This is a genomic window from Microbacterium sp. NPDC056044, assembly GCF_042267145.1.
Classification (GTDB): Bacteria; Actinomycetota; Actinomycetes; order Actinomycetales; family Microbacteriaceae; genus Microbacterium.
Map to the genome: position 1 here is coordinate 570,227 of NZ_JBHJWZ010000003.1, position 82,407 is coordinate 652,633.

Sequence of the window (82,407 nt, forward strand, 5' to 3'; positions counted from 1 at the left end):
ACGACGCTGCCCGACGGCCGCGCGATCGCCTTCGACGTCGAGACGGACTACCCGGTGTCGGGGCGAATCCGCGTGATCTCGAGAACGGATGCTGCCGCCGACGCCGAATGGACGCTCACGCTCCGCGTGCCCGCGTGGGCGGCGGGTGCGCGCCTGCAGGTCGTGCCCGCGGACGGCTCCGCCGAGGAGTGGGAAGCGGCGCCGGGCGCCGTCCAGGTGCGACGGGCCTTCCGCTCGGGTGACACCGTCGAGCTCGACCTGCCCATGGCTCCGCGGCTCACCGCGCCCGACGAGCGCATCGACGCGGTGCGCGGGTGCCTCGTGGTCGAGCGCGGTCCCGAGGTGTTCGCCCTCGAGTCGGTCGACCTCGGCGCCGCCGGCGCCGACGACGTCGCCCAGGTCGCGCTCGCGCCGGGTGCGACGCCGGTCGAACGCGACGGGCGGGTCTGGATCGACGTGGTACGGCACGGCGAGAGCGACGCCGGGTGGCCGTACGCCGAACCCGTCGACGCGGCTCGGGGCGCAGCATCCGTCGCCGTCCCTCTCGTGGCGTATCACGAGTGGGCCGAGCGGGGGCCCTCGACGATGCGCGTCTGGATCCCCGCCGCGGGCTGACTCAGGGGTTCGGGTTCGTCGCCTTGCCGTCGAGCCAGAGCATGTTCGACGGGTCGGAGTGGGTGGTGCCGGTGCCCACGTGCTTGTCGCTGATCTGCGGACCCTTGGTGATGACGTGCACGAGCGCCATCGCGTGGCCGCGGCCGAGACCGTAATCGGCCGCGAGCCACTCGACGATCGGCGTCGCCTTCGTGGTCTCGTCGAAGCCCTTGTCGTGCGCCTTCTCGATGAGCTGACGGGGCGTCAGGCCGGTCTTGGTCTCGATGGTGTCGAGATATGCCTGGAACGACATGTGGTTCTCCTCAGCTGCCGGTGATGGGGATGTCGAGCACTCCAGGAGCATCCTGCCACCCCTGGCCGACACCCGGCCAGGCACCGCTCAGGTGGGCCGCGGTAGACTGGCCGTGCCCATTTCGATGTGCATCTACCTGTCTGCGGCTCCGGCTGCGCACAAGGCGGCACCAGCAGCCGCCAACCCTCGGCGCATGGCCAGGAGAACGATGCACCCGACACTCGTCGAGAACGACACCGCTGCGCGCGCCGCCGCCCGGCGCCCGAGCCTCATCCGCGAGGCCGGCTACGCGTACTTCCCGATCGCGCTGATCGCGCGCCTGCCGTTCGCCATGATGGTCGTCGGCATCCTGACGCTGGTCGTCTCGGCGCGCGGCTCGCTCGCGCTCGGCGGCGCGACGAGCGCCATGACCGGTCTCGGCACCGCCCTCATCGGGCCGCTGCTGGGAGCGGCCGCAGACCGCTTCGGTCAGCGCCGCGTGCTGCTGGTCGCGGGCGCGGCCAACAGCGTGATGCTCGCGACGATGGCATGGCTGGCTTTCGCGCCGGTTCCGGATGCTGCGCTCCTCGCTGTCGCGTTCTTCATCGGTGCGACCATGCCGCAGGTCGCCCCGCTCTCGCGCAGCCGCCTCGTCGGCATCATCGGCCGGGCGTATCCGAAGGAGCGCCGCACGCCCGTCGTGAACGGAGCGATGGCGTACGAGTCCGCGGCGGACGAGATCGTGTTCGTCTTCGGCCCGGTGATCGTCGGCCTCCTCGCCACCACGCTCAACCCGGCCGCCCCGGTGATCGGCGCGGCCGTGCTCGGCCTCGTCTTCGTGAGCGCGTTCGCCCTGCATCCGACCGCGCGTGCGGGCGCAGCATCCGTCGACGGAAGCCGGCCCGAGCAGGCGCCGGCCCGCGAGCTGTTCCGCCCGCGCGTGCTCGCGCCCGTCGTCGGCGCGCTCGGCATGGGCCTGTTCTTCGGCGCGATGCTCACCTCGCTCACCGCGTTCATGGCCGAGCGCGGCGTGCCCGAGCAGGCGGGGCTCGTCTACGGCGCGATGGGCATCGGCTCGGCCGCGCTCGCCCTCGGCGTCGCGCTGTTCCCGGCCCGCTTCACGCTGCGCGCCCGCTGGCTCACGTTCGCGGCCATCCTCGTCGCCGGCACGATCGCGCTGCCGTTCGTCGACAGCGTCGCCGTCATCGCCATCTGCCTCCTCGTGATCGGCATCGGCATCGGCCCGACCCTGGTGACCCAGTACAGCCTCGCCGCCGCCTTCAGCCCGCGCGGCCGCTCGGCCACCGTGATGACGATGCTCGGCTCTGCCATCGTCGTCGGCCAGTCCGCAGCATCCGCCGTCACGGGTCTCGTCGCCGACACCGCCGGAGCCGGCACCGCACTCGTCGCCCCGCTGCTCGCCGCGTCGGTCGTGCTGGGTGCGGGCGTCTGGAACGCCCTGGCCTCGCGCGGCTGACGGCGGCTGCTAACGGGCCGCGTCGGCCAGGAGCCGGCGCATCTCGGCCATGGCCTCCTCGGACTGCGCGAGCAGCACGCGGAGGCGCTCGACGGTCTCCTCGGGGTCGGCGTCCGCCCGCCCCTCGGGCTCGAGGCCCGGCGATTCCGGTGTGCCCGCGACCGGCGCGCCCGGTCCGCTCCCGGCGGCCGCCCCCGCCTTCACGGCTCCGGCGACCGCTCCTGCGGCGACGCCCTTCGCCGCGTGATCCGCCATCGACGGCGGTGCGGCCTCGGTGGGGGTGGCGGTCGCGTCCGCGCTCGGCGGCGGGGTCGCAGCATCCGTCTCCGCATCCTCCGCGGCCTTTCGCGGGCCGAGGAAGAGGTTCGCGAGGTAGCCGGTGAACGTTCCGAAGATGCCGACGCCCACGACGATGATGAGCGTGCCGATGAGCCGGCCCGCGTTGGTGACGGGGTACTGATCGCCGTAGCCGACGGTCGAGATGGTGACGATCGTGTACCAGAGCGCGTCGGAGGCCGACGTGATGTTGGCGTCGTCGGCGCCCTCTTCGACGTAGAGGATCGAGATGCTGCCGAACTGCAGCACCAGGATGCCCATGAGCAGCAGGGTCATCAGCGCGCTGTTCGCGCGGTCGTGGATGAGGGTGGTCCAGACCGTCCGCGGGCCGAGTTCGCGCAGCAGGCGGAACACCCGCAGCAGCCGGAACAGCCGCAGGATCTTGAACTGCGGGAACGGCAGGCTGGCGAGGAGGTCCGCCCAGCCGAAGCCGCGGAAGAAGTAGCGCGACGCCTTCGGCGCGGTCGAGATGCGGTAGATGAAATCGCCCAGGAAGATGGCGCTGAACAGGGCGTTCATCACCGAGAGCACCAACTCGAGGGCGGTGTCCCCCGCGATGATGTACATGAAAACGAGGTTGCCGATCGACAGGATCGACAGCACGCCGATGAAGATCTCGTACGCGGTGTTCTTCAGCTCGGAGCGCGCAGCGCGGGCCTTCGCACGGGCGCGGGACCGCTCGCGGACTTCGGAGAGGGAACGGGCCATGGCGAGGCTCCTCGGGTCGGGCAATGCCGGAGTCGCTCCGGCTGTGGCCCTATTGTGCTCGCACCCCGCGCCCCGCTGCGAGCACGACTCTCACGCGAGTCGTGTGGTGCGCTCCCCCGCTTCGACGCGCACCGCGAGGCGGTTGTTCGCGGGCGGCAGCGGGCACACGTAGTGGTCGCTGAACGCGCACGGCGGCAGGTACGCCTGGTTGAAGTCCACGGTCACCGCGCCGTCGGCCGCGGGCGCATCGATCTCGAGGAACCGGAAGCGGTACGCGTCGACGTTGCTGGTCGCGTCGGCGATCACCGCGCTGAGTCCCTCCGCCGGGTCGCCGGTGACGGTGAGCTCGACCGGGGCGCCGTCGATCTCGAGCGAGATCGTGCCGACGGCCGGCTCCTCGCGCTCGTAGCCGTCGACGCTGCGGATGACGTTGATCTCGCCCGCGGCGGCGGGACGGAAGACCCCGGGCAGCGCCCACTCATCGTTTCGAGGGAACGACAGGATGCTGCGCAGCCGCGTGCGTCCGGGAGTCTCGGGGTCGAACACGCGCAGCGCGGGCGCACCTTCGCGGCTGATCGCCTTGAGCCGGACGCCGCCGACGTCGAGGTGGTCACCGGGGGCGAGCACGACGTCGTCGACCGGAGCCTCCGGCGCGTCGGCCTGCAGCCCCGCGCCCACGACGTCGCCGTCGACCGCCCGCCACGTGCCGGGCGCACCGTCGTAGGCGCGCGCCTCGGCGTCGAGCCAGTGCGTGTGGCGGAGCGCCGCGATGCCGTGCGCGCTCGACACGGCGGTCCATCGCGCCTGGGTGACGGTGTCGGTGTCGGTGTCGGGGGTGCTCGCGGGGAGGGTCATTCGGATCCTTCGGGTGCTCCGGGGTGTTCGTCCGGGGAGGGGCGCGGTTCGCCCTTCCATCCCAACACGACTCGGGCGACCGCATTCCCACGGTGCGACCCGCGGCGACGCGGGGTGTCACGCGGCGTCATCAGGTATACCTTGCGGTTCTAGGTAACTTGTACTTCTATGTACCTAGAACTTCTAGGCATGGAGGACGACGTTGAAGATCGGCAAAGACCTGGTCGCCGCTGCCGCGACGCCGATGGTGCTCGGCATCCTCGCGGAGGGCGAGTCGTACGGCTACGCGATCCTGCAGCGGGTGGGCGAGCTCTCGGGCGGCGAGCTGGAGTGGAGCGACGGCATGCTGTACCCGTTGCTGCACCGGCTCGAGCGACTCGGGCACGTGGAGTCGTCGTGGGGCGCCTCCCCGAGCGGCCGGCCCCGCAAGCACTACCGGCTCAGCTCGAGCGGACGCGCGGCGTTCGCCGAGCAGCGGCAGCAGTGGGCGGTCGTCAGCCGGGCGCTGCAGCGCGTGTGGTCGGACCGCGACGGCGGCAGCGACTTCGCCGGCATGCCGGCGTTCGGAGGGGCCTGACATGACCGAAGACCCCCGCATCGAAGAGCAGATCTCGACCTGGCGCGCGTACGTCTCGCGGCCGCAGGCGATCGACGGTCGCGACGTCGACGAGCTCGAAGACCACCTGCGCGGCCAGATCGACCGGCTCGAGGCATCCGGTCTCGATGCCGACGAGGCCTTCCTCGTCGCGGTGAAGCGGCTGGGCGGGCTCGACGACCTCTCACGGGAGTTCGCGCGCGAGCACTCCGAGCGGCTGTGGAAGCAGCTGATGTTCCAGGACGAGCCGCGCGCGCCCCGCACGGGAGGCGGACTGCTGCTCGCTGTCGGGCTCGCGGTCGGTGCTGCGCTGGCGGTGCAGGTGCCCGTGCTGTTCGGCGTCCAGTGGGCTCAGGACGGCGACTTCTTCGCGCGGTTCTTCGCTCTGCTGGTGCTGCCGTTCCTCGCCGCGTTCTTCCTGACGCGGCGTCGATCGTCGTGGCGCACGATCGTCGCGGTCGGCGTGCCGTTCGTGCTGACCGCCGCGGTGCTGGCGTTGTATCCGTTCGCGCCCGGCGGTGCCACCCTGGTGCTCGCGTCGACGCATGCCGCCGTCGTCCTCTGGCTCGTCACGGGGATCGCCTACGTCAACGGCCGGGTCGGCTCGAGCTGCGCCCGCATGGACTTCATCCGGTTCACGGGCGAGTGGGTGGTCTACCTGGCACTCATCGCCCTCGGCGGGGGTGTGCTCATCGCACTCACGGTCGGTGTGTTCGCGGCGATCGACATCGACGTCTCCCGGTTCGTGACCGACATCATGCTCCCCTCGGGCATCGCCGGAGCCGTGATCATCGCCGCCTGGCTCGTCGAGGCGAAGCAGAGCGTCATCGAGAACATCGCGCCGGTGCTGACGAAGCTCTTCACTCCGCTGTTCACGCTGCTGCTGCTCGCGTTCATCGTCGCGGGCTTCATCCAGGGCAACCTCATCGACGACAGCACGACCGAGATGTTCGGCCAGCGCGACCTGCTCATCCTGTTCGACATCGTGCTCGTCGTGGTGGTCGGACTGCTGCTCTACGCCCTCTCGGCACGCGAGCCGCTGGCCCCGCCCTCGTGGTTCGACCGCATGCAGCTGCTCATGATCGTCGCGGCACTCGTCGTCGACATCATGGTGCTCGTCGCGATGATCGGTCGCATCGCCGAGTGGGGTGCGAGCCCCAACAAGCTCGCGTCGCTGGGACTCAACGTCATCCTGCTCGCGAACCTCGTCGGCGCCGGGTGGCTGCAACTGCGCTTCACGATGCGCCGCGCGCCGTACGAACGACTCGAGCGCTGGCAGACCGCCTTCGTGCCCGTGTACCTCGCGTGGGCGGCGATCGTCGTGGTGGTCTTCCCGCCGCTGTTCGGCTTCGTATGACGGATGCCTCGGCCCGGCCCTCGATCGCCGGGCCGAGGCATCCTCTCCACCCTTCGCGCATCTTTTCCCCGCTGCGCGAAGTCCCGAAGTCAGTAGTCCTCGGGAGCGAGGTCGCCCTGACCGGTCTCGCCCTGCTCCGCCAGCTCGGGCGGCAGGCCCTGCGTCTCGGGCTGCGCGCCCTCGGGCAGGAGGTCTGATCGGGGCACGTCGTCTTCGTCGGACGCGAGGTGCGCGGGGTCATCGCCGGTCGCCGTCGCGATGTCGTCGTCGGCGATGCCGGCATCGCGCGCGTTCGTGCGGTCCCAGTCGGCCTGGGCAGGGTCCCGCGTGGGGTCCGGCTCGATCGACGTGTCGCGGTCGCGCATCGGCTGCATCCCCACCTGGCCGTCAGGCGCGGGCGGGATGTCGGCGGGCAGATTGTCGGACATCGTGGCTCCTTCGTCGGAACAGCCACGCTACGAACCCGCCCGTCCTGGCGCACGGGGGTTGACGCGTGACCCGGCGCTCGGTACGGGCGTCAGCTCAGTCGGAAGACGCGGATGACGACGTGCCCCGGCTCCGGCCGCGCATAGCCGACGAACTGCGCCTCGGTGAGCCAGCGGTGTGCGGCGGCGCCCGTCTGGAACACGAAGGCGGTCCGGTAGTAGAGCTCGTCCTCCCCGACCCGCTCGCCCGCGTGCAGGCGGCGCTCGACGTCCTCGCCGGCGTGCCAGTAGCCGCGGTTCACCACGTCGATCGCCGCACCGTCTTCGGCCTCGATCAGATAGCGGGCATCGAGCTGGGTGGTGGCCCCGCGCGTCACCCACCAGTCCGCGCCCACCGGGAGGACCCGTCCGGTCAGCCGCGGTCCGTCGATGGTGCCGCCGACGATGGGCGTGACGTTGAGGTCCTCGGAGTCCGTGCGTCCGACCCGGACCGGATCCGCGACCGCCACCTTCAGCTCGAAGACGAACTCGAGCCCGGGTTCGAACCGGCTCATGCGACTGCGCCCACGCCCGCGACCGGCGCCTGCACGGGCGTCAGGGTGCCGAAGGCGGCCTCGACGTCGCGGGCGGCAGCGAGTGAGATGTGGTCGCCGTTGCGCAGGCCGATCAGCTGGACGCCGGTCGGAAGTCCGTCCTCGTCGAGCCCGGTCGGCACCGCGACCGATGGCAGGCCGAGGAAGTTCACGGTCACGAGCAGGCGGTGGTCGCGCCAGAGCTCGGTCGTCGCGGCCGGGCCCGAGAGATCGAACCCGATCTCGGGCATGCGCCGCGCCGAGACCGGACCGAGCACGATCGGGTACTCGGACTGGAACTTCTCCCACGCCGCCGCGATCACCGCGCGTCGCGCCCAGGCACCGCCGTAGGCCTCGCCCGAGGTCAGCACCTCGGTCTCCTGCGCGTTGTCGAGGAAGTACCGCGTCGACCCGTGCGAGAGCGGCACCGGCAGCGCGCCGGGCAGGAAGGCGCCGACCATCTCGGTCGTCGAGATCTGCCGCCAGAGGGTCGCGGCCTCCTCGATCAGCGGCGGCTCGACCTCGTCGACCTGCCATCCCGCGGCGGCGAGCGCGTCGGCGGCGCGGCCGATCGCGGCGGCCACCTGCGGGTCGACACCCCAGCCGAGCGGGTCGCGTACGACGGCGACCCGCTTCGGGCCGTCATAGGAGGACGGATGCGGCACGGTCACGGTGGTCGGATCACTCCCGTCCGCCCCGTGCATGAGCGTGAAGGCGACGTCGAGGTCGTCGACACGGCGGGCGATCGGGCCGTTGACGGCGAAGAACTGGAGCGACAGCGCCACCGGCTCGGTGATCTCGGCCATCGGCGCCGGGATCCTGCCCGCCGACGGGCGAAGTGCGCACACGCCCGCGGCGTACGCGGGAAGGCGCAGCGAGCCGCCGTAGTCGTTGCCGAGGCCGAGCGGTGTCATGCCCGTCGCGACGGCCACCGCATCGCCGCCGCTCGATCCGCCCGGCACGCGGAACGGGTCCCACGGGTTCAGCGTGCGGCCGAAGAGGTCGTTGTCGGTGTCCCACCGCAGCCCCCAGTCCGGCATGTTGCCTCGCCCGACCGGGATGGCGCCGGCCTCGAGCAGGCGGTGCACCATCGTCGCGTCCTTCGCGGGGACCGCCTCGGCCATGAACGGCCACCCGCTGGTCGATGCCGACCATGTCAGGTCGATGTTCTCCTTGACCGTGAAGGGCACGCCCGCGAGAGGGCCGGCGTCCTCGCCGGCATCGAGCGCCGCATCGACGCGCTCGGCGAGAGCGCGCGCCCTGTCGTGGAAGACGGCGGTGAGCGCGTTGACGGCGGGGTTCACCTCGTCGATCCGCGCGAGATGCGCGTCGATCACGGCGCGGGCGGTGACCTCTCGCGTGCGGACCGCGTCCGCGAGCTCGCGGACGCTCAACTGCCAGAGCCGGCGATCGGTCATTTCTCTCCTCGGGGCGTGATGATGCGGGTGGTCCTCGTGGCCACCGTGGGCAGTGCGGACGTGCGGGCGGGCAGCCGTCGACGCGGCACCCACCCCCCGCGCGGGATGGAGTCGAGGAGGGTGCGGGTGTACTCGGCGCTCGGACGATCGAGCACGTCGGCGATCGGCCCCTGCTCCACCACGGCACCGGACTTCATGACCACGACGTGATCGCACAGCCGCCGCACGGTGGTGAGATCGTGCGAGATCATCAGCAGCGCGACCCCGGTCTCCCGACGGATGCCGTCGAGGAGCGTCAGGATCTCGACCTGGGTCGTCACGTCGAGCGCCGACACCGCTTCATCGAGCACGAGGATCTCGGGGTCGGCGGCGAGCGCCCGCGCGATCGCGACCCGCTGACGCTGGCCGCCCGACAGTGATCGCGGCCGCTGGGCCGCGAGCGCGGGATCGAGCTTCACCGCGGCCATCAGCTCGTCGACGCGGACGTCGACCTCGGCGCGGGCGATACGGCGACGGTGCACGGCCACCGCCTCCGCGAGGCACTGGCGCACCGTCTGTCGCGGGTCGAGGGACTGATAAGGGTCCTGGAAGACCATCTGCGCGATCCGTGCGCGGGCTCGGCGGTCGGACGCACGGCGTGCGGGTGTCGTCCAGTCCTCGCCCTTGACCGTCACCGTTCCGGCGTCGGCCGTCTCGAGACCGCAGATGATGCGCGCGGTCGTGGACTTGCCCGAGCCCGACTCGCCCACGACGCCGAGCGAACCGCCGCGCGCCAGGGTGAAGCCGACGTCGTCGACGGCGACGAACTCCTCGCGGCCGCCGCGCGGCGAGCGCACCTGGAACGTCTTGCGCAGTCCTCCGACCTCGAGCACCGGCGCCTCGGCAGCGTCCCGCTCGGCGATCAGGTCACCGGGGAGGGTGGCCGAGAGCAGCCGCCGCGTGTACGGGTCCGCAGCATCCGTCCTCATCGTCGCGGCTCGCAGCGTCTCGATCGTGCGGCCGTGCTGCATCACCGCGACGCGGTCGCACACGGCGCCGGCGAGGGCGAGATCGTGCGTGATGAACAGCAGGGCGAGGTCTCGGTGGCGCCGGAGGTCGGCGATCACCGCCATCACCTCCTCCTGCGTCGTGACGTCGAGGGCCGTCGTGATCTCGTCGGCGAGGAGGATCGGCGGGTCCATGGCGAGCGTCGCGGCGATCATCACGCGCTGCAGCAGTCCGCCCGAAAGGTCACCCGGCCGCTGCCGCATGCGGCGCGCGGGATCGGGGATGCCGACCTCGGCGAGAAGGTCCTGCGCGCGCCGGTCGGCGGCATCCGGCTTCTCCCCCGCGACCGAGATCAGCGCCTCGGTCATGAAGTCGCCGATGGTGCGCAGCGGATTGAGGTGTGCGCGTGGGGTCTGGAACACCATCCCGAGGCGGCGGGCGCGGATCTCGCGGAGCCGCTTGGCGGGCAGTTCCGCGATGTCCTCCCCGTCGATGCGGATCGTGCCGCCCACCGTGAAGCCCTCGGGGAGCAGGCCCGCGACCGCACGCACCGACAGGGTCTTGCCTGAGCCGGACTCGCCGACCAGGCCCAGCGCCTCTCCCGCCTTCACCTGGACCGTGCAGTCGTGCACGATGGCGCGCGGCCCCTCGGCGCCGGGGGCGAAGATCGAGACGTGATCGAGTTCGAGGACGGATGTCATCGGTCGGCTCCTTCCGCCCACGTGGTCACGCGGGCGCCGAGGATGTTCACGGCGAGCACGGTCACGACGACCAGTGCGGCAGGGAACATCGACTGCTCGGGGGCGCCCACCAGCAGCGACGGCTGTCCGGCGGCGATCATCACGCCCCAGTCCGACGACGGCGGCTGCGCACCGAGCCCCAGGAACGAGATGGCGGCGAGGTCGAGCATCGCGTAGCCGAAGCCGACGGTCGACTGTGCGAGCAGGGCCGGCAGCAGCGCCGGCACGAGGTGCCGGAAGCAGATCGCCAGGGATCCCACGCCCTGGATGCGCAGCGCCGCGATGTAGGGCTTCGCGAGCTCGCTGCGGGCCGAGGCGCGCATCAGGCGAGCGACGATCGGGACGTACGCGATCGACAGCGCCACGATCGGCGCGATGAGCCCCTTGCCGAACATCGACACGGCGAGGATCGCGAGCACGAGTCCGGGGATCGCGAAGATCACCTCGATGAGCCGCGAGCTCACGCCGTCGACCCAGCCGCCGAACCACGCCGAGACGACGGCGATCAGGGCACCGAGGAGCGACGACGCGATCACGACGACGATGGGCGCGAACACGCTCGGCGCGGCGCCGACGAGGACGCGGGAGAGGATGTCGCGACCGAGGTCGTCGGTGCCCATCCAGTGCTCGAGCGACGGCGGAGCCGAGATCGGCCCGACGTAGAGCTGGTTCGGGTCGTACGGCGCGAGCCACGGGCCGAACAGCGCCATCACGAGGATGCCGATCATCACGATCCCGGCCGCGATCAGCAGCGGGTCGCGCACGGCGAGGCGGCGGGCGAACGTGGGCACGCGGCCGCCGGCGAGCTGGGCGACGCTCATGCGGTCCTCCTGGGCTTCACGGAGTCGGGGTCGATCAGCGCGATCGCGACGTCCGCAGCGGCGTTGAGGACGACGAACAGGATCACGAGCAGGAGTGAGATCACCTGCACGACGGGAAGGTCTTTGCGGGCGGCCGCCTCGGTGAGCAGCGACCCCAGCCCGCCGATCCCGAACGCCTGCTCGGCGATCGCCGACGCCGCGAACAGCCCCGCGACCGTCGCGCCGGAGATCGCGAGGATCTGCGGCGACGCGTTCAGGAACACGTGGCGACGGAAGATCTGGGAGCGAGGGATGCCGCGCACCCGGGCCGTGTCGACATGCTCGGAGTGCAGCTGGCCGACGACGGCGGCGCGCGTGATGCGGCTGAGGTACGCGATGTAGAGCACCGAGAGCGAGATCGCCGGAAGAGTGAGGTGGTACAGGTTGTCGAGCAGCCCCTCGCCGGCCCCGTAGACCGGGAACAGCCCTAGCACCCGCCCGAAGACCCAGATCAGCAGGATCGCGACGACGAAGGTCGGCAGCGCCACGCCGAAAGAGGTGGCCACGAGCACCGCCCGGTCGGTTCCGCGGCCCCGCGTCGCCGCGAGGATGCCCGAGCCGATGCCGAAGACCGCGATGAGCACGATCGTGTAGAGCACGAGCAGAAGGGTGACCCCGAAGCGCGGGGCGATGAGCTCGGTGACCGGTGTCTTGTAGACGAACGACGTGCCGAGGTCGCCGGTGAGCACCCCGCCGATCCAGTACAGGTACTGCACCCAGACCGGCTGGTCGAGGTGATGCGCGGCCTTGATGGCCTCGATCATCTCCGGCGTGGGCCGCACACCCCCGGCGAGCGCGACGACCGGGTCGCCGGGGGTGAGGAGCACGGCCGAGAAGATGACGACGCTCGACAGGAACAGCGTGAGGAGCAGTCCTCCGAGCTTGCCCAGCAACTGCCGGGCCACACTGGCGTTCATCGTCATCCCTCTCCGACGTGATGGTGCGGGTGGGTCACTTGCCGCCGAGGCGCAGGGCCCACGGGCTGGCGTACGCCGCCACGGAGGTCACGACGCCGGTCAGGTCGTTGCCGAGGAACGTCGTGTGGTAGGAGCCCGCGAGCGTGACCTGCAGCTGGTCGGGAGCGAAGACCTCCTGGGCGCCGACGTACGCCTCGGCGGCGCCGTCCGCGTCGGGCGTCGTGCGCGCCGCCTGCACTCCAGCGGTGACATCGGCGTTCGCGTAGCCGGTCCAGTTGAAGATCCCGCCCTGGTCGGGCGGCAGTACGAACAGCTGCGGGTAGGTCAGCACGCCCGGCGTCTCGGTGTAGCCGGTGGTCGCGACGAAGTCGATGCTCTCGCGGGGTCCGGGGTCGGGCAGGAAGATGGCCGCGAAGTCGGCGGCCTGGCGCTCGTCGATCTCGATGGCCAGGCCGATCTGCGATGCGGCGCTCTGCACGATCGCCGCGGTCTGCGACAGCTCCTTGTTGCCGGCCGGGATCGCGAGGCGCAGGGGCACCGAGGTGTCCTCCCCCGACTCCTCGACGAGCTTCTTCGCGGCATCCAGGTCGACGTGCGGCGCCTCGAGGGCGTCGTAGCCGGCCTGGTAGACGTCGGCCGCGGCCGCACCCGACCACGAGAACGGCGCCACGAAGGTGCTCTGCGGCTGCCCGAGACCGTGAAGGACGGTCGCGATGTACTGCTCGCGGTCGATCGCGAGGCTGAGCGCCTGGCGGATCTTCGGGTTCGCCCCTGCTCCGGTCTCGCGCGTCGGCCCGAACGAGAACGAGGCCGTCGACGGCCCGATCACGAGCTGTCCGCTCGTGGAGGACGCGAACGCGTCACGGCTGGCGGGCGCGACGTTGAACGCGCCGTCCACTTCGCCCTCGAGGAGGGCGTTGGTGAGCGTGGTGCCGTCCGGGATGAACTTGTAGGTCAGCTTCTTCACCAGCGGCGCGCCGTCCCAGTAATCCTCGTTGGCGACCGTGACGATCTCGCTGCCGGGGGTCCAGCTCTCGAGCTTGTACGGCCCTGCACACATCAGCTCGCCGCCCGACGTGCCGAGCGCATCGCCTTGCGCCTCGCTCACCGCCTTGCTGAGCACTGCGCCCGCGCCCCCCGTCAGCGCGTCGCGGAAGGTCGTGTCGGGGGCGACGAAGTGCACCGTCACCTGGTTGTCGCCGGTGACCTCGATGCCGTTCTCGGGTGCGACGAGTACGAACGCGCCGTAGAACGCCGAGGTGATGTCCCTGTGGTGCCGTTCGAGGCTGTACACGACGTCGTCGGGGGTGACCGGGGAGCCGTCCCAGAACGTGACGCCCGGACGGATGTCGATGACGAACGTCACCGGGTCGACCCAGTCCGCGTTCTCGGCGATGCCCGCCGCGACCGAGAAATCGGGCTGCACGGTCAGCAGGCTGGTGCAGAGATTGGGCTGCACGAAGTTGTAGTCCGCACCCGGCACGAGCGAACGCGGCTCGCCCTCGACGAGCGCCCAGGTGACCTCGTCGACCTCGGTGGTGCCGGCGGGCAGCGCGTCGACGAGTTCGACGGGCGCGAACGTCGCGTCGCCGGTCGGCGACGTCTCGGTGTCGCGGGGCGTGCACCCCGCCAGCAGCACGAGCGCTGCTGCAGCTGCGACGACCGCGGCGGCCTTGCCTCGGATTCTCATCTCGTTTCCTTTCGGGTCGGTCGAGGGAGATCGTCGATCGCGGCAGCGTCGCCGCGATCACCCTCAGGGTAGTACAACCCTGTTGTACATCAACGTTGCATTTGTGTTACGAGCTTGCATAGGGTGGATTGCATGCCCCGCGAGGTAGACGCCGAACAGCGGCTCGCCGACATCGCCGCCGCGACCATCCGCGTCGCGCGCTCGGCGGGCTCGCATGCCGTGACCATCCGCTCGGTGGCCAAGGAGCTCGGAGGTTCGACGACCCTCGTCACGAACTACCTCCCCTCCCGCGCCGCGCTCATCCTGAACGCACTGGACCGCGGCAGGGACCGCTGGCAGGTCGCCCTCGACGAGTCGCTCGCCGGGGCCGCGCCCGCGGACCGGTTCGCCGCCGTCATCGAGTGGTCGCTGACAACCGGACCGGACGAACCGGTGCTGCGCGCGCTGATCCTCGAGATCGTGGCGAACGCCGACCGCGAGCCGGACCTCCGCACGGCCCTCCATCGTGAGAGCTCGGCCTATCAGCGGCTGCTCGTCGAGGAGGCGCGGGTCGCGGGCTACGTCGACCCCGAGCATGTCGCGGGCCTGGCGTACCTGCTGGTTCGCGGGTCGTACGTCGCGAGTGCGGAGGATCCGGCCCGCTGGGACGAGGCCCAGCTGCGCGAGGTCATCCACGCGACGCTCGCCGTACAGCCGCGCACCCGCGCGGACGCCGCCCCTGGCGCACATCAGCGCACCACGTAGACCCGGACGCACACCTGGCCGTCCTCGTCGCGCGCGAGCCCGATGAACTGGTGCTCGGCGAGCCAGCGGTGGGCCGCAGCATCCGTCTGGAAAACCGGCGCGGTGCGGAAGTAGTACTCGTCCTCCGGCACGTTCTCGCCCGCCTCCACGCGGGCGATCACGTCATCCGACGCGCGGTAGTACCCGCGGTTCAGGATGTCGATGACCGCGCCGTCGTCGGCGCGCAGCAGGTAGCGCGCTTCGAGCTGCGCCGTTCCCGATCGCTCCACGGCCCAGTCCCCGCCGCCGGCGAGCACCTCGCCGTTCAGCAGCGGACCCGCCACGGTGCCGCCCGCAACCGGTGTGAACGTCAGCTCCTCGTCGGCGCTGCGGCCGATGCGGAAGTGCGGGTCGATGTCGACGCGGATCTCGAACGCGTACTCCAGGACCGGGTCGTTCATGGACGGGCCTCCTCGGCTTCAGCGGCGGGCAGGACGGTGAGGGTGACGCGCAGCGGGTCGTCGCCGCCGAGTGCGATGCGCTGCCGGTTCACGGCGGTCTCGACGGCGCCCCACGGCTCCTCCCCCGTGCCGGGCTGCGGCAGGAACTCGGGGAAGTCGCTCGAGTGGACGTGCAGGCGGAGGCGATGCCCTGCACGGACGCGGTACCCCAGCTGGCCCAGGTCGATGTCGACGGCGGCCGGGCTCGCAGCATCCGTCACGTGCACCTGACCGCGCGCGATCCGCAGCGCCGTGCCGTCGGGGGCCACGTCGAGCAGCCGTGCGAACACGTCCGTCACCGGACCGTCGGACGACACGGATGCGGCGACCCGCACCGGTCCCGCGAGGTCCACATCGCGCTGGAACACGTCGGTGGTGAACGAGAGCACGTCGGCCCGCGCGCCGAGCGCGGCTTCATCGGGGGCGTAGAGGAGGAACGCGAACGCGTTCGGGACGCTCGACGGCACGAGGTCCGCAGGGTCGTGGAGCCACTCGAGCTCGGACGCGTCATCCGGCGCCTCGACCGAGAGCCCTCCGCCCGCGTGGGCGTACAGCGTGCGGTGCTCCGCCGCGCGCGGCGGCCACGTCTCCGCGGCGCGCATGCCGGGCGTGCCGGCGAGATTCCAGCTCACCCGGGGAATGTCGTCGGCGCGCCCCTTCCCCCGCACGAACACCTCGAAGAAGTCGACCGCGGGCTGCAGCATCCGTTCCAGTTCCGAGCGGATCTGCGTGTCGCTGCGCTCCTCGACGCGTGCCGTGGCGGGGTCATCGAGGTAGTACGACTCGTGGTCCATGGACTCGATGCGGAGGAAGTGATTGAGCGCCCACGCCGGGCGCTGCTCGATCTCGGCGACATCGGCCCACGACAGGGGCGCGCAGTTGTCCCACCACCCGATGGTGTGCAGCGTCGGCACCGGACGCGCGTCGAAGGGGCTCGCCAGCGGGAAGCGCGGCAGGTGCACGGCGCGCGGGTACCACTGGTCGTACGAGATCGAGCGCGCGCCGAGCTGCGCGACGACCTCCTCGGCCTGAGCGCTGAAAGGCCGGCGGGAGGCGTCGAGGTCCCAGAAGAAGCCGTCCTGCGAGTGGAAGTACGTGAGCGGGTAGAGGTAGGTGATCGCCCACTCCACCCGGCGGGTGCGCTCCCCCGGGATCACGCGCACCGGCTCGCCGAGCATCGTGCCGGTCACACGCGGGGCGATGGCCTTGAGGGCGGGATGCTGCGACGCGACCGCCGCCCACTGCGTGAAGCCGTAGTAGCTGTCGCCCCACATCGCGACGCGGCCGTTCGACCACTCCTGGGCAACGATCCAGTCGATCGTGTCGTAGCCGTCGTCGACCTCGTTGACGAACAGCAGCGCGTCGCCCTCGGAGCGGAACTTACCGCGCACGTCCTGCGCGACGACACGGTAGCCGCGCGCCGTGAAGTACTCGGCGATCAGCGGGATGAACGTGTACTCGCCGCTCTTGTCGTAGGGCAGACGGATGAGGACGGTGTCGCCGGCGCTCGCGTCGGGGTCGGCCGGTGCACCGGGGAGATAGACGTCGGTCGCGAGGCGCACGCCGTCGCGCATGCGCACGCGCTCCTCGCGGGCGGCGGGGCTGACGGGTGCGGGCCCGACATGCACGATCTCCGGCACGGTGTCTCCTCTTCGAGTGGGTGGATGCAACGGTAGGCACTCACACGTTTTTAGTCAAGTCTGACTAGACAATAAACTGACAGTGAACGTACCGTTAGGGTGCGAGAGGGAGGAACCGATGGCCCGACCGTCCGTCGCCGAGGAGCGGACCAAGCAGATCGTCGACGCGACGATCCGCACGATCGCCGCGCACGGCATCACCGGCGCGAGCCTCGAGCGCATCGCGGAAGAGGCGGGCATGTCGCGTGGCCACGTGCGGCACTTCGTCGGCAACCGCGAGGAGCTCCTGCGCGAGAGCGCACGGCGGTTCTACTACGAGGGCGCGGAGGGCGAGTCCATCCTCCCCGCCGGAACAGCTGACGTCGCCGGCGCCCTGGCTTTCCTCTTCGGCGCCGAATTCGCCGCGCCCGGCAACGAGAACGCCGTCGTCCTCGGCTTCGTCGAGGCCGCCCGCACCGATCCTGTGCTCGCGGGCCTCCTCGTGTCGGCGTATCAGGGCACGCACGGCGCGCTCGGCGCCCTGCTGGCCGCCGAGCACCCCGACGCCGACGCCGAGTCCTGCGCCTCCGTCGCATACGGCGTCGTGGGCATCGCCCTCCACAACGTCTTCCTGAGCGACATCGCGTCCGCGGCGACGGGCACGGCGACCGCCCGCGCCGCCGCCGAGCGCCTCATCGCGACGCTGGACTGACCCTGCGGCGTCGTCCCTGCTCTACCTCGCGGGTTTGGGGCGCGCGGCGCACGTTCGGGGCGCGTCGCGTGCGCCCCGAACGCTCGCGATGCGCCCCAAACCCCGCAAACACCGGAGCCAAGAATCGGACGAGACGGATGCTGCGGCCCGCAGCATCCGTCCCTCCGGTCTCCGCCGACAGTGCACGGTGTCGGCGGCGACGCCTAGTCTCGTGTCATGCGCCGATCGCGAGGGGCGAGATCGTGAGCGACATCGCCGCGCCCGCGTCCCGGCGATGGGTGCTGCACGTCGACCTCGACCAGTTCATCGCCGCCGTCGAGATCCTGCGCAACCCCGAGCTCGCGGGCAAGCCCGTCATCGTGGGCGGCCGCGGCGATCCCACCGAGCGCGCAGTCGTGTCGACGGCGTCGTACGAGGCGCGCGAGTTCGGAGTCGGTTCAGGGATGCCGCTGCGCATCGCCGCGCGGAAGATTCCGGATGCCGTGATCCTGCCTGTCGACGCACCGCTCTACCTCGCGGCATCCGAGGAGGTCATGGCGACGCTGCGCGCCCAGCCGGGAGCCGTGGTGCAGGTGCTCGGCTGGGACGAGGCGTTCGTCGGCGTCGACACCGACGATCCGGAAGGGTACGCCCGCAGGCTGCAGCAGGACGTGCTCGCCCGCACCCGCCTGCACTGCAGCGTCGGGATCGGCGACAACCTGGTGCGGGCGAAGAACGCCACCGACTTCGGCAAGCCCCGCGGAACCTTCCATCTCACCGCCGACAACTGGCTCGACGTCATGGGGCACCGCCCCACGATCGCGCTGTGGGGCGTCGGATCGAAAATCTCGAAACGGCTCGCGCTGCTGGGGATCGAGACGGTGTCGCAGCTCGCCGTCGCCGACCCGGACGCCCTGACCCGGGAGTTCGGGCCGAAGATGGGCCTCTGGTACCGCCAGCTGGGCCGCGGCGACGGGTCGAACGTCGTCGACGACACGCCGTGGGTCGCGCGCGGGCACAGCAAGGAGACGACGTTCCAGGTCGACATCGTGGAACCCGCCGAGATCGAGGATGCCGCGCGCCGGCTGCTGGGCGAGGTGCTCGACGAGGTCGCCGCCGACGATAGGCCGGTCGTCGGGCTCGGGCTGAAGGTGCGCTACGCGCCGTTCCTGACGAAGACGTTCACGAAGAAGATCCCGTCGACGTCGGACCGCGAGGTCGTGCTGGCGCGCACGATGGAGCTCGTCGCCAAGATCGAGCCCGGCCGGCCGATCCGCCTCCTCGGCGTGCGGGCTGAGATGGCTATGCCGGACGACGCCCGCGAGGGCCACACTCCGACCCGCGGCGGCTGGTGACGGCGTCGGTCGTCCGGCGCTGACGGGCACGCGCAGCGGCCTCGTCGCCTCACCTGCGCGCGCGACCGTTCTCAGGACCGAGCCGGTCGGCCCGCGCGCGGCCGCCCGCCGTTCTGCGGAACCAACCCCGCGCACGCAGGGACCGTCCTGCAAACGGTCGCCGGGGCCGGGGGCTGATGGCACGCAGGGCAATGCGTCACCTCACCTCCGCGCGACCGTTCTCAGGACCGGCGCGCCCGTTGCCCGGCGATCCCGCGCGAATCCGCGGCCTCCATCCCGCTGACGCGGCGGCCGTCCTGCAAACGGTCGCCGGGCGGGGCTGACGGGCACTCGCAGAGCCTGTCAGCGGGGCATCCCGCGACGTAGCGTGGGGGTATGGCTGACATCCGCGCCGAGGTCAAGGAGTTCCTGAGCTCCCGCCGCGCCCGGCTCACCCCCGAACAGGCGGGACTGCCGGCGTACGGCGGCAACCGCCGCGTCGCCGGGCTCCGCCGCGAAGAGGTCGCGATGCTGGCCGGTGTCTCGGTCGACTACTACGTGCGCCTCGAGCGCGGCAATCTCGCCGGCGCGTCGGAGGGCGTGCTCGACGCCGTCGCCCGCACGCTGCAGCTCGACGAGGCCGAGCGCGAGTACCTGTTCGACCTCGCACGTGCCGCCGGCCCGGGTCGCAAGCCCGCCCGCCGCCCGTCGGCGACGGTGCGCCCCGCGGTGCAGCAGGTGCTGGACGCGTTCACCGAGGCACCGGCGTGGGTGCGCAACGGACGCCACGACATCCTCGCGGCTAATTTGCTGGCCCGGGCGCTGTACTCCCCCGTCTTCGACGACCCGCGCCGGCCGGTGAATACCACGCGGTTCGCGTACCTCAACCCCGCGGCCCGCGAGTTCTGGCGCGACTTCGACCAGATCACTCACGACTCCGCCGCGATGCTGCGGATGGAGGCGGGGCGCAACCCGCATGACCCCGAGCTCATCCGGCTCGTCGGCGAGCTGTCGACGCAGAGCGAGCTGTTCCGCGAGCGCTGGGCGTCGCGCGACGTGAAGTTCCACCGCAGCGGCCTCAAGCGCCTGCACCACCCGGTGGTCGGCGATCTCGAGCTGAACTACGAGTCGATGGACCTTCCCAGCGAGCCCGGCCTCGTGCTCAACGTGTACACCGCCCCGGCGAACTCGACGTCGGCCGACGCCCTCAAGCTCCTGGCGTCGTGGGCTGCCACCCAGGCCACCGAGTTCGAGGCCATCGACGCATCCGCGACAGCTGCCGCCGCCCGCTGAGGCCAGCGCGCGCAGCGAGCGGGGCGCGCGCAGCGAGCGGGGCGGGCGCAGCTAGACGGGTAGGACGAGGAGCGTGGTGGACGCGGCGTCGGGGCCTGTGATCGCGCCGACGGGCCCCGGGCCGTAGCGGTCGTACTTCGCGTGCAAGGCGGCGTCGACCTCCGGCGCCACCGCCGCGTCGGCGAGCCCGAGCGTCACGTCCTTCGAGACGCCGCCGGCCGTCACCCGCCCCACGCCCGAGCGCACGGCGCGACGGAACCAGCCGTTCTCGGGGCCGTGCGCCGACCGGATGTAGAGCGCGTCGCCGACTGCCGCGTGCCAGATGGTCACGGCCGGGCGCAGCGAGCCGTCGGGCCGGCGCGATGTGACGCGCAGTTCGGCGGCGGCTCCGATGCGGCGCAGGTCCGCAGCATCCCAGTCCGTCATGACGGGTACTCGCCGTCCGTGAGCTTGTCGCCCCACTCGGTCTCGGGCTCGTCGGCGTCGGGCGCCGGCGCCTCCCACATCGCGAGGTGGCACATGAACTGGTCCACCGCGGCGCCGTGCCAGTGCCACTCCCCCGCCGGCGTGTACACGGTGTCGCCGGGGCGCAGCTCGATCGGGTCCTCGCCGCGCGACTGCACCCACCCGACACCCTCGGTCACGTGGAGCGTCTGTCCCACCGCGTGCCGATGCCACGCCGTGTGGGCGCCGGGCGTGAACCGCACCAGGTTCAGGCGCGTGCGCGAGGGTACCTCGCCGCGGTAGTAGGCGTTGAAGTAGACGTCGCCGGTGAACCACTCGGCGGGTCCCTTGACGGTGGCAGCCTGCGGCTGTTTGCTCGTGCTCATCGTGCGCTCCTCTCAGAGTCCGACCATCGCCATGCCGGCGTCGTCGTAGCGGTTACCGGCCACGACCGCGGCGAGCGCGTCGAGGGCCGCGATGTCGTCGGCCGACAGCGCCACGGCGGTCGAGCCGGCGTTCTCGTCGACGCGCTCACGTCGGCGCGTTCCCGGGATCGGAACGATGGACGGATGCCTCGACAGCAGCCATGCGAGAGCCACCTGGCCGGGGGTCGCCCCGCGTGACGCAGCGACCTCGCGCACGCCGTCGACGACCGCCTGGTTCGCGCGGAGGTTGTCGGGCTGGAACCGGGGGACGCGGCCGCGGATCTCGCCGGCGCCGAACGTCGCATCGGCCGTGACGGTGCCCGTGAGGAACCCCTTGCCCAGCGGGCTGAAGGGCACGAACCCGATTCCGAGCTCCGCGCATGTCGGCAGCACCTCGGCCTCGGGGTCGCGGGTCCACAGCGAGTACTCGCTCTGCACGGCCGTCACCGGGAAGACCGCGTGCGCGCGACGGATGGTCGCCGCTCCCGCCTCGGAGAGCCCGAAGTGCTTGACCTTGCCCGCCGCGACGAGCTCACCGACGGCACCGGCGACGTCTTCGATCGGCACGTTCGGGTCGACGCGGTGCTGGTAGAACAGGTCGATCGCGTCGACGCCGAGGCGCTTCAGCGACGCGTGGGCGACCCGCCGGATCTGCTCGGGGCGCGAGTCGGTGCCCTGCATCTTGCCGTCGACGATGTTCCAGCCGAACTTCGTCGCGACCCTCACACGGTCACGGATCGGGGCGATCGCCTCGCCGACGAGTTCCTCGTTCTCATACGGCCCGTAGACCTCGGCGGTGTCGATGAACGTGACGCCCTGGTCGACGGCGTAGCGGAGCACGCCGATCATGTCGTCGCGGTCGCCGGGGTTGGGGCCGTAGCTCATCGACATGCCCATGGCGCCGATGCCGATCGCGGAGACCTCGAGGCCCTGTCCGAGCTGCCTGGTGTGCATGATTCCTCCTCGTGCCGCAGAGCGTTCGCCCGCAGCATCCTTCATCCCACTCCTGTCAGCATGCGCGCGGGAGACCCCGGTGTGACAGGTACCGCGAGAACCCCTTGCGCCAGCGGAGCGCGCGTCAGCGGATGTCGGCGAGCGCGCGGTGCACCGACGCGACGGCGCTGGAGCCCTCGCCGACCGCGGCGGCGACGCGCTTCATCGAGCCGCGGCGCACGTCGCCCGCGGCGAAGATGCGGGGCACCGAGGTCTCGAACGGCAGCGGCTCGCGGCCCATCTCCTGCCAGCGCTCGAGCGACTGCACCGACACGTCGGTGCCGGTGCGGAGGAACCCGTCGGCGTCGCGATCGAGCTCGGCGAGCCACGAGGTCGCGGGCTCGGCGCCGATGAAGCAGAACAGCCCTCGAGCGGCGACGTCGCCGATCGAGTCGATGCTCACGCGCTCGAGCGCCGATCCGCCGCCGAGCCCCGTCACGCGGGACTGGGTGTGCACATCGATGCGCGGGTCTTCGAGCAGCCGGTCGACGAGGTACGACGACATACGGCTGCCGAGGTCGGCGCCGCGCACGACGAGGTGCACGGGGCATCCGTTCGCGGCGAGGTACAGCGACGCCTGCCCTGCGGAGTTGGCACCGCCGACGACCACCACCGGCGATTCGAACACCTGCCGCAGCTCGAGCGGGGTCGCCGCGTAGTAGATGCCCGCACCCTCGAACTCGTTCCACCGGTCGAGGTCGAGCGTGCGGTACGCCGCTCCTGAGGTCACGATCGCGGTGCGGGCACGGATGACGCGGCCGTCGGTGAGCGTGACGTCGAGGTCGCGTCCGGCCGGGCGGAGATCCGCCGCCTCGCACGGCGCATACACGCGTACCCCGAACTTGAGCGCCTGTAGCGACGCCTGGCCGATGAGGTCACCGCCGCTCACGCCGAACGGGAAGCCCAGGAAGTTCTCGATGCGCGACGTGGCCGCGGCCTGCCCACCCGGGGCCACGGCATCCAACAGCACCGTACTGAGCCCCTCGGAAGCGCCGTAGATGGCGGCGGCGAGCCCCGCGGGTCCACCGCCCACCACGACGAGGTCGACCACCTCGTCGGCGCGGCCCTGGTAGCTGAGCCCGAGACGTTCGGCGACCATGCCCGGCGTCGCGTTCTTCATGGCCTCGCCCTGGATGAACGCGACGGGCAGGTCGTCGAGGCCGATGCCGTGGTCTCCGAGCGTCCAGAGGTCTCCGGGTTCGAGCTCGATCGCGGTGTGCACGAGGTCGACGCGCTCGGCGAAGCGCCGGAGCGCCAGGAAGTCGCGCGACGAGCGGGGTCCGACGAGCTTGAGGGTGAGCGCGGCCGGCCCGGTGCGGAGGATCTCGCGCCGCGCCCACAGCGCGTGCAGGATGATGTCGCACAGCTCGTCGTCTTCGGCCATCAGCAGCCTGAGGCGCGATCGGCTGACCCGCAGCATCCGCCCCGCCTTCGTCGCCCGCGCCGACAGGAACGCGCCCTGCCCGTTGAGGAGGCCGAGCTCGCCGACGAAGCTGCGCGGCCCCATCGTGCCGACGTGGGTCTCGCCGACCCAGCCGAAGGCGACGCGGACGATCTCGACCTCGCCGGTGTCGACGAGGATCAGGTCGTAGTCGAGGTCGCCGGCCTCGAACAGGAACTCGCCCGCGGCGACGTCGTGCGGCTCGCCGAACGACAGCAGCCGCTCCCACTGCGCGTCGGTGAGGGCGGGCTTCATCATGCGCTCGAACTCGCGCTGCGTCATCTTCGCGTTGCCCATCGCACTCTCCTAGCGGTGGATCAGTTCGCGCCAGTCGGCCGGAACACGGCCTTCCGGCCCCGGCGACGGCTGCGTGTCGGGGCGCGCCTCGGGCGGCGAGAGGCGCGGACCGTCGACGTAGTCCTCGGCGATGTAGTCCCAGAACCACTCCTCGCCCGGCTCGAAGCTGCGGACGTAGCGGTGGCCCGTCGTGCGGAAGTGCGCCGTCGCGTGCTGCGCCGGCGACGTGTCGCAGCAGCGCACGTCGCCGCACACGGCGCAGCGCCGCAGGTGCACCCACCACCCGCCGGCGTCGTCGCAGTCGGCGCAGCCCTCGCCCGAGGGCGGCACGGTGGGGTCGATCTCGCTCAGGCTCATGCGCCTGCCTCTCGTCGCACGCGTTCCGTCGGTGCGATGCTAACGCCCCCGGGCGACACCGTGGCCGGTTGTTAGAGTGGCCGCGATGATCGAGGTCGCCGACGGAGTGCTCGTCGCCACGAGCCGCGTGATGTCGACGACGTCGACCGTGCTGCACGGTGGCGGCGAAGCGCTGCTGATCGATCCGGCATGGCTGCCCGACGAGCTCGACGCCCTCGCCGACGCGCTCGACGCACGCGGGCTCCGCGTCATCGGCGGCTTCGCGACCCACGCCCACCACGACCACCTGCTGTGGCACCCGCGCTTCGGCACCGCACCGCGCTGGGCGTCGCCGGCGACCGCGACCCTCGCCCGCGACGAGCGGGCTGCCCTCGTCGCCGCACTCGGCGCGGACTTCCCGACGGCACTGGTCGACCTCATGGGCCGTGTGGAGGGGACGGATGCTGCGCTCCCGCGCGCATCGACTCCCGCGGGGTTCGCGCCCGAACTCGTGGTGCACGACGGCCACGCGCCCGGCCACACCGCGCTGTGGCTGCCAGAACAGCGGGTGCTGATCGCCGGTGACATGCTGAGCGACGTCGAGCTTCCGCTTCCCTTCGACCCCGACGACCTGCCTGCGTACCTGGCGGCGCTCGACCTGCTCGAGCCTTATGTCGAGTGCGCAGCGATCGTCATCCCGGGCCACGGCCTGCCCGGCTCGAACGCGGTCTCGCGCCTGGACGCCGACCGCCGCTACCTCGCCGACGTCGTCGCCGGGCGGACGCCGAGCGACCCGCGCCTCGCGAACCCCGGGATGCCGGCGGAGTACGAACGCCTCAGGGCGATGGTCGCCCGCGCCTGAGCCGTCAGGCCTCGTCGACCAGCACGGGCGCCCGACGCCGGCCGCCGATCATCGGGGCGATCATCGCGGCGATCACGACGAAGACGAGCGGGATGAGAAGCGCGGCGCGCAGACCGTGCTCCTCGCCGACGAAGCCGAGCGCGGGCGGCCCGACGAGGAACGCGACGTAGCCGGCCGTCGCCACCAGCGACACGCGCGCCGCCGAGTCCGGGCCCGAGTCGCCGGCCGCGCTGATCGCGACGGGGAAGCCGAGCGAGGCGCCGAGGCCCCACAGCAGCACCGCAGCAGCCGCGACGACCTGGCTGTCGACGAAGATCACGAGCGCCAGTCCGACGGCGGCGAAGACGCCGCTGGCGCAGAGCACCGCGGGGCGGCCGAAGCGCTCGATGAACCAGCCACCGGCGAAGCGGCCGATCGTCATGGCCGCCGCGAAGACCGCGTAGATCGTCGAGCCGAGCGCGGGATCGAACCCGTGACCGTCGACCATGACCAGCGGCAGCCAATCGTTCGCGGTGCCCTCGGCGAGCGCCATCGCCAGGATGATCACGCCGATGAGGAGGAGGCGGGAGTCCTTCCACAGCGCGCGGCGATCCTCGCGCACCGTGGTCGTCTCGGCGCCGTAGGCACGACCGGTGTGCGGCGGCAGCGCCGGCACCGAGAGCACGACGGCCACCAGTGCCACCGCTCCGATGATCACGAGATGCCAGACCACCGGGAACCCCGCGGCCGTGGCCACGATGCCCGCCACGGCGCCCACGACGGTGCCCAGGCTGAAGCATCCGTGCAATGTCGGCAGGAAGGAGCGATCCGTGACGCGCTCGATGTCGGCGCCCTCCACGTTCATCGCCACTTCGCCGCCGCCCATGCCGGCGCCGAAGAGGAAGAGGCCGGCCGCGACCGCGAAGGGCGAACCCGTGGCGGCACCGATGCCGATGAGCGGCATGCTCAGCACGATTCCCGCGGCTCCCGCCGCGATCACCGGGCGCGCACCGAGGCGGGCGACCAGTGCACCCGACGAGAGGATGCCGATCATCGAGCCGAGCGACAGACCGAACAGCACGAGGCCCATCTCGGCCGTCGATGCTCCGAGCAGATCGCGGATGTCGGGTGTGCGAGTCACCCAGGAGGCGATTCCGACGCCGGGGACGAAGAAGAGCGTGGCGAGGGCGAGACGGCGCGCGCGAAGAGAGGTGGGCATCGGCATCCTTTAAATATGTACGAACGTACACAAGCGAACTGTACTATCGTACACAACCGATTCGGACGGGAGGCGACGCATGGTCGGACGAGGAGCCAACGACCCGGACCGGCGGGAGCGGATCATCGCCGCGGCGCTCGAGGTGATCGGTGAGCGCGGGGTGCACCAGACCACCCACCGGATCATCGCCGCCCGCGCCAGTGTTCCGCTCGGCTCACTGACCTACTACTTCGACGGCCTCGACGACATCCTCGAGCAGGCGTTCGCGTCGCTTGCCGGCCGCATGGCGGAGCAGTACCGGGCGAGCCTCGAGGGCGCGACGTCGCTCGAGGCGGCCTGCGCGGCCGTGGTCGACCTGATTTGCGGCTCGTATGCGACGCCCGACGAGGTGCGGGCGCTGTTCGAGATGTACTCGTTCGGCAACTACAACGCGAAGGTCCACGACCTCTGCCGCGATTGGCTGCTCGTCAGCCGTGCGAGCCTCGGCCTGCACTTCACCGAGCCGACGGCGCGCGCCCTCGACGCTCTCGTCGAGGCGTTCCCGATGCATCAGGCCTGGGAGGCCGAACCGCTGAGCCGCGACTACGTGGCCGCAGTGGTGCAGGCGATCGTGGACCGGTTCGAGCCGGCACGCAACGGCGTCGGAGCTCGGCGGGTCCCTCGCGCGTGACCGCGGTGTCGCGCGGGGAGACGCCGCCGGCGAGCTTCACTTGGCGGGGTGTCGTCGGAGATGTGGATCCGGCGTCGCGGCGCACGCACACCCGGTCCCTTTTTCCCCGCGACGGAACTATGGTGTGCGCAGGGGGGTCGCGCAGCGGCGGACGGGTATCGATGGAGATGGCGTCATGGAAGAGACGAATGATGCGGTCGTAGCTCTCAGCGAAGAGCAATGCTGGAACCTGCTCGCGCGCGGCGAGCTGGGCCACCTCGCCCTCGATGCGCACGGCGACCCCGACATCTTCCCGGTGAACTACGTGATCGACGGGCCGCGCGTGCTGTTCCGCACCGCGCCGGGTTCGAAGCTCGCGGAACTCACGGAGCATCCGCGCGTCGCGTTCGAGGTGGACGAGTACGACGACACCTTCGCCTCGAGCGTGATCGTCAAGGGCGTGGCCGAGCGCCTCGAGGTGCAGCGCGAGATCGACGAGGCCGATGCGCTCGCGCTCAGCCCGTGGATCCCCACGCTCAAGTACCGCTGGGTGCGCATTGTGCCGACGCAGATCACGGGCCGGTGGTTCGCGCGCACGCCCGAACCCGAACGCTACCGGGCGTCGACCAAGGACGGCGCGTAGGCGGCGCCACGCACGGGCCGGGTCTCAGCCCTCCGACGGCGCGGGCCGTCGGGCGGCGCGGATCGTGCGGGGCACGACCGCCACCATGACCACCATCGCGACGAGCTCGACCAGCGTCTGCGTGACGATCACGAGCGGGGTGAGGGCGAATGCGGGCGGCAGGGCGAGGGCCAGGGGCAGCACGACGAGCGAGTTGCGGGTCGTGCCGCTGAAGGTCACCGCCCGCCGCCCCGCCGTATCGAGGCGCGCCGACCGCGCGGTCGCTGCGCCGAGCGGGGCGACGACGATCACGAATGCGATGAAGATCGGCACGACCGCGAGCAGCGGGCCGAGCGAGCCGGCGACCGCGGCGACCTGCGAGCCGACGACCACGGCGAGCGTGAGCATCATGAGCGGCACCATCGCCGCCAGAAACACCTGTTCGAGCCAGCGGGCGACTGCAAAGCGTCGTGCGGCGAGCTGCGTCAGGGCTGCGGCGGCCAGCGGCAGCACGATCAAGAGCAGGAACGCCTCGACGAACGGGCCGATATCGAACACGGCGAGCACCTCAGCGCCCGCCATCACCGTCAGGTAGAGCGGGAGCAGCAGGATCTGAAGCACCATCAGCAGCGGCGTTGCCGCGAGGAGCCGCTCTCTGGCTCCGCCGGCGAGTCCGGTGAAGACGATGACGTAGTCCACGCACGGGGTGAGCAGGACGAACAGCACTCCGACCAGCAGCGCCTGGTCCGCGGCGACGAACCGGCTCAACCCGAACACCAGCGCCGGCACGAGGACGAAGTTGAGGACGAGCACGGTGACGAGGAAGCGGCCGTCACGGAACGCCGCGCCGAGCTTGGTGAACGGCACACCGAGGAAGGTCGCGTAGAGCAGCAGGCCCAGGACCGGCGCGATCGCGAGCTCGAGCGCGTGGGCGAGCCCGGGCACCAGGAGGCCGACCGATACCCCGGCGGCGATCGCGCCGAGGTACAGCGCGACCTGATGACGCTCCGCCCACTCGACCGCACTCCGCACGCTCTCAGCATCACCGGTCGGTATGCGGTGACCCAAATCGACGCCGGTCGGTGAGCGCGGCACCTCGCCGCGGCGGCACGCCCGCCGCGCAGGGGGCCGCTTCGTTCAGTCCGCTGCGGGCGCGATCTCGGGGGCCTTCTCCGAGGTCGACGGTGCGACCGCGCCGGCGGCGGTATCGGGCCAGGTCTTGGCCCGCCGACGGAACGCGAGGAACGCGATGCCGGCTGCGAGCACGATGGTGACGGCGGCGGCGAGACTGCCCTCGGTGCCGAACGCGCCGCCAGTGACCCAGTCGGGGGCGTCGTCGGCGGGGGCGAGGTTGATGATCGTCTCGGTCTTGTTGGGAAGACCGCTCACCTGGATGCCGTAGAGGTACCCCATCGCCCAGTTCCACCCCGCGTGGAGACCCATGATCCCCCACAGCGAGTTGTTGCGCAGCACGATCAGCGACGCGAAGACCGCGTAGGCGAAGATCGTGATGAACGGCAGCGGCTTGGAGAGCACCTGGTGCACCACCGTGAACACGAACGCCGGCAGCAGCACCGCAAGCCACGCCGGGACCTTGTTGACCTGGTTCTGCAGCAGGAAGCCACGGAACAGGATCTCCTCGCCTCCGCCCTGCACGATCACCAGCGCCAGCATCGCGACCACCATCGGCAGCGCGGAGAAGCCGCTGGTGGTGCCTGTCGGGGTGTCGACGACGACGTAGGCGCCGGTGAGCAGCAGGAACAGCACGGGCACCGAGACCAGGCCAAGTCCCGCCGCGACACCAACGAGCAGGTTCACGATCCCACGCCCGGGTTTGTGCAGTCCCAGTGTCGCCAGGGACCGGCGCTCGAACAGCGCCACCCACAGCACGATCACCAGGATCGCCACGACGTCGCCGATCGCCTCCTGCACCTGCGCCATGGGCGATCCCGCCGGGACAGGGAAGGCGATCGCCAGCGCGGAGATCGTGCCGATCTGGACGACGAGCAGGACGCCCAGGGCGATCAGGTACGCGAGCCACCCCCGCGTCACCCGCCTTCCTGTCGTGCCTGCCTGGGCGAACGGGGACTGACGGATCGACATACGGACCTCACGGGGCTCGGCGAGGAGAGCATCTGACGCACCCACTCTATGGGTCGACGAACGCCTCAGCTCTCTCGCCCGGCCTCGTCGCTCAGTCGCGCGAGCTCGCGTTCACGCTGCCGGAGCGCTCCTGTCCGCTCAGGCGTGCGATGGCGGCCATCATGCGTTCGGTGATCTCGCGACGCGCCTTGCCGTCGGGCACGCCCTCCAGATCGGTGAGCTCGAGCGGTTCGCCGAAGCGCACCTCGAGGCGCGGCATCCCTGGCAGAAAATGGCTCAGCGGTTTCACGCTGCCGGTTCCGATCAGGCCGACGGGTACGACGGCGGCACCTGTGTCGCGCGCCATCCACGCCGCGCCGCCGTGGCCCTCGTGCAGCTTTCCGTCGCGTGACCGGGTTCCCTCGGGGAACACCGCGAACACGCTCCCGGCGCGGAGGATGCTGCTGCCCGCGTCGAGCGCAGCGCGTGCATCGGGGCCGGTCGCGCGGTACACCGGAACACCCCCGATCGAAGTGAAGAACCAGCGCTTGAGGCGACCGAGAACTCCGGAGCCGGTGAAGTACGACGACTTGATGAGGAACTGCACGGGGCGGGCCGCAGACGTCGGAATGATGACCGTGTCGAGCGACGCGAGGTGGTTGCTCGCCAGCAGCACCGGCCCACGCTCTGGCACGTTGGCTCGACCGACGATGCGCGGCCGGTACATCAGCCAGAACAACGGACGCAGGACCACCCGCCCGAGGAAGTAGATGGCGCCGGGCCGCGGTGCAGGGCTGGGGCTCGATGGGGCTGGCGCACTCACCTCGCCACCCTATCCGCCGTCAGATGGTCGGTCCGCTCCCTCCCGCCGTGCGGGTCGAGGCTCACTCGGAGCCGCGGCGCGGGTCGCGGAGCGAGCGCATGGCGTCCAGGAGCGTCGTGTACACCGGGCTCGGGTCGGCGTTCTCCCATGATTCGTCGGCTTCGGCGTCCTCTGCGTCCGGACTATCCGCACCCTCCGGCCTCGGGGCGAACAACCACCACAGGTTGCGCCACGGATCGAGGAAGCGCGCGATGTCATACCCGCCGTAGAACGGCGACACATCCGTCACGATGTGCGCGCCGCGCGCAGTCGCGCGCGCGAGCACGTCGGACGGATCGGACACGTACACCTGGGTGAACGCAGGCGTGAACGGCCAATCTGCCTTGCGGTCGGCGACCATGACGACCGAATTGCCGATGATGATCTCAGAATGGATCAACGAGCCGTCGCCTGCCACGTAGTCCTCAGCTCTTCCCGCTGGATCCTCTGCGGCGTCGAAGACATCGACCAGGAAGTCGATGAGCTGGGCGGCATCATCCGTGATGATGAAGCCGTTGACGGTGTTCCTGCCCGCGGGCTCTGCCGCATTCGACCTGTTCATGCTTTGGAGGGTAGGGGGTGATCCGGTCCCATGCTGTCCGCATTGGGGCGTCTTCGCCCGCGCGAGAGACCGTCGCTACGATCGGTGGGTGGGATTCGAAGGACTTGATCGCGACGCCGTGTCGTTCTATGCCGAGCTTCGCGCCGACAACACGAAGGCATGGTGGACGACCAACAAGGCGCGCTACGACACAGCCGTCCGCGGGCCCTTCGAGGCGCTGGGCGCGGAGCTCGAGCCCGAGTTCGGAGCGGTGAAGATCTTCCGCCCGTATCGCGACGTCCGCTTCAGCGCCGACAAGACGCCCTACAAGCTGCACCTCGGCATGGTCACGCAGGCGCGAGTGGCGCACTATGTGCAGCTGAGCGAGGACGGCCTGATGGTGGGCGGCGGCGTCTACGACGTGCCGCCCGCGGCGCTGGCCCGGTTCCGTGAAGCCGTCGATGACCCGCGTACCGCTGAGGACCTCGACGCGCTCCTCGCGGAGCTGCGCGTCGCCGGCTTCGAGCTCCTCCGCGACGATGCCCTCAAGACCGCGCCTCGCGGCTACCGCACCGACCACCCGCGCCTCCCTCTGCTGCAGCTCAAGAGGCTCGCGGTCGGCAGACGGGAGCCTCCCGCCGATTGGATGTGGACGCCCGATGCGTACGACATCATTGCCGACGACTGGCGCACGGTCTCGACCTGGTGCTCGTGGCTGACCGAGACGCTCGGCTCCGAGCTGCTCGAGAGCGCGCAGTCGTCCCGGCGCGGTGGCAGCGACCGGATGTGACGGTCGGCCTGGGATCCTGCGCGGTCGTCAGGCGATGCGGACGAACCGCGGGCCTTCGTAACCGTCGCGGCTGACGGACTCGAGGAACATGTCGAGAGGACGCACCCAGAAGCTGTAGTCGTCGTACAGCTTGCGGTAGAAGACGAGGTGCTCCTCGGTCTCGCTGTGCCGCCCCGTGCCGATCACTTCATAGCGGGCGCCTTTGAAGTGCTGGTAGATGCCGGGCTCGACCGCGGCGGGTGTGGGTGACGGCACTCCGCGATCGTACGGGAACTCGAACGCGCTCGTCAGAGGAGCGCAGCGGCCGCACGGAGGCCATCGGCATCCGCCGAGGCCCAGCGGGCCACGATGCGCCGGGCGCGATCGGCTTCAGCGCCCGTCAGGCGGGCGAGCAACGGTCGCGCCACATCGAGCGTGAGCGGCTGGATGAGATCTGGAATGCGGGCGTCACGGAGGAACCCCTCGATGCGAGTGAGGTCGTTGCCGCCGAGCGCGCCGACCTGGCTCTGCAGGAGGACGATCGCCGCCAGGCGGCGCTCGAAGACAGGCACCGCCCACAGCTCCGAAGCGAGTGCGGTGATGTCGTCATGCTGGAGTCCGCGGTGTCGGCGGAGCGCGTCGCGGACGGTGCCGCGTATCGCGCCGACCGAGGCGCCGTAGACCCCCAGGCCGCCGACCGATGCATCGCCGTCCGCCCAGGTTCGCCACTCCGACGCCTCGGCCCGCAGCGTGCGGTCGATGAATGCGGCGGCGGGTGATTCCACCTCACCATCCTCGCCCCGATGACCGGGGTCAGGGTGGAGAGACAGGAGCCGCGTCCGACAGCGACCATCACGGAGGACTCGACGCGCGACGGTTGTCCCCACAGCTCAGAAGCGAAACGTCACCGCGTAGCGGAACGTCGCCGGCAGCAGCCGCTGCGCGGGCAGTGGGCCGGGACCGCACGAGCCGGAGCCCAGACCGCTCTGCCCGGCGTCGAGGTTGAGCCAGAGCCGGCCGGACGGGCGCAGGTCGTAGGGATGCTGCGCGGCATCGAGGTCCTCGGTCCGCCACCGTCGCACCGTGAAGTCCACCGTGGGGTGCGCGTCGATGCGGAGCGTGCGGTCGCCGTCGCTGAGCGACAGCCACCGCGCGTCGATGCGGTTGCCGTTCTCCTGCGGCATCAGGTACGGGGTCTGCAGCTCGTCGACCGTGCGCCGCCAGCGCCCCAGGCGTGCCGCCTGCCGGCTGTCCTGGTACGCCTCGCCCGGTCCAGGCCCGTACCACTGCACGTCGTCGAACACCTCTGGCAGGGCCATGCGCATGCCGAATCTCGGCAGCGGCACGTCCCAGTCGCCGATCGGCGCGGCCTCGATCTCGAGCGAGACCGCGCCATCGGTCGCCGTCCAGCGCAGCGTGGTCGCGTAGCCGAGGTCGGTGCCGGTGAAGCCGAGTCGTCCATGCACGGCGAGGGCGTCTGCCCCCACGTCCACGGCGTGCACGGTGTGGCGCGGGTGGTCGAGCCCGATCTGACGCCAGCGGCCCTCGCGCGGCTCCCACGAGAAGTCCCGGTCGTTGTCGATGACGGCTCGCCAGGTGTCGAAGGCCGGACCCTCGACCCCGATGCCGCCCAGCGCGCGCAGGCGTCCGGTGCGCGCGTCGAATCGCGCACCGCCGAGGACGATCTCGTCGTCCTCGCGCTGCGGCGTCGCTCCGGCGGCGAGCGGGACGGATGCTGCGGCAGCGGTCACCTGCTGCCCCCAGGCGACCTCGTGCCCCGCCTCGGCCCAGTCCGTGTCGGCCACAAGCACCGCGCGCACGGTCAGCACCTGCTCGCCGGCGGCATCGCTCTGCGCGGGGATCCCGACCACGACGGATGCGCCCGCGGCGACGTCGCCGACCGCGAGGTCGCCGCCCCCGACGCGGACGCCGTCCGCCTGCAGCTCCCACGAGAACGCGAGGTGCGAGAGGTCGCGGTGGTCGTGCCCGTTGCGCACGGTGACCCGCCCGTTCGCGAACGAGAACGCGACCGGCTGGAACACCTTCTTCAGCTCGTGCAGCGCGGGGCTGGGCGTGCCGTCGGGGAAGACGATCCCGTCGGCGATGAAGTTGCCGTCGTGGCGCTCTTCGCCGAAGTCGCCACCGTAAGCGAAGTACTCCTCGCCCTCCGCCGTGTGCGCGCGCAGACCGTGGTCGAACCACTCCCACGTGAACCCGCCGGCCAGCCGCGGGTACCGCTCGAAGAGCTCCTGGTACTCCGCAAGGCCGCCGGGGCCGTTGCCCATCGAGTGCACGTACTCGCACAGCAGGAACGGCAGGTTCCGGCGGCGCGCGTCGAGATCGGCGTCGGGGAAGGGCGCCTCCTGGCGTTGCCCGATCAGGTCGAGCTCGCGGTGGGTCGAGTACATCCGGCTGTAGACGTCGACGTACTGGCAGGACCAGTCGCGTTCGTAGTGCAGCAGCCGCGACGGGTCGCGCAGCTTGGCCCAGCGGGCCATCGCACCGAGGTTCTGCCCCGTGCCGCACTCGTTGCCCAGCGACCACATGATGATGCTGGGGCTGTTCTTGTCGCGTTCGACGAGGCGCTGCATCCGGTCGACGAGCGCACCCTCCCAGCGCGGGTCCTCGGCCGGGTTGCCGGGGAGCTTGTGGAACCAGTCCACGGGGAAGAAGCCGTGCGTCTCGAGATCGCACTCGTCCATGACCCACAGGCCCAGCTCGTCGCACAGCTCGAGGAAGCGCGCGGACGGCGGGTAGTGGCTCGTGCGAACGGCGTTCACGTTGAACTGCTTCATCATGACGATGTCGGCACGCATGCGCGCCTCCGAGATGACGCGGCCGGTATCGGGATCGAAGTCGTGCCGGTTGGTGCCGCGCAGCAGGATCGGGCTGCCGTTGACGCGCAGCTCGCCGTCGGCGACCTCCACGCGACGGAATCCGATGCGCAGCGAGATCGTCTCGCCGGGTGCCACCAGCTCGCCGGAGTACAGCCGCGGCACCTCCGCCGACCAGGGCTCGACGGGAACGCGCACGGTCTCGCCCGCCGCGATGTCGATGCCGAGCTCGGGCACGCGGACGCGCGCCGACGCGCCGCCGGTGACCGCAGCATCCACCGAGAAGATGCCGTGACCGCTCGCCGCGTCGTAGTCGGCGTGCACGAAGTGGTCGTCGACCGCCCCCTTTGGACGCCCGAGGAGCGTGACGCTGCGGAAGATGCCCGACAGCCACCACATGTCCTGGTCCTCGAGGTAGCTGCCGCTCGACCACTGGTGCACCCGGACGGCGAGCACGTTCTCGCGATCGCGGCGGAGGAGCGCCGTGACGTCGAACTCGCTGCGCAGCCGGCTGCCGGCGACGACGCCCACCTCCTCGCCGTTGAGCCAGATGGTGCCGAGGGAGTCGATGCCCTCGAAGCGCAGCAGCACGCGCTCGACGTCCCAGTCCGCCGGCGCCGTGAAGGTGCGCCGGTAGTCGCCGGTCGGGTTGTCCTGCGGCACGTACGGCGGGTCGACGGCGAACGGGTAGACGCGGTTCGTGTAGATCGGGGCGCCGAAGCCGTTCAGCTGCCAGTGCGCCGGCACCGCCAGCGTGGTCCAGCCTTCGGCCGCGGACCGCCCCTCGGGGCCGTCGCCCAGGAAGTCCACCGGTGCGTCGCCGGCCGGCGAGTACCGGAACGCCCACGCGCCGTCCAGGCTCAGCTCCGGGGCATCCGTTCGCGCATGCGCCCGCGGCGGCAGCACGTTGCGCGACGGATGCAGCTCCTCCCAGTAGGCCATCGGCCGGTCCATCGGCACGGGAGCGTGGGTGATCCCCCGCTCGCGGTCGACGGCGGCGAGGTCGCACGCGACCCGGTCGTTCATGGCGCTGAGGTTGTTCACTCCTTGACCCCTCCGGTCGTAAGCCCCGACGTCCAGTACTTCTGCAGGTACAGGAACACGACCACGAGCGGCACGATCGAGACGAGCGAGCCCGTGATGACGGTGGAGAACTGCGCGGATGCCCCGCCGCCGGCCTCGCTGGCCGCCTGCAGCTGTGCGAGTCCCAGCGTGAGCGGGAACAGGTCGGGGTCGGTCAGCATGATGAGCGGCAGGAAGTAGTTGTTCCAGGTGTGCACGATCGCGAACAGCAGCACGGTCACGATGCCCGGGGTCATGATCCGCAGCGCGATCTGCCAGAAGATACGGAACTCGCCGGCCCCGTCCAGGCGCGCGGCCTCGAGCAGGGTGTCGGGGATGGACTCCTCGGCGTAGACGCGCATCAGGTAGACCCCGAACGGGCTCACCAGCGAGGGCAGGATGATCGCCCACACGGTGTTCGTCAGTCCCGCCCCCGCGAACAGCAGGTAGGTGGGGATGGCCAGCGCGGTGGTCGGGATCATGATGGCGCCGAGCACGACGGCGAACAGGAACTTCTTGGCCGGGAAGTCGTACTTGGCGAACGCGTATCCTGCGGCGGCCGACAGCAGTGCCGAACCGAGCCCCGCCACGATCGCGTAGAGCACCGTGTTGCCGATCCACTGCGCGAAGACGCCGTCGCGCGTGGTGAACAGCGTGACGAGGTTGTCGATGAAGTGGTTCTCGTCGGCGAACCACAGCCCGAAGCTGGAGAACAGCGCCGAGTTGTCCTTCGTCGAGGCGACGACGAGCCAGAACAGCGGCAGCAGGAAGTAGCCCGCCGCGATCCAGAGCACGACGGTGAGGATGCTGCTGCGCTTCTCGCCGGGAACGAGGTTCGCCGGACGACGACGACGGCGCGGGGCGCCCCGGGTGACGATCGCGCGGGTGGCGCGGGTATCGGTGACGCGGGTCTCGGTGGTGGCGGTCACGAGCGCGCTCCCTTCTCCCGCCGCGCCGCCGAGAGCTGGAACACGTACGAGACGATCATGATGATGAACCCGAGCAGGAACGCGATGGCCGCGGCGTAGTTCATGTCCTGGTTGGTGAAGGCGAGGTTGTAGGCGTACAGGTTCGGCGAGAACGACGACCCGATCGCGTTCGGGGCGATTTCGTACAGCAGCTTCGGCTCGCTGAACAGCTGGAACGCCCCGATGACGGAGAAGATCGTGCAGAGGATGATCGAGTTGCGGATCGCGGGGATCTTGATGCTCCACGCGATGCGGACCTGACCGGCGCCGTCGATGCGGGCCGCCTCGTACTGCTCCGTCGGGATGGCGCGCATCGCCGCGTACATGATCACCATGTTGTAGCCGACGAACTGCCAGGTGACGATGTTGATGATCGAGCCGAGGATGTTCTCGGACGACAGCAGCTGGGGCGAGCCGAGCCCGATCGCGCGCATGAACTGCGCGATCGGACCGAAGTTGTCGCCGTACAGGTAGCCCCACATCAGGGTGGCCACCACACCAGGAACGGCGTACGGCACGAAGATGGCGAGCCGGGCGAGCTTGCCGCCGCGTACGCGCATGCTGTCCAGCGCTAGTGCGAAGAACAGGGCGAGCCCGAGCATGATCGGCACCTGGATGATCAGGAACAGGCACATGCGCAGCACGCTGACGAGGAACCGCTCGTCGCCGAGCGCCCGGGCGTAGTTGTCGAGCCAGACGAAGGTGTCGCCGCCGACGAGCTGCGCCTTGAAGAGGCTCAGATAGCCCGCGTACAGCAGCGGCATCAACAGCATCGTCGCGAACAGGATCATGAACGGGGCGATGAAGAGGTAGGCCGCGGTGTTCCTGCGGTGCTTGTCGCTCCAGCGCTTGCGTCCGAGAGCCGTGGTGCTCATCGGCGGGACCTTTCTGAATTCGGGAGAGGGTCCGGGGTGGGGCGGGAGCTGCCGCTCCCGCCCCACGCGGATTACTTGGTGACGACCGTGAATCCCTGGGACTCGCCGTAGCTGACGAGTTCGCTCTTCCACTCCTCCAGAGCGTCGAACAGGTCGGTCTTCTCGGTGATGGCGGCGCCCAGCGTCTCCTTGAAGCTGCTGCTGGCGTAGTCGTTGTACGGCAGCCACTCCCAGTCGCTGGCGACGGTCTGCGCGATGTCGGCGAAGACCGCGTTCACCTTCTGGCCGCCGTAGAACTCCAGCTCCTGGTCGCGCACCGCGGGCGAGTCCAGCGTCTCGAGGCGCGAGGGGAAGATGAACTGCTCTGTGGCGAGGGTCTCGGTGGACTCGGTGTCGGTCGTGAGGAACTTGACGAACTCGGCGGCGGCGATCTTCGCGTCGGAATCGGCCGTCACCGTGACGGCCGAGCCGCCCTGGTTGCCCGAGGCGGGCTCGGACGCGTCCCACTGCGGCATCTCGGTGGCCTGCCACAGGCCGCTCGTGTCGGCGGCGGTGCCCTGCAGGAACACCGGGCCCCACGCGGCGGCGAGCCAGCTGGCGTACTTGCCGCTCGCGATGCTCTGGTACCAGTTGTCGTCCAACTGCGGCGCGGTGTCGACGAGGTCAGCCTGGATCAGGTCGTTCCAGTAGCCGATCACCTCGGTGACCTCGTCGGAGTCGAGGTCGATCGTCACCGTCTTGTCGCCGTCGTAGCCGAACGGGCGCGCGCCGGCCTGCCACAGCAGGGCGAGGATCGGCGAGAAGCTGTTGCCCGGCAGGTCGGAGATGTACGAGCCCGTCTTCTCCTTGATGGCGGCCGCAGCCTCCGCGTACTCGTCCCACGTGGTGGGAACCTCGACGCCGGCGGCCTCGAAGATGTCGGTGCGGTACAGCTGCCCGGTCGGCCCCAGGTCCTGCGGAAGGCCCCAGACCGAGTCGCCGGTCGCGACCATGCCCCACGCGCTTTCGACGAACTGGTCCGAGAGGTCGCCGGCGCCGTAGGGCGCGAGGTCCTCGAGGCTGTCGGTGATGGTGAACGACGGCAGGAACGAGTACTCGATCTGCACGACGTCGGGAACGTCGCCCGACTTCACCGCGGCGCGGAGCTTCTGGTACTGCGCGGTTGCACCGCCCTGGTTCGAGAGCTTGACCGTGATGTCGGGGTACTTCGCCTCGAACAGGTCGATCTGGTTCTGGATGTCGGGAACCCACGACCAGAAGTCGATCGTCGTCGGCGTGCTCATCGCCTCGTCGATCTGGTCCTGGGTGATCGTCTCGGCCGATCCCGCGCTGTTCGACGCCGACGGCGTCGAGCACGCGCTGAGCATGACGGCGGCCGCGGCGACGATGGCGCCGGCCACGACCCTGCGGCGACGTTGCACTGTGGTCATTTCTGTCCTCCTCTTGGATCCGGCGTCCACGCACGCCGAAGGCGGTCATGGGCCCCGGCGTTGGGGTGAACCGCGTCCGTCAGCCTTGAGGCTCCGGTCCAGAACAGACGACTCAGTCGATGTCGACACTCACGACGGCGGCGGCGTGAAAGTACGTTATCACACCGAATACGTGAAACGTATGCTTTTAGCGCCCGACTCCGTCGAGGTGAACATCGCGCTCGGCGGCCACCGAGAGGATGTCGATCTCATCCAGGGCGCCCACGAGGATCGACCGCATGATCTCGTACGCGGCGTCCGCATCCCGCCGCTGGATCGCGCTCGCGACGTCGACGTGCAGCTGCAGGGCGACGCCCGCCGGACGGTCGGGAACGAGGCCGTGCTCGGTACGGCTCACAAGCATCTGGCCGATGAGCCCGTCCAGCCGTGCGATCATCGCGTTCCCCGACAGCCGGAGGATGCTGGCGTGGAACTGCACGTCGAGCTCGAGGAAGCGCTCGTCGTCGCCCTGTTCACCGGCGGCCCACAGCTGGCCGGAGAGAGCGATGAGCTCACTCACTTCGTCGGCCGTGGCGCGCGTGGCCGCCAGTCGCGCGGCCTCCGGCTCGATCGCCGCACGCAGCTCGACCATGGACGCCAGCTGCTCCGCCCGGTCGGGCGAATCCAGGCGCCACCGGATGACCTGCGAGTCGTACAGGTTCCACTCGGACTCCGGCAGCACTACCACGCCGATCCGGCGCCGTGATGCCACCAGACGCATCGCCTCCAGCACACGCACGGTCTCGCGCGCCACCGACCGCGAGATGCCGCACCGCTCCTCGATCTCTTCGAGAGTGAGGCTCGATCCCGGCGCGAGCTCGCCGCCGCAAATCGCGAGGCCGAGCTGGTCGAGGGCGCGCGTGTGCAGTCCTGCCAGCGAGACGAGCGGCGCCCCATCGTGCTTCAGCGTCATGTCGGCACTTTACCAGTCGAAGACGGTTTAAAAAGCATACGTTATAGTTCCATTCAGTCCGAAACACATGCGGATCGGTGCGCCACCGATCACGCTCCCACCAACGTCGATTGGGTCACCCGTGCAGATTGCGCGCATCGAGACATTCCTCATCCCGCCGCGATGGCTGTTCGTCCGCGTCGAGACCGACACCGGTGTCGTCGGCTGGGGCGAACCGGTCGTCGAGGGTCGCACCGAGACGGTGCGCACCGCCGTCGGGCAGCTGTCGGAGCTGCTCATCGGCCAGGATCCGCTGCGGATCCAGGACCACTGGCAGGTCATGACGAAGGGCTCGTTCTACCGCGGCGGCCCGATCCTGTCTTCCGCGGTCTCCGGGCTCGATCAGGCGCTGTGGGACATTGCGGGCAAGGTCGCCGGACTGCCCGTGCACCAGATGCTCGGCGGACCGGTGCGCGACCGCATCCGCGTCTACGGCTGGGTCGGCGGCGACGAGCCGAACGAGGTCTCGGATGCGATCTCCGCGCGGCTCGAGCAGGGCCTCACCGCCGTCAAGATGAACGCGTCCGGCAAGATGGAGCGGATCTCGAACCTCCGCGACCTCGACGGCGTCGTCTCCCGCGTCGCCGCAGCGCGCGACGTGCTCGGCGACACCGGCGATGTCGGGGTCGACTTCCACGGTCGCATCGGCCTGGCGGACGCGCGACGGCTCATGCCCGCGCTCGAGCCGCTGCGTCCGATGTTCGTCGAAGAGCCCGTCGTCCCCGAGAACAGTCACCTGATCGGCCGCATCGCCGACATGACGTCGATCCCGATCGCCACCGGCGAGCGGCTGTTCAGCCGGCAGGAGTTCCTGCCGGTGTTCCAGTCGGGCATCGCGATCGCCCAGCCCGACCTGTCGCACGCCGGCGGCATCTCCGAGGTGCACCGCATCGCGAGCCTGGCCGAGATCTACGACGTCCAGCTGGCACCCCACTGCCCGCTCGGGCCGATCGCGCTTGCGTCGTGCCTGCAGATCGGCTTCGCCGTGCCGAACTTCTTCATCCAGGAGCACAGCATCGGCATCCACTACAACGACGACGGCGAGGTGCTCGACTACGTCGTCGATACCTCGGACTTCGACTTCTCGACCGGGTACATCGAGCGGCTGACCAAGCCCGGGCTCGGGATCGAGATCGATGAGGCCGCCGTGCGCGACGCCGACGCACGCGGCCACGCCTGGCGCGGCCCCGTGTGGCGCCACGATGACGGGAGCTTCGCAGAATGGTGACCTCGACCGAACTGCGCGACCTGCTGGTCGCCGAACGCGTCATGCCGATCGTCCGCAGCGCGTCGCGCGCCCACGCCGTCGCGATCGGCCGCACCCTCATCGAGGCGGGCTTCCGTGCGCTCGAGGTGTCGCTGACGACGCCGGGCGCGCTCGACGCGATCAGCACGCTCGCCGCAGACCCTCGCGCCGAGATCGGCGCGGGCACGGTGCTCACCGCCGCCGACGTGGCCGCGGCCACCGCTGCGGGCGCGACGTTCATGGTGACTCCGGCCGTCACCGCCTCGATCGAGGCGTCCGTCGACGCGGGCGTCCCCGTGCTGGCGGGAGCACTGACCCCCACCGAGATCCTGGAGGCCCTCGAACGCGGGGCCTCCGCGGTCAAGCTCTTCCCCGCCGAGTTCGGCGGACCGGCCTACCTGTCCGCGCTGCGGGCGCCGTTCCCCGGTGTGTCCCTCATCCCGGTGGGCGGGGTCGATCTCGCCACCGGCCGCGAGTACCTGCGACGGGGCGCGCTCGCGCTCGGCGTGGGCTCGCCGCTGACGGGGAAGGCCACCGACCCGCTCGACCTCGCCTCGCTCGCCGTTCGCGCCGCCGAGTTCCGCGCACTGTCGGCGGCGGAGTAGACGATGGATGTCGTCACCCTCGGCGAGGCGCTCGTCGCGATCCGCTCGCACGGACGCCTCGCGCTCGGCGGGCCGTTGCAGGCCTCGCCCGCCGGCGCCGAGATGAACGTCGCGATCGGCCTGTCGCGCCTCGGTCACGGCGCTACGTGGGTGGGTGCGATCGGCACGGATCCGGCCGGTGACCTCATCGCCCGGACGCTGCGCGCGGAGGGCGTCGACACCACGTGGGTGCGGCGAGACGACTCCGCGGCCACGGCTCTCATGCTCGTCGACATGCCAGCCGCCATGCCGCCCACTGTGACCTATCATCGTCGCGCGTCAGCTGGATCCCTCCTCGGTCCGTCGGATCTGCCACCGATCTCCGCGATCGATGCGAAGATCTGGCATCTCAGCGGGATCACCCCTGCACTGTCCGACACCGCGCGGCTGGCCACGGCCGCGGCGATCGACCGAGCGCGGGAGACGGCGGCCGCGGTGTCGTTCGATGTCAATTATCGGGCGAAGCTGTGGGACCGCGCCACAGCGACCGCAGCGCTGGGTTCACTCGCCCGCGGCGCCGACGTCGTCGTCGCGTCCGAAGACGAACTCGAGTTGGTCGCCTACGGAGCGGATGAGACGGAGCGGGTCGCCGACCTCCTGGGCGCAGGGGTCCGAGAGGTGGTCGTCAAACGTGGCATCCGTGGCGCCACCGTCTTCGATGCCAGCGGCGCCGTCTCCTGCCCCGCGCACCCGATCGCGCAGGTGAACAGCATCGGGGCCGGTGACGCCTTCACTGCCGGTTACCTCTCAGGCATGCTCGACGATCTGCCCATCGCTCAGCGGATGCACCGCGGAGCGCTCTGTGGAGCGCTGGCCGTCAGCGGGGTCGGCGACTGGGAGCAGGCACCTACACGCGCCGAGCTCGCACTCCTCACCACTTCCCCGGACGACGCAGTCCGCTGACTCGCGGGCGCATTCCGCCTATTTGGTCCAGGACGATCCGCCGCGGCCGTCTGTGCTCAGCCCAACCGCCGGCTCTCACCACCGTCCAGCTGCACCGCGCCGCCGTTTCGCCGGCACGACCTGGCACAGTGACGCTTGCCATGGCCACTGGGCCGCGCCGGGTTCTGAGGCAGTTATCCAATAACGAGAAAACCCCCGGTCAACCGGGGGTTTTTCTGCGGAGACGGAGGGATTTGAATCTCGCCTTGAGGGATCCGCGCCGATCCTTGCCGTGCGCTCTGAGTCGGCCCTCCGCGTAAACCCGCGAATTGCGCCCACGCTGTTTCAGTTCTCGCGCCTGGTCGTTCCTGGCGAATCTCGCTGGACCGTGGGCACCAGGTGGGCACGCACTGACGCCGCCTCCCGGCCTCTCGCGGGTGAAGTGTTGCGGCTGCGGCACTGCCTAGATTGCCGCGAACGTGACCGCTTGGAAAGGCCCAACCCCGCATCCCGGACGTGCCTCTCTCCAGCACCTCGTCGGCCCACACCCTGCACCGAACGAGCAGCCTGCCGCCCCCACATGGACGGAGCGCATCGGTCGGCGAGGGTGATGTGGTCTCGCGCGTGACGTTATCAAACTTCGGTCTGGGTTTGCTTAGGCTAACCTAACTACATGCACACGAGAACGCGCCTGCTCCTGCCCGCCGCTGCTCTGAGCGTCACCGCTCTCGCCCTCGCCGGGTGCGCGGCATCGGCACCTGCCGAAGACGCCGCCGATGCCGCGGAGACCGCGACCACCGTCGTGGTCGAGAACGCCAAGCCGACCCTCGTGCTCGTGGAGGAGGACGGCGAGTCCTCGTACCAGGAGGACACCGAAGTCGCCCGCGACACGGTCGAGGTCGAGGCGAACCCCGCTTCGGTCGTGACGTTCGACATCGCCACGCTGGACACGCTCCACGCGATCGGCGCCGGCGACGCGGTGGTCGGCATCCCCGACATCCCGCTCCCCGACTACCTGTCGGAGTACGCCGACCTGCCGAAGGTCGGCACGCTGTTCGAGCCCGACTTCGAGGCCGTCGCCGAGCTCGAGCCCGAGCTCATCGTCACGGCCGCCCGCAGCACGGGCCAGTTCGACGAACTGTCCGAGATCGCGACGACCATCGACCTCACCGGCGCCTACGCCGGCACCTTCGACCCGTCCGCCGGCCTCGAGCGTGCCGCCCAGCTGGGCGAGATCTTCGGCAAGGAGGACGAGGTCGCCGCGCTCACCGGCGACATCGAGGAGCTCGTCTCGACGATCCAGTCCGAGGCGGACGGCACGGCTCTCGTGCTGTCGGTGTCGGGCGGCGAGTACGGTGCGTTCGGCGAGGGCTCGCGCTTCGGCTACTTCTACGACGAGCTCGGCTGGACCCCGGCTGTCGTCGCCGCCGATCTTCCCGGCGCCGAGGGTTCGCCGCACGGCGACACCGTGACGAACGAGTTCATCCTCACGGCGAACCCGGACTGGATCTTCGCGTTCGACCGCGGCGCGGCGACCGGCGAGGGCTCGAGCGCCGAAGAGGCGCTCGACAACGAGCTCGTCGCGCAGACGACCGCCGCACAGGAGGACCGCATCGTCTACCTCCCGGCGAGCGAGCTGTACATCGTGATCAACGGCCTCACCGCCATCGAGAACGTGCTGACGTCGATCCACGACGTCGCCGGCAGCTGACCGGTCTCGTGACGACCGACCTCCGAGCGGGGAGCGCGGAGCACTGACCCGTCTCTCCCCCACGCTCTGGATCGTCGCGGGGGTGGCCGCCGTGGCCGCCCTCGCGACGATCTCGCTGTTCATCGGCGTAGCCGAGCTCGACGGCTTCATCCTCTTCGCCAGCCGCGTGCCCCGCACCGTCGCACTGGTCCTCACCGGCGCCGCCTTCGCGATCACCGGCCTGATCATGCAGCTGCTGGTGCGCAACCGGTTCGTCGAGCCGGGCACGACAGGAGCGACGGATGCCGCGAGCCTGGCGTTGCTCGCGGTGCTGCTGGCCGTCCCCGGCGTGCCACTGTGGGGCAAGGCGGCGTTCGCCGCCGTCGGCGCGCTCGTCGGAGTCTTCGGATTCCTCGCTCTCGCGCGCCGCATCCCCTCGCGCGCCAGCGTGCTCGTGCCCATCGTCGGCATCCTCTACGGCGGCGTGATCGGCGCGGTGACCATGTTCATCGCCTACCGCACGGACCTGCTGCAGGAGCTCCTCAGCTGGGGGATCGGCGATTTCTCCGCCATCCTGCGCGGCCGTTACGAGATCCTTTACCTCGCGGCCGCGGCGGCCCTGGTCGCGTGGATCGCCGCCGACCGCTTCACCGTCGCCGGCCTCGGCGACGACACCGCCCGCGGTCTCGGGCTCGACACCCGGGCCGTCATGGGCCTCGGCGTCACGATCATCGCGGTCGTCACCGGCATCCTCATGGTCGTCACCGGCGTCCTGCCGTTCCTCGGCCTCATCGCGCCCAACATCGTCAGCCGCCTCATCGGCGACAACATGCGCCGAGCCGTGCCGCTGGTCGCGCTCCTCGGCGCGGCGATCGTGCTGCTGTGCGACATCATCGGCCGTGTCGTGCGGTTCCCGTTCGAGCTGCCGATCTCGATCGTGATGGGGGTGCTGGGCGGCATCGTCTTCCTGTGGCTCCTGCTGGGCACCGCCTCGCCCTCCGCCGCCGCACCGCGCTCGCAGCGGCGCGCAGCACCCCGGGTGGGGGCGCGATGAGCCTCACGGCACCGGTGCGTCGCGCCGCGCGAGTCCTGCGGCACCCGACGGGCGCCCTCCTCGCCCTGACCGCCGGTGCGCTCCTCCTCGTGCTGCTGTTCCTCTTCACCGACCTGCCCGGCAAGTGGGAGTACGCATTGGGCCTGCGCGGGCGCACCGTCGCGGGCATGGTCATCGCCGCCGCCGCCGTCGGCGCGGCGACCGTGCTCTTCCAGACCATCACCTCCAACCGCATCCTCACCCCCGGGATCATGGGGTTCGACGCCGTGTTCCTCGCGATCCAGACGCTGGTCGCGTTCGCGATCGGCCCGGCCCTGCTCGTCGCGGCACCGCCACTCGCGTCGTGGCTGGTCGAGCTCGTGCTCATGGCGGGTTCGATCGTGCTGCTGTACTGGTGGCTCTTCGTGCGGCGGCGCCTCGACCTGCACGTCATCGTGCTGGCCGGCCTCGTACTCGGTGTGCTGTTCCGTTCGGTGACGGCGTTCCTCCAGCGCCTGCTCGACCCCGACACCTTCGCGATCCTGCAGAACCTCGCCTTCGCAAGCTTCACCTCGGTCGACCGCGAGCTGCTGGTTCCCACCGGCATCCTGGTTGCCGTCGCCCTCGCATCGCTCTGGCCGATCCGGCGCGAGCTCGACGTGCTCTCACTCGGCGAGACCACGGCCATCTCGTTGGGCGTCGAGCATCGCCGCGTGGTGATGCACGTCATCGTTGCGATCGCGGCGATGGTCGCGGCATCCACCGCCCTGGTCGGCCCGGTGACGTTCTTCGGGCTCATCATTGCGAACCTCGCGTACGGGGCCGTCGGCCACCGGCACCTGCGCAGCATCCCCGCGGCGATCGCGATCGGGGTGATCGCGCTGATCGGCGGTCAGCTGATCCTCGCCCGCGTGCTCGGGTTCGGCACCGAGCTGCCGATCGTTATCGAGTTCGTCGGCGGCATCTTCTTCATCGTCCTCGTTCTCACCGGAAGGGCCCGCTGATGATCCGCACCGACTCGGTGGTCAAACGCCACGGCGCACTCGTGGCCGTCGACGACGTGTCCCTCGACATCCGTCCCGGCGTCACGGCGATCATCGGCCCCAACGGCGCCGGCAAGTCCACCCTGCTTTCGGCGATCGGCCGCCTCATCCCCACCGACGGCGGGCGCATCACCGTCGATAGCCAGGATGTCGCGACCACGAAGACCCGCGATCTGGCCCGGCGCCTCGCCATCCTGCGGCAGGACAACCACCTCGCCATCAGGTTGAGCGTCGAAGACCTCGTCGCGTACGGACGGTTTCCGCACGGCGGCAGCGGCCGCACGCCGGATGATCGCGGCCACGTCGAGCGGGCCATCGGGATGCTCGATCTCGGTGCGGTGCGCACCCGGTTCCTCGACGAGCTGTCGGGCGGGCAGCGACAGCGGGCGTTCGTGGCCATGGCGCTCGCGCAGGACACCGACCATCTGCTCCTGGACGAGCCGCTGAACAATCTCGATCCGCGGCACGGCGTGGCGCTCATGAAGCTCGTGCGACGACTCGCGAACGAACGAGGGATGACGGTGGTCGTCGTGCTGCACGACATCAACGTCGCGGCGCAGTACGCCGACGACATCGTCGCGATGCGCGACGGCCGCGTTGTGCACCACGGGAACGTCGCCGAGGTCATCACCGAGGAACGTCTCAGCGCGCTGTACGACACCCCCGCCCACGTCGCCACGGTCGCCGGACGGCCGATCGTGATCTGGGAATGACGCCGAAAGGAACGAATCCATGACCTCCACCACCTCTCCCGCCTTCACCCTCGAACCCCGCGGGCTCGAGCTGCGATTCCGCCGCGTCGTGCTGAGCGCCCGCGAATGGCTCACCCGCTCCTACGTACGCGTTCGCCTGGAAGGTGCGGATCTCGCCGGCTTCGCCTCGCCCGGCGCCGACGACCACCTGCGCATCTTCTTCCCCGACGGCGACCCTCAGACCGCCGAGGAACTGCGTGCGGCACCCAGCCGCGAATACACCCCGCTCGCGTGGGGCGAGAACTGGCTCGAACTCGAGTTCGCGATCCACGGGGACCCGTCCGCAAGAACGGCGGGCATCGCCGCCGCATGGGCGGCGACCGCCCCGCTAGGCTCGATCGCCGGCATCGGCGGTCCCCGAGGGTCAAAGGTGCTCGTCGGCCGGCCCGACGCCTGGTTCCTCGCCGGCGATGAGACGGCAGTGCCCGCGATCCGGCGCTTCGCCGAGGCGATGGACGCCGACGCCGTCGGCCGGATCCTCGTGGAGGTGACGGATGCCGCACACGAGCTCGCAATCGATGCCCCGGCGGACGTCGTGGTCGAGCAGGTTCACCGCGGCGACCGACCAGCGGGGGCGGCGCTGACCGAGCGACTGGAAGCCACGCCCCCCGCCGACCGCCCCGCCGGCGCCGTGTTCGGATTCATCGCGGCGGAGCAATCCATCGTCAAGCCCGGCCGCGCCCTCCTGCTCGACCGCTGGCAGCTCGACGCCGACTCCGCGATCGTCAAGGGCTACTGGAAGGCCGGCGAGACCGAATACCACGCCCCCCACTGAACGGCGCTGCCCGTCGTCGAGGTGGCGCGCGCGCCGAGCAACGCCCGAGGGCGCATGCTCGGTCCTTGTTGACGCAGGGCAGACGATCGCCTGCAACGAGTACGTCGCCGCAACCGCCAAGCTGCGCACCCACTATCAGCAGCCCAAAGCCGCCGACGCCAGCGCCGATCAGGACCGTCACCGGGTTCAGATCCAGCACGGGGCATCCATAAGATCCGCTGCATCGCCAGACGGCACACAGGTTGAGTTGTTTCGAGCGAGGCTCGACTCGCGTGTCCCGAGTAACTTAGCGGATGCTTCTCTTCCTGATGCTGCTCGGTCTCATACAGCCTTACTGAGGTCGGGCTTGCGCAATTGGGTGCGCCAGATTGCCGCGCGGGCAAGATCCTTCAATCCGATTCCTACATGCTTCGGGCGGTCGGCCGTCAGTCCCTCGAGCAACCCGGCGGTGAGTCGTTGCGCCATCTCCGTGAACGGTCGCGTGCGCCGCTCGTAGTTGCGGAGCGCTCCGCTCAGTGAGCGCGTGTTCTGAAGAGCACGGTCGAGGTTGCGGGCGCCGAAGAAGGCGCCATGCGCGCCGAGGCCGGACATTGGGTCGATGCAATGGGCGGCATCTCCGACGAGGACTACGCGGCGGCTCGACCATGCCGGCGTTCTGGCCTGCGCGAATGACATGATCCGAAGCCCTTCCGGGTCGAACTGGGCGAGCATCTCTGCTTCTCGATTGAAGCCCCACTCTCTGAAGGCGCGGGTGATGGTCTGGTGGCCTTCCTCGGGCGTGAGTTGTCCGTGCGGCGTGCGCACGCTCACCAGCGCAAGTTCGGACGCCCCATCGGGGTAGGGGAACATCTGCAGAGTCATACTCTTGTCCCAGCCGAGCAGTGCTCGGGGGCTGCTGCCGGCTTCGACGGGGAGGTTGGCCCACACCGTGAGGTGACCGTTCTTGTAGATCGGCTGATCGTTGGTCGCCATCAGGCCGCGGACAGTCGAGCGGAGCCCATCGGCGCCGACGATCAGATCGAACTGCTCCTGCGTGCCGTCGCCGAACCGAGCGATCACCCCGCCGGCAACGTGTTCGAGGGAGGTCAGCGCGATCCCCAGTTCGACTTCAACCTCTTGTGCAGCACACTGCATCACTGCGGTGACGAAGTCCCCTCGGCGGGCGACGCGGAACGACGACAGGCGGATCGAACCGCGCCGTCGGCGCCAGGGGAGCAGAGTGATCTGCGGCGTTTCCAATGTCGTGTCCTGGATGAGCCTGCCTAGCCCGAGCTCACGTGCGATCCCCTGCGCGGTGCGATCCAGCTGCAGCAGGTAGCCGCCGGCGTGCGGCTCCGCCGCGGCGTCGACGATGCGAACTTGGTGCCCTTGGCGATGGAGGTACATGCCTACGGCTGCTCCAGCGATTCCAGCGCCGACCACGAGAACCTTCACATGCGTCCTCTCCTCGATGAACCGATGCAGTAACCATACTGGCCATCTGTCCAAGTCGTATGGCCAACTGTGGTCATACACCGTTTCAACAGGACTTCCCGGTTCTCAACGCTCTGCTTGCGCGCCAAACGGCGACCCAACGGGTAGCGGATCTCGTTGAACTCGGCGCGATAGCAACTCGCCCCGGCACGAACCGCAGCAGCGGTTGGGTTTACGCTCTACGCGTCAAGCAACGGCCGTTCCATGACGAAATCGCTCTGCAGGCTGTCGCCGAGGCGGTAGTGCCTGGTGCCGACATCGACGAAGTGTTGCTTGAGGTAGAAGCGGTGGGCTCGCTCGTTGTGGTTGTTGACGCCGAGCCAGATGCCGGCGAGTCCTCGCTCGATGGCGGTGCGCAGGGTCGCGGCCATGAGAGTTCGTGCGATACCGGAGCCGTGGTATGCCGGGTGGACGTAGAACTTGCTGAGCTCGACTGTGGAGCCGATCGAGATCACGGCAGCGACGTCCTCGGTGGGTTCATTTTCGTTCAGCATCGTGTAGCCGGTTAGCGCGTCAGTGGCCTCGTCGACGGTGACCATGATGGCGCGCAAGGGATCGAAGAGGTAGGCCGCAAACTGCTGCGCGGAAAGGTGCTCGGCGATGTGCGCGGCGACGTCCTTGGCGGTTGCGTTCGGCGGGCAGGAGAGCGGGAAGGTGATCGCGGCAAAAGCAGCCAGTGCGTGAGCGTCGTTCGTCGTTGCGGCTCGGACGGTGTCGTTCATGAGTATTCCTTCAGCAACGGGCGTCGGGAGCTACTGCCGCGCGAGGGCGAGGCAGGCTCGCGCGAGAAGCGCGACGGAGGTGAGGGCGTTGTCGTCATTGCGATCCAGCAGCCAGACGTCGACGATTCCAGCGACGCTGGCGACAATGAGGGAGGTCATGTCGCGAACCGCGGAGTCATCCAGGTCGGATCGGGCTGCGATGGCTTCATGCACTGCCTCCATGTAGCGTTCTCGCTCCCACCGCAGGTGCACGGCGAGCGCTGGGGAAGTCCGGCCCAGCTGAGATAGCTCGGCGAGCACAATCTCACGCTTCGGCACCTCCATCGCCTGACGCACACGTCCCGCGAGAGCCCGATTTAGCCACTGCTCGAGCGACTTCGTCTGCTCCGCCCCGGCGGCCTCGTCACTGCGAGCGCGCTCGATCTCGCGCTCGAGGAGGGCGCGGATCAATAGATCCTTCGAGTCGAAGCAATAGTGGAACGCGCCGTGCGGGACGCCGGCATGCTCGGTGATCGACCGCGTCGTCGCTCCGCGCACACCCTTGTCGGACATCACCTCCACCGCAGCATCTAGTAGCTGCTCGCGCCGCTCGGCGAGCGAACGCCGATCACCAGCCATGTCTACTCCCAACGCTCATATGGCAATAGTAGCCCATTCTTGGCCGAACGACTTGGACAAGCGGCCAACTTGGGCATACAGTCGTTTCGTTCACTCTTGGGAAAGGGACACGTGTGAAGAAATGGCTGATCTTGAGCGGCGCGATCGTCGCTGAAGTAGCGGGTGCGATGGCCCTGAAAGCGGCCCTTTCGCTGCCGCTGCTGTTCGTCCTTGTGGCTGCCGGGTACATCACGGCGTTTGCACTCATGGCGAAGTTGCTACGCGACGGCGGCTCCATCGGGGTGATCTACGGCATCTGGGCCGCGAGCGGTGTCGCGCTCACTGCGGTCGCAGGCGCGGTCCTCTTCGGCGATGCCCTCTCGATGCTCTCGATCGTTGGGATCGGCGTCGTCATCCTCGGCGTCGTGCTCGTCGAAACCGGGCACCAAAGCGCCGAGCGCAAGCAACAGGGAGTACACACGTGACCGTATGGATTCTGCTCGCGCTTGCGGTTGTGCTCGAGGTTGCCGCTTCGCTGTCGTTGCGCGCTTCCGAGGGCCTGAAGAAGAAGATCTGGATCATTCCGCTCGCCGTTTGCTACATCACCGCATTCGGTCTGCTCGCGGTGATCCTGGCCATGGGACCGCCAATCGGGATCGTCTACGGCATCTGGGCCGCCAGCGGCGTCGCGCTGACCGCAATCGGCGCCAGAGCGTTCTTCCGCGAGGCCCTCACGCCGCGCATGGGCGCCGGCATCGCCGTCATCGCTGTCGGCGTGTTCCTGATCAGCATCGGCAACAACGCATGAACCTGGGCGGCCTGCGGGGACCCGCGCGCCAGCGGACCTGGAGGCCGCACAGGAGCTCCATCCCCAGCGACCCCGCGATGACGGCACTGGTCGACGCGATCACCGCGATCTCCGTCATCGCGATGCTCATCCCACGGCGACTCCCAGCGGAGGCCTCGCGGCGGTCACTTCGTCGAATCCTGCCATCACCTAAACCAGCGCCCCACGATGCCGGCGGTGTTGCTCTGGGGACGTAGTCGCTGTCCGCGAGAACCGTAGCACCGCGCAGCCCGCTATGAGGCACGAGCCGCCCTGGCCCGGCGAAACTGCGTGGCGGCTCGCGTCTACAGCCCGCCAAGTCAGCTTGCATGGATGGCGCCCGATCACCACGTTTGGCCGCGTGTGCGGGAGCCCGTGTGAAGTCGTGGAAACTCGGCGTTGACGCGTGACAACGATGCAGGTACGGTCATCGAGGAGGCAAGGGTCGCACAATGCCTGCGGGCGCTGGCGACGAGTTCGACATGGAGATGCGATGACCCCACAGATCCGATCGTCGACGGTCGAGTCGCAGTATGACGTCGTCGTCGTGGGGCACGGAGTTGCCGGCGCCGCCGCCGCGATCGAGGCTGCCGACCGCGGCGCTCGTGTGCTGATTATCGACTCTGCCTATGGGGGCGGAGCGTCCGCACTCTCGGGGGGCGTCGTGTACGCGGGCGGTGGAACTTCGACTCAGCGCGAGGCCGGCATCGAGGACTCGCCGGAGGCGATGCTGGCCTATCTGAGCCAGGAGGTCGGCGGCGCCGTTTCTCCGAGCACACTGAAGAGGTTCTGTGACGAGAGCCCGGCAATGATCGAGTGGCTCAAGAGTCACGCCGTACCATTCGCCGGAGGCATCCCCTCGTACAAGACGTCATACCCCACAGACGACTACTACCTGTACTACTCGGGCAACGAGAGCGCCTACCCATATCGCGACCACGCGCGGCCGGCGCCCCGCGGCCATCGCGTCGTGGCGAAAGGCTTGGCATCGGGCAAAGTGCTGTGGAATCGGCTCGCCGCCGCGGCAGCTGACCGTGGGGTGGAATTCCTGCCGGTCGCCCGCGCCACGTCGGTGGTTGTCGATGATGGCCGCGTGGTTGGCCTTCGCTATCAGGTGCTTCCCAGGTCTGCACGAGGCGCTCGCCTGCACCGCGTGCTGTCCCGGGGGTTCGGCAAGATCGGCAACTGGATGCCGATGCTGAGCAAGCCGTTCACCGACATCGCTGACGGCATCTTTCAGCGGCGATCGCTAACGGTCCAGGTACGCACGCCCTCCGTGGTCCTGGCGGCCGGAGGATTCATATACAACCGCGAGTGGGTGGCAAAGTACGCGCCACTCTTCACGGAGATCAGTCCGCTCGGGACTCCGGCCGACGACGGCTCCGGTATCGCCCTGGGCATCGCCGCCGGCGGTGCCGTCGACTACATGAGCAACGTGACGGCCTGGCGCTTCCTCAGCCCGCCCAGTGGCCTGCTGAACGGTGTCGCGGTGGGGATGAATGGCGCGCGCATAGCCAACGAAGACCTCTACGGAGCGACGCTCGGCGACCACCTGATGCGCGACCATGGCGGCAACGGATGGGCCTTCTACGATGCGGACAGCTGGCGCGCCGCGCGTCAGCAGATCGTTCCGCAGACAAAGGCGTTCCAACGGCTGCAGGCGTTCCCGCTCTTCCTCCTCGGCGCAAAGCGTGGACGGACGCTCGAGCAGCTCGCCAGCCGAACGGGGGTGGACCCTGCTGGGCTCCTGTCCACTATCAAGGCCTACAATTCCGGCATCGCGTCGGGAGACGGCGATCCTGCGCATAAGGCCCCGGCGTACTCCTCACCGGTCGCAACCGCGCCGTTCGTCGCTATCAACATCTCAGCCAAGAACGCTCTCTACTTCCCGCTGCCGGGCCTGACCCTGGGCGGCCTCAAAGTCGACGAGCAGACTGGCGAGGTGCTGAGAGCCGATGGCAGCATCGTGAACGGGCTGTATGCAGCAGGGCGCTCCGCAGTCGGCGTATGTTCGAACGCCTACATCTCCGGCCTCTCACTGGCTGATGGTGTCTTCAGCGGCCGTCGAGCCGGCCATCACGCGGCTGGCGGCTGCTAGCACCGGGCCGGTCCTGCGGTTCGCCTCGATCGTGGCAACGCGGCCCGCTTCCGCGGCGACGACCGATCGTTCGTGTTTACTGCAAGACAGTTCGCGTTACGGGATACCGGCAGGCGGAATCGATCTCGAGCCCGGCCCAACTCACCCCTCCTCGTGTGTGTCGGGCGGGCGGCAGAACTGGTCGATTCCCGCGCGCCACACGTCCGGTCGCAGCGACGCTACCCAGCGTGGGGCGCTTATGATTCAGGCGAGTGTCAGCGGTGTCCGCACCGTGAACTCGAAACACTCTCGACTGCAGACCGGCGACACTCCATGCGACGACTCGGATTCGGGGTCAGGACTTGAGTTGCATCGGTTCTCCGGCACCGCAGTAATCGGAGCGGGCGCCGACTCCGGCCTGTGCTCCGGCCCTTGTCGCTCCTTCATGACCTCCTGCGCGGCAGCCCTGCCTGGGACATTATGGAGCGCGATAGCTTCAGTGATAGACGGCCCGAGCGGACGGGGCCGCATCCACGAAGCCGCCGCAGTACGGTGCCGCGATCAGAGGAAGCGCGTCGAGGGCCGATGAGCGCTCATTCCGAATGGGCTTCGAACACGGCCGAACGAGCGACATCGATCACGTGCATCACGTTCACGACTTCGTCGTGCGGATGCAAGGGTGATTCCAGCCGGCCCTCGGCGACGTAACACGCGAACGCGGTCGCCTGAAGGCCGATCCCTCCGTCGTCGTGAGCGAGCTTGGGGGTGCTGAAGACTCCGATTGCTCCATCCCATGCTGCGCCACGGGTCACTCTGACCGCAGACGCGGCGAAGAAAGGGGCGGCGATGGCGATGCCGCCCGCCGAGCCGCTCACTGTTGCGATGGTCGGCAGCTGCGTGGTGATGGAGGTCGACAAAAGCCCGCGTCCCCGGCTCGTCGCAATCATCAGATCCACCCGCGCATCCACCCCCGCGGGCCCTACGTCACCGGCCACCTCGATTCGTGTCGGCGGCCCAAGGATCGACGAGGCGAACGAGATGGGATAGATGCCCGCGTCCAACAGCGCTCCGCCCCCCAACTCAGGGGCCCACAGCCGGCTGCCGCGGTCATATGTCGAGACAAAGCCGAAGTCTGCTTGGACGCGGTGGACATCGCCGATGATCCCATCAGCGATGACCCTTCGGATGACGTCGGCCTGTGGGAGATAGCGGGTCCACATCGCCTCCATGACGAGGACGCCCGCTGCGCGACCCGCGGCGGTGATTTCGATGGCTTCGGCGGCGGACATTGCTATGGGTTTTTCGACGAGCACATGCTTGCCCGCGGCAATGGCAGCGAGTGCCTGGTCCTTGTGAAGCGGGTGGGGCGTTGCGATGTAGACGGCGTCGCAGCCCGGGTCGTTCACCAGAGCTTCGACGCTCTCGTGCACCGTTGCGATCTCGAGCTCTGCCGCGAACGCTCGCGTCTTCTCCTGATTTCGCGCCGTTACCGCGACCACTCGCTGTCGCGTCTGCTGCGCGACTGCGCGAACGAAGCTGCGTCCGATCCCAGTGCCGATGACGCCCCACCTGAGTGGCGGCACCTGGCCCGGGTCCGGAAGGCGGGGACTAGGGAGGATCAGCGACAATGGCGGCTTTTGCTCGTGGGCGAAGGTCCATCAGCAAGTCGAACCATCCGGTAATTGTTGCACGTGCACCAGATTGCGGTCAGTCGCAGGTGTCATTTTTTTGCACATTTTGAAGTAGGCCTACCCCAGAAGCAACACAGTTGCTACATTTTTCTCGCTCACGATGCGATACGCACGGCCACGCTCAAGGGAGAGTCAAGGAGGGCCGCTTCACCCGGCACGATTCACCGTCGAACCCCACTGCCCGGAAACACAACCCAGCGCCACCGGCTGTCCGACAGGCCGACTCACGCGACGGCGCGCAACAAGGAACCCAGAGCCAATGAAAGCGATCAGCAAGATTACTCTTGCCTCTACAGTCGTCCTCGGACTGACGCTGTCCACCGCCGCTGCCTCGGCAGCAGAGCCCGACACCGATACGGGAGCCACCATCCGAGAGCTTGCACAAGAGGCTGGCATCCTCTTCGGATCCGGGTCCGTCAAGGCGTCAGAGTCCACTGCCGACGACCGCCCGGCTAATTACTTCACCGACCCTCGCTACGGGCAGGTCCTCGCCGAGGAGTTCAACAGCCTCTCGCCCGAGAACGAGTTCAAGTGGAACATGGTCCAACCCGAAGAAGGCGTCTTCGACTTCGCAGGGCTCGACCGATTGGTGGCGTTCGCTGAAGAGCACGGCATGCAGGCGAAGGCCCATAGCGGCATCTCTCGTTCGTTCAACCCGGACTACCTCGTAGCCAAGACCGACCCGGCGGAGTTCCATCAGGCGATGGTCGACCACTTCACCACCATCATGCAGCGGTACACAGGCCGAATGGACCGTTGGGATGTGGTAACCGAAGCGCTCACCACGTTCGGCGGCACCGGCCTCGAGCACAACCTCTTCTACGACCGCCTCGGCCCCGGTTACGTCGCCGAAGCGTTCCGCATCGCGCACGCTGCAGACCCGACAGCGAAGCTCTTCATCAACGAGAACCTGGTCGAGTTCTACCCGGAGAAGCGACAGGAACTCTACGACCTCGTGTCGGGAATGGTCGCTGATGGTGTGCCCATCGACGGCGTCGCCCTCCAGATGCACGAAACGCTCGCCGGCCCGACCCCGGGCGTGCTCACCAGCATCGTCAACGAGTACAAGGCACTCGGCCTCGACGTGACCATCGCCGAACTCGACGTTCACACGTACGACCCCATTCAGCAGGCTCAAATCTACGGAGACGTAGTCGCCGAAGCCCTGGCTGCTGGAATCAAGGACATCAGCGTCTGGGGTTTCACAGACAAGCATCTCTACACCTGGCTGCCGGGCGCGAAGCCGACGATGTTCGACGAAGAGTTCAACCCCAAGCCTGCCTACTTCGCCGTCCGCGACGCGCTCCGGTCGTTCGTCGCCGCTGATAAGGCCCCGGGTCGGGCGACGCTCTCCAACAACGGCGGGTGGAACACCGGCCTCCATGACGGCAATTACACGGTCACGATGAACCTGTGGCATGGCACGCCGGGCAGCTACTACCGCCTCTACGAGAACGGTCTGCTGGTGGATGCACGCCAGCTCAACGCCGTCGACGTGACCTCGCAGTCGGTCGATACGTCTTTCGCAGGCAAGGCGAACGGCACCTATACGTACCAGGCCGAGCTGATCAACGCGAAGGGAGTGACGCAGACCACGACGACCACGGCGACGGTCCAGGATGCAGCGCCCGGCAAGGTGGCCGTCAGCACAGATGACTGGGACCGGGACGGCACCTTCACCGCGACGGCGACTCTATGGTGGGGCACGAACGCGACGTCCTACGCGTTCTTCCTCGACGGAAACAAGGTCGGGGAGGGCGAGCTGACGGCGGACACTCCGCATGCGCAGGCCGCGACCGTCGCGCTGACCGGAGTCGCCCGCGGCACGCACACGCTCGTCGCCACCTTCACGAACGCGAACGGGTCGTCTGAGTCGAAGCCGCTCACCGTCAAGGTCAAGTGAGTCGCTCGGAGGCCCGCCCCGCGCAACTACGGCGCGGGCCTCCCCGTTCCGTGATCTCGCGGACGGACCGTGATCACCATCGGCGGTGGACAACCCAGAATTTGACGCGCGTCAATTCATGTGCTTTTCTGGTTCGGCCGCGAACGACGAAGTCTGGCGAACGAGCCGGCGAGGCGCGATGGAAAGGCCCGACAATGACTGCAATAGCCGACTCTCCCGCCGCACGCTTTGTCGCCGATGAGCACGCGTCGTCCGAGGGCAGTCCAGCCCCCTACTTCCGACGCGCCTTCGTCGTCGATCCGGGTCTTCGATCAGCCACACTCCGATTCACCGCACTCGGCATCGTCGAGTCGTTCGTCAACGGCCTGCGCGTTGGAGGAGATGTCCTCACACCAGGATGGACTTCCTACCGCCACCGCATTGCTGTGAGCGAGCACGACGTGACGCAGAACCTCGTCGCAGGCGAGAACGTCCTGAGCGCCGTGGTCGCCGAGGGCTGGGCGGTCGGGCGGATCGGATTCGAGCACAAGCGACACCACTATAATGACCGACCCGCGCTGTATATGGAGCTCACCCTCGAGTACGACGGCCGGACCGAGACGATCGGGACCGATGAGTCCTTCCGGATCGGCGAGGGAGCGGTCAGGGCTGCGAGCATCTATGACGGCGAAGTGCACGATGCCCGTCAGGAGCCCACTGGATGGCACACGACTGAGTTCGACGACTCCACCTGGCGACCTGCCGTCACGCAAGACGTCGATCTCGCCGTCCTCACGACCGATGGGCCGCCTCCGATCCGGCGCACCGAAGAATTGCCGGTCGCGCGGGTGACCACCTCCCCTGCTGGTCGGACCGTGGTCGACTTCGGCCAGATCATCACCGGATGGGTCCGAATGCGCGTTGCGGGATCTGCTGGGCAGACGGTCACGCTGCGGCACGCCGAGCTGCTCACCGCCGACGGCGAACCCGAGTACGAAACCCTCCGGACGGCGAAGGCGACGGACTCCTACACACTCCGCGGCGGCGGGCCCGAGACGTGGGAGCCGGCGTTCACCTTCCACGGATTCCGCTACGTCGACGTCGAAGGATGGCCGGGGGACCTGGACCCCGCCGACCTCACCGCGGTCGTCGTGCACAGTGACATGGAACGCACCGGCTGGCTGGAGACTTCCGACCCGCTCCTTTCTCGACTGCACGAGAACGTCGTGTGGTCAATGCGTGGGAACTTCGTCGGCGTTCCCACCGACTGCCCCCAACGAGACGAGCGACTTGGCTGGACCGGTGACCTGCACGCCTTCGCGCCGACCGCTGCTTTCCTGTACGACGTCCGGAAAGTGCTCGGCTCGTGGCTGCAGGACCTGTCCGCCGAGCAGCGTGAGAAGGGCTACGTCCCGTGGTACGTGCCGGATATCTCCGGTACGCCCTCGGCTCCCACCGCGTTGTGGAGCGACGTCGTCGTCGGACTGCCCTGGACTCTCTACTGGGAGTACGGCGACATTGAGATCCTCCGACGCAGCTGGCCAGCGATGACCGCATTCGTCGATCAGGTCGAGAGCCTGCTCGATCCGTCGGGCCTCTGGGGGTCCGGGTTCCAATTCGGCGACTGGCTCGACCCGGATGCCCCGGCCGAGGACGCCAGCGGCGGCAAGACCGACCGCCATCTCGTCGCCACGGCATGCCTGGTCAGGACTGCCCGGCAGATGGCGGAGGCTGCCGGCGCACTCAACCTCGAAGACGACGCCGCGCGATACATTGCCCTGGCGGAGCGAGTGGCTGCGGCGTTCCGTGAAGAGTATGTCGCCCCTTCGGGCCGGCTGGTCAGCGACTCAGCCACAGCCTACTCACTGGCCATCTGCTTCGATCTGCTCGAGCCCGGTCAGCGCGACCGTGCGGGCGCACGACTGGCTCAGCTGGTCGCCAAGAGCGGGTTCACCGTCTCCACCGGGTTCGTCGGCACTCCCCTCGTCGCGCAAGCCCTGTCGCGAACCGGGCACATCGACACCGCTTACCTCCTTCTCACCGAGCAGGAATGTCCCTCGTTCCTCTACCCTGTCACGCAGGGTGCGACGACGATCTGGGAGCGATGGGACGCCGTCCGCCCCGACGGCTCCCTCAACTCCACAGGGATGACCTCGCTCAATCACTACGCCCTGGGCTCTATCGCCGAGTGGATGCACCGCGTCATCGGCGGGCTCGAAGCGGTGGAGCCGGGTTACCGTCGCATGCGCATCGCGCCTCTGCCCGGGGCGGGCCTGACCTCAGCACGCCTGGTGCATGACACTGTTCTGGGCAGGGTTGACGTCGCCTGGCACATCGAACACGGCGAGGCGACCGTCGCGATCACGGTGCCTACCGGCGCATCGGCGGAGGTCCTGCTGCCGGCCCATCCCGACGGGGCACGTACCGAAGTGGCTGCTGGCGCGCATTCGTGGACCTACCCCGTTGCCGCGGAATCGCGCGGAGAGTACACGTTCGAGACACCGCTGCAGACCCTGGCTGAGGACCGCGCCGCCTGGCGCACTCTCACTCGTGTGTTCAAGAAGCACCTCCCATTCCCGATCGATGCCTCCGGTCCCGAAGCTGCGCACATCACGCTCGCGATGATGTTGCCCGCCATTCCCCACAGCACGCCTGAACTGGAGCGGGACCTGCGCGAAGCACTGGCGGGACTGTGAGCGCGAGGTCGACACGGGCAGTCTTCTGCAACCCGCTGGACCTCGCCTACCGCTTGCAGGACTTCGCGGGCGGGCCCCTGCGCGCGGTCTTCCGCGAAGCGGCAGACCCCTCTGTGGTGTATTTCAGGGACCGATTCTTCATGTTCGCGTCGATGAGCGGCGGCTATTGGCACTCCACGGACATGGCGGATTGGCAGTTCCAAGCGGCACCGACCCTACCCGCAGGCGATTACGCGCCCGACGTGCGAGAGGTCGACGGCGCGCTCATGGTGACGGCATCCCGCCGCAAGCCAGGCAGTCCTATCTTCCGCTCTGCTGATCCAGTGGCTGAGGACTTCGAGCGCGTGGGTGAGAGCGCTTTCGCTTGGTGGGATCCACACCTCTTCCAAGATGGCGACGCGCGCACGTATCTGTATTGGGGGTGCTCGAACACTGAGCCGCTGCGGGGCGTCGAAGTAGACCGAAACTCACTGCGCCCCAAGGGCGAACCTGTCGAGTTGCTGTCCGGTCTGCCAAATGCCCACGGCTGGGAGCGTAACGGTGAGAACAATCGCATGGCACCCCCGCGCACATTGCGAGAACGATTCAGCGCGCGGGTGTTCGGGACGCACAGCTCCCAGCCGTACCTCGAGGGAGCGTGGATGACCCGACGAGGCGACACCTACTACATGCAGTACGCCGGGCCCGGCACCGAGTACAACGTGTACGCCGACGGGTATTACACCGCGCACTCGCCGCTTGGTCCGTTCAAGCCTTCGCCGCATAGCCCGTTCTCATCCAAGCCCGGAGGCTTCATCACAGGAGCGGGGCACGGCAGCACATTCGAGGACGCTCATGGCAACTGGTGGCACGCAGCGACGATGCGCATCTCCGTGAACCATCGCTTCGAACGACGACTCGGCATCTTCCCTGCGGGCTTCGATGAGGACGGCGTGCTGTTCTGCAATCAGACCTTCGGCGACTACCCGACCCGGGTGCCCGATGGCCCGGTCGATCCGTGGACGGGAACCAGCACGGGCTGGATGCTGCAGTCCTACCGTGCACGCGTGTCGGCGAGCTCCTCGGCACCGGCGCATGGGCCTGAGCTCGCCGTCGACGAAGACATCCGCACGTGGTGGGCGGCCAATCGCGCTGACCCTGGTGAGAGTATCACCCTCGATCTCCGCCAACCTCGCCAGGTTCATGCCGTGCAGGTCAATGTCGCTGACCACCAGGTCGCGCGCCACAAACCCCGGCGCCACCGCAGCGGCCCCGATGAGCAGCCCGTGGCATTGCGAGCAGTCCACCCCCAAGATCACCCGGTGCGGTACCTTCTGGAGGGCTCGAGCGACGGCAGCCAGTGGGACCTCCTTCACGACGGACGAGTCGATGCCTCCGACCGACCTCACCGGCTCATCCTGCTTGCGCAGCCCGAGATGTTCCGGTTCGTGCGGGTGACGGGAGTTTCGGTTCCATGGGAAGCCCCGTTTGCTCTGAGCGGCGTGAGAGTGTTCGGGCATCATGATGTTCCCGCGCCAGGTCCCGTCACGGTCGACGCCGTACGCACGGGCCCTCTCGACGCCGCCGTCTCCTGGACTCCCAGCACGGGCGCAGACGGCTACAACGTAAGGTACGGGCTCTCAAGAGACCGCCTGTACCACTGCTGGCAGGTGCTCGGAGCCGAACGCCTGACGCTCTCGACATTGAACGCCGGATGCGCTTACTGGATCGCTGTCGACAGCTTCGGCTCGGGCGGCGTGACACCCGGCGAGCCGGTCTTCCTCGCAGCGCTCTAGCTGTACCCGGCAGTCAGGTTGGTGACACCCTGCTGAGTGGGTGCCGCCGATGGCTGAGTGGTATCGCTGAGTGTTGTAGTGCTCGATCCAGGGCGCAAGAGCGGCCGAGCGTTGGTCGTTCGAGGTGAAGACCTGCCGGTAGGCCCGTTCGGTGTACAGGGTGCGGTTGAGTCGTTCGACCTTGCCGTTCTGCCACGGACAGTGCGGGCGGATGAGGACGTGTTTGACGCCGAGCGAGGGGAGCACATCGCGGACGTCGTTGGAGCGCCGGTAGCTGAAGTGGTTGTCGGTCATCACCCGCTCGATGCGAGCGATGCCATGGCCGCGGAAGTAGGCGGCGACCCGTGCGAGGAACGAGGCGCAGGTAGCGCCCTTCTCGCCCGGGTGGATCTCGGAGTACGCCAGTCGGGAGTGATCGTCGACGAGCGAGTGGACGTAGTCGAACCCGATCCGCGCCTTCATGCGAGCGGCGGTGTCGCCGGCTGACCTGCCGTGCGCACGCCAACCGCCGCCGTCGGCGATGCGGCCCAGCTTTTTCACGTCCATGTGGACCAGCTCGCCCGCGCGGGGCGTTCGTAGCGGACGGTGGTCGTCTTCGACGCCCGGATGACAGCCCCGGTCAGCGGTCGCACTCGACCAGACGTGGCACGTGATGCCGACGCACGATCGCGGTGACAGCGCGTGCAGGAACACCTGTCACCATGGCGAGGCGATCGGGGCCTTGCCGCAGCTGACGGCGCACCGCGACCACCCGCAGTTCTACCTCCAGTGGTGTTCGTCGCGGCGTCGAATGCGGACGCGAGGAGCGGTCGCTGAGGCCGGCCACACCCTCAGCCCGGAACCGGTTGACCCAGCGGTGCGCGCATTGACGCGACACTCCGAGCTGGCGACGTGTGCGACTGGGCGATGCTGCATCAGCACCCGCTCGACGAGCAGAACTCTGCCCCGGACATTGAGCCGGGCATCAGAGTGAGACACGAGACCTCCTGGCAGTGAAGAACTGGACAGCTCCACTAAGCCAGGAGGCCTCCTCACCCCACAAGAACGTCACCAACGTCCCAGCCGGGTTACGTCTAGGCGCCGCGAGGAAGACCCTCCGACGGAGGCCTCAGACGGCACATCGAGACGTCGCACCGGGGATGCCGTATGTATGCGGCATCACCCCTCGCGCCGCGTCACCCGGGCTTACCTGCGTGGTAAGCGGGATGATGCGGAAGCGCGTGCGCTGTAATCCTCGCGACGCCGGCAGGGTGTATTCGATGGGACGCTCTGGCACATCCCAGTTGCCGCCTTGGACTCCTTCCTGAGCACCATCGATGCGGATCACTGTGCCCGTGCTCGGAGGAAGCTCGTGCCAATGCAGTGCGGCTGACATCGCCTCGGGGGTGTGGAGTTGAGCGTTGAAGAAGAAAGTTCGCTCGTCGGCGACGAAGAGCACACCTCGGCCATCCTCATCGGTCACGGCGGCCCATCGTGTGTCCGCCATGTTCCCCGAATCTTGCGGCCGGCTGTACTTCGTCGCCCACTGCGCCACCTCTGCGGTGAACTCACCGAAGACTGTCGAAGCCTTGCGATCCGCGGTGGACTCATGCGGGCCGCGGCCGTACCACCGAAGACGGCCGAGCTCCTTGCTCAAGGTGAGAGTGACACCGCTGACCGGTGTCCGTGGGGCGTCGGCAGAAGGGTCCAGCACGCTCTCCACGATGACCTGGCCGCTACCGAAGATGGTCACCCGTAGATGCTGCCGTGACGAGCTCCCCACCGGCGGCGAACTCGACACTGTCCCTTCGATATCCACAATCACCACGGATGGCCGAGACTGGGCCAGACTGAATCTCGAGACCGTGAAACTTTCGTCGGCCATCTGCCAGGGCGTTGTCACGTCACCCTCTGCGGAGAGCAGCCCACGGTCCGAATCCGTGGGGCTGCGGACGTAGTTCGCACGCAGCGGCGTCTCGAGCATCTCTCGGTCGTCGTACGCGAGGGAAGTGAGGCCAAGTCTCGCATCCACGCTGGCCGCGAAGCCCTGCCCGCGCACGACGACGGTGTGAGCCGTCTTGAGCACGTCGAGCGGCCCGCCCTCATCGAGGGGCGACGGCACCGTGCTCCTAGCTTGGACGGGGAGCGGGAACTGCTGCAGCGAAACCACGTGCCCGGGCTCCGACCACGGCGTCCGGTCCTGCAGCGTCACGGTGAGGTTCACCCAATACTCCGCCCCCGCCTGCGGATCCGGGAGCGAGTACGGGAGGCAGACGGGGATCGTCGTACCGGGGGCAGAGCCGAGTTCTGCTCCTTCCACCGTGCCCCGCGCCAGCAGCAGCCCGTTCTCGAGGATCCGCCACTCAAGCCTGTACGCGGCGAGGTCCGTGAACGAGTATTCGTTGGTGAGTGTGAACTCGCCCCTCATGACGTCCACAGGATGAATGTCGACCGGACGATACGCATGCTTCGTCTCTGCAAGCTTCGGCGTGGGGGTGCGATCAGACAGCACGATCCCGCTCATCGCTTCGTTCAGGTTGTTGGGTTCGTCGCCCCAATCGCCGCCGAAAGCTAGGTACGAGGAGCCGTCCGCCCCGGGGACCGGCCACAGCAGCCCTTTGTCTTGCCAGTCCCAGATGAAGCCGCCCTGCAACCGCGAGGGGAACCGGCGGATGATGTCCCAGTAGACGTCGAGGTAGCCCGACGTATTGCCCTTGCTGAATGCGTACTCCGTCAGGACGAAGGGGCGGTTCCCGCGGCTCGCACGAGCGGCGAGTTGATCCAGGGGGGTGTAGAACTCGGCGTCAAAATCCGAGATCGCGGGGGGAACAACGCCTGACGGATCGCCGGTGGCATCCGCGTAGTGCACCGGGCGAGTGGGGTCATACTTCTTCACCCAGTCATACATGGCTTCAAGATTGGCGCCCACACCCGATTCATTGCCCAGCGACCAGGCGACGACGGATGGCGAGTTCTTGTCGCGGTGCACCATATTGCTCATCCGCCACACGAGATGCTCGGTGAGTTCGGGGCGACCGCCCGGCACCTGAGGGCGCAGTGCGTGCGTTTCGTTGTTCGCCTCGTCGAAGATGTAGAGCCCGAAGCGGTCAGCCAGGTCGTACCACCGCGGATCGTTCGGGTAATGCGATGTCCGCACCGCATTGATGTTGTTCTGTTTCATCAGCCGAATGTCGTCGATCATCGACTGAAGCGTCAGTGTGCGGCCGGTTCGAGGATCCCACTCGTGACGATTCACCCCCCGGAGGCTGACAGGTTTGCCATTGATGCAGAACACGCCGTCGATAATCGCCGTTTCTCTGAAGCCGACGCGCTGCGAAAGCGTCTCCACGACGACGCCGTTGGCGTCGAGGAGCTGCAGCACCAGCTGATAGAGGTTCGGCGCTTCAGCCGACCAGAGGCGCGGAGACCCGGCGGCAACGCTGCTGGAGACCACCGCGTCTGATCCCACTGGGCTCACTGTCACCGGCATCTTGACGGCGACGCCCGGGATGGGCGCACCCGCGTCATACAGCTGAGCGGTCACCGTGTAATGCTGGCCTTCCGCGCTTCCGTCGTAGCCTCGGACGCTCGCCTCCACCTGTAGCGACGCACTGGTGAAGTCACCGGAAAGCGCCGTGACGATTCGGAAGTCACGAAGGTGGACGGAAGGGGTCGAGAAGAGGGACACGTCCCTGAAGATCCCGGACAGACGCGTGTTGTCCTGGTTCTCCAAGTAGGAGCCGTTGCACCAGCGGTAGACCTCGACGGACAGCTGATTGGTGCCTTCTTGCAGGAACGAGGTGATGTCGAACTCCGACGGACTGTACGAGTCTTCGCGATACCCAACCCGATGACCGTTCACCCAGAGGTAGAACGCCGACTCCACCCCCTCAAACCTGACGAACACCCGCCGGCCCTCCCATCCGGCGGGGATTTCAAACTGGCGCCGGTATTGGCCGACAGGGTTGTACACCGTGGGGGCGTGCGGGTAGTCGCCGAGCAGGGTCGGCTGTTCATCGCGCCCGTTTGCGCCGGTCCACGGATAGATGAAGTTCGTATAGATCGGGAAGTCGAACCCGTGCAACTGCCAACTCGACGGGACGGGAATCGTGTCCCAGGAAGAGTCATCGAACGCCGGGTCGAAGAAGTCCGCCACACGAGATGCAGCATTCTCCGACCAGGCGAACCGCCATCGCCCGTTAAGGTCCAGGCGGTAGGGCGTATCGGTGATGTCGGCGCGCAGCGCTTGGGCCGTCGTCTCGTACGGCAACAGGGTGGCGTGCGCGGGCTCGCTATTCATGTCGTAGACAGTGATGTCGTTCCACTCCGGCGCGTCTCCGGCAGTGCTCAGAGGTCGCGATGCGCCGCCGATGAACGCCGACTCGGCCGCCGCGCGTTCCCACAGTGCTGTCAGCGCGTCTTGAGGGAAAAGCCCATCGCTGAGCACCACCAGGTGTGTCAGCGGCGAAGTCGAGATGGGCAGGAGCATGCCTTCTTCGAAGTCTGCGTCGGCGCCGAGCGCCTCAAGGAACAGCGTCCGACCGACCGGGTGATTCAACCAGTCGCGGATGCTGCTGGTATCGGACAGCAGCGCAGAGGCGTGAGCAGCATCCTCCGCGCGGGTTCCCTCAGACTCAGACATGCGCGCACTCCTCTGCGTGGCGATTCGGAACAGAAGGTCGATGGTCGAAGATGAAAGTCGAGACCGCATGGCGCGGCATGGGCGCATCTGTTGCGCGCGACCGGCCGCCGAAGGGCCAGGCGTGCGGGGTAGCGCGAATCTCGCCTTCGGAGCTCAACCGCGGCGTCTGCCCCCACGGCCACCTCGTTCTTCCCGTGCGGGGGCTCGTCTCAGTCGCGCCGTTCGACACGGCCATCTCGAGGTGGATCGTGTCGAACCGAGTACCGATCGCCTTGCCGACGCGCCTGGCGACGCGTGCCGTGATCGTCATGATTCCCCGATTCGAGTCAGCGTCCGTGGAAGAACGGCGCGCATTGGAAAATGTATCAACTGTTCCGTTTTAACTGAAGACTTGCTACGTCGGGTGCTTCGAATCGGCAGGCACGCCGCACACGGAAGGGGCTCGACAGACGATCCCCTTCCGGCTGAGTCGGCGGGCGGGTCAGATGGCGTTTTTGCGAGCGATCCCGCCAAGCCATCCCAGGCTCGGCTTCGGGTGACGTTCGAACGACTCGCGGTCCACAGCCACCAGGCCGAATGTCGGGCCCCAGTGGCCCCACTCGAAGTTGTCGAGCAGGCTCCAGTGCAAGTACCCGCGCACGTCGACGCCGTCCGCGATGGCTGCAGCCAGGTCGCTGAGCGCCTTCGCCGTGTAGGCGATCCGACGCTCGTCGTCGTCAGTGGCGATACCGTTCTCGGTAACGATGATGGGCACGTCGGGGCCGAGCACGTCGTAGGTGTGGCGGACCGCGATACCGAGCGCGTCGGGGCGATACGCCCAGCCCATCAGCGTGTTGTCGTCGGCCGGCGGGTGCGGCACAATTCCGTCAGCGTCCACCGGCTGGCTGGTGTAGGACTGCACGCCGACGAAGTCGTCGCCGCGTGACACCTCGAGGTACTTGTCCTCGATCAGGTCCCGCACCTGGGCGAGTTTCTCCTCGTTGCCGGGGGTCGCCGTGAGCGCCTGGTTTGCGACGGTCCAGCCCACCTTGGCGCTGGTGAGCCGCCGCACCACGGGCGCGGCGGCCCGGTGTGCGGCAATTAACACATCGCCGATCTCCTGGTCCGGCAGAGCGTTCTGCGGGTACGGGTTTCCCATCGCCACCTGCCGCTGACCGCCGTGGGTGATGGCGAGAACGTTCGGCTCGTTGATCGTGATGATCCAGCGCACATCCTGCAGGATTGTGCACGCATGCTCGACGAACCGCACGAAGGCGTCGACCGCTCCCTCCCACAACCACGCGCCTCGATCGTCGAACCACAGCGGATGGGTGAAGTGGTGGATGGTAACGACGGGTTCCAGCCCGAGCTCGCGTGCGGTATCGATCATCCGCCGGTAGTGCGCGAGCTCAGCGCGGGAGAACTTGCCGGGAAGCGGTTCGATGCGTGACCACTCGAGGCTGAACCGGTAAGCGGTGAAGCCGCGCTCGGCGAGCAACTGCATGTCTTCGCGATAGCGGTGGTAGCTGTCGAGCGCGTCACCGCTGGACTGCAGCCCGTAATCAGCGGCGACCTGCTCGAGGCGCCACCAGTCGTTGTTGAGGTTGTTGCCCTCCACCTGGTGGGCCGCGGTCGCCGCGCCCCAGAGGAAGCCGTCGGGGAACGAAGTCATGTCCGGCCTTTCTTCACTAGTCGGTCAAAGGACCGATGCCATCTGCTTGGCAATGAGGTTGGTCGTCGAGCGGGGTGCGACGCGCACGAGCCGATCGAGCAGCTTCGCGTCTGCGCCGACGAGGATTCGAAACCGCCCGCGTTCGATGCCCGAGACGATGGCGACGCCAGCATCCCGAGGCGTGGTCGCTCGCACTTTGCGTCCGCCGCTGTCGATCATCGCGACACCCGAGTTCTTGCTGATCTCCGTGGAGATGTTGCCGGGGTAGATGGCGGTCACCTGCACGGCGGATCCGCGCAGCTCCTGGTAGAGCCCTTCGGTGTACTGCTTCACAGCGCCCTTGCTCGCCCCGTAGACCGTCTGCCCTGCGAAGGCGACGAGGGCGGAGAGGCTCGACATGTTGGTGAGGGACGCCTCGGGACGGCTGAGCAGCACTGGCAGGAACGCGCGGCACATGTTCACCGTCCCCCAGAAGTTGACGTTGAACACCCGCTCCTGCTCTTCCCGGGTGAGCTCCGAAGACGGCGCAAAGCGGTGGATGATCCCGGCGATGTTGATGAGACCGTCGACTTGCCCGTGAACGTTCGCGATGGCGGCCGGCAAGTCCGCGACGCCGTCGATGTCCGTCACGTCTGCACGGTGGGTACTCACCCTTCGCGGGGCGATCGACAGTTCCGCGGTGCGTGCGAGGGCGTCTTCGCTCAGGTCGATCGCGGCGACCTTCGCGCCCTTCCGGACGAGCTCGAGGGCGACTTCTCGCCCCATACCGTTGCCTGCGCCGGTCACGGCGAAGACTCTTCCTTCGAGATGCATATGTGCTCGGGCCCTTCGTATTAGTTGCTCTAGTCGGCTTAGTTGCTCTGGTCGGCGATTGCCTCAAGGGCATCGAGGGGGATGGGCAGTCCGGAAATGCGGACGAACTGACGCATTGTCATGGAGCGCACCTGAGCCATCTGTTCGGCGCTGATCTCCGCCGATGCGAACCCGAGCGTCTGGTTCGCGGTAGCACCGATGACGGGGTGGTCCAGCCATGCCGCGATAGGGCTGTCGAGCGTGACTGCTGTGGCGACCCGGTCACCCTCGAGTTCGATGAGTTCTTCCGCGAGGACGCTCGCCGCATCCGCTGCCAACTGGACGAGGTACTCGCCCGGCTTGACGATCCAGCCGCCCTGTTCGACATCCCAGTAGGCGAAACTGCGACGGTCGAGCTCTAGATGCAGCTCGGTGGATTCGCCTGGAGCCAGCGTGACCTTTTCAAATGCCTTGAGCTCGCGCAGTGGACGGCGCACGTCCCCGGATGGCGCGGACACGTACAGCTGGACCACGTGGGCGCCGGCGCGCTGTCCCGTGTTGCGGACGTTGACCGTTGCCCGTGCTGAATCGTCACCGGTGATCTCAACGCGAGTGAGCACACTCTCGAACGAGGTGTACGAAAGTCCGTAGCCGAAGGGGTAGCGCACGGGGGTGGCCGCGGTCGAGAAGTACCTGTAGCCGACGAGGACCCCTTCCCCGTAGAGCACACGACCGTGCTCGCCAGGGAAGTTCAGCCACGATGGGTGGTCTTCCAGTCGCAGGGGAATCGTCTCGGCGAGCCGTCCCGACGGATTCGCCTCACCGGTGAGGAGTCGGGCGATGGCTCGACCGCCGCCCTGGCCGAGCACGAAGGCATCGAGGATCGCGTCGACGTCGTCGTGCCAGCCTTCGAGGCTCACGACGCCACCATGCGAGAGCACCACCACGGTGCGGTGGGCGGCCGCGGCGACTCGCCGGATGAGGTCGACCTGGTCGTCGGGAAGGTCGAGCGTCTCTCGGTCAAATCCCTCTGACTCCTGCTCTTCCCCCAATCCAGCGAACACCACCGCGACATCTGCGCGACGTGCAAGCTCCACGGCGTCATCGGCGAGCTGGGCGGCGTCGCCTCCATCGAGACGGTAGCCGGGCGCATAGGTGACTGTTGAGCCGCCGGCCTCGACGGTGGCCCTCAGCTCGTCCAAGGGCGCGTCGACGCGGGTCGCGTTGACGTGGGCGCTCCCGCCGCCCTGAAAGCGAGGTTCGGCCGCGAGAAGACCTATGACGGCGATGTCGACTCCCGCCGGCAGCGGCAGCACCTGGTGATCGTTACGCAACAGGACTGCGCATCCCTCGGCGATCTCCTGCGCGAGGGCGTGGTGCTGTTCCGCGTCAACGGGCACGGGTGTCGGTCGCGGCGCTGAGGCCAGCGCGATCAGGCGGGCGACGGCGGTGTCGATGACGATCGTGTCGAGGTCGCCGGCCTCCACGGCAGCCCGCAACTGCGCAACCCGTCCTGACTCGGCCGGCATCTCCAGGTCAAGACCAGCCTGGACGGCCGCTACCGGATCGGTGACCGAGCTCCAATCGGACATCACCACGCCGTCGAACCCCCACTCTTCGCGGAGCACTTCGGTGAGCAGCCATCGGTTCGCCCACGCGTGGACACCGTTGATCTTGTTGTAGGAGGCCATGACAGCGCCCGGTTGGGTCTCCCTGACGATCCGTTCGAACGCAGGCAGATAGATCTCCCGCAGCGTGCGCTCGTCCACGTCTGAGCTGATGGTCTGCCGGTTGGTCTCCTGGTTGTTGGCGGCGAAGTGTTTCACCGCCACCGACGGCCCCTCCGCCTGCAACGCCGCCGTGAAGGCTGCGCCGAGCACGCCGGAGACAAGCGGGTCCTCGGAGTAGTATTCGAAGTTTCGCCCGCAGAGGGGGCTGCGCTTGATGTTCACGCCCGGGCCGAGCACGATGTCGACCTGCTGCGCAACGGCCTCGCGTCCGAGCGCAGAACCGAGCCGAGCAGCGAGCGCCGGGTCCCAGCTAGAGCCGATGGCGACACCGGGCGGGAAGCAGGTCGCCGGATCGCTGGCGAAGATCGCGAGGTTGTCGTGTGGTCCCGACTGGTGCCGTAGCCCGTGGGGCCCGTCGGCGAGGGACAGTGACCGCACGCCTGCTGCAGGCACCGGGTGGGTCTCCCAGAACGTCTCGCCCGATAGCAGTGCGAGCTTGTCATCCAGTTCGATGTCGATGGCAGTGTCAGACATTGGAATCTCCAGTGGGCGTCGTCAGAGCGAGGCGGTTTTGGTGTCGTGTTCGCCGGTCGGGACTGCGAGAACATCTGCTGTCGCGACGCCGTGGCGTCTGGATCGCGCGTTCACTCGTACGATGCCCGCCTCGCCGGTCGAGCGCAGAATGGCGAGCGCCCGGCCGCGGTAGGTGCGGGTGCTTGAGGAGAGGAAAGACGCCGTCGGAGCGGGGTTCGCCGTGCCGTAGCCGACGAGTTCAGCCGGGCCCGAGACCTCGATGTCGACGATGTCGTCGGCGAGCATCTCGACGACGCCGTCACTGTCCGCGAGCTGGATGTGGACGAATGCGAGGTCGTCACCGTCGGCGTGGAGGACGTCTGATTCGGGCCACGCCTGCGCCTGCAGCACCTCGGCGGCGGATCGCAGTTCGCTGCGGCTCACTTCCACTCCCGCGCGATAGGCGATGGCCAGCACGACACCGGGCTGCCAGGGCGTCGTGAACGTGGCCCGGTAGCCTGCCTTCTCGCCCACGGGCCGGCGGCCAACGGAGCGCCCGTTCACCACGAGTTCAATCTCGTCCGCCGCGCTGTACACCGCGATCTCGGCGCGCTTTCCCTCGCAGCCGCGCCATGCCCAACTCTCCACCGCGTCCGTGATCCGCCAGGCCGAGCGCACGAAGGGCAAGCCAGCGCGGTCCAGCGGTCGGACGGTGATGGCCGGCTCGTCGAGCACGCCCCATGCTGCCTGCGCGAGGCGCAACGACGCATCGGGGCGGCCGGTGAGGTCGAACATGCCGGGACCGGCGACGACGTACGGGTAGGGCTTGGCCAGTCCGGCCTTTTTGCCGGGGACCCAGACTGCCACGCCGGCCTCGCCGAGGTACTCCCATCCCGCCCAGACGAAGTCGCCGATCACAGCGGGGATGTCTTGCACCAGGCGCCAGGCCTTCGCCACGTCTCCTGGGAGGGTTTCAGAGCCCAGGATGACTCGGTGCGGGTATCGGCGAGTGTCACCTTTGTACCGGGCGAGTCCGTAGTTGTATCCGGCGATGTCGACCGTGGCGAACGCGTCGCGGGAAGCGCGGTCCGCTCGCGGAAGGCGAGAGATGATGTCCATCATGCGACCGATGTGGTTGATCATCACGTTCGCCTCGGTGCTGCCCGCCATCGCGGGCTCCGCTCCGTCGCCGTCCACCGCGTACGGCGAGGCGTTCATCGCCACCATCGCGTTGAGGAAGAGGTTGATCGCGAGGGTCACCGGCCGGGTGGGGTCGGCGGCGTGAAAGTACTCCGTGATCTCACGCGACAACTCGACCCCTGCAGCAGTGGCGGTCTCAGGAATCTCGTTGCCGGAGGCGTACATGATGACGCAGGCGTAATTGCGGTCCTTCGCGACGAGCGCGTCGGTATCCTCGCGCCAAGTCTCGCGGAAGCGGCCGGAGTGGTCGAATTGCGTCTTGCGGACGAACCAGTAGTCGGCCAGCTCGTCCAGCACGTACATGCCGAGTTCATCGCACGCGTCCAACAGATCACGGGAGAGAGGATTGTGCGCGCTGCGGATGGCATTGAAGCCAGCGTCTTTGAGCAGGCGAACACGCCGGTACTCGGCAGCCCGGTGTGTGGCCGCGCCAAGGAGCCCGTTGTCGTGGTGGATACAGGCGCCGGCCAGCAGGACGCGGCGTCCGTTCACTCGCAGGCCTTGCCGCGCGTCCACGGCGACCGTGCGAAGTCCTACCGGCGCACCCCAAGAGTCGAGAGGCTCCCCCTCCGAGGTAGCAGTGACCTGCACGTCGTAGCGGAAGGGGTCATCAGCGCTCCACGCTCGCGGGTCGTCGACGTGAAGATCGATGGTCCCGCTGGCTCCGGCCAGCGTGCCCTGGGCGACGACGACGCCCGCGGAGAGCAGTCGCGCCTCCAGCACCGTGGCCTGCGGCGCAGGGCCGCTAAGTCGCACGTCGACGCTCACGTTGGCGCGTCCGCTCTCGAGACGGACGGTGCGGACGTGGACGGCGTCACGGCCGAAGTGGACAAGGGGCCGCATGACCCCGCGAACCCGCCGATACAACCCAGAACCCGGGTACCACCGCTCAGCGGGCTGGTCGGTGTGGCGCACGAGCACCCGGATGTCATTCGCCTCGCCCGCGCGCACGGCGTCCGTGACGGTCAGCTCCGCCTCGACGTACCCGCTACGGACCATCCCGACGGCATGACCGTTCACTGTCACTTCGGCGTCGCCCTGTACCCCCTCAAAAATCAGGACGGCCTGCGCCTTCCCGGGAGGAACGGCCCACACCGTGCGGTACTCGTAGTCGCCCCCGCGGAACCACCCGGCCTCGGCGCCTCCAGGCGCCTTCGCGCCCCGCCCTGCCCGCAGCATGGCGTCGTCCGGCAGTCGAACATTGACTTCGGACCCGTCGTCGGAACGCACCACCCAGTCCCTCAGTGCGACATCGGTTGCAGCGAGCGCGGGTCGGATCAGGGTCATCATCGTCCTCGGGGTTCAAGACAGCTGAAGGTCACCGTCCCCATCCATGAAAACACAACAATTGACGCGTGTCAAAAGCCGAATCTAGTGGGTTCTTCTCGACGGGGTTATAGACAGTCACGGCGATTTGACGCGCAGCAAAGGCTCGCCGCTCGCACATAGACTGAACCCGGCGACAGGAAGGGTCCAGGATGACTAACAGCGCCGATGTTGCCGCGAAAGCCGGAGTTTCTCGCTCGACCGTGAGCCAGATCCTCAACGGTCACGGCCACCGGTTCAAGCCTGACATGGTCGACCTTGTCGAGAAGGTCGCACGAGACCTCGGTTACCGTCCGTCCCTGGCGGGGAGGGCTCTTGCCCGGGGCACCAGTGACGTCGTGATCACCCTCCTGCCGAACATCTCACTAGGGCCGCGCCTCCGCGAGCTCATCGACCGCGTCACCGAAGAGCTCGCCGAAGCCGGCAAGACCAATCTGATCCGACTGTCGTCGGGCGACGCGCAGATCGACGAAGCGGTTCTGGCGCTGCGGCCGGCGGGGCTCTGGAGCGTCGCCCCGCTGACGCCCGAACAGCATGCACGACTGGAAGAGCTCGGCGTCATGGCCGTGGATCAGCCTCGTCAGCTGCAATGGCAGATCGATCACGAGATCGGCGCCATCCAGGCACGGCACCTCATCGGGCGCGGTTACCCGGCCGTCGCCGCGGCTTTGCCGGAGGATCTGCGTGAGCAGCCGTTCGCCCTCGCGCGCGAGCAAGGCGCCCTGGACGCCGCCCGAGAAGCCGGCATACCGACGCTACCCACCCTGCGGCTCGCTCTCGAGCGCGGGAGCAGCTCATCCACTGCTCTCCTCCTGCCCGACACCGAAGTCGGCGTCGCGGCTTACAACGACGACACCGCGCTGGCGGTAATGGCGGCCGCGCAGAGGGCCGGACGAGACGTTCCCGGCGAGGTTGGCGTGATCGGCGTGGACAACACCGTCGCTTCAGGCGTATGTGAGCCGTCGCTGACCACCGTCGACATCGACGTACGGTTCAGCGCTCACGAAATCGTGCGCGCGCTTCTGCAAGGCCCAGAGTCAATGCCGGCAGACGCGTTTGAAGCCGTGCGGTCGCTGGTGTCGATCATCGACGGCGGCAGCACCGCTCGCTGAGGGCCAGCCGGCACACCGGACGGCGGGGCGAGCGAAACGCTCATTCCGCCCCGCCGTCCGGTCCGCGTGTCAGTCCGCGTTCGCCCGCGCAAGAAGCGTCGCGGGCAGTTCAGCGGGTATCGCGCCCTGGCTGTACATCACCAGCTGCTCGAGGGTCAGCCCCACCGCCTGGGCGAGCACGTTCTCATCGGCGCCACCGAGCGCTTCCGACAACAGCGTGCGTCCGCGAGGGTCCTCGAGCCATTCACCGATCGTGCTCTCCGCAGTGAGCGCAGGGGTCCGGCCAGACACGACGTGGCGACTTGCCTCGGGAGCGGCTTCGGGCATGTCCCCGCCGGGCGTGACGTTACTCCACAGCGCCCGCCGCGGCGAGCATCGGTGCAACTGCCCAACCAAATCGACCCGTCCGATCAGGGGAGTGAACGCTGAGGACCCCCCAATGAACAAGCGCACCGCACCGGGCTCGACAACCCAGCCGTCTCGGCGATCCCAGAGCGCGAACATCTCGGCGGGAACCTCGACGAGCACCTTCCGCTCCTCGCCGGCGGCGAGGGTCAAGCGCTGGAAGCCCAGCAGCACGCGCGTGCGGCGCACGGTGCGACCGACCAGATCCCGGCCGTAGATCTGGACGACCTCGTCGCCGGGGACGCTTCCGATGTTCGCGACGGTGAAGGTGCATCGGATGACGCCGTCCGTCCCGACTTCAGGCGCCTGCACCTGCAGGTCGCGGTAGTCGAACTGCGTGTAGCTGAGACCGTGCCCGAACGGGAAAAGTGCACCGGCGGAGCCATCGACGTAACTATCCGTGGGTTGCAGGGACCGCCAGTATGGAACAGGCGCCGATCCGACGTTCTCCAGCATCGCGATCGGGAGGCGCCCGGCGGGGTTAACATCCCCGAACAGCACCGCCGCGGTGGCAGCGCCTGCTTCTTCGCCGCCGAACCACGCTGAGACGATGGCGGGCGCACGATCGGCGAGCCAGCCCAGGATGTAGGGGCGTGCGTGGCTGAGCACAACGACGGTAGGGGTTCCGGTGTCGAGGACGGCTTCGATCAGTTCTCGCTGGACACCGGGGAGCTCGCAGGTTGCGCTGTCGAGGCCTTCTCCGACCGTGCCGAACCCGTTGATGCCTGACTGGTCGCCCACGACGAGAACGGCGACATCTGCCTGGCGCGCAGCTTCCACGGCTGCGGGAATTCCCGAGCGATCGATTCTCGCGACCGGGCAGCCTGCTTCATAGAGCACGTTGACGCCTTCACCGAGGCGGCCCCGGATGCCCTCGAGGAACGTCACCAGAGGCACCGTCTCCACCAGTAGCGTCGCGTCGTCAGCGCCGGTCTTGCCTCTCAGCTCCTCGACATCTTCCAGACGGGCCTGCGGGTTTGCGGCGAGCGCGAACCGTTTGGTCATGCTGTCGAGCACCTGGTAGGCGTAATGCCCCAATTGGCCGAGGGGCCGGTCTGCATTCGGGCCGATGACCGCAACAGTGCCAGGCGTGGCCGAGAGCGGCAGGAGCGGCGCGCCGTCCACCGGGTCGTTCTTGAGCAGAACGATCGACTCCTCCGCGACCCGCCGCGCCAGCGACCGCGCGGTCGGCGAGTCAAGAGTTTCAGGTACCGCGTCCACGTCGATGTAAGGCTGCTCGAACAACCCGAGGCGGAACTTCGCGCGCAGAATGGCGGCCACCGCACGATCGAGCTCGACTTCGCTGAGCAAGCCGGTCCGCACGGCTTCGACGATGCGGTCGGTTGACACCCGGTTGTCCAGGTCGATGTCGACACCAGCGCGGATCGCGTCCGCAAACGCGGCGACGAAAGACGCGCTGACACCGTGCTTCGTGTGCAGCTGACCGATGGCGTCCAGGTCGGAGATAACCAAGCCGTCAAATCCGTATTCGTCCCGGAGCAGACCCTCCAGCAGCTCAGAGGAACCGGTGACCGGCACCCCGTCCAGATCGTTGTACGACGGCATGATGCCGTCGGCGCCGCCGTCGCGAATCGCCATTTCGAACGGCAGTCCGTAGAACTCCCGCAGCAGACGTTCTCCTACCTGCGCGGGCTCGGTGTTGCGACCTCCGTCACTGGCGCCGTAGGCCACGAAATGCTTCAGCGCAGCGATCACCGGCGCTCCGGGCACCGCGTTCTGAAGCCCGCGGACGAACGCGGACGCCGTCGCACCCACGAGATAGGGGTCTTCACCATATGTCTCCCCCACGCGCCCCCACCGCGGGTCACGCGCAACATCTGCGAGCGGGGACAACGCCATCCGGGCGCCCAGGGCCGTCATCTGCGCACCGATCTCCGCACCCATCTCGGCGACCAGATCCGGATTCCAGGTGGCTGCTTGGGCGATCGCATCGGGGAAAGTCGTAGCACCCTGCACCTTGAAGCCCAGCAGTGCTTCCTCGGCCAGGAGCACGGGGATTCCCAGACGTGTCTCCTCGATGTGCTTGCGCTGCAGCTCGTTCACGCGCACGGCCGCTTCGCGCGGCGGCAAGTTGAGCGCCGCGATGGCCGCGGTCGCGGTGCCCCATCCCAACTCGGGTGGCTCATGTGCGTCGACCGCCGTGCCGAAGGGCGACGCCGTCTGCGCCGCCTTCTCTTCGAGGGTCATCCGCTCGAGCAGGTCTCGCACTCGAACTCCCACAGGCTGAGTGGGATCGAGGTAGGGCCGGTAGTCGTCGTTCATATGCGGTCCGTTCGGGGTTATTGAGCCGTCGCGTGGAGCTGTGGTTACACCGCGTACACGGAGATCCGGACGATTCCGGTCTCGGGAACACGGGTCGGGATTGCCCGCCCAGGGACGAGCGGGGTGTTCGGGAACGGGAAGGGGATAAGGGTGCCGGACGCGGTCTCATCGCCGTTGAGCCGCAAGGAAGGCACCAGGTCATCCCCTTCGAGTTCGAACGCTGTCGCCGACAGAAACGACGGAGTTGTCCCATCTTCACCAGCCAGCGTGATCCAGAACCCGCGCCCGATGATGTAGGCCGCGTCTTGGCCGTCTTCGATGACAATGGCGTAGCCGGGGTACGTCGGTGTGACGAATCCCCACTCGTCCTTCGTATGGACGTTGACTCGGACGTCGCCGATGACGATCTCCGCACTCGGGTGTGCCTCCGTCAACGTGATCGCCCGCATCCGGGCATCAGGCTTCTGCGCGATGACGGCTGCCGCCGCGCGCAGCAGGCCGAAGGCGTCCGCCAGCGGAGGCGTCTCGGCATCGTCGCTCCGGTAGGAGTCGACCCCGAACGGGGAGACGCCGAGGGCCCCGTGACCGCCGATCGCCTCGAACATCTGCGGGATTCCTGGGGCGTCTCCGCGCAGTTCGGGGATGAACAGCCGGCCCCGTCGCGCTTTGAAGCCCGCGAACACGGGCGCCGCATCGTCGACGTACATGTCGGGAGCGAGGAAGTCGATGTCGGGGGCGAGTGCCTCCCAGATCGCGGCTACCGGAAGCACAGGTCCGCCGCTCGGGTATTGTCCGGGACGCTTTCCTCCGGCCAGCGCAACGGGCCCGTCGAGCACGCTGTCTCGGTCGAGCCAAGCGTTGACGAACAGCGGCACGTCCAGTTCCGCTCGCCCGGCAGCTGCGACGACCTGTGTGTAGCGGGCGAACCCGGCAGCCATGAATGCCTCGTCGGCCCGGTCGCCCGCGGGGAACAGCTCGGCCCAGGTGCCCGCGGCGCGGCTTCCCGCCGCGACCCACTCTGCATGCAGGGGCGCACCGGGGTCTCCGGCGACAGCTGCGACGACCTCGGCGGGCACGGGAGACCTGAACGTTTCCTCCGCGAGTTCGCTGCGGTCACGGCTGTCGCCCAGAAGACCGATCTCGTTCTCCACCTGCACGGCGATGACGGTCCCGTTCGGGTCGACCTGCGCGATCCGTCGCATCATCACGGCAAACGCGCACGCGTCTGCGGCACGGGCCTCGTCACCGAAGGGAGTCAGGTGCTCGATGCGGCGCCCATCGCTGAGGACCGAGCGGGTGAAGCGTTCCGGGTTCTGTTTTACCCAGCCGGGGACGTATGTCGATGCGGCGTTCTTCCAGGATCCGAACCACAGCGGGATCAGTCTCAGCCCGCGCTCGTGCGCGCCGTCGATCATCGCATCCAGCAGACGAGTGTCGTAGGTGCCCTCGGCGGGTTCGAAAAGGTCCCAGGCGACGGGCGCGAGCACGGTGTTAGCGCCCAGCTCCTGGACGGCGTCGAACGACCGGGCGATCGCGCGTGCGGTACTCGAGCTGGAATTGTGGACCTCTGTCCCTATCACCACGAATGGACGCCCATCGATGGCGAGGTACGGACCGCTCCAGGCGTTGTTCGCAGCGTTCAAGTGAGTATTCCAATCGGGGGGGTCAGTCGGCGAACGAGTTGATCGAAGTGGTGCGGACGCGGCGGGCAAAGGTCGTCACCCGCCGCGTCCGGGTCAGCGGACGCCCCGCACGCGGGACGCGGTAAACGCGGCGCCAGCGGCGAACAGACCACCAGCGATGAACATGGCTGTGTAGTTCCCTCCGCCGCCGATGGCGAGGAGGAGGGGTGCGATGACCGGACCGATGGCGGTGGCGATGGTGCCGGAGATCTGGTAGATCGACATCCACTTACCGCCGGCTTCCTTGTCGGGGAGGACGTCGGATGCGAGGGCGAGGTCGACCGAGTTGAACGCCCCCGAGCCCGCCGACAGCAGAACAGCGCCGACGATGTAGACGGTGATGTCCGGGGCGAAGGCCGCGATGACCATGCCGACACCGATCATTGAGGCGGCGATGTAGATGAAGACCTTACGGCGGCGCAGTTTGTCGGAGAGGAAGCCGCCGAGGATGGTGAATCCGATGGTTGCCAGCAGCGCGAGACCGCCGACGGCTGCCAGCTGCTGGCCCGCCTGCTCAGCCGTGAATCCGAGGCGATCCAAGAGGAAGTAGAGCTGGTACGTGCTGAAGAACGCTGTTCCGACGCCGATGCAGAGCTTGCCAAGCCACACCCAGGTGAAATCAGGGTGCTTGCGGGGGTTGAACAGCAGCGAACGCAGGGCGGCGCCGATGCTCACGGCCTGGAACCGCTCCGGGGCGGGCCCGTCGGGAATCACCAGCAGCCACACCACAACGCCGATCGCGAACACACCGACGGGCAGGAAGAACAGCAGCAGGATGTTGCCCAGTAGGAAACTGCCGATCAGGCTGGCGCACACGCCGGCGATGGATGCCATCACGCCGCTGAGCGCGCCGAGCTTGCCGCGCTGTGCGGGCGGCACATGCTCCGCCAGTGCTGGGTTCATCGAGGCACCAACCAGGCCCCCGGCGAGCTGAGCAATGATGTAGCCGACCAGGACGACGGGCACGGTGGGTGCGAGCGCGATGATGAGCGCACTGAGCGCAAAGGTCCCGAGGCCGAGCAACAGGAACGGGCGTCGGCGCCCCCAGGGCAGCTTGCTGCGATCGCTGAGGACACCGAAAATCGGCCCCACAGGGAGAAGCACGATGGCGCTGATGCCGACGACCAGACCGAGCGCCGTCTCTTTGCTCGCCGGGTCGATGAGCTGGATCTTGTAGGGAAGGCTGAACAGCGCCGGCATAAACAAGCACAGGAAGAAGCCGAAGTAGGCCAGGCCGTACGCGAAGGTGAACCCGAACTTCACCTTGGGGATTCGCAGCTCCGCAGTAGTCGGATCCTCGTCGACCTCCTCGGCGCGCAGAGTGAGCTGCGACACTTCCTCGATGGGCGTGTTGTTCGGCGGAATGTTTGCCGCATCTTTGCGTCTCATGGGATTGCCTTTGTGATCGGCCCGTCGTCGGGCGCTCGGGTTCCGAACTGGCGTTGGGGCCTGGGTCGGGGTCGTTCGAAATAAGGGAAGCACTGATATTGACGCGTGTCAATTCACCCGCTCGGCGGCTCAAACTTGGGTAGATCCGCAGTTCGGGCTCGCTGACGTCAGCAGATCCTGCTCCCGAACAGCCTGTAGCCGACAGGGTAGAGGGGGTCTGCGGTGCCCGGCAGGCTCTCGTGGGCCCGTTCGATCGCCGCGATCGAGCGAGGAATCTCGACGGGCAGGGAGCCTTGGGGTGGGATGCGGCCGCTCAGGGCGAGCAGTAGCGCTTCGTCGCTCACGCCGAAGCTCACAGTGAGACCAGTGACCACATCGGTCAGAGGCGTCAGGATGGCCGGTCGATCGAGCAGGACATCCAGGTGGAGGCGGGTGGATGCCGCGATATTCCGGAGTCGGTATATGAGTCCGGGATTGAACTCCAAGGATCCCTGGTGGAAGTAGTCCTCCAGGAAGAGGTCATCGCGCGGTCGGAATGGCGCGTGTATCCGCACCAGCGCGAAATCGGCGTCCGCCGGATTCTCGACCACCGTCGCGTAGTCGACAACTGCCTCTCGCGCGATCCCCTCGAGGTAGACGCGTGGCGTTCCTCGCAGTGGGAGAAGCGATTCGCGGTTCTCTAGAAGCGTGACCGAGCGCGCCTGTGCCGCTAGGCCTGCTTGACGATGCGAAGAAGCCCCAACGACGGCAGCGGCACGCTCTGGGTCAACGTAGGGATTGTCAAACAGACCGAGCTGGAACTTCACGAGCAGCAACCGACGCGCTGACTCATCGATGCGCATCTCATCAACGAGACCTTCTCGGACGAGTGCAAGAAGGACGTCAGTACATTCCTCGCCGCCGAACTGGTCGGCGCCGGCGTGGAGGATCTTGAGCATCCGTCCTCTGGCGTCCAGGTGCTCGACTCCCCATGCACGCGCGGGCAACACCTGGTCCCCGACGAAGTTGTCGTTGACGAGCTCCCAGTCGGTGAGGATCACGCCGTCATAGCCGAGCCTTTCCCGGAGCAGCCCAGTGAGAATCTGACGGTTGTAGCCGAACCCGACTTCCTCGACGGGTTCGCCGTCGAGTTCGAGCCCGACCGGCATGCCGTAATACGGCATGATTCCGGCTGTGCCCGCTTCTATCGCCGCGAGGAATGGCCGGAGGTGGTCGACGAAAGCGCCCTCGGCGTAGACCTGCTCACGGCCGTAGGGGAAATGTGCATCTTCCCCGTCCTTCTGCGGCCCTCCCCCGGGAAAGTGCTTAGTGACGCACGCCACGCTCTCGGGCCCGAGCGCGGTTCCCTGGAAGCCGGCGAGGTACGCGCGGGTGTACCTCGCGACACGTTCGGAATCGGCGCCGAACGTCTGCAGTTGCCGGGCCCAGCGGGGCTCCGTAGCGAGATCGATCTGCGGATGCAAGGCGGCGCGGATGCCGACTGCGCGGTATTCCTCACGCGCGCGGCGCGCAAAGTCTTCAATCACGCTGAGATCGTCGATCGCGGCGAGGCCGAGGGCATCCGGCCACTGCGAGAACGGTCCAGCTGAGAACGCCACGCCGCTGTTCTCCGTAAACGAGTGGCGTGGGTCAGTAGAGATGGTCACCGGGATGCCATGCGGGGTCTGTTCCGCAAGAGCTTGCAGTGTGTTGTTCCAGATCGCTGCGTCGCGCGCAGAGTCGAGACGGTGCACGTTGAAGTGATTGATGTACTTGCCGAGAACCACGGTGCTGGTCGGCGATTTGCTTATGCTGCCGGGTGTCTCCAGTAGCGTCCCGTCCGGCCCCGTCTCGATCACCGTCTGGAACAGAAGGCCCACCTTCTCTTCAAGAGACAGTCGCGGGAGAAGATCCTCGACTCGCTCGTGTGGAGACAGCCGGCTGTCTTCAAAGGGGTCCATGACGCCGTTGCGATTCAGGTCACGGTAGCTTAGGCCGTAGTCCGAGTCGTTGTTCATGCACGTAGCCTCTCTCCGTAATGCGGCTGAACAGTGGCCGCTGCCGTGATGCGGGTGATTTCCGATGGCGCTTCCATCGACGCGAGCCGGATCGCCGTCCACGACACGGCCGGCAGTGCCAGCGACAGCAGGTCGCCGTCGACGGATGCCTCGGCCTCGCGCACGCCGACACGCTCACGGTCCTCGAGGGTGTTGGCCGCGTACAGGTCGTCGTCGTGCAGCAGGTGCGACTCGACGA

The 82,407-nt window shown here is 68.5% G+C and carries 69 protein-coding genes and 2 pseudogenes (1 of these 71 running past the window's edge); 27 read left to right on the forward strand and 44 right to left on the reverse strand.

Annotated elements, in window-relative coordinates; genetic code table 11:
- Window positions 1-615, forward strand: the 3' portion of a protein-coding gene (locus tag ACFC1I_RS11565; RefSeq protein ID WP_376009147.1) for a glycoside hydrolase family 127 protein. 1,332 nt of this gene lie to the left of the window's left edge; 615 of the gene's 1,947 nt are visible here — the last part of the coding sequence; its start codon lies off the left edge, out of view; it ends in the stop codon at window positions 613-615.
- Between the two features lies 1 nt (window position 616).
- On the opposite strand, the gene ACFC1I_RS11570 is transcribed toward ACFC1I_RS11565, so the two are convergent.
- The gene (locus ACFC1I_RS11570; protein WP_376009150.1) at window positions 617-907 is read right to left on the reverse strand and encodes a DUF4287 domain-containing protein; all 291 of its coding nucleotides are present in this window, start codon (window positions 905-907) and stop codon (window positions 617-619) included.
- A 193-nt stretch (window positions 908-1,100) separates the two neighbouring features.
- Here ACFC1I_RS11570 and ACFC1I_RS11575 point away from each other — a divergent pair, with 193 nt between their 5' ends.
- Window positions 1,101-2,363 (forward strand): MFS transporter, encoded by a 1,263-nt coding sequence (locus ACFC1I_RS11575; protein WP_376009153.1) that lies wholly within the window; start codon window positions 1,101-1,103, stop codon window positions 2,361-2,363.
- A 9-nt stretch (window positions 2,364-2,372) separates the two neighbouring features.
- Here the strand turns inward: ACFC1I_RS11575 and ACFC1I_RS11580 are convergent, their stop codons facing one another.
- Together ACFC1I_RS11580 and ACFC1I_RS11585 are read right to left on the reverse strand one after the other, a co-directional pair.
- Entirely contained in the window at window positions 2,373-3,407 is a 1,035-nt protein-coding gene (locus ACFC1I_RS11580) for an ion transporter (protein ID WP_376009156.1), read from the reverse strand.
- A gap of 90 nt (window positions 3,408-3,497) precedes the next feature.
- The gene (locus ACFC1I_RS11585) at window positions 3,498-4,262 is read right to left on the reverse strand and encodes a DUF1684 domain-containing protein (protein ID WP_376009159.1); all 765 of its coding nucleotides are present in this window, start codon (window positions 4,260-4,262) and stop codon (window positions 3,498-3,500) included.
- 202 nt (window positions 4,263-4,464) lie between these two features.
- Between ACFC1I_RS11585 and ACFC1I_RS11590 the strand changes: the two genes are divergently transcribed.
- Together ACFC1I_RS11590 and ACFC1I_RS11595 are read left to right on the forward strand one after the other, a co-directional pair.
- Window positions 4,465-4,839 (forward strand): PadR family transcriptional regulator, encoded by a 375-nt coding sequence (locus tag ACFC1I_RS11590; protein WP_376009161.1) that lies wholly within the window; start codon window positions 4,465-4,467, stop codon window positions 4,837-4,839.
- Between the two features lies 1 nt (window position 4,840).
- The gene (locus ACFC1I_RS11595) at window positions 4,841-6,214 is read left to right on the forward strand and encodes a permease prefix domain 1-containing protein (protein ID WP_376009164.1); all 1,374 of its coding nucleotides are present in this window, start codon (window positions 4,841-4,843) and stop codon (window positions 6,212-6,214) included.
- Window positions 6,215-6,303: 89 nt separating this feature from the next.
- On the opposite strand, the gene ACFC1I_RS11600 is transcribed toward ACFC1I_RS11595, so the two are convergent.
- The 7 genes from ACFC1I_RS11600 to ACFC1I_RS11630 all read right to left on the reverse strand — a co-directional run bounded on the left by ACFC1I_RS11600 (window position 6,304) and on the right by ACFC1I_RS11630 (window position 13,823).
- Complete coding sequence (locus ACFC1I_RS11600; protein ID WP_376009167.1) at window positions 6,304-6,642, reverse strand: sugar ABC transporter ATPase; 339 nt, start codon at window positions 6,640-6,642, stop codon at window positions 6,304-6,306.
- A gap of 89 nt (window positions 6,643-6,731) precedes the next feature.
- Entirely contained in the window at window positions 6,732-7,193 is a 462-nt protein-coding gene (locus ACFC1I_RS11605; RefSeq protein WP_376009170.1) for a DUF3237 domain-containing protein, read from the reverse strand.
- Window positions 7,190-8,629 carry an amidase gene (locus ACFC1I_RS11610; RefSeq protein ID WP_376009172.1) on the reverse strand — a complete coding sequence of 480 codons (1,440 nt, stop codon included), beginning with the start codon at window positions 8,627-8,629 and terminating at the stop codon, window positions 7,190-7,192. Before ACFC1I_RS11610 ends, ACFC1I_RS11605 begins: the two co-directional genes overlap by 4 nt.
- A complete protein-coding gene (gene nikE, locus ACFC1I_RS11615) occupies window positions 8,626-10,317 on the reverse strand; it encodes a nickel ABC transporter ATP-binding protein NikE (protein WP_376009174.1) in 1,692 nt (563 codons plus the stop codon). Before nikE ends, ACFC1I_RS11610 begins: the two co-directional genes overlap by 4 nt.
- Complete coding sequence (locus ACFC1I_RS11620; protein ID WP_376009176.1) at window positions 10,314-11,177, reverse strand: ABC transporter permease; 864 nt, start codon at window positions 11,175-11,177, stop codon at window positions 10,314-10,316. The genes nikE and ACFC1I_RS11620 overlap by 4 nt, the downstream gene beginning before the upstream one ends.
- Complete coding sequence (locus ACFC1I_RS11625) at window positions 11,174-12,133, reverse strand: ABC transporter permease (RefSeq protein ID WP_376009179.1); 960 nt, start codon at window positions 12,131-12,133, stop codon at window positions 11,174-11,176. The genes ACFC1I_RS11620 and ACFC1I_RS11625 overlap by 4 nt, the downstream gene beginning before the upstream one ends.
- Before the next feature lie 34 nt (window positions 12,134-12,167).
- Window positions 12,168-13,823, reverse strand: a complete 1,656-nt coding sequence (locus ACFC1I_RS11630; RefSeq protein ID WP_376009182.1) for an ABC transporter substrate-binding protein — start codon at window positions 13,821-13,823, stop codon at window positions 12,168-12,170.
- A 132-nt stretch (window positions 13,824-13,955) separates the two neighbouring features.
- Between ACFC1I_RS11630 and ACFC1I_RS11635 the strand changes: the two genes are divergently transcribed.
- Window positions 13,956-14,567: a TetR/AcrR family transcriptional regulator gene (locus ACFC1I_RS11635; protein WP_376009184.1), complete on the forward strand. Its 612-nt coding sequence runs from the start codon at window positions 13,956-13,958 to the stop codon at window positions 14,565-14,567.
- Here ACFC1I_RS11635 and ACFC1I_RS11640 read toward each other — a convergent pair.
- Both ACFC1I_RS11640 and ACFC1I_RS11645 read right to left on the reverse strand, forming a co-directional pair.
- A complete protein-coding gene (locus tag ACFC1I_RS11640) occupies window positions 14,552-15,007 on the reverse strand; it encodes a DUF3237 domain-containing protein (RefSeq protein ID WP_376009187.1) in 456 nt (151 codons plus the stop codon). The two genes, ACFC1I_RS11635 and ACFC1I_RS11640, sit on opposite strands and share 16 nt — an antisense overlap.
- A complete protein-coding gene (locus tag ACFC1I_RS11645; protein WP_376009189.1) occupies window positions 15,004-16,686 on the reverse strand; it encodes a CocE/NonD family hydrolase in 1,683 nt (560 codons plus the stop codon). The genes ACFC1I_RS11640 and ACFC1I_RS11645 overlap by 4 nt, the downstream gene beginning before the upstream one ends.
- A gap of 118 nt (window positions 16,687-16,804) precedes the next feature.
- Between ACFC1I_RS11645 and ACFC1I_RS11650 the strand changes: the two genes are divergently transcribed.
- From ACFC1I_RS11650 to ACFC1I_RS11660, 3 genes are all read left to right on the forward strand, one after another.
- Window positions 16,805-17,377, forward strand: coding sequence for a TetR/AcrR family transcriptional regulator (locus ACFC1I_RS11650; RefSeq protein ID WP_376009191.1), 573 nt, complete (start codon window positions 16,805-16,807; stop codon window positions 17,375-17,377).
- Window positions 17,378-17,655: 278 nt separating this feature from the next.
- Window positions 17,656-18,711: a DNA polymerase IV gene (locus ACFC1I_RS11655; RefSeq protein WP_376009373.1), complete on the forward strand. Its 1,056-nt coding sequence runs from the start codon at window positions 17,656-17,658 to the stop codon at window positions 18,709-18,711.
- A 375-nt stretch (window positions 18,712-19,086) separates the two neighbouring features.
- Window positions 19,087-19,983: a helix-turn-helix transcriptional regulator gene (locus ACFC1I_RS11660; protein ID WP_376009193.1), complete on the forward strand. Its 897-nt coding sequence runs from the start codon at window positions 19,087-19,089 to the stop codon at window positions 19,981-19,983.
- A 51-nt stretch (window positions 19,984-20,034) separates the two neighbouring features.
- Here the strand turns inward: ACFC1I_RS11660 and ACFC1I_RS11665 are convergent, their stop codons facing one another.
- The 5 genes from ACFC1I_RS11665 to ACFC1I_RS11685 form a co-directional block, all read right to left on the reverse strand.
- A complete protein-coding gene (locus tag ACFC1I_RS11665; protein ID WP_376009196.1) occupies window positions 20,035-20,409 on the reverse strand; it encodes a DUF2255 family protein in 375 nt (124 codons plus the stop codon).
- Window positions 20,406-20,813, reverse strand: coding sequence for a cupin domain-containing protein (locus tag ACFC1I_RS11670; RefSeq protein WP_376009199.1), 408 nt, complete (start codon window positions 20,811-20,813; stop codon window positions 20,406-20,408). The genes ACFC1I_RS11665 and ACFC1I_RS11670 overlap by 4 nt, the downstream gene beginning before the upstream one ends.
- Window positions 20,814-20,825: 12 nt before the next feature.
- Window positions 20,826-21,806 (reverse strand): aldo/keto reductase, encoded by a 981-nt coding sequence (locus ACFC1I_RS11675; protein WP_376009201.1) that lies wholly within the window; start codon window positions 21,804-21,806, stop codon window positions 20,826-20,828.
- A 124-nt stretch (window positions 21,807-21,930) separates the two neighbouring features.
- Window positions 21,931-23,583: an FAD-dependent oxidoreductase gene (locus tag ACFC1I_RS11680; protein WP_376009203.1), complete on the reverse strand. Its 1,653-nt coding sequence runs from the start codon at window positions 23,581-23,583 to the stop codon at window positions 21,931-21,933.
- Window positions 23,584-23,592: 9 nt separating this feature from the next.
- Entirely contained in the window at window positions 23,593-23,940 is a 348-nt protein-coding gene (locus tag ACFC1I_RS11685; protein WP_376009206.1) for a UBP-type zinc finger domain-containing protein, read from the reverse strand.
- 85 nt (window positions 23,941-24,025) lie between these two features.
- Between ACFC1I_RS11685 and ACFC1I_RS11690 the strand changes: the two genes are divergently transcribed.
- Window positions 24,026-24,781 (forward strand): MBL fold metallo-hydrolase, encoded by a 756-nt coding sequence (locus ACFC1I_RS11690; RefSeq protein ID WP_376009209.1) that lies wholly within the window; start codon window positions 24,026-24,028, stop codon window positions 24,779-24,781.
- Window positions 24,782-24,785: 4 nt separating this feature from the next.
- On the opposite strand, the gene ACFC1I_RS11695 is transcribed toward ACFC1I_RS11690, so the two are convergent.
- Window positions 24,786-25,979: an MFS transporter gene (locus ACFC1I_RS11695; RefSeq protein ID WP_376009212.1), complete on the reverse strand. Its 1,194-nt coding sequence runs from the start codon at window positions 25,977-25,979 to the stop codon at window positions 24,786-24,788.
- Window positions 25,980-26,058: 79 nt separating this feature from the next.
- Between ACFC1I_RS11695 and ACFC1I_RS11700 the strand changes: the two genes are divergently transcribed.
- Both ACFC1I_RS11700 and ACFC1I_RS11705 read left to right on the forward strand, forming a co-directional pair.
- Window positions 26,059-26,649: a TetR/AcrR family transcriptional regulator gene (locus ACFC1I_RS11700; protein WP_376009214.1), complete on the forward strand. Its 591-nt coding sequence runs from the start codon at window positions 26,059-26,061 to the stop codon at window positions 26,647-26,649.
- Between the two features lie 175 nt (window positions 26,650-26,824).
- The gene (locus ACFC1I_RS11705; protein WP_376009217.1) at window positions 26,825-27,271 is read left to right on the forward strand and encodes a pyridoxamine 5'-phosphate oxidase family protein; all 447 of its coding nucleotides are present in this window, start codon (window positions 26,825-26,827) and stop codon (window positions 27,269-27,271) included.
- Window positions 27,272-27,295: 24 nt separating this feature from the next.
- Here the strand turns inward: ACFC1I_RS11705 and ACFC1I_RS11710 are convergent, their stop codons facing one another.
- The 4 genes from ACFC1I_RS11710 to ACFC1I_RS11725 form a co-directional block, all read right to left on the reverse strand.
- Window positions 27,296-28,282: an arsenic resistance protein gene (locus ACFC1I_RS11710; protein WP_376009220.1), complete on the reverse strand. Its 987-nt coding sequence runs from the start codon at window positions 28,280-28,282 to the stop codon at window positions 27,296-27,298.
- Window positions 28,283-28,387: 105 nt separating this feature from the next.
- On the reverse strand, window positions 28,388-29,302 hold the full coding sequence (locus tag ACFC1I_RS11715) for a lysostaphin resistance A-like protein (RefSeq protein ID WP_376009223.1): 915 nt from the start codon (window positions 29,300-29,302) through the stop codon (window positions 28,388-28,390).
- Window positions 29,303-29,444: 142 nt separating this feature from the next.
- Window positions 29,445-30,155, reverse strand: a complete 711-nt coding sequence (locus ACFC1I_RS11720) for a lysophospholipid acyltransferase family protein (protein WP_376009226.1) — start codon at window positions 30,153-30,155, stop codon at window positions 29,445-29,447.
- 61 nt (window positions 30,156-30,216) lie between these two features.
- On the reverse strand, window positions 30,217-30,756 hold the full coding sequence (locus ACFC1I_RS11725; RefSeq protein ID WP_376009229.1) for a VOC family protein: 540 nt from the start codon (window positions 30,754-30,756) through the stop codon (window positions 30,217-30,219).
- A gap of 88 nt (window positions 30,757-30,844) precedes the next feature.
- Here ACFC1I_RS11725 and ACFC1I_RS11730 point away from each other — a divergent pair, with 88 nt between their 5' ends.
- Window positions 30,845-31,525, forward strand: a complete 681-nt coding sequence (locus tag ACFC1I_RS11730; RefSeq protein ID WP_376009232.1) for a DUF2461 domain-containing protein — start codon at window positions 30,845-30,847, stop codon at window positions 31,523-31,525.
- A gap of 27 nt (window positions 31,526-31,552) precedes the next feature.
- Here ACFC1I_RS11730 and ACFC1I_RS11735 read toward each other — a convergent pair whose 3' ends face one another.
- The 7 genes from ACFC1I_RS11735 to ACFC1I_RS11765 form a co-directional block, all read right to left on the reverse strand.
- Window positions 31,553-31,780, reverse strand: coding sequence for a DUF1653 domain-containing protein (locus ACFC1I_RS11735; protein ID WP_376009235.1), 228 nt, complete (start codon window positions 31,778-31,780; stop codon window positions 31,553-31,555).
- 32 nt (window positions 31,781-31,812) lie between these two features.
- Complete coding sequence (locus ACFC1I_RS11740; protein ID WP_376009238.1) at window positions 31,813-32,289, reverse strand: DNA alkylation repair protein; 477 nt, start codon at window positions 32,287-32,289, stop codon at window positions 31,813-31,815.
- A gap of 105 nt (window positions 32,290-32,394) precedes the next feature.
- On the reverse strand, window positions 32,395-35,382 hold the full coding sequence (locus tag ACFC1I_RS11745) for a glycoside hydrolase family 2 TIM barrel-domain containing protein (protein ID WP_376009241.1): 2,988 nt from the start codon (window positions 35,380-35,382) through the stop codon (window positions 32,395-32,397).
- The gene (locus tag ACFC1I_RS11750; RefSeq protein WP_376009244.1) at window positions 35,379-36,329 is read right to left on the reverse strand and encodes a carbohydrate ABC transporter permease; all 951 of its coding nucleotides are present in this window, start codon (window positions 36,327-36,329) and stop codon (window positions 35,379-35,381) included. Before ACFC1I_RS11750 ends, ACFC1I_RS11745 begins: the two co-directional genes overlap by 4 nt.
- Window positions 36,326-37,243 carry a carbohydrate ABC transporter permease gene (locus ACFC1I_RS11755; RefSeq protein ID WP_376009246.1) on the reverse strand — a complete coding sequence of 306 codons (918 nt, stop codon included), beginning with the start codon at window positions 37,241-37,243 and terminating at the stop codon, window positions 36,326-36,328. Before ACFC1I_RS11755 ends, ACFC1I_RS11750 begins: the two co-directional genes overlap by 4 nt.
- Window positions 37,244-37,314: 71 nt before the next feature.
- Complete coding sequence (locus tag ACFC1I_RS11760) at window positions 37,315-38,673, reverse strand: ABC transporter substrate-binding protein (protein WP_376009249.1); 1,359 nt, start codon at window positions 38,671-38,673, stop codon at window positions 37,315-37,317.
- A 187-nt stretch (window positions 38,674-38,860) separates the two neighbouring features.
- Complete coding sequence (locus tag ACFC1I_RS11765; protein ID WP_376009251.1) at window positions 38,861-39,625, reverse strand: FadR/GntR family transcriptional regulator; 765 nt, start codon at window positions 39,623-39,625, stop codon at window positions 38,861-38,863.
- A gap of 121 nt (window positions 39,626-39,746) precedes the next feature.
- Here ACFC1I_RS11765 and dgoD point away from each other — a divergent pair, with 121 nt between their 5' ends.
- From dgoD to ACFC1I_RS11805, 8 genes are all read left to right on the forward strand, one after another.
- Complete coding sequence (gene dgoD / locus ACFC1I_RS11770; protein WP_376009253.1) at window positions 39,747-40,892, forward strand: galactonate dehydratase; 1,146 nt, start codon at window positions 39,747-39,749, stop codon at window positions 40,890-40,892.
- The gene (locus tag ACFC1I_RS11775; protein WP_376009255.1) at window positions 40,886-41,515 is read left to right on the forward strand and encodes a bifunctional 4-hydroxy-2-oxoglutarate aldolase/2-dehydro-3-deoxy-phosphogluconate aldolase; all 630 of its coding nucleotides are present in this window, start codon (window positions 40,886-40,888) and stop codon (window positions 41,513-41,515) included. Before dgoD ends, ACFC1I_RS11775 begins: the two co-directional genes overlap by 7 nt.
- A 3-nt stretch (window positions 41,516-41,518) precedes the next feature.
- Complete coding sequence (locus ACFC1I_RS11780; RefSeq protein ID WP_376009257.1) at window positions 41,519-42,457, forward strand: sugar kinase; 939 nt, start codon at window positions 41,519-41,521, stop codon at window positions 42,455-42,457.
- Window positions 42,458-43,109: 652 nt separating this feature from the next.
- Window positions 43,110-44,147, forward strand: a complete 1,038-nt coding sequence (locus ACFC1I_RS11785; RefSeq protein WP_376009260.1) for a siderophore ABC transporter substrate-binding protein — start codon at window positions 43,110-43,112, stop codon at window positions 44,145-44,147.
- A gap of 82 nt (window positions 44,148-44,229) precedes the next feature.
- The gene (locus tag ACFC1I_RS11790; protein WP_376009263.1) at window positions 44,230-45,180 is read left to right on the forward strand and encodes an ABC transporter permease; all 951 of its coding nucleotides are present in this window, start codon (window positions 44,230-44,232) and stop codon (window positions 45,178-45,180) included.
- Window positions 45,177-46,163: an iron chelate uptake ABC transporter family permease subunit gene (locus tag ACFC1I_RS11795; protein WP_376009265.1), complete on the forward strand. Its 987-nt coding sequence runs from the start codon at window positions 45,177-45,179 to the stop codon at window positions 46,161-46,163. The genes ACFC1I_RS11790 and ACFC1I_RS11795 overlap by 4 nt, the downstream gene beginning before the upstream one ends.
- Window positions 46,163-46,915 carry an ABC transporter ATP-binding protein gene (locus ACFC1I_RS11800; protein ID WP_376009268.1) on the forward strand — a complete coding sequence of 251 codons (753 nt, stop codon included), beginning with the start codon at window positions 46,163-46,165 and terminating at the stop codon, window positions 46,913-46,915. Before ACFC1I_RS11795 ends, ACFC1I_RS11800 begins: the two co-directional genes overlap by 1 nt.
- 19 nt (window positions 46,916-46,934) lie before the next feature.
- Entirely contained in the window at window positions 46,935-47,729 is a 795-nt protein-coding gene (locus ACFC1I_RS11805) for a siderophore-interacting protein (RefSeq protein ID WP_376009270.1), read from the forward strand.
- Window positions 47,730-48,050: 321 nt separating this feature from the next.
- Here the strand turns inward: ACFC1I_RS11805 and ACFC1I_RS11810 are convergent, their stop codons facing one another.
- The 3 genes from ACFC1I_RS11810 to ACFC1I_RS11820 all read right to left on the reverse strand — a co-directional run bounded on the left by ACFC1I_RS11810 (window position 48,051) and on the right by ACFC1I_RS11820 (window position 50,542).
- Window positions 48,051-49,163: an FAD-dependent oxidoreductase gene (locus ACFC1I_RS11810; protein WP_376009273.1), complete on the reverse strand. Its 1,113-nt coding sequence runs from the start codon at window positions 49,161-49,163 to the stop codon at window positions 48,051-48,053.
- Between the two features lie 218 nt (window positions 49,164-49,381).
- A complete protein-coding gene (locus ACFC1I_RS11815; RefSeq protein WP_376009276.1) occupies window positions 49,382-49,924 on the reverse strand; it encodes a GNAT family N-acetyltransferase in 543 nt (180 codons plus the stop codon).
- A gap of 30 nt (window positions 49,925-49,954) precedes the next feature.
- Window positions 49,955-50,542 carry a TetR/AcrR family transcriptional regulator gene (locus tag ACFC1I_RS11820; protein WP_376009279.1) on the reverse strand — a complete coding sequence of 196 codons (588 nt, stop codon included), beginning with the start codon at window positions 50,540-50,542 and terminating at the stop codon, window positions 49,955-49,957.
- Window positions 50,543-50,655: 113 nt separating this feature from the next.
- Between ACFC1I_RS11820 and ACFC1I_RS11825 the strand changes: the two genes are divergently transcribed.
- The 3 genes from ACFC1I_RS11825 (at window position 50,656) to ACFC1I_RS11835 (ending at window position 53,445) form a co-directional block, all read left to right on the forward strand.
- Window positions 50,656-51,006, forward strand: coding sequence for a DMT family transporter (locus ACFC1I_RS11825; RefSeq protein ID WP_376009281.1), 351 nt, complete (start codon window positions 50,656-50,658; stop codon window positions 51,004-51,006).
- On the forward strand, window positions 51,003-51,329 hold the full coding sequence (locus ACFC1I_RS11830; RefSeq protein ID WP_376009283.1) for a DMT family transporter: 327 nt from the start codon (window positions 51,003-51,005) through the stop codon (window positions 51,327-51,329). The genes ACFC1I_RS11825 and ACFC1I_RS11830 overlap by 4 nt, the downstream gene beginning before the upstream one ends.
- 511 nt (window positions 51,330-51,840) lie before the next feature.
- Window positions 51,841-53,445 (forward strand): FAD-binding protein, encoded by a 1,605-nt coding sequence (locus ACFC1I_RS11835; RefSeq protein ID WP_376009286.1) that lies wholly within the window; start codon window positions 51,841-51,843, stop codon window positions 53,443-53,445.
- Window positions 53,446-54,017: 572 nt separating this feature from the next.
- On the opposite strand, the gene ACFC1I_RS11840 is transcribed toward ACFC1I_RS11835, so the two are convergent.
- The gene (locus ACFC1I_RS11840) at window positions 54,018-55,007 is read right to left on the reverse strand and encodes a Gfo/Idh/MocA family protein (RefSeq protein ID WP_376009375.1); all 990 of its coding nucleotides are present in this window, start codon (window positions 55,005-55,007) and stop codon (window positions 54,018-54,020) included.
- 367 nt (window positions 55,008-55,374) lie between these two features.
- Here ACFC1I_RS11840 and ACFC1I_RS11845 point away from each other — a divergent pair, with 367 nt between their 5' ends.
- The 3 genes from ACFC1I_RS11845 (at window position 55,375) to ACFC1I_RS11855 (ending at window position 61,468) form a co-directional block, all read left to right on the forward strand.
- A complete protein-coding gene (locus ACFC1I_RS11845; RefSeq protein ID WP_376009289.1) occupies window positions 55,375-57,018 on the forward strand; it encodes an endo-1,4-beta-xylanase in 1,644 nt (547 codons plus the stop codon).
- A 194-nt stretch (window positions 57,019-57,212) separates the two neighbouring features.
- Window positions 57,213-59,693, forward strand: coding sequence for a family 78 glycoside hydrolase catalytic domain (locus ACFC1I_RS11850; RefSeq protein ID WP_376009292.1), 2,481 nt, complete (start codon window positions 57,213-57,215; stop codon window positions 59,691-59,693).
- Window positions 59,690-61,468, forward strand: a complete 1,779-nt coding sequence (locus ACFC1I_RS11855) for a family 43 glycosylhydrolase (protein ID WP_376009294.1) — start codon at window positions 59,690-59,692, stop codon at window positions 61,466-61,468. Before ACFC1I_RS11850 ends, ACFC1I_RS11855 begins: the two co-directional genes overlap by 4 nt.
- Before the next feature lie 15 nt (window positions 61,469-61,483).
- Here the strand turns inward: ACFC1I_RS11855 and ACFC1I_RS11860 are convergent.
- The 6 genes and pseudogenes from ACFC1I_RS11860 to ACFC1I_RS11885 all read right to left on the reverse strand — a co-directional run.
- Window positions 61,484-62,446: pseudogene (locus ACFC1I_RS11860) on the reverse strand (IS481 family transposase); the annotation flags it as partial.
- Between the two features lie 130 nt (window positions 62,447-62,576).
- Window positions 62,577-66,089: a glycoside hydrolase family 2 TIM barrel-domain containing protein gene (locus ACFC1I_RS11865; protein WP_376009297.1), complete on the reverse strand. Its 3,513-nt coding sequence runs from the start codon at window positions 66,087-66,089 to the stop codon at window positions 62,577-62,579.
- 481 nt (window positions 66,090-66,570) lie between these two features.
- Window positions 66,571-67,740, reverse strand: a complete 1,170-nt coding sequence (locus ACFC1I_RS11870; protein ID WP_376009300.1) for a glycoside hydrolase family 1 protein — start codon at window positions 67,738-67,740, stop codon at window positions 66,571-66,573.
- 24 nt (window positions 67,741-67,764) lie between these two features.
- On the reverse strand, window positions 67,765-68,526 hold the full coding sequence (locus tag ACFC1I_RS11875) for an SDR family NAD(P)-dependent oxidoreductase (RefSeq protein WP_376009302.1): 762 nt from the start codon (window positions 68,524-68,526) through the stop codon (window positions 67,765-67,767).
- Window positions 68,527-68,591: 65 nt separating this feature from the next.
- Window positions 68,592-70,796 carry a beta-glucosidase gene (locus ACFC1I_RS11880; protein WP_376009305.1) on the reverse strand — a complete coding sequence of 735 codons (2,205 nt, stop codon included), beginning with the start codon at window positions 70,794-70,796 and terminating at the stop codon, window positions 68,592-68,594.
- A 21-nt stretch (window positions 70,797-70,817) separates the two neighbouring features.
- On the reverse strand, window positions 70,818-73,262 hold the full coding sequence (locus ACFC1I_RS11885) for a glycoside hydrolase family 2 TIM barrel-domain containing protein (protein ID WP_376009307.1): 2,445 nt from the start codon (window positions 73,260-73,262) through the stop codon (window positions 70,818-70,820).
- A 191-nt stretch (window positions 73,263-73,453) separates the two neighbouring features.
- On the opposite strand from ACFC1I_RS11885, the gene ACFC1I_RS11890 reads away from it, so the two are divergent.
- Entirely contained in the window at window positions 73,454-74,413 is a 960-nt protein-coding gene (locus tag ACFC1I_RS11890) for a LacI family DNA-binding transcriptional regulator (protein ID WP_376009310.1), read from the forward strand.
- Window positions 74,414-74,482: 69 nt separating this feature from the next.
- Here ACFC1I_RS11890 and ACFC1I_RS11895 read toward each other — a convergent pair whose 3' ends face one another.
- The 5 genes and pseudogenes from ACFC1I_RS11895 to ACFC1I_RS11915 form a co-directional block, all read right to left on the reverse strand.
- On the reverse strand, window positions 74,483-77,101 hold the full coding sequence (locus tag ACFC1I_RS11895) for a glycoside hydrolase family 3 N-terminal domain-containing protein (protein WP_376009312.1): 2,619 nt from the start codon (window positions 77,099-77,101) through the stop codon (window positions 74,483-74,485).
- A 44-nt stretch (window positions 77,102-77,145) separates the two neighbouring features.
- Entirely contained in the window at window positions 77,146-78,744 is a 1,599-nt protein-coding gene (locus tag ACFC1I_RS11900; protein WP_376009315.1) for a DUF5597 domain-containing protein, read from the reverse strand.
- Between the two features lie 93 nt (window positions 78,745-78,837).
- Window positions 78,838-80,172, reverse strand: a complete 1,335-nt coding sequence (locus tag ACFC1I_RS11905) for an MFS transporter (protein WP_376009318.1) — start codon at window positions 80,170-80,172, stop codon at window positions 78,838-78,840.
- Between the two features lie 167 nt (window positions 80,173-80,339).
- On the reverse strand, window positions 80,340-82,169 hold the full coding sequence (locus tag ACFC1I_RS11910; RefSeq protein ID WP_376009320.1) for a glycoside hydrolase family 3 protein: 1,830 nt from the start codon (window positions 82,167-82,169) through the stop codon (window positions 80,340-80,342).
- Window positions 82,166-82,407 (reverse strand): annotated as a pseudogene (locus tag ACFC1I_RS11915) (hypothetical protein); the annotation flags it as partial. The gene ACFC1I_RS11910 and the pseudogene ACFC1I_RS11915, both read right to left, overlap by 4 nt.

Coding starts and splice junctions, on each gene's coding strand:
- ACFC1I_RS11570 (WP_376009150.1), bottom strand. CDS start 907: ATGTCGTTCCAGGCATATCTCGACACCATCGAGACCAAGACCGGCCTG.
- ACFC1I_RS11575 (WP_376009153.1), top strand. CDS start 1,101: ATGGCCAGGAGAACGATGCACCCGACACTCGTCGAGAACGACACCGCT.
- ACFC1I_RS11580 (WP_376009156.1), bottom strand. CDS start 3,407: ATGGCCCGTTCCCTCTCCGAAGTCCGCGAGCGGTCCCGCGCCCGTGCG.
- ACFC1I_RS11585 (WP_376009159.1), bottom strand. CDS start 4,262: ATGACCCTCCCCGCGAGCACCCCCGACACCGACACCGACACCGTCACC.
- ACFC1I_RS11595 (WP_376009164.1), top strand. CDS start 4,841: ATGACCGAAGACCCCCGCATCGAAGAGCAGATCTCGACCTGGCGCGCG.
- ACFC1I_RS11600 (WP_376009167.1), bottom strand. CDS start 6,642: ATGTCCGACAATCTGCCCGCCGACATCCCGCCCGCGCCTGACGGCCAG.
- ACFC1I_RS11605 (WP_376009170.1), bottom strand. CDS start 7,193: ATGAGCCGGTTCGAACCCGGGCTCGAGTTCGTCTTCGAGCTGAAGGTG.
- ACFC1I_RS11610 (WP_376009172.1), bottom strand. CDS start 8,629: ATGACCGATCGCCGGCTCTGGCAGTTGAGCGTCCGCGAGCTCGCGGAC.
- nikE (WP_376009174.1), bottom strand. CDS start 10,317: ATGACATCCGTCCTCGAACTCGATCACGTCTCGATCTTCGCCCCCGGC.
- ACFC1I_RS11620 (WP_376009176.1), bottom strand. CDS start 11,177: ATGAGCGTCGCCCAGCTCGCCGGCGGCCGCGTGCCCACGTTCGCCCGC.
- ACFC1I_RS11625 (WP_376009179.1), bottom strand. CDS start 12,133: ATGAACGCCAGTGTGGCCCGGCAGTTGCTGGGCAAGCTCGGAGGACTG.
- ACFC1I_RS11630 (WP_376009182.1), bottom strand. CDS start 13,823: ATGAGAATCCGAGGCAAGGCCGCCGCGGTCGTCGCAGCTGCAGCAGCG.
- ACFC1I_RS11635 (WP_376009184.1), top strand. CDS start 13,956: ATGCCCCGCGAGGTAGACGCCGAACAGCGGCTCGCCGACATCGCCGCC.
- ACFC1I_RS11640 (WP_376009187.1), bottom strand. CDS start 15,007: ATGAACGACCCGGTCCTGGAGTACGCGTTCGAGATCCGCGTCGACATC.
- ACFC1I_RS11650 (WP_376009191.1), top strand. CDS start 16,805: ATGGCCCGACCGTCCGTCGCCGAGGAGCGGACCAAGCAGATCGTCGAC.
- ACFC1I_RS11660 (WP_376009193.1), top strand. CDS start 19,087: ATGGCTGACATCCGCGCCGAGGTCAAGGAGTTCCTGAGCTCCCGCCGC.
- ACFC1I_RS11665 (WP_376009196.1), bottom strand. CDS start 20,409: ATGACGGACTGGGATGCTGCGGACCTGCGCCGCATCGGAGCCGCCGCC.
- ACFC1I_RS11670 (WP_376009199.1), bottom strand. CDS start 20,813: ATGAGCACGAGCAAACAGCCGCAGGCTGCCACCGTCAAGGGACCCGCC.
- ACFC1I_RS11675 (WP_376009201.1), bottom strand. CDS start 21,806: ATGCACACCAGGCAGCTCGGACAGGGCCTCGAGGTCTCCGCGATCGGC.
- ACFC1I_RS11680 (WP_376009203.1), bottom strand. CDS start 23,583: ATGGGCAACGCGAAGATGACGCAGCGCGAGTTCGAGCGCATGATGAAG.
- ACFC1I_RS11685 (WP_376009206.1), bottom strand. CDS start 23,940: ATGAGCCTGAGCGAGATCGACCCCACCGTGCCGCCCTCGGGCGAGGGC.
- ACFC1I_RS11690 (WP_376009209.1), top strand. CDS start 24,026: ATGATCGAGGTCGCCGACGGAGTGCTCGTCGCCACGAGCCGCGTGATG.
- ACFC1I_RS11695 (WP_376009212.1), bottom strand. CDS start 25,979: ATGCCCACCTCTCTTCGCGCGCGCCGTCTCGCCCTCGCCACGCTCTTC.
- ACFC1I_RS11700 (WP_376009214.1), top strand. CDS start 26,059: ATGGTCGGACGAGGAGCCAACGACCCGGACCGGCGGGAGCGGATCATC.
- ACFC1I_RS11705 (WP_376009217.1), top strand. CDS start 26,825: ATGGAAGAGACGAATGATGCGGTCGTAGCTCTCAGCGAAGAGCAATGC.
- ACFC1I_RS11725 (WP_376009229.1), bottom strand. CDS start 30,756: ATGAACAGGTCGAATGCGGCAGAGCCCGCGGGCAGGAACACCGTCAAC.
- ACFC1I_RS11755 (WP_376009246.1), bottom strand. CDS start 37,243: ATGAGCACCACGGCTCTCGGACGCAAGCGCTGGAGCGACAAGCACCGC.
- ACFC1I_RS11760 (WP_376009249.1), bottom strand. CDS start 38,673: ATGACCACAGTGCAACGTCGCCGCAGGGTCGTGGCCGGCGCCATCGTC.
- ACFC1I_RS11765 (WP_376009251.1), bottom strand. CDS start 39,625: ATGACGCTGAAGCACGATGGGGCGCCGCTCGTCTCGCTGGCAGGACTG.
- ACFC1I_RS11775 (WP_376009255.1), top strand. CDS start 40,886: ATGGTGACCTCGACCGAACTGCGCGACCTGCTGGTCGCCGAACGCGTC.
- ACFC1I_RS11780 (WP_376009257.1), top strand. CDS start 41,519: ATGGATGTCGTCACCCTCGGCGAGGCGCTCGTCGCGATCCGCTCGCAC.
- ACFC1I_RS11785 (WP_376009260.1), top strand. CDS start 43,110: ATGCACACGAGAACGCGCCTGCTCCTGCCCGCCGCTGCTCTGAGCGTC.
- ACFC1I_RS11795 (WP_376009265.1), top strand. CDS start 45,177: ATGAGCCTCACGGCACCGGTGCGTCGCGCCGCGCGAGTCCTGCGGCAC.
- ACFC1I_RS11800 (WP_376009268.1), top strand. CDS start 46,163: ATGATCCGCACCGACTCGGTGGTCAAACGCCACGGCGCACTCGTGGCC.
- ACFC1I_RS11805 (WP_376009270.1), top strand. CDS start 46,935: ATGACCTCCACCACCTCTCCCGCCTTCACCCTCGAACCCCGCGGGCTC.
- ACFC1I_RS11815 (WP_376009276.1), bottom strand. CDS start 49,924: ATGAACGACACCGTCCGAGCCGCAACGACGAACGACGCTCACGCACTG.
- ACFC1I_RS11820 (WP_376009279.1), bottom strand. CDS start 50,542: ATGGCTGGTGATCGGCGTTCGCTCGCCGAGCGGCGCGAGCAGCTACTA.
- ACFC1I_RS11835 (WP_376009286.1), top strand. CDS start 51,841: ATGACCCCACAGATCCGATCGTCGACGGTCGAGTCGCAGTATGACGTC.
- ACFC1I_RS11845 (WP_376009289.1), top strand. CDS start 55,375: ATGAAAGCGATCAGCAAGATTACTCTTGCCTCTACAGTCGTCCTCGGA.
- ACFC1I_RS11850 (WP_376009292.1), top strand. CDS start 57,213: ATGACTGCAATAGCCGACTCTCCCGCCGCACGCTTTGTCGCCGATGAG.
- ACFC1I_RS11865 (WP_376009297.1), bottom strand. CDS start 66,089: ATGTCTGAGTCTGAGGGAACCCGCGCGGAGGATGCTGCTCACGCCTCT.
- ACFC1I_RS11870 (WP_376009300.1), bottom strand. CDS start 67,740: ATGACTTCGTTCCCCGACGGCTTCCTCTGGGGCGCGGCGACCGCGGCC.
- ACFC1I_RS11880 (WP_376009305.1), bottom strand. CDS start 70,796: ATGTCTGACACTGCCATCGACATCGAACTGGATGACAAGCTCGCACTG.
- ACFC1I_RS11885 (WP_376009307.1), bottom strand. CDS start 73,262: ATGACCCTGATCCGACCCGCGCTCGCTGCAACCGATGTCGCACTGAGG.
- ACFC1I_RS11890 (WP_376009310.1), top strand. CDS start 73,454: ATGACTAACAGCGCCGATGTTGCCGCGAAAGCCGGAGTTTCTCGCTCG.
- ACFC1I_RS11895 (WP_376009312.1), bottom strand. CDS start 77,101: ATGAACGACGACTACCGGCCCTACCTCGATCCCACTCAGCCTGTGGGA.
- ACFC1I_RS11905 (WP_376009318.1), bottom strand. CDS start 80,172: ATGAGACGCAAAGATGCGGCAAACATTCCGCCGAACAACACGCCCATC.
- ACFC1I_RS11910 (WP_376009320.1), bottom strand. CDS start 82,169: ATGAACAACGACTCGGACTACGGCCTAAGCTACCGTGACCTGAATCGC.